Origin of the sequence: Micromonospora sp. NPDC023644, from assembly GCF_040640115.1 — a bacterium.
Taxonomy (GTDB): Bacteria; Actinomycetota; Actinomycetes; order Mycobacteriales; family Micromonosporaceae; genus Micromonospora.
Window position 1 is genome coordinate 57280 of sequence record NZ_JBFABA010000001.1, and the last position, 112651, is coordinate 169930.

104 protein-coding genes, 2 tRNA genes and 1 pseudogene (2 of these 107 running past the window's edge) are annotated in these 112651 nt (G+C 73.9%); 61 read left to right on the plus strand and 46 right to left on the minus strand.

The features are described from left to right. On the minus strand, positions 1–217 hold the beginning of the coding sequence (locus AB0G08_RS00250) for an ABC transporter substrate-binding protein (protein WP_358080940.1). The gene continues 1388 nt to the left of window position 1, outside the view; 217 of the gene's 1605 nt are visible here — the first part of the coding sequence; its start codon is at positions 215–217; the stop codon falls past the left edge of the window. A 430-nt stretch (positions 218–647) separates the two neighbouring features. Here AB0G08_RS00250 and AB0G08_RS00255 point away from each other — a divergent pair, with 430 nt between their 5' ends. Both AB0G08_RS00255 and AB0G08_RS00260 read left to right on the plus strand, forming a co-directional pair. Next, positions 648–1508, plus strand: coding sequence for a bifunctional methylenetetrahydrofolate dehydrogenase/methenyltetrahydrofolate cyclohydrolase (locus tag AB0G08_RS00255; protein WP_358080943.1), 861 nt, complete (start codon positions 648–650; stop codon positions 1506–1508). 140 nt (positions 1509–1648) lie between these two features. Beyond that, positions 1649–2599 carry a malate dehydrogenase gene (locus AB0G08_RS00260; RefSeq protein ID WP_358080946.1) on the plus strand — a complete coding sequence of 317 codons (951 nt, stop codon included), beginning with the start codon at positions 1649–1651 and terminating at the stop codon, positions 2597–2599. A gap of 60 nt (positions 2600–2659) precedes the next feature. Here AB0G08_RS00260 and AB0G08_RS00265 read toward each other — a convergent pair whose 3' ends face one another. Next, positions 2660–3466, minus strand: coding sequence for an MBL fold metallo-hydrolase (locus tag AB0G08_RS00265; RefSeq protein ID WP_358080949.1), 807 nt, complete (start codon positions 3464–3466; stop codon positions 2660–2662). A 137-nt stretch (positions 3467–3603) separates the two neighbouring features. On the opposite strand from AB0G08_RS00265, the gene AB0G08_RS00270 reads away from it, so the two are divergent. Further along, complete coding sequence (locus AB0G08_RS00270) at positions 3604–4821, plus strand: NADP-dependent isocitrate dehydrogenase (protein WP_358080952.1); 1218 nt, start codon at positions 3604–3606, stop codon at positions 4819–4821. Positions 4822–5518: 697 nt separating this feature from the next. On the opposite strand, the gene galT is transcribed toward AB0G08_RS00270, so the two are convergent. From galT to AB0G08_RS00290, 4 genes are all read right to left on the minus strand, one after another. Then, positions 5519–6595, minus strand: coding sequence for a galactose-1-phosphate uridylyltransferase (galT, locus tag AB0G08_RS00275; RefSeq protein ID WP_358080955.1), 1077 nt, complete (start codon positions 6593–6595; stop codon positions 5519–5521). Next, a complete protein-coding gene (locus tag AB0G08_RS00280) occupies positions 6592–7413 on the minus strand; it encodes a DeoR/GlpR family DNA-binding transcription regulator (protein ID WP_358080958.1) in 822 nt (273 codons plus the stop codon). Before AB0G08_RS00280 ends, galT begins: the two co-directional genes overlap by 4 nt. Before the next feature lie 106 nt (positions 7414–7519). Continuing rightward, positions 7520–9049: an adenylyl-sulfate kinase gene (gene cysC, locus AB0G08_RS00285; RefSeq protein ID WP_358080961.1), complete on the minus strand. Its 1530-nt coding sequence runs from the start codon at positions 9047–9049 to the stop codon at positions 7520–7522. A gap of 144 nt (positions 9050–9193) precedes the next feature. Then, complete coding sequence (locus AB0G08_RS00290) at positions 9194–9748, minus strand: DM13 domain-containing protein (protein WP_358080964.1); 555 nt, start codon at positions 9746–9748, stop codon at positions 9194–9196. Positions 9749–10024: 276 nt separating this feature from the next. Here AB0G08_RS00290 and AB0G08_RS00295 point away from each other — a divergent pair, with 276 nt between their 5' ends. From AB0G08_RS00295 to AB0G08_RS00315, 5 genes are all read left to right on the plus strand, one after another. Then, positions 10025–10939 carry an ABC transporter ATP-binding protein gene (locus AB0G08_RS00295; RefSeq protein ID WP_358080967.1) on the plus strand — a complete coding sequence of 305 codons (915 nt, stop codon included), beginning with the start codon at positions 10025–10027 and terminating at the stop codon, positions 10937–10939. Beyond that, positions 10932–11813, plus strand: a complete 882-nt coding sequence (locus tag AB0G08_RS00300) for an ABC transporter permease subunit (RefSeq protein WP_358080970.1) — start codon at positions 10932–10934, stop codon at positions 11811–11813. Before AB0G08_RS00295 ends, AB0G08_RS00300 begins: the two co-directional genes overlap by 8 nt. Further along, positions 11810–12769, plus strand: a complete 960-nt coding sequence (locus tag AB0G08_RS00305) for an ABC transporter ATP-binding protein (protein WP_358080972.1) — start codon at positions 11810–11812, stop codon at positions 12767–12769. Before AB0G08_RS00300 ends, AB0G08_RS00305 begins: the two co-directional genes overlap by 4 nt. A gap of 3 nt (positions 12770–12772) precedes the next feature. Continuing rightward, entirely contained in the window at positions 12773–13483 is a 711-nt protein-coding gene (locus AB0G08_RS00310) for an ABC transporter permease subunit (RefSeq protein WP_358080975.1), read from the plus strand. 91 nt (positions 13484–13574) lie between these two features. Beyond that, the gene (locus tag AB0G08_RS00315) at positions 13575–14225 is read left to right on the plus strand and encodes a hypothetical protein (RefSeq protein ID WP_358080977.1); all 651 of its coding nucleotides are present in this window, start codon (positions 13575–13577) and stop codon (positions 14223–14225) included. Between the two features lie 67 nt (positions 14226–14292). Here AB0G08_RS00315 and valS read toward each other — a convergent pair whose 3' ends face one another. The 3 genes from valS to AB0G08_RS00330 all read right to left on the minus strand — a co-directional run bounded on the left by valS (position 14293) and on the right by AB0G08_RS00330 (position 19083). Next, positions 14293–16908, minus strand: a complete 2616-nt coding sequence (gene valS, locus AB0G08_RS00320) for a valine--tRNA ligase (protein ID WP_358080980.1) — start codon at positions 16906–16908, stop codon at positions 14293–14295. Positions 16909–17026: 118 nt separating this feature from the next. Then, positions 17027–17527 carry a methylated-DNA--[protein]-cysteine S-methyltransferase gene (locus AB0G08_RS00325; protein ID WP_358080982.1) on the minus strand — a complete coding sequence of 167 codons (501 nt, stop codon included), beginning with the start codon at positions 17525–17527 and terminating at the stop codon, positions 17027–17029. Then, positions 17524–19083 carry an AlkA N-terminal domain-containing protein gene (locus tag AB0G08_RS00330; protein WP_358080985.1) on the minus strand — a complete coding sequence of 520 codons (1560 nt, stop codon included), beginning with the start codon at positions 19081–19083 and terminating at the stop codon, positions 17524–17526. Before AB0G08_RS00330 ends, AB0G08_RS00325 begins: the two co-directional genes overlap by 4 nt. 141 nt (positions 19084–19224) lie before the next feature. Here AB0G08_RS00330 and AB0G08_RS00335 point away from each other — a divergent pair, with 141 nt between their 5' ends. Continuing rightward, positions 19225–19707, plus strand: coding sequence for a hypothetical protein (locus AB0G08_RS00335; protein ID WP_358080988.1), 483 nt, complete (start codon positions 19225–19227; stop codon positions 19705–19707). A gap of 95 nt (positions 19708–19802) precedes the next feature. On the opposite strand, the pseudogene AB0G08_RS00340 reads toward AB0G08_RS00335, so the two are convergent. Then, positions 19803–20618: pseudogene (locus tag AB0G08_RS00340) on the minus strand (EamA family transporter); the annotation flags it as partial. A gap of 92 nt (positions 20619–20710) precedes the next feature. Between AB0G08_RS00340 and AB0G08_RS00345 the strand changes: the two are divergent. Further along, positions 20711–21214: a MarR family transcriptional regulator gene (locus AB0G08_RS00345; RefSeq protein ID WP_358080991.1), complete on the plus strand. Its 504-nt coding sequence runs from the start codon at positions 20711–20713 to the stop codon at positions 21212–21214. A 205-nt stretch (positions 21215–21419) separates the two neighbouring features. Continuing rightward, the gene (locus tag AB0G08_RS00350) at positions 21420–22187 is read left to right on the plus strand and encodes a peptidase E (RefSeq protein WP_358080994.1); all 768 of its coding nucleotides are present in this window, start codon (positions 21420–21422) and stop codon (positions 22185–22187) included. Position 22188: 1 nt separating this feature from the next. Here AB0G08_RS00350 and AB0G08_RS00355 read toward each other — a convergent pair whose 3' ends face one another. Then, positions 22189–22749, minus strand: a complete 561-nt coding sequence (locus AB0G08_RS00355; RefSeq protein WP_358080996.1) for an exonuclease — start codon at positions 22747–22749, stop codon at positions 22189–22191. A 143-nt stretch (positions 22750–22892) separates the two neighbouring features. On the opposite strand from AB0G08_RS00355, the gene ychF reads away from it, so the two are divergent. After that, complete coding sequence (gene ychF / locus AB0G08_RS00360) at positions 22893–23978, plus strand: redox-regulated ATPase YchF (protein WP_358080999.1); 1086 nt, start codon at positions 22893–22895, stop codon at positions 23976–23978. A gap of 981 nt (positions 23979–24959) precedes the next feature. Then, positions 24960–25364, plus strand: coding sequence for a hypothetical protein (locus tag AB0G08_RS00365; RefSeq protein ID WP_358081001.1), 405 nt, complete (start codon positions 24960–24962; stop codon positions 25362–25364). A 135-nt stretch (positions 25365–25499) separates the two neighbouring features. On the opposite strand, the gene AB0G08_RS00370 is transcribed toward AB0G08_RS00365, so the two are convergent. Then, on the minus strand, positions 25500–25994 hold the full coding sequence (locus tag AB0G08_RS00370) for a GNAT family N-acetyltransferase (protein WP_358081004.1): 495 nt from the start codon (positions 25992–25994) through the stop codon (positions 25500–25502). 159 nt (positions 25995–26153) lie between these two features. On the opposite strand from AB0G08_RS00370, the gene AB0G08_RS00375 reads away from it, so the two are divergent. Further along, on the plus strand, positions 26154–26789 hold the full coding sequence (locus AB0G08_RS00375; RefSeq protein ID WP_358081007.1) for a hypothetical protein: 636 nt from the start codon (positions 26154–26156) through the stop codon (positions 26787–26789). Between the two features lie 45 nt (positions 26790–26834). On the opposite strand, the gene AB0G08_RS00380 is transcribed toward AB0G08_RS00375, so the two are convergent. The 3 genes from AB0G08_RS00380 to AB0G08_RS00390 are packed head-to-tail and all read right to left on the minus strand — an operon-like array spanning position 26835 to position 28023. Further along, a complete protein-coding gene (locus AB0G08_RS00380) occupies positions 26835–27230 on the minus strand; it encodes a hypothetical protein (RefSeq protein ID WP_358081010.1) in 396 nt (131 codons plus the stop codon). Between the two features lie 41 nt (positions 27231–27271). After that, positions 27272–27607, minus strand: coding sequence for a YnfA family protein (locus AB0G08_RS00385; protein WP_358081013.1), 336 nt, complete (start codon positions 27605–27607; stop codon positions 27272–27274). 59 nt (positions 27608–27666) lie between these two features. Next, a complete protein-coding gene (locus AB0G08_RS00390) occupies positions 27667–28023 on the minus strand; it encodes a hypothetical protein (RefSeq protein WP_358081016.1) in 357 nt (118 codons plus the stop codon). A 147-nt stretch (positions 28024–28170) separates the two neighbouring features. Between AB0G08_RS00390 and AB0G08_RS00395 the strand changes: the two genes are divergently transcribed. From AB0G08_RS00395 to AB0G08_RS00415, 5 genes are all read left to right on the plus strand, one after another. Next, entirely contained in the window at positions 28171–28632 is a 462-nt protein-coding gene (locus AB0G08_RS00395; protein WP_358081019.1) for a hypothetical protein, read from the plus strand. Further along, positions 28619–29143 carry a DUF3995 domain-containing protein gene (locus AB0G08_RS00400; protein WP_358081022.1) on the plus strand — a complete coding sequence of 175 codons (525 nt, stop codon included), beginning with the start codon at positions 28619–28621 and terminating at the stop codon, positions 29141–29143. The genes AB0G08_RS00395 and AB0G08_RS00400 overlap by 14 nt, the downstream gene beginning before the upstream one ends. A 39-nt stretch (positions 29144–29182) precedes the next feature. Beyond that, the gene (locus tag AB0G08_RS00405) at positions 29183–29371 is read left to right on the plus strand and encodes a hypothetical protein (protein WP_358081024.1); all 189 of its coding nucleotides are present in this window, start codon (positions 29183–29185) and stop codon (positions 29369–29371) included. A gap of 186 nt (positions 29372–29557) precedes the next feature. Then, positions 29558–29881 carry a YciI family protein gene (locus AB0G08_RS00410; protein WP_357876333.1) on the plus strand — a complete coding sequence of 108 codons (324 nt, stop codon included), beginning with the start codon at positions 29558–29560 and terminating at the stop codon, positions 29879–29881. Next, a complete protein-coding gene (locus AB0G08_RS00415) occupies positions 29874–31109 on the plus strand; it encodes a DUF6596 domain-containing protein (RefSeq protein WP_358081027.1) in 1236 nt (411 codons plus the stop codon). Before AB0G08_RS00410 ends, AB0G08_RS00415 begins: the two co-directional genes overlap by 8 nt. Here AB0G08_RS00415 and AB0G08_RS00420 read toward each other — a convergent pair. From AB0G08_RS00420 to AB0G08_RS00430, 3 genes are read right to left on the minus strand one after another with little or no spacing between them, the layout of a single operon-like run. Continuing rightward, positions 31102–31464: a PH domain-containing protein gene (locus AB0G08_RS00420; RefSeq protein WP_357563583.1), complete on the minus strand. Its 363-nt coding sequence runs from the start codon at positions 31462–31464 to the stop codon at positions 31102–31104. The genes AB0G08_RS00415 and AB0G08_RS00420 overlap by 8 nt on opposite strands. A gap of 34 nt (positions 31465–31498) precedes the next feature. After that, positions 31499–32236, minus strand: coding sequence for a class I SAM-dependent methyltransferase (locus tag AB0G08_RS00425; RefSeq protein WP_358081030.1), 738 nt, complete (start codon positions 32234–32236; stop codon positions 31499–31501). Between the two features lie 33 nt (positions 32237–32269). After that, entirely contained in the window at positions 32270–33154 is an 885-nt protein-coding gene (locus tag AB0G08_RS00430; protein ID WP_358081033.1) for a LysR family transcriptional regulator, read from the minus strand. An 85-nt stretch (positions 33155–33239) separates the two neighbouring features. Here AB0G08_RS00430 and AB0G08_RS00435 point away from each other — a divergent pair, with 85 nt between their 5' ends. After that, positions 33240–33722, plus strand: coding sequence for a VOC family protein (locus AB0G08_RS00435; protein WP_358081036.1), 483 nt, complete (start codon positions 33240–33242; stop codon positions 33720–33722). A 199-nt stretch (positions 33723–33921) separates the two neighbouring features. Here the strand turns inward: AB0G08_RS00435 and AB0G08_RS00440 are convergent, their stop codons facing one another. Both AB0G08_RS00440 and AB0G08_RS00445 read right to left on the minus strand, forming a co-directional pair. Then, positions 33922–34257 (minus strand): hypothetical protein, encoded by a 336-nt coding sequence (locus AB0G08_RS00440; protein ID WP_358081039.1) that lies wholly within the window; start codon positions 34255–34257, stop codon positions 33922–33924. Positions 34258–34435: 178 nt separating this feature from the next. After that, positions 34436–34741: a 4a-hydroxytetrahydrobiopterin dehydratase gene (locus tag AB0G08_RS00445; protein ID WP_357874254.1), complete on the minus strand. Its 306-nt coding sequence runs from the start codon at positions 34739–34741 to the stop codon at positions 34436–34438. A gap of 183 nt (positions 34742–34924) precedes the next feature. Between AB0G08_RS00445 and AB0G08_RS00450 the strand changes: the two genes are divergently transcribed. Then, a complete protein-coding gene (locus AB0G08_RS00450; RefSeq protein ID WP_357874257.1) occupies positions 34925–35362 on the plus strand; it encodes a (deoxy)nucleoside triphosphate pyrophosphohydrolase in 438 nt (145 codons plus the stop codon). A gap of 76 nt (positions 35363–35438) precedes the next feature. On the opposite strand, the gene AB0G08_RS00455 is transcribed toward AB0G08_RS00450, so the two are convergent. The 6 genes from AB0G08_RS00455 to AB0G08_RS00480 form a co-directional block, all read right to left on the minus strand. After that, complete coding sequence (locus tag AB0G08_RS00455; RefSeq protein WP_358081041.1) at positions 35439–36536, minus strand: succinate dehydrogenase/fumarate reductase iron-sulfur subunit; 1098 nt, start codon at positions 36534–36536, stop codon at positions 35439–35441. A 4-nt stretch (positions 36537–36540) separates the two neighbouring features. Further along, entirely contained in the window at positions 36541–38469 is a 1929-nt protein-coding gene (locus tag AB0G08_RS00460) for a fumarate reductase/succinate dehydrogenase flavoprotein subunit (protein ID WP_358081044.1), read from the minus strand. A gap of 12 nt (positions 38470–38481) precedes the next feature. Continuing rightward, positions 38482–39288: a hypothetical protein gene (locus AB0G08_RS00465; RefSeq protein ID WP_357874263.1), complete on the minus strand. Its 807-nt coding sequence runs from the start codon at positions 39286–39288 to the stop codon at positions 38482–38484. A 305-nt stretch (positions 39289–39593) separates the two neighbouring features. Continuing rightward, positions 39594–41033 carry a metallopeptidase TldD-related protein gene (locus tag AB0G08_RS00470; protein ID WP_358081047.1) on the minus strand — a complete coding sequence of 480 codons (1440 nt, stop codon included), beginning with the start codon at positions 41031–41033 and terminating at the stop codon, positions 39594–39596. 82 nt (positions 41034–41115) lie between these two features. Further along, positions 41116–42552 (minus strand): TldD/PmbA family protein, encoded by a 1437-nt coding sequence (locus AB0G08_RS00475; protein ID WP_358081050.1) that lies wholly within the window; start codon positions 42550–42552, stop codon positions 41116–41118. Between the two features lie 83 nt (positions 42553–42635). After that, positions 42636–43184, minus strand: a complete 549-nt coding sequence (locus tag AB0G08_RS00480) for a Uma2 family endonuclease (protein ID WP_358081053.1) — start codon at positions 43182–43184, stop codon at positions 42636–42638. Positions 43185–43412: 228 nt separating this feature from the next. Between AB0G08_RS00480 and AB0G08_RS00485 the strand changes: the two genes are divergently transcribed. From AB0G08_RS00485 to AB0G08_RS00505, 5 genes are all read left to right on the plus strand, one after another. Then, entirely contained in the window at positions 43413–44516 is a 1104-nt protein-coding gene (locus AB0G08_RS00485) for an ABC transporter ATP-binding protein (protein WP_357874273.1), read from the plus strand. Further along, positions 44513–45622, plus strand: a complete 1110-nt coding sequence (locus tag AB0G08_RS00490; protein WP_358081056.1) for a dipeptide ABC transporter ATP-binding protein — start codon at positions 44513–44515, stop codon at positions 45620–45622. The genes AB0G08_RS00485 and AB0G08_RS00490 overlap by 4 nt, the downstream gene beginning before the upstream one ends. Beyond that, positions 45619–46626 (plus strand): ABC transporter permease, encoded by a 1008-nt coding sequence (locus AB0G08_RS00495; RefSeq protein WP_358081059.1) that lies wholly within the window; start codon positions 45619–45621, stop codon positions 46624–46626. The genes AB0G08_RS00490 and AB0G08_RS00495 overlap by 4 nt, the downstream gene beginning before the upstream one ends. 10 nt (positions 46627–46636) lie before the next feature. Further along, a complete protein-coding gene (locus AB0G08_RS00500; protein ID WP_358081062.1) occupies positions 46637–47623 on the plus strand; it encodes an ABC transporter permease in 987 nt (328 codons plus the stop codon). A gap of 154 nt (positions 47624–47777) precedes the next feature. Then, positions 47778–49520: an ABC transporter substrate-binding protein gene (locus tag AB0G08_RS00505; RefSeq protein WP_358081065.1), complete on the plus strand. Its 1743-nt coding sequence runs from the start codon at positions 47778–47780 to the stop codon at positions 49518–49520. A gap of 89 nt (positions 49521–49609) precedes the next feature. Here AB0G08_RS00505 and AB0G08_RS00510 read toward each other — a convergent pair whose 3' ends face one another. Beyond that, positions 49610–51754 carry a prolyl oligopeptidase family serine peptidase gene (locus AB0G08_RS00510; RefSeq protein ID WP_358081068.1) on the minus strand — a complete coding sequence of 715 codons (2145 nt, stop codon included), beginning with the start codon at positions 51752–51754 and terminating at the stop codon, positions 49610–49612. Positions 51755–51841: 87 nt separating this feature from the next. Here AB0G08_RS00510 and mshB point away from each other — a divergent pair, with 87 nt between their 5' ends. The 3 genes from mshB (at position 51842) to AB0G08_RS00525 (ending at position 53769) form a co-directional block, all read left to right on the plus strand. Then, complete coding sequence (gene mshB, locus AB0G08_RS00515; RefSeq protein WP_358081071.1) at positions 51842–52768, plus strand: N-acetyl-1-D-myo-inositol-2-amino-2-deoxy-alpha-D-glucopyranoside deacetylase; 927 nt, start codon at positions 51842–51844, stop codon at positions 52766–52768. 17 nt (positions 52769–52785) lie between these two features. Further along, the gene (locus AB0G08_RS00520; protein ID WP_358081557.1) at positions 52786–53223 is read left to right on the plus strand and encodes a hypothetical protein; all 438 of its coding nucleotides are present in this window, start codon (positions 52786–52788) and stop codon (positions 53221–53223) included. Positions 53224–53301: 78 nt separating this feature from the next. Beyond that, the gene (locus tag AB0G08_RS00525) at positions 53302–53769 is read left to right on the plus strand and encodes a hypothetical protein (protein ID WP_358081074.1); all 468 of its coding nucleotides are present in this window, start codon (positions 53302–53304) and stop codon (positions 53767–53769) included. Positions 53770–53791: 22 nt separating this feature from the next. Here AB0G08_RS00525 and AB0G08_RS00530 read toward each other — a convergent pair whose 3' ends face one another. Next, positions 53792–54751 (minus strand): GNAT family N-acetyltransferase, encoded by a 960-nt coding sequence (locus AB0G08_RS00530; RefSeq protein ID WP_358081076.1) that lies wholly within the window; start codon positions 54749–54751, stop codon positions 53792–53794. A gap of 79 nt (positions 54752–54830) precedes the next feature. Between AB0G08_RS00530 and fdxA the strand changes: the two genes are divergently transcribed. From fdxA to AB0G08_RS00565, 7 genes are all read left to right on the plus strand, one after another. After that, complete coding sequence (fdxA, locus tag AB0G08_RS00535; protein ID WP_091422126.1) at positions 54831–55157, plus strand: ferredoxin; 327 nt, start codon at positions 54831–54833, stop codon at positions 55155–55157. Next, complete coding sequence (gene dapC, locus AB0G08_RS00540; protein ID WP_358081560.1) at positions 55154–56260, plus strand: succinyldiaminopimelate transaminase; 1107 nt, start codon at positions 55154–55156, stop codon at positions 56258–56260. The genes fdxA and dapC overlap by 4 nt, the downstream gene beginning before the upstream one ends. Positions 56261–56429: 169 nt before the next feature. Continuing rightward, a complete protein-coding gene (locus tag AB0G08_RS00545) occupies positions 56430–57410 on the plus strand; it encodes a prephenate dehydratase domain-containing protein (protein ID WP_358081079.1) in 981 nt (326 codons plus the stop codon). 1 nt (position 57411) lies between these two features. Beyond that, complete coding sequence (locus tag AB0G08_RS00550) at positions 57412–58023, plus strand: hypothetical protein (RefSeq protein ID WP_358081082.1); 612 nt, start codon at positions 57412–57414, stop codon at positions 58021–58023. Continuing rightward, positions 58023–59048 (plus strand): prephenate dehydrogenase/arogenate dehydrogenase family protein, encoded by a 1026-nt coding sequence (locus AB0G08_RS00555; RefSeq protein ID WP_358081084.1) that lies wholly within the window; start codon positions 58023–58025, stop codon positions 59046–59048. The genes AB0G08_RS00550 and AB0G08_RS00555 overlap by 1 nt, the downstream gene beginning before the upstream one ends. Positions 59049–59147: 99 nt before the next feature. Continuing rightward, positions 59148–59792: an SIMPL domain-containing protein gene (locus AB0G08_RS00560; protein WP_357874296.1), complete on the plus strand. Its 645-nt coding sequence runs from the start codon at positions 59148–59150 to the stop codon at positions 59790–59792. Further along, complete coding sequence (locus AB0G08_RS00565) at positions 59792–60466, plus strand: nucleoside/nucleotide kinase family protein (protein ID WP_358081087.1); 675 nt, start codon at positions 59792–59794, stop codon at positions 60464–60466. The genes AB0G08_RS00560 and AB0G08_RS00565 overlap by 1 nt, the downstream gene beginning before the upstream one ends. A 106-nt stretch (positions 60467–60572) precedes the next feature. Here the strand turns inward: AB0G08_RS00565 and AB0G08_RS00570 are convergent, their stop codons facing one another. Together AB0G08_RS00570 and AB0G08_RS00575 are read right to left on the minus strand one after the other, a co-directional pair. Continuing rightward, positions 60573–63206, minus strand: coding sequence for a hypothetical protein (locus AB0G08_RS00570; protein ID WP_358081090.1), 2634 nt, complete (start codon positions 63204–63206; stop codon positions 60573–60575). A 102-nt stretch (positions 63207–63308) separates the two neighbouring features. Further along, positions 63309–63866, minus strand: coding sequence for a sugar O-acetyltransferase (locus AB0G08_RS00575; protein ID WP_358081092.1), 558 nt, complete (start codon positions 63864–63866; stop codon positions 63309–63311). A 98-nt stretch (positions 63867–63964) separates the two neighbouring features. Between AB0G08_RS00575 and AB0G08_RS00580 the strand changes: the two genes are divergently transcribed. Further along, complete coding sequence (locus tag AB0G08_RS00580) at positions 63965–67336, plus strand: S8 family serine peptidase (RefSeq protein WP_358081095.1); 3372 nt, start codon at positions 63965–63967, stop codon at positions 67334–67336. 51 nt (positions 67337–67387) lie between these two features. Here the strand turns inward: AB0G08_RS00580 and dapD are convergent, their stop codons facing one another. Further along, positions 67388–68344: a 2,3,4,5-tetrahydropyridine-2,6-dicarboxylate N-succinyltransferase gene (gene dapD / locus AB0G08_RS00585; RefSeq protein WP_358081098.1), complete on the minus strand. Its 957-nt coding sequence runs from the start codon at positions 68342–68344 to the stop codon at positions 67388–67390. Positions 68345–68455: 111 nt separating this feature from the next. On the opposite strand from dapD, the gene dapE reads away from it, so the two are divergent. Continuing rightward, entirely contained in the window at positions 68456–69529 is a 1074-nt protein-coding gene (gene dapE / locus AB0G08_RS00590) for a succinyl-diaminopimelate desuccinylase (RefSeq protein ID WP_358081101.1), read from the plus strand. 85 nt (positions 69530–69614) lie between these two features. On the opposite strand, the gene AB0G08_RS00595 is transcribed toward dapE, so the two are convergent. Then, complete coding sequence (locus tag AB0G08_RS00595; protein ID WP_358081104.1) at positions 69615–69776, minus strand: hypothetical protein; 162 nt, start codon at positions 69774–69776, stop codon at positions 69615–69617. A 181-nt stretch (positions 69777–69957) separates the two neighbouring features. On the opposite strand from AB0G08_RS00595, the gene AB0G08_RS00600 reads away from it, so the two are divergent. The 7 genes from AB0G08_RS00600 to AB0G08_RS00630 all read left to right on the plus strand — a co-directional run bounded on the left by AB0G08_RS00600 (position 69958) and on the right by AB0G08_RS00630 (position 80868). Continuing rightward, entirely contained in the window at positions 69958–70818 is an 861-nt protein-coding gene (locus tag AB0G08_RS00600; RefSeq protein WP_358081107.1) for a TIGR00730 family Rossman fold protein, read from the plus strand. A gap of 1 nt (position 70819) precedes the next feature. Beyond that, positions 70820–71365, plus strand: coding sequence for a TIGR00730 family Rossman fold protein (locus tag AB0G08_RS00605; RefSeq protein ID WP_358081110.1), 546 nt, complete (start codon positions 70820–70822; stop codon positions 71363–71365). A gap of 176 nt (positions 71366–71541) precedes the next feature. Next, positions 71542–75102, plus strand: coding sequence for an ATP-dependent DNA helicase (locus AB0G08_RS00610; protein WP_358081112.1), 3561 nt, complete (start codon positions 71542–71544; stop codon positions 75100–75102). Between the two features lie 50 nt (positions 75103–75152). Then, complete coding sequence (locus AB0G08_RS00615) at positions 75153–78539, plus strand: ATP-dependent DNA helicase (RefSeq protein ID WP_358081115.1); 3387 nt, start codon at positions 75153–75155, stop codon at positions 78537–78539. Positions 78540–78744: 205 nt separating this feature from the next. Continuing rightward, positions 78745–78948, plus strand: coding sequence for a cold-shock protein (locus tag AB0G08_RS00620; protein WP_007464836.1), 204 nt, complete (start codon positions 78745–78747; stop codon positions 78946–78948). A gap of 222 nt (positions 78949–79170) precedes the next feature. Beyond that, positions 79171–80502, plus strand: a complete 1332-nt coding sequence (locus AB0G08_RS00625) for a DEAD/DEAH box helicase (RefSeq protein WP_358081117.1) — start codon at positions 79171–79173, stop codon at positions 80500–80502. A gap of 177 nt (positions 80503–80679) precedes the next feature. Further along, a complete protein-coding gene (locus AB0G08_RS00630) occupies positions 80680–80868 on the plus strand; it encodes a hypothetical protein (protein ID WP_358081120.1) in 189 nt (62 codons plus the stop codon). A gap of 34 nt (positions 80869–80902) precedes the next feature. On the opposite strand, the gene AB0G08_RS00635 is transcribed toward AB0G08_RS00630, so the two are convergent. From AB0G08_RS00635 to AB0G08_RS00650, 4 genes are read right to left on the minus strand one after another with little or no spacing between them, the layout of a single operon-like run. Continuing rightward, positions 80903–81352, minus strand: a complete 450-nt coding sequence (locus tag AB0G08_RS00635; protein WP_358081123.1) for an Rrf2 family transcriptional regulator — start codon at positions 81350–81352, stop codon at positions 80903–80905. Position 81353: 1 nt separating this feature from the next. Further along, positions 81354–82238: an ABC transporter permease gene (locus AB0G08_RS00640; protein ID WP_358081126.1), complete on the minus strand. Its 885-nt coding sequence runs from the start codon at positions 82236–82238 to the stop codon at positions 81354–81356. Continuing rightward, positions 82228–83007: an ABC transporter ATP-binding protein gene (locus AB0G08_RS00645; RefSeq protein WP_358081129.1), complete on the minus strand. Its 780-nt coding sequence runs from the start codon at positions 83005–83007 to the stop codon at positions 82228–82230. The genes AB0G08_RS00640 and AB0G08_RS00645 overlap by 11 nt, the downstream gene beginning before the upstream one ends. After that, positions 83004–84068 carry an ABC transporter substrate-binding protein gene (locus tag AB0G08_RS00650; protein WP_358081132.1) on the minus strand — a complete coding sequence of 355 codons (1065 nt, stop codon included), beginning with the start codon at positions 84066–84068 and terminating at the stop codon, positions 83004–83006. The genes AB0G08_RS00645 and AB0G08_RS00650 overlap by 4 nt, the downstream gene beginning before the upstream one ends. A gap of 263 nt (positions 84069–84331) precedes the next feature. Here AB0G08_RS00650 and AB0G08_RS00655 point away from each other — a divergent pair, with 263 nt between their 5' ends. The 3 genes from AB0G08_RS00655 (at position 84332) to nudC (ending at position 88096) form a co-directional block, all read left to right on the plus strand. After that, entirely contained in the window at positions 84332–85642 is a 1311-nt protein-coding gene (locus AB0G08_RS00655) for a pitrilysin family protein (protein WP_358081134.1), read from the plus strand. Between the two features lie 175 nt (positions 85643–85817). Next, entirely contained in the window at positions 85818–87161 is a 1344-nt protein-coding gene (locus AB0G08_RS00660; protein WP_358081136.1) for a pitrilysin family protein, read from the plus strand. Further along, a complete protein-coding gene (gene nudC / locus AB0G08_RS00665; RefSeq protein ID WP_358081139.1) occupies positions 87158–88096 on the plus strand; it encodes an NAD(+) diphosphatase in 939 nt (312 codons plus the stop codon). Before AB0G08_RS00660 ends, nudC begins: the two co-directional genes overlap by 4 nt. A gap of 254 nt (positions 88097–88350) precedes the next feature. Here the strand turns inward: nudC and AB0G08_RS00670 are convergent, their stop codons facing one another. From AB0G08_RS00670 to AB0G08_RS00680, 3 genes are all read right to left on the minus strand, one after another. Further along, positions 88351–88626 carry a hypothetical protein gene (locus AB0G08_RS00670; RefSeq protein ID WP_357870649.1) on the minus strand — a complete coding sequence of 92 codons (276 nt, stop codon included), beginning with the start codon at positions 88624–88626 and terminating at the stop codon, positions 88351–88353. A gap of 215 nt (positions 88627–88841) precedes the next feature. Then, positions 88842–89078, minus strand: coding sequence for a DUF397 domain-containing protein (locus AB0G08_RS00675; protein WP_358081141.1), 237 nt, complete (start codon positions 89076–89078; stop codon positions 88842–88844). A 73-nt stretch (positions 89079–89151) separates the two neighbouring features. Next, positions 89152–90132, minus strand: a complete 981-nt coding sequence (locus AB0G08_RS00680) for a helix-turn-helix transcriptional regulator (protein WP_358081144.1) — start codon at positions 90130–90132, stop codon at positions 89152–89154. A gap of 71 nt (positions 90133–90203) precedes the next feature. Between AB0G08_RS00680 and AB0G08_RS00685 the strand changes: the two genes are divergently transcribed. Then, positions 90204–91712, plus strand: coding sequence for an MFS transporter (locus tag AB0G08_RS00685; RefSeq protein WP_358081147.1), 1509 nt, complete (start codon positions 90204–90206; stop codon positions 91710–91712). A 91-nt stretch (positions 91713–91803) separates the two neighbouring features. On the opposite strand, the gene AB0G08_RS00690 is transcribed toward AB0G08_RS00685, so the two are convergent. Next, a complete protein-coding gene (locus AB0G08_RS00690; RefSeq protein WP_357870616.1) occupies positions 91804–92046 on the minus strand; it encodes a mycoredoxin in 243 nt (80 codons plus the stop codon). Positions 92047–92137: 91 nt separating this feature from the next. Between AB0G08_RS00690 and AB0G08_RS00695 the strand changes: the two genes are divergently transcribed. From AB0G08_RS00695 to AB0G08_RS00705, 3 genes are all read left to right on the plus strand, one after another. Continuing rightward, positions 92138–94300, plus strand: coding sequence for an ATP-dependent DNA helicase UvrD2 (locus tag AB0G08_RS00695; protein ID WP_358081150.1), 2163 nt, complete (start codon positions 92138–92140; stop codon positions 94298–94300). 127 nt (positions 94301–94427) lie between these two features. Then, positions 94428–94685: a hypothetical protein gene (locus tag AB0G08_RS00700; RefSeq protein ID WP_358081153.1), complete on the plus strand. Its 258-nt coding sequence runs from the start codon at positions 94428–94430 to the stop codon at positions 94683–94685. 130 nt (positions 94686–94815) lie between these two features. Further along, on the plus strand, positions 94816–95181 hold the full coding sequence (locus AB0G08_RS00705; RefSeq protein WP_088998544.1) for a WhiB family transcriptional regulator: 366 nt from the start codon (positions 94816–94818) through the stop codon (positions 95179–95181). 325 nt (positions 95182–95506) lie between these two features. Here the strand turns inward: AB0G08_RS00705 and AB0G08_RS00710 are convergent, their stop codons facing one another. The 3 genes from AB0G08_RS00710 to AB0G08_RS00720 form a co-directional block, all read right to left on the minus strand. Further along, on the minus strand, positions 95507–96874 hold the full coding sequence (locus AB0G08_RS00710; RefSeq protein WP_358081156.1) for an AarF/ABC1/UbiB kinase family protein: 1368 nt from the start codon (positions 96872–96874) through the stop codon (positions 95507–95509). Between the two features lie 79 nt (positions 96875–96953). Then, on the minus strand, positions 96954–98006 hold the full coding sequence (locus tag AB0G08_RS00715) for a TOMM precursor leader peptide-binding protein (protein WP_358081158.1): 1053 nt from the start codon (positions 98004–98006) through the stop codon (positions 96954–96956). A 210-nt stretch (positions 98007–98216) separates the two neighbouring features. Beyond that, complete coding sequence (locus tag AB0G08_RS00720; protein WP_012014940.1) at positions 98217–98384, minus strand: DUF5679 domain-containing protein; 168 nt, start codon at positions 98382–98384, stop codon at positions 98217–98219. Between the two features lie 515 nt (positions 98385–98899). Here AB0G08_RS00720 and AB0G08_RS00725 point away from each other — a divergent pair. Together AB0G08_RS00725 and AB0G08_RS00730 are read left to right on the plus strand one after the other, a co-directional pair. After that, entirely contained in the window at positions 98900–99430 is a 531-nt protein-coding gene (locus AB0G08_RS00725; protein ID WP_358081161.1) for a M48 family metallopeptidase, read from the plus strand. 274 nt (positions 99431–99704) lie between these two features. Continuing rightward, positions 99705–100319, plus strand: coding sequence for a hypothetical protein (locus tag AB0G08_RS00730; protein ID WP_358081164.1), 615 nt, complete (start codon positions 99705–99707; stop codon positions 100317–100319). Between the two features lie 130 nt (positions 100320–100449). On the opposite strand, the gene AB0G08_RS00735 is transcribed toward AB0G08_RS00730, so the two are convergent. Next, positions 100450–101682 carry a zinc-dependent metalloprotease gene (locus tag AB0G08_RS00735; RefSeq protein ID WP_358081166.1) on the minus strand — a complete coding sequence of 411 codons (1233 nt, stop codon included), beginning with the start codon at positions 101680–101682 and terminating at the stop codon, positions 100450–100452. Positions 101683–101864: 182 nt separating this feature from the next. Here AB0G08_RS00735 and AB0G08_RS00740 point away from each other — a divergent pair, with 182 nt between their 5' ends. The 5 genes from AB0G08_RS00740 to AB0G08_RS00760 all read left to right on the plus strand — a co-directional run bounded on the left by AB0G08_RS00740 (position 101865) and on the right by AB0G08_RS00760 (position 107795). After that, positions 101865–102878 carry a PDZ domain-containing protein gene (locus tag AB0G08_RS00740; protein WP_357870593.1) on the plus strand — a complete coding sequence of 338 codons (1014 nt, stop codon included), beginning with the start codon at positions 101865–101867 and terminating at the stop codon, positions 102876–102878. Between the two features lie 258 nt (positions 102879–103136). Then, on the plus strand, positions 103137–106166 hold the full coding sequence (locus AB0G08_RS00745; RefSeq protein ID WP_358081169.1) for a UPF0182 family protein: 3030 nt from the start codon (positions 103137–103139) through the stop codon (positions 106164–106166). Positions 106167–106580: 414 nt separating this feature from the next. Continuing rightward, positions 106581–106657 (plus strand) — tRNA-Met (locus tag AB0G08_RS00750). 538 nt (positions 106658–107195) lie between these two features. After that, positions 107196–107272, plus strand: a tRNA-Met gene (locus tag AB0G08_RS00755). A 271-nt stretch (positions 107273–107543) separates the two neighbouring features. Further along, positions 107544–107795 carry a hypothetical protein gene (locus AB0G08_RS00760; RefSeq protein ID WP_358081172.1) on the plus strand — a complete coding sequence of 84 codons (252 nt, stop codon included), beginning with the start codon at positions 107544–107546 and terminating at the stop codon, positions 107793–107795. Positions 107796–107958: 163 nt separating this feature from the next. Here AB0G08_RS00760 and AB0G08_RS00765 read toward each other — a convergent pair whose 3' ends face one another. Beyond that, positions 107959–109290 (minus strand): extracellular solute-binding protein, encoded by a 1332-nt coding sequence (locus AB0G08_RS00765; RefSeq protein ID WP_358081175.1) that lies wholly within the window; start codon positions 109288–109290, stop codon positions 107959–107961. 165 nt (positions 109291–109455) lie between these two features. Here AB0G08_RS00765 and AB0G08_RS00770 point away from each other — a divergent pair, with 165 nt between their 5' ends. After that, positions 109456–110289, plus strand: coding sequence for a phosphoribosylaminoimidazolesuccinocarboxamide synthase (locus tag AB0G08_RS00770; protein WP_358081178.1), 834 nt, complete (start codon positions 109456–109458; stop codon positions 110287–110289). Positions 110290–110359: 70 nt separating this feature from the next. On the opposite strand, the gene glpK is transcribed toward AB0G08_RS00770, so the two are convergent. Next, positions 110360–111844 carry a glycerol kinase GlpK gene (gene glpK, locus AB0G08_RS00775; RefSeq protein WP_358081181.1) on the minus strand — a complete coding sequence of 495 codons (1485 nt, stop codon included), beginning with the start codon at positions 111842–111844 and terminating at the stop codon, positions 110360–110362. 93 nt (positions 111845–111937) lie between these two features. On the opposite strand from glpK, the gene AB0G08_RS00780 reads away from it, so the two are divergent. After that, positions 111938–112651: the 5' portion of a ribose-phosphate pyrophosphokinase gene (locus AB0G08_RS00780; protein WP_358081184.1), read on the plus strand. It continues 225 nt past the right edge of the window; the window shows 714 of its 939 coding nt (coding positions 1–714); the start codon lies at positions 111938–111940; its stop codon lies beyond the right edge, outside the window.

Genomic DNA, 112651 nt, shown 5'->3' on the forward strand with positions numbered 1-112651 from the left:
CGACCAGCGGGCTGAACAGGGCGGCGAGCACCTGCGAGCCGCTCGTCTCGTTGGTGTTGGTCGGCACCAAGTGCTGCGGCTCGGCGATCTCGATCCGCACGGCCGCGTCGGGGTTGCTCTCGCCGGATCCACCGTCGCCGCCCGAGCCGCAGGCCACCAGGCCCAGGGTCACCGCGAGCGGGAGGGCGGTCCAGGCAGCGAGCCTACGAACACGCATGTAGCCTCCTCATCTCCTCACGCTGCGCAGTCAGGCCCGGCGCTGGGTTTACGCTGCGCAACGTTGGGCAACGGTAGGTCGCCGGCCGGCGATCGGCAATGAGCGGGTTGCGAACCGGTAACGGAGTCGCCGTGGGGGTCTTGCCTGCAGGGGCTCGGTCTGCTATCGCCGTCGAGCCGCAAATCGGCCCTCAGGCTGCGTGGACTCCCGGCCTTGGCGCGTCGGTCGCGACCACGCCGCCCCTTCGGGTCGTCTCGGTGTGCGCGTGTCGCGCCGTCCCGGGAGTCGCCCCCGAGTCCGGATCCGAGAGGCCTGTCGGGCGCCGACAAGTAACTCAGAGTGATTAAGTGCACGTTACCCCTCGTGATCGAATGGCGGGCTGCCGCAGGTCCTCGGATCACCGGCCCGTCCACCGTGAGACGATCTGGGCGTGACGGCGACGCTTCTGGACGGCAAGGCGACCGCGGCCGAGATCAAGGACGAGCTGCGGACACGGGTCAAGGCACTGGCGGAACGCGGCATCACCCCCGGGCTCGGCACCGTCCTGGTCGGTGCGGACCCCGGCTCCCAGGCCTACGTCAACGGCAAGCACCGCGACTGCGCCGAGGTGGGCATCGCCTCGATCCGCCGCGAGCTGCCGGCCGACGCGACCCAGGAGCAGGTCGACGCCGTGCTCGCCGAGCTGAACGCCGACCCGGCGTGCCACGGTTACATCGTCCAGCTGCCGCTGCCGGGCCACCTCGACACCCAGCGGGTGCTGGAGCTGATCGACCCCGACAAGGACGCCGACGGCCTGCACCCGGTCAACCTCGGCCGGCTCGTCCTGGGCTACGACGGCCCGCTGCCCTGCACCCCGCGCGGCATCGTCGAGCTGCTCCGCCGGCACGACGTGCCGCTGCGCGGCGCCAAGGTCGCCGTGGTGGGGCGCGGCAACACCGTCGGCCGCCCGCTCGGCCTGCTGCTCACCCGGCGCAGCGAGAACGCCACCGTGACCCTCTGCCACACCGGCACCCTCGACCTGGCCGCGCACACCCGGGCCGCCGACATCGTGATCGTGGCCGCCGGCGTGCCGGGCCTGCTCACCGCCGACATGCTCACGCCGGGCGCGGTGGTGGTCGACGTCGGCATCACCCGGGTCATCGGCCCGGACGGCAAGGGCCGCTACACCGGCGACGTCGCCGGTGACGCGGCGGAGGTGGCGGGCAAGCTGGTGCCCATGCCGGGCGGCGTCGGCCCGATGACCCGCGCGATGCTGCTGACCAACGTCGTGGAGCGGGCCGAGCGCGACTGAGCGCCCGCCGTGCCCCGCCCGGAGCCGGACGGCGGTGACGTTCGCCCCATCCCGGCGATGGCCGCCGCCCCTGACCTGTTCGGTGCCAGGATGACTGATACGGTCCGGAAAACCGACTGGTAGCAGGGAGTGGGACGACCATGGGTAAGAAGGTCACTGTCGTCGGGGCCGGCTTCTACGGCTCCACCACCGCACAGCGCCTGGCCGAGTACGACGTCTTCGACACCGTCGTGATCACCGACATCGTGGAGGGCAAGCCCGCTGGTCTCGCCCTGGACCTCAACCAGTCGCGGGCCATCGAGGGCTTCGAGACCAAGGTGGTCGGCGTGACCACCGGCCAGAACGGCGAGGGCTACGAGGCGATCGAGGGCTCGGACGTCGTGGTGATCACCGCCGGCCTGCCGCGCAAGCCGGGCATGAGCCGGATGGACCTGCTGGAGACGAACGCCAAGATCGTCCGCCAGGTCTCCGAGAACGTCGCCAAGTACGCCCCGAACGCCGTCGTCATCGTCGTGTCCAACCCGCTGGACGAGATGACCGCGCTGGCCCAGCTCGCCACCCAGTTCCCGAAGAACCGGGTGCTCGGCCAGGCCGGCATGCTGGACACCGCCCGGTTCACCAACTTCGTGGCCGAGGCGCTGGGCGTACCGGTGAAGTCGGTCAAGACGCTGACCCTCGGCTCGCACGGCGACACGATGGTGCCGGTGCCGTCGCAGAGCAGCGTCGACGGCAAGCCGCTGCGTGAGGCCATGCCGGCCGAGCAGATCGAGGAGCTGGTCGTCAAGACCCGCAACGGCGGCGCCGAGGTGGTCGCGCTGCTCAAGACCGGTTCGGCGTACTACGCGCCGTCGGCCGCCGCCGCCCGGATGGCCAAGGCCGTCGCGGAGGACTCCGGCGAGGTCATGCCGGTCTGCGCCTGGGTCGACGGCGAGTACGGCATCTCCGGCGTCTACCTGGGTGTCGAGGCCGCGATCGGCGCCGAGGGCGTCAAGCGCGTCGTCGAGACCGACCTGGACGCCGACGAGCTGGCCAGCCTGAAGGAGGCCGCCGAGGCCGTCCGCGCCAAGCAGGGCGACGTCGCCTCCATGTGAGCCACCACCCGTCGAGGGGGCACGCCGGTCCGCCGGCGTGCCCCCTCGTCGTTCCGCCCGCTACAGCGACACGAACGCCTCGCCCAGGTGCGGGGTGGCGAGCACCGCGGGGCCGCGCGCGGCCAGGTCGCGCAGCAGCGTCACCCGCGAGGCGCGCGCCGCGGCGGCGTCCTCCTCGTGGGCGTACGCCAGCTCGGGGTCGACCAGTTGCACGGCGTGCACCAGCAGGTCGCCGGTGAGCAGCAGCCGCTCGTCGCCGACCTCCAGCAGCACCGACTGGTGCCCGGGCGTGTGCCCCGGCGTCGGCAGCAGCCGTACGGTCGGATCGAGCCTCTCCGCGCCGTCGACCACCCGGAGCTGGCCGGCGGCGCGCAACGGCGCGACCAGGCCGGCCGACAGCCCCGGGTTGAGGCGCCCCACGGCGGCCAGCTCGGCCCGCTGGAGCAGGTAGTCGGCGTTGGGGAAGTACGGCGTGCCCGGCGAGCCGGTGACCGCCCAGCCGACGTGGTCGCTGTGCAGGTGGGTGAGCACCACCGTGCGCACGTCGGCCGGCGCGATGCCGGCGGCGGCCAGTTCGGCCGGCAGCCGGCCGGGCACCGGCACCCAGCCCGAGGCGGGGGAGCCGGCCGGGCCGATCCCCGCGTCGACCAGGGTCACCGGGCCGTCGCCGGCGCGGATCGCGAAGCTGCGGAACGGCAGCCACCACCGTCCGTCGGCGGTCACCGTGCCCGGGTCCCGCCGGTCGGCCGCGCGCCAGTGCTCCGGCGTGGCGTCCGGGAATGCCTCCGCACGGGGCTGGAAGAACGGCCCCTCGCCGTCGGTGAGCGCGGTGACCGTGATAGACCCGAGGTTGCGGCTCAGCGGCATCCGGCGATCATTCCAGCGGTCCCTGCGCCGTGCACCTCCGTATGTTCCGGCCGACCGAGGCCGGCTGGGGACTGCCGACCAGTTTCCAGTACGCTCGTACTGCTTGAGCACGTGTCCCCCGAGAGGAGCGCCGGCCGATGGCGAAGATCAAGGTAAACAACCCGGTCGTTGAGCTCGACGGCGACGAGATGACCCGGATCATCTGGAAGCAGATCCGGGAGCAGCTGATCCTGCCCTACCTCGACGTCGACCTGCACTACTACGACCTGTCGATCCAGCACCGCGACGAGACCGACGACCAGGTCACCGTCGATGCCGCCAACGCCATCAAGGAGCACGGCGTCGGCGTCAAGTGCGCGACCATCACCCCGGACGAGGCCCGGGTGGAGGAGTTCGGCCTGAAGAAGATGTGGCGGTCGCCGAACGGCACGATCCGCAACATCCTCGGCGGCGTCGTCTTCCGTGAGCCGATCATCATGTCCAACGTGCCGCGGCTGGTCCCCGGCTGGACCAAGCCGATCATCATCGGCCGGCACGCCCACGGTGACCAGTACAAGGCCACCGACTTCGTCGTCCCCGGCCCGGGCAAGGTGACCGTCACCTACACCCCGGCCGACGGCGGCGCCCCGATGGAGATGGAGGTCGCCAACTTCTCCGGCGGCGGCATCGCCATGGGCATGTACAACTTCGACGAGTCGATCCGGGACTTCGCCCGCGCGTCGTTCCGGTACGGACTGGACCGCAACTACCCGGTCTACCTGTCCACCAAGAACACCATCCTCAAGGCGTACGACGGCCGGTTCAAGGACATCTTCGCCGAGGTGTTCGAGAACGAGTTCAAGGCCGAGTTCGACGCCGCCGGCATCACCTACGAGCACCGGCTGATCGACGACATGGTCGCCGCCGCGCTCAAGTGGGAGGGCGGCTACGTCTGGGCCTGCAAGAACTACGACGGTGACGTGCAGTCCGACACCGTCGCGCAGGGCTTCGGCTCGCTGGGCCTGATGACCTCGGTGCTGCTCTCCCCGGACGGTCGTACCGTCGAGGCCGAGGCCGCGCACGGCACGGTCACCCGGCACTACCGGCAGTGGCAGAAGGGCGAGAAGACCTCGACCAACCCGATCGCGTCGATCTATGCCTGGACCCGGGGCCTGGCCCACCGGGGCAAGCTGGACGGCACCCCGGCGGTCACCGAGTTCGCCAACACGCTGGAGCAGGTCATCGTCGACACCGTCGAGGGCGGCCAGATGACCAAGGACCTCTCGCTGCTCATCTCGCGGGACGCCCCGTGGCTGACCACCGACGAGTTCATGAACGCGCTCGACGAGAACCTGGCGCGCAAGCTCTCCGCCTGATCCTCCGCGCGCCCTCGGGCGGCACCCCCGTGGTGCTGCCGCCAGCTCACCCAGGAGCCCGCCGGCCCTCGCCGGCGGGCTCCGCCGTTCCCACCACCGGCCCGCTCCCTCCCACCCCCGGCCCGCTCCCTCCCCACCGCCACCGCCGCCCCCGGCGGCTGTCGAGCGTCCTGGATCTTGGTGCGGAACCGCCCCTCCAGGGGCTGTTTGCTACCAAGGTCCATTCGGCCGTCCCCGCGGCAGCGGGGGTGGGGGTCAGGGCGTGGGTGGGGTGGAAGGTGGCCGAGCGCGGCCGTGACGCGCAGAGGTGGCTGGGTCGTCCGACGCCAGGGGGCGGCGTGTCGGGGGGTGACACGCCGATCGCGTCACCAACTCCGGCGCGCCTCGTTGACCTGGGTGGACGAGATGCCAGTCGCGTCCAGGAAGGTTGACCGCGGTCGCCTCGCGGCAAGCGTGCCGATCAGCCAGCCTTCCCGGCTGTCGCGCACAGCCAGCCGTCCCTTCCCTGCGGGGGGCCCTGTCCCGGGCCCCCCGCGCCCTGTCTCCACCCTCCCGGGCGGCCACTTCAGCCGCGCCCGTGCCTCACGCGCTCAGGCGCCCACGCTTCACGTTCTCAGGCGCCGATGCTCCACGCGCTCAGGCGCCGATGCTCCACGCGCTCAGGCGCCCAGGCTCCACGCGCTCAGGCGCCCACGTTTCACGCGGCGCGGAGGAGCTCGGCGGCGCGCTCGGGGGCGATGTCGTTGATGAAGACGCCCATCGCGGACTCCGAACCCGCCAGGTACTTCAGCTTGTCCTTCGCGCGCCGGATGCTGAACAGCTGCAGGTGCAGGTGGCCCAGCTCGCGGTCGACGCGTACCGGCGCCTGGTGCCAGGCGGCGATGTAGGGCATCGGCAGGTCGAACAGCCCGTCGAAGCGGCGCAGCAGGTCCAGGTAGAGCGGCCCGAAGGCGTCCCGCTCGGCGTCGTTCAGCGCGGGGATGTCCGGCACCGGCCGGTGCGGGGCCACGTGCACCTCGAACGGCCAGCGGGCCGCCGCCGGGACGTACGCCGTCCAGTGTTCGTTGGCGGCGACCACCCGGTCACCGGTGGCCCGCTCGGCGGCGAGCACGTCGGCATAGAGGTTGCGCCCGCCGGTGCGGTCCGCGTGCCGGCGGGCGGCGGCCAGCAGCGCCCGGGTCCGCGGGGTCACGAAGGGGTACGCGTAGACCTGGCCGTGCGGGTGGTGCAGGGTCACGCCGATCTCCACGCCCCGGTTCTCGAAGCAGAACACCTGCTCCACCCCGGGCAGCTCCGCGAGCGCCGCCGTGCGGTCGGCGAGCGCGTCGAGGACCGTGCGCACTCGACGCGGCGGGAGGGAGGCGAAGGACGCCTGGTGGTCGTCGGTGAAGCAGACCACCTCGCAGCGGCCCACACCGGGCCGGACCGGGGTGAACGGGGTGATCTCGTCGGGCTCGTCGGCCACCCGGCCGCTCAGCGAGGGGAACCGGTTCTCGAAGACGGCGACGTCGTAGTCGGGCGCCGGGATCTCGCTCTGCCGGCCGTCGGTGCTGGGGCAGAGCGGGCACTGGTCGGCTGGCGGCAGGAAGGTGCGGGTCTGCCGGTGCACGGCGACGGCCACCCACTCGTCGGTCAGCGGGTCCAGCCGCAGCTGCGACGCGGGCGGCGGCGGGGGCAGCTCGCGCCGGTCCGGCTGGTCCCGGACGGCGTCGTCCCGCTCGTCGAAGTAGATCAGCTCCCGGCCGTCGGCCAGCGCGATCGCGGTGCGCTTCACCTCGCCATCCCCTCATCTGTCGTCGTGGCCGTCCGTCCCGCGCCCGTCGCGGGCACGACCACCAGCTCGCCCACCCGGTCGTCGAGCACCCGCCGCGCGTCGGGAGGCAGCCGGTCGTCGGTGACCAGCAGGTGTGCGGCGGAAAGCTCAACGATCGAGGAGATGCCGACGGTGCCCCACTTGGTGTGGTCGGCGAGCACCACCAACCGGTCGGCGGCGGCCACCAGGGCGCGGTCGGTCTCCGCCTCCATCAGGTTCGGGGTGGTGAACCCCGCCCGTTCGGTGATCCCGTGCACGCCGAGGAAGAGCAGGTCCAGGTGCAGCGACCGGATCGCCGCGACGGCCAGCGGCCCGACCAGCGCGTCCGAGGGCGTACGCACCCCGCCGGTGAGCACCACGGTCTGGTCCGACCGGCCGCCGGCGTGCAGGATCTCGGCCACCGGCAGCGAGTTGGTGACCACGGTCAGGCCCGGCACGTCCACCAGCCGGCGGGCCAGCTCGGCGGTGGTGGTGCCGGCGGAGAGGGCGACCGCCGCCCCGGGGCGGACCAGTTCGGCGGCGCGGCCGGCGATTGCCGCCTTCTCCGCCAGTTGCCGCACCGACTTGGCCCGGAAGCCCGGCTCGTCGGTCGAGCCGGGGCCGGCCGTCGTGGCGCCGCCGTGCACCTTGGCCAGCAGGCCGCGCTCGTGCAGCGCCTCCAGGTCGCGGCGGATGGTCATGTCCGAGACGCCGAACTCGGCGGCCAGCTCGGTGACCCGCACGCCGCCGGTGGCGCGGACCCGTTCCAGGATGGCCGCCTGCCGCTGCTGAGCGAGCATCCGCCGTACCTCCGTGCCAGCTACGCGCTCTCACGCGGTCGAACGTGTTCGAACAAAGATGAACACTAGCGCGAAGGAGGGGACCACCGGTAGGCGGAGGGCCCGATCAGATGGACGGGAGCCGGGGCTCGACCCAGCCCGTCTCGTTCAGGTGGTGCAGGACGGCCTCGACCGCCTCGTCGATCGTCAGGTCGCTGGTGTCGACCACCAGGTCCGCGTCGGTCGGCACCTCGTAGGGGTCGTCGATGCCGGTCATCCCGGTGAGCAGGCCGGCCCGCGCCCGGGCGTAGAGGCCCTTGCGGTCGCGCTGCTCGCAGACCTCCAGCGGGGTCGCCACGTGCACCAGCAGGAAGCCCGCACCGGCGGCCAGGGCCATCTCCCGGGCGGTCGCGCGGGCCTGGGCGTACGGGGCGATCGGGCAGCAGATGCCGACGCCGTGGTGCCGGGCGATCTCCGCAGCCACCCAGCCGATCCGTCGGACGTTGAGGTCCCGGTCGGCCTTGCTGAAGCCCAGCCCGGCGGAGAGTTCGCGGCGCACCACGTCGCCGTCGAGCAGCGTGATGCTCCGGTCGCCCTGCTCGCGCAGCACGTCGGCCAGGCCCCGGGCGATCGTCGACTTGCCGGAACCCGAGAGCCCGGTCAGGAAGATCACCAGGCCCCGGTGCCGCCGCGGCGGCCGGGCCCGGGCCAGCTCCTTCGCCACCGCCGGCGGGGTGTGCCACTCGGGCAGCGGGAAGCCCCGGTCCAGCAGGTCGTCGATCTCCGGCTGGGTCAGCGCCAGGCGCCGGTTGCGCGGCGGGATGTCCTCGCGCCAGCGCCACTGCCCGTCGCGGTTGTCGTAGGCCAGCTCGCGGGGCACCAGCACCCGCAGGCCGGCGCCGGAGAGCATCTCGCCGGTGGAGAGCAGGTGCGTGACGCCGTACGCCGCCGACACCCGGGCCCGCAGCAGCGCGTCGCTGATCTCGTCGCGCCGGCGCGACAGCGGCACGGCCACCAGCGTGGCCGGCGGCATCCGGTCCCGGGCGGCGAAGACGCTGCGCACCAGCGCCTCCGGGGGCAACCCGCCGACGCCGTCCTCGCCGACCGGGATCATCACGAGCAGGTGGGCGCCGAGCGTGCGGACCGCGTGGGCGATCTGGGCGAGCTGCGGCCGGTGCAGCGGACGGTCGGCGACCACCCCGAGCACCCGACCGGACGGCAGCAGCGGGCGTACCTCCTCCGGGGTGCGGCGCAGCCGCCGGAACGGGCCGTGACCGCCGTCGCCGAGCCGGCGGACCGTGCCCCCGACGCCGGCCACCCCGTCGCGGACCTGCCACACGTCGGCGACCTCCAGCGCCGCGACCGGCGCGCCCTCCCCGTCGGTGAGCACCAGGGTGCGGCGCGCCTCGTCGCGCGGGTCGAGGCCCTGGGCGAGCGCCGTCGGCACCTGGAGGGTCACCGGCACCGGCCAGGGCGAGTCGTCGGCGAGCCGACCCCGGCGGCTCACCGAGACCAGGTCGGCGCGGGTCATGAAGCCGGCCAGCGGGGCGTACGCCCCGATCAGCAGCAGCTCCAGGTCAGCCAGCTCACCGGGGCGCGGCGTGTACGCCGGCGCGTCCCGGAGCACCTCGTCGGGCAGCACCCAGCTGTTGCTCATCCATCCCCCAAACCAGACCCGGCCGGCACACAGTTTCTCAGCCGGTCGGCGATCGGTCGAGAGCGCCACTCCACCGGTGGGCACGGCGGCCCAGCGCGGCCACCGTCGCCCCGGCCAGCCCCGCCCGGGGCGGCGACCGGCGGGTCAGCCGGGTGGGGTCAGCGGCGCGGCCCCGAAGGAGACGGCGAACCGCTTGCACCAGATGGAGACGCTGGTCAGGCCGGTCAGGTCGACGTCGGCGGGGATGTCGTAGCCCTGGTCGCCCCGGTTGCCCTTCAGCCGGCCCAGCTCGACCCACCGGCCGTCGTCGAAGACCCGCCAGCCGGCGGTGCCGCTGCGCACCGGCTGGTCGGTGAGCCAGACCCGCAGGTCCGGGCCGTTGGAGGTGGCCAGCCCGACCAGTTCGAGCCGGTGCCGCCCGTCGGGGCGGCGGACGATCCGCGCGCTGCCCGTCGTGTCGTGCTCGTGGGTAACGAAGTCGCCCCGGCCGACCAGGACCGGCCCGGCGGGGGCGGCCGTCGCGCGGGTGGCGGAACCGACCGGAGCCGGTGTCGGCGCCACGCTCGAGAGCGCCTCGTCGACCTCGGCGTCGGTGACCAGCTTCCACGGCTGGAACCAGTAGAGGCCGAACGCCGAGCCGGCGGCGAGGACGACGACCACCACCCACGTCAGCGGCGCGCGGAACAGTCGGGTGCGCATGGGGACAGTGTGTCGGTTCGGACCCCGTCCTGTCCGCCCCGCCGCGGCGTGGCGGCCGTCGGGCCGTCCCGGCGGCGCCGCGCATCCGCCACCGCCCGACGGTCGAGCCGTCCCGGCGACGCCGCGGCGTCCGTCACCGTCCGACGGCGCGGAAACATCCGCGGGGCCGCCCGCCGCCCGCCGGGGGACCCTAGGGGACGCGGACCGCCAGGATCAGGGGAGCGCCGGGGGCCGAGCCGCTGCCCACGGCGGCTGTCGCCTCCTACGCTGTACCACGTGACACTGATCGCGACCGAGTCGCTGACCAAGACGTACGGGGGTGGGGTCACCGCGCTGGCCGACCTCACCGTCGCGGTCGAGCCGGGGATCATCGGGCTGGTCGGCGCGAACGGCGCCGGCAAGTCGACCCTGATCAAGATCCTGCTCGGCCTCCTCGCCCCGACCAGCGGTCGGGTCCGGGTGCTCGGCCTCGACCCGACCACCGACTCCGCCCAGGTGCGTGCCCGGGTCGGCTACATGCCCGAGCACGACGCCCTGCCGCCGGACCTCTCCGCCGCCGAGCTGGTCACCCACCTCGGCCGGGTCAGCGGCCTGCCGCGTACGGTCGCCCGGGAGCGGGCCTCCGAGGCGCTGCGGCACGTCGGGCTCTACGAGGAGCGCTACCGCCCGGTCGGCGGCTACTCCACCGGCATGAAGCAGCGCGTCAAGCTCGCCCAGGCCCTGGTGCACGACCCCGACCTGCTGCTGCTCGACGAGCCGACCAACGGCCTCGACCCGGCCGGCCGCGACGCCATGCTGGCGCTGGTGCACCGCATCGGCACCGAGTTCGGCATCTCCGTGCTGGTCTGCTCGCACCTGCTGGGCGAGGTCGAGCGGATCTGCGACACCCTGGTCGCCATCGACGGCGGGCGGCTGCTGCGCGCCGACCACATCTCCGCCATGACCTCGGCCACCGACGTGCTCGCCGTCGAGGTCAGCGAGGGCACGGAGGAGCTGGCCGCCCGGCTGGCCGCGCTCGACCTGCCCGTCCGCCGGGACGGGCGGCTGCTGCTCGTCGAGCTCGCCGACGACGCCACCTACGACCTGATCCTCGGCGCGGTCGCCGAGCTGGACCTGCCGCTGCACCGGCTGGACCAGCGCCGGCACCGGGTGGCCGAACTCTTCGCCACGAGGGAGCCCAGCCATGCCTGAGCCGACCGGCGTCATCCACGACATCGGCTACCAGCGCTACACCGGCCCCCGGCTGGGCCGCCGGGCCGTCTTCGGCGCGCTCTACCTGCACGGCCTGCGGACGGCGTTCGGGCTGGGCCGCAGCGCGAAGGCCAAGATCTTTCCCTGGCTGGTGGTCGCGATCGTCACCGTGGTGGCCGCCGGGCTCGCCGCGGTGCGCAGCCAGGTCGGCGAGGCGGTGATGACGTACGCCCAGTTCGCCGACAACATGAGCTGGCTGGTCATCTTCTTCGTCGCGGTGGTCGCTCCCGAGCTGGTCTCGCGGGACCTGCGCAGCGGGGTGCTGCCGCTCTACTTCTCCCGGCCGCTGCCGAGGTCGGACTACCCGCTGGCCAAGCTGCTGGCGCTGGCCACCGCGCTCTGGCTGCTGCTCGGCGGGCCGCAGCTGGTGATGTTCCTGGGCGCCGCGTTCACCACCGGCGACGGCATGGGCGGGGTCTGGAACGAGCTGCTCGACCTGCTACCCAGCCTGCTCTACGCCGGGCTCTGGGCGGCGGTCTTCGCCTCGGTCGGGCTGCTGGTCGCCTCGCTCACCGGCAAGCGGGCGTTCGCGGCCGGCGGGATCGTGGCCGTGTTCCTGATGACCACCCCGATCGTCGGCACCCTGTCGATCATGCCCTCCCAGACGGTCAACGAACTGGCCTTCCTCGCCTCGCCCTCGACGCTGGTGGGCGGAGTGGGCACCTGGGCGCTCGGCGACCTGCTGCTGTTCGAAGGGGAGGGCGGAGTGCCGATCGGCGACTTCGGCCCGGTCTACGCGATCGCCGCCATGCTGCTCGTGGCCGGCTGCGTCGCCCTGCTGATGCTGCGATACCGGAAGGTGGCCGCCCGATGACCACGATCAGCGTCGACCAGGTGGCCGGTACGCCGACCGCCGCCACCAGCACCCTCGACCTCGCGGGCGTCTCCCGCTGGTACGGCAACGTGGTGGCGGTCAACGACGTCAGCATGAGCCTCGGCCCCGGGGTCACCGGCCTGCTCGGCCCGAACGGCGCGGGCAAGACCACCCTGCTGCACATGATGGCGGGCTTCCTGGCCCCGTCGCGCGGGGCGGTGAGCCTGGACGGCCGGCCCACCTGGCGCAATCCCGAGGTCTACCGCCGGCTCGGCCTGGTCAGCGAGCGGGAGGCGGTGCACACCTTCCTCACCGCGTACGAGTTCGTGCTGGCCAGCGCGAAGCTGCACCGGCTGCCGGACCCGGCGGAGGCGGCGCGCCGGGCGATCGCCCTGGTGGAGCTGGAGGGCGCGCAGGACCGCCGGATCGGCACGTACTCCAAGGGCATGCGGCAGCGCGCCCGGGTGGCCGCGGCCCTGGTGCACGAGCCGCAGGTGCTGCTGCTCGACGAGCCGTTCAACGGGATGGACCCGCGCCAGCGGCTGCACATGATGGAGCTGCTGCACCGCCTCGGCGACGCCGGCCGGACCATCCTGTTCAGCTCGCACATCCTGGAGGAGGTCGAGCAGGTCTCCGGCACCGTCCAGGTGATGGTCGCCGGCCGGCTGGCCGCCTCCGGCGACTTCCGCACCATCCGCCGGCTGATGACCAACCGGCCGCACGTCTTCGCCGTGCGCTCCACCGACGACCGGGCGCTCGCCGTGGCGCTGATGGCCGAGGCGTCGGTGACGGGGGTCGAGCTGGGCCGCGCCGGGTTGACCGTGCGGGCCGGCGACTACGGCGCGTTCACCCGCGTCCTGCCGAAGATCGCCCTGGCGGAGGGCATCCGGGTGCGGCAGTTGGTGCCCGAGGACGAGTCCCTGGAGAGCGTCTTCTCCTACCTGGTGGAGGCCTGAACCATGTCTACCGTTTCCTGGATCACCGTGCGGGGGCTGTTCGGGCGTCGCCGGTTCCTCCTGCTGCTGCCGCTGCCCGTGGTGCTGGTGCTGCTCGCCGTGCTCTCCCGCGCGCTCGGGGTGGACCCGGGCGAGTGGGGTCCGCCGGTGCTGGTCGGCCTCGGCCTGGCCGTGGTGCTCCCGGTGGTCGCCCTGATCGTGGGCACCGGCGTGCTGGGTGCCGAGATCGACGACGGCACGGTCGTGCACATCCTGACCAAGCCGCTGCCGCGCTGGCAGATCGTGCTGCCCAAGCTGGCGGTGGCCACCGGCGTCACCGCGGTCACCGTCGCCGTGCCGCTCTACGTCGCGGGCGTGCTGGCCGATTCCGTACGCCTCGGACTGTCGCTCGCCGCCGCGTCGGCGGTGGGTGCGCTGGCGTACTCGGCGCTGTTCGTGGCGCTCAGCCTCCTCACCCGGCGGCCGGTGCTGCTCGGCCTGGTCTACGTGCTGATCTGGGAGGGGCTGCTCGGCAACGTCGTCAGCGGCACCAAGGTGCTCTCCATCCAGCAGTACGTGATCGCCCTCGCCGACCGGCTGGCCCCCACCGGGCTGCTGGAGGCCGGCGTCTCGGTGCCGGTGGCGGCGGTGATGGCCGCGTTGATCAGCGTGGGCTTCACGATGCTGGCCATCGACCGGCTTCGATCATTCAGCGTGGCCGGCGAGACGAGCTGATTTCCGACGTGACGGCCGTCCGGCCGGCCCGACCTGCGATGGTAGGGCTGGCCGGATGGACCGGGCCGGGCGGCTGGGCGAGGCTGACGGCGTGAGCGCGGAGACGGGGCTGGTGATGTCGCGGGAGTCCTATCCGGGTGCCGGTCGGCACTGGATGCTCAGCCTGGCGGTGGCCGGGCTGGCGGCGGCGGCGACCACCACGGCCGCGCAGGCGACCGGGCACTTCCACTGGTGGGCGGGGTTCGTGCTGATCCCCGGCGCGCTGATCGCCGCCACCGGCGGGCCGCTGCTGGCCAGGGGCGGCGGGCGGGCCTTCGTCGGCTACGTGGTCGCCTGCCTCGGCGCGCTGGTCTTCGCGGTCGGGGCGCTGCTCATGTTCGGCGTGTTCGGGCGGGGCTGGCCCCTGATGGTCGTCCTGCCGTGTCTGGCGGTCGCCGGCACCTACCGCTGGCGGCTGGTCCATCCGCTGGCCCGGGGGCTGCACCGGGCGGTCTCCCTGCTCGCGCTGGCCGGCGCCCTGCTGCTCGGCGGGACGCTCCAACTGATCCGCGTGGGCCTGGTCGACGTGGCGGCCGCCCCGATGTGGGGCGCGTTCCTGATGCTGGCCGGGGTGATCGTGCTGGGCAACGCGGTGGAGCTGACCCGGCACCGGATGCCGTACCGCCTCCAGGCGATCACCCTGTTGGTCGGCCCCGCCGTCGTCGCCTTCCTCCTCGGCCTGCGCCTGCTGCGCGGCTGGTGAGCCCCGCCGCGCCGGAGCCGCGACGACCTGGCGGCGGGGTGCGCGGCGCGACGGGGCCGCCGGTCGGTCAGAACGCGCAGGCGATCACGAGTTCCGGGGTGCGGTCGGGGAGCAGGTCCAGCTTGGCGATGCGGCCGGCGGCCCGGAGGTCGTCGGCGATCACGGTGAGCTGCTCCAGCAGGGCCGCCGGGCCGAGCGCCTCGGCGAGCGGCACCTCCGCCTTCATCGACAGCTTCCGCTCCGACTTGGCGCGGCGCACCTGGCTGAGCGCGTCCGCGGCCAGCCGCAGCAGCTCCGGTTCGCCGGCGCCCTGGATCGCCCGGTCCACCTCGTACGTGGTGGGCCAGGTGGCGCGGTGCACCGAGCCGTACCGCCACCACGACCACACCTCCTCGGTCGCGAACGGCAGCACCGGGGCGAACAGCCGCAGCTGCACCGAGAGCGCGGTGGCCAGCGCCGCCCGGGCGGAGTCGGCCCCCGGCCCGGAGCCGTAGGCGCGTTCCTTCACCAGCTCGATGTAGTCGTCGCAGAACCGCCAGAAGAAGCCCTCGGCGACCTGCAACGCCGCCGTGTGGTCGTACGCCTCCAGGGCGGACGTCGCGGCGGCGACCACGCCGGAGAGTTCGGCGAGCATGGCGCGGTCCAGCGGCTCGGTGGCCGGCGCCCGCAGCGCGTCGGCGGCGCCCAGCCCGAGGGCGAACCTCGACGCGTTCAGCAGCTTGGTGGCCAGCCGCCGGCCGACCTTGATCTGGGCCGGGTCGAAGGCGAGATCCATGCCCGGCCTGCCGCTCGCCGCCCAGTACCGCACCGCGTCGGAGCCGTGCTGCTCCAGCAACGCCATCGGGGTGACCACGTTCCCCTTGGACTTGGACATCTTCTTCCGGTCGGGGTCGAGGATCCAGCCGGAGAGCACCGTGTCCCGCCAGGGCAGCATCCCGTGCTCCAGGTGTGCGCGGACCACCGTGGAGAACAGCCAGGTGCGGATGATCTCCTGCCCCTGCGGACGCAGGTCCATCGGGAAGACCTGGGCGAACAGCTCCGGGTCGGTCTCCCAACCGCCGGCGATCTGCGGGGTCAGCGACGAGGTGGCCCAGGTGTCGAGCACGTCCGGGTCGCCGACGAAGCCACCCGGGCGGCCCCGCTGCGACTCCTCGAACCCGGGCGGGGCGTCGGTGGACGGATCGACCGGCAGCGCGGACTCCGCCGGCGTGAGAGGCTGGGACCAGTCCGGCTCGCCAGCGTCGTCGAGCCGGTACCACACCGGCACCGGCACGCCGAAGAAGCGTTGCCGGCTGACCAGCCAGTCACCGGTCAGGCCGCCCACCCAGTGCGCGTAGCGGTGCCGCATGTGCTCCGGCACCCAGCGCAGCTCCCCGCCCCGGGCCAGCAGCTCGTCGCGCAGGCCCGCGTCGCGTCCGCCGTTGCGCAGGTACCACTGCCGGGTCGAGACGATCTCCAGCGGCCGGTCGCCGCGCTCGTAGAACTTCACCGGGTGGGTGATCGGGCGCGGCTCGCCGACCAGGTCGCCGGCGTCGGTCAGCAGCTCCACCAGCGTCCGCCGGGCGCCGTTGACGGTCTGCCCGGCCAGCGCCGCGTACGGCTGCGTCGGCACGCCCGCCGGCGGCTCGGGCAGCAGCCGTCCGTCGCGGCCGATCACCACGCGGGTGTCCAGCTGGAGTTCCCGCCACCAGGTCACGTCGGTCAGGTCGCCAAAGGTGCAGACCATCGCGATGCCCGTGCCCTTGGCCGGGTCCGCCAGCGGGTGCGCCCGCACCGGCACCTCCACCCCGAAGACCGGCGTACGCGCGGTGCCGCCGACCAGGTCGGCGTACCGCTCGTCGGCGGGGTGGCAGACCAGCGCCACGCAGGCCGGCAGCAGCTCCGGGCGGGTGGTGTCGATGAGCACCTCGCGCCCGCCCGGCCCGGCGAACCGCAGCCGGTGGTACGCCCCGGGCCGCTCCCGGTCCTCCAGTTCCGCCTGGGCGACGGCGGTGGCGAACCCCACGTCCCAGAGCGTCGGCGCCTCCGCCTGGTACGCCTCGCCCCGGGCCAGGTTCCGCAGGAACGCCCGCTGCGAGGCCGTCCGGGCCGCCGAGCCGATCGTGGTGTACGTCAACGACCAGTCCACGGAGAGCCCGAGCCGCCGCCAGAGCGCCTCGAAGACCTGCTCGTCGGCGGCGGTCAGCCGCTCGCACAGCTCGATGAAGTTCCGCCGGGAGACCGGGGTCGGGTCCTTGCGGGCCGCCTCGCTCACGGGCGCCTCGGGGGCCCGCCAGTCCGGGTCGTAGGGCAACGACGGATCGCAGCGCACGCCGTACACGTTCTGCACCCGACGTTCGGTGGGCAGGCCGTTGTCGTCCCAGCCCATCGGGTAGAAGACCGTCCGCCCGCGCATCCGCTGGAACCGGGCCACCACGTCCGTGTGGGTGTACGAGAAGACGTGCCCCATGTGCAGCTCGCCGGACACCGTCGGTGGCGGGGTGTCGATCGCGTACACGTCGGACCGGCGGCCGTTCCGGCTCGGCGCGTCCGACGCCGCGCCGCGACCCGGGACGGTCGGCCTGGCCCGGTCGAAGGCGTACGTGCCGTCCTCCTGCCAGCGGCGTGCCCAGGTCTCCTCGATGCCGTCCAGGCTCGGACGTTCGGGGACTGCGGCGCGGGCCGTCCTGTCCGTGTCGGTCATCCGTCGATGGTAGGCAGTGGCCGGGGGCCGGACCACGTAGTTCGGCCCGGTGTCGGTCGGGCCTGCCGCCGGCGCGGGGCAGGGAGTCGCCCCGCCGCCGGCGCCGGTCGGCTGCCCGTCAGCGCCGCTCGTGCCCGAGGAGCCACCGCTTCACGTCCAGCCCCCACCGGTAGCCGCCGAGCGTCCCGTCGGTGCGCAGCACCCGGTGGCAGGGGACGAACAGGGCGGCGGCGTTGCGGGCGCAGGCCGCGGCGGCGGCGCGTACGGCGGCGGGGCGGCCGGCCAGCCCGGCGAAACCGGTGTAGGTCACCGGGTCTCCCGGTTTCACCTCGCGCAGCACCTGCCAGGCGTGCGCCATGAACGCGCCCCGCGTGTGCTGCTCCACCGGCACGGCGTCGATCGCGGCCAGCTCGCCGTCCAGGTAGGACGCCACGGCGGCGGTGACCGGGCCGAGGTCGGCCCCGTGCCGCAGCGGCGCCCGCAGGGCCGGGTGCATCAGGGGGAGCAGGCTCTCCGGGTCGCCGGTGAACCCCGCCGCCCGGACCGCGCCGTCCGGGCCGGCCACGATGCTGAGCGGTCCGGCGGGGGTGTCGATGACGGTGCTGTCGTTCATGCTCATGCTGCTCTCCAGAGTCGGATCACCGCGTACGAGCGCCAGGGGCGCCAGCGGTCGGCGTACGCGTCGAGGGTCCTTGGGTCGTTGGGTAGGCCGAGGGCGGCGGCGCCGCGGCGTACGGCGAGGTCGGTGGGGAGCAGGACGTCCGGGTCGCCGAGGGCGCGCATCGCGACGTAGCCGGCGGTCCACGGCCCGATCCCCGGTAGCGCCAGCAGTCGCCGGACGGTCTCCTCGCGGTCCCCGCCCGGCGCCAGGTCAAGCGACCCGTCGGCGACGGCCCGCGCCAGCGCACGGATGGTCTCCCGCCGCCCGGCCGGCATCCCGAACACCTCGTCCGGGACCCCGAGCACCTCCTCGGCGGCGGGGAACCCGGACAGCCAGCCCGCCCGCTCGCCCCCCGCCACGGCCTCGCCCCCGGTCACGGCCTCGCCCCCGGTCACGGCCTCGGCCCCCTCGGCCGGCTGGTCGAGGGGCCTGCCTTCCCCGGAGCCCCGCCCCTGTCCGACGCCCTCGGGGGCGGGCCGGGAGAGGTGGGTCAGGAGGCGGGCGAGGGTGGTGCGGGCGGAGCGGACGGAGACCTGTTGGCCGACGATCGCCCGCACGGCCATCTCGAAGCCGTCGACCGAGCGGGGGAGCCGGATGCCCGGCTCGGCGGCGACCGCCCGGGCCAGCGCCGGGTCGGCGGCGAGGGTGCCGTCGACGGCGGTCGGATCGGCGTCGAGGTCGAGCAGGCGGCGGCAGCGGGCCACCGCGGGGGCGAGGTCGCGCATGTCGGTCAGCCGCAGCGTCGCCGTCACGTGCCCGTCCGCCGGGGTCAGGGCCGCCTCGCCCGGGCCGTGCGGCAGCCGCAGGCCCCGCCGGTACGTCCCGTCGCGCACCTCCTCGACGCCGGGCAGCGCGCGCAGCGCGAGGAAGTCCAGCAGCGCCCGCGCGTGCAGCGGCGGGCGGTACGCGAGCCGCAACGTGATCGTGCCCGCCCCGCCCGGCGCGGGACACCGACGGCGGGCGGTGCGCAGCTCGGACGGGGCCGCCCCGAACACCTCCCGGACGGTGTCGTTGAACTGCCGGACGCTGCCGAACCCGGCGGCGAACGCGACCTCCGCCATGCTCAGCCCGGTGGTCTCGATCAGGGTGCGGGCGGTCTGCGCGCGCTGCGCCCGGGCCAGGGCCAGGGGACCGGCGCCCATCTCGGCCCGCAGCATCCGGTGCAGGTGCCGCTCGGTGTAGCCGAGCCGGGCGGCCAGCCCCGGGATGCCGTCCCGGTCGACCACCCCGTCGGCGATCAGCCGCATGGCCCGGCCGACCACGTCGCCCCGCACGTCCCACTGGGGCGACCCCGGGGCGGCGTCCGGCCGGCAGCGCCGGCAGGCGCGCAGCCCCGCCGTCTGCGCGGCGGCGGCCGAGGGGAAGAACCGGACGTTCTGCCGCTTCGGCGTCATCGCCGGGCAGGACGGCCGGCAGTAGATCCCGGTCGACGTGACGCCCGTGTAGAACCAGCCGTCGAACCGCTGGTCGCGGCTGTCGACCGCCCGGTAGCACCGCTCGAAGTCCAACTCCACGTCACCGATGATGCCCCTGCTCGGCGCGCGTGGCTCGCGGGAATCGGACGTGGCCGTGCGGGCGGGAACGGGACGTCCGGAGCCGAAAGTGTCGGTTGTGGTCGGTACCGTCCGACCACCAACTCAAGAAGGGGTGCGGCGATGGTGAGCGTGGCGGGTCGGGAGGCGGCGTCGACACGGGACGGGCACCCTCCGCTGGACGGCGTGGTGGTGCAGCGCTTCTACGACCGGATGCGCGCGGTCGCCCCGGCCGCCGTCGGCGCGCTCGAACGGGACCGGGCCGGTGACCCGGGGCGGGCGTTCGGCGACACCGCCTGCGGCCGGCTCGTGCGCTCGCTCGACGCCGACGGCCTCCGCGCGCTGGGCATGTGGGTGCACCACTGGTGCATGCGGTTCTACGACGACGACACCCGGGTGGCGCTGCGGCTGGTCCGCGAGATCGCCGGCCGGGCCGGGCTGGGCTGGACCGCCGACGAGGTGCGCTGGATGCTCCGCGAGTCGTACGCGGCCGGTCCCGCCGCCGAGGCCCGCTTCACCCTGCCGCTGGCCGCCGCCGGGGAGCTGGCCCCGGGCACCCTGCCGATCGAGGCCGTGGTCCCCCGCCAGGCGGGGCCCCGCGACTGACCCACCGGGCCGGGCAACCGACCCACCGGGCCGGGTGATCGATCCACCGGGCCGGGCCGGCGCGCCGGCAGCTGCCCGGCGACGGTGGCGCCGACCGCCACGGCGAAGCCGGCGAGCTGCCAGCCGGTCATCGCCTGCCCGAGCACGGCCCAGCCGAGCGCGGCGGCCGTCAGCGGGCTGAGCGCGCCGAGCAGCGAGACCTGGGTGACCGGCAGCCGGGCCGCGCCCCGGAACCACAGCGCGTACGCCAGCGCCGTCCCGGCCAGCGTCAGCCACGCGTACCCCAGCAGCGCCGGCGGGTCGGGCACGGGCGGCGCCCCCTCGACCAGCAGGGCCGCCGGCACCACCATCAGCCCGCCAGCGGTGAGCTGCCAGCCGGTGGCGGTGAGCGTGCCGACGCCGGGCGGGCGACCCCAGCGCCGGGTCAGCACCAGGCCCGCGCCCATCGCGGCGGTGGCGGTCAGCCCGGCGGCGACGCCGGTCGGGTCGAGGCCCGCGTCGGGGCGCAGCACGACCAGGGTGACCCCGGCCAGCGCCGCGAGCGCGGCGGCCAGCGCCCGGGGGTGGGGCCGCTCGTGGAGCGCGAGCACCGTCAGCCCCGCAACCAGCAGCGGCTGGGTGGCGCCGAGCACCGCGGCGGTGCCGCCGGGCAGGTGGTACGCGGCGAAGAAGAGCAGCGGGAAGAACGCCCCGATGTTCAGCGCCCCGAGCACGGCCGCGCGCCACCACCAGACGCCGCGCGGGCGGTGCCGGGTCAGCGCGAGCAGCAGCAGGCCGGCGGGGAGGGCCCGGATCACGCCGGACCAGAGGGGCCGGTCGGGCGGCAGCAGCTCGCTGGTGACCAGATACGTCGTGCCCCACGCGGTCGGCGCGGCGGCGGTGAGCAGGACGTCGCGCCAGCGTCGGTCCACGATCCCTCCTAATCCTTGTCGCTAAGTATCTTGCCACTAAGCTACTTTGTGGCGAGATAAATCGGGAGTGCGAGGTGCGGCACAATCCGGGGGTGACCGAGCGGGACGACGTCGACGGCATCGTCGAGCAGTGGCAGCGGGAGCGGCCCGGGATGCGTCCCGAGCCGATGGCGGTCTTCGGTCGGATCTACCGGCTGGCCCGGCTCGTCGGCGACGAGCAGGAGCGCACCTACGCCCGCTGGTCGATCAGCCGGGGCGAGTTCGACGTGCTCGCCGCCCTGCGCCGCGCCGGCGCCCCATACGCGTTGGCGCCGAAGGCGCTCACCGCCTCGCTGATGCTCACCTCCGGGGGGATGACCGGCCGGCTCGACCGGCTGGAACGCGCCGGGCTGGTCCGCCGCTCGCCCGACCCGGCGGACCGGCGCGGGCTCCAGGTCTCCCTCACCCCGGCCGGCCTGGAGCTGGTGGAGGAGGCCGCCGAGGCGGGGCTGGCCGTCCAGCGCCGGCTGCTCGACGCGCTGCCCGCCGAGGACCAGCGACGCCTCGCCGACCTGCTGCGTACGCTGCTGGGCGCGGCCACCGACGGCGGGCGGTGAACCGGGGGCGCGGTCGCCGGTGGCGGGCGGTGAGCGGGGCGCGGACCCCGACGGCGGGCGGTTAACGGCGGCGCGGACCTTGGCGACCGACGGCCGTCGTGCTCGGGCCGGCGAGGTGGCCGGGCGGACGGCCGGCCTGGCGACGGGCCTGGATGGCGGGCCTCGGAGGCGGGCGGCCGGCGGCAAAGGGCGGGCCTCGGGCAGGATGGGCATCGCCGACCCCGACGGAAGGACGACCGTGCCCGCCAGCGAACCGACCATCCTCGCCACCAGCATGGGCATCTACGCGCCGCGCCCCGAGGGCGGGCCCCGGCGGGTCAACCCCGTCTTCGACCTCGCCGCCGAGCTGGCCGAGGCCGGGCCGGAGCCGAGGATCTGCTTCCTCAACCAGGCCGAGGGGGACCAGCCGACCACGCTCGCCCGGGTCTACGAGGCGTTCGCCGGCAGCCGGTTCCGGATGACGCACCTGGCGCTGTTCCCGATGCCGAACGTCGACGACGTCCGCGCCCACCTGCTCGCCCAGGACGTCGTCTGGGTGGGCGGCGGCAGCGTCGCCAACCTCTGCGCGGTCTGGCGCGTGCACGGCCTCGGCGAGATCCTGCGCGAGTGCTGGGAGGCCGGCGTGGTGCTCGGCGGCGTCTCCGCCGGCTCGATCTGCTGGCACGCCGGCGGGGCCACCGACAGCTTCGGCACCACCCTGCGCGGCTTCACCGACGGGCTGGGCTGGCTGCCCTACGGCAACGGCGTGCACTACGACAGCGAGGAGCAGCGCCGGCCGCTGATGCACCGGCTGGTCGGCGACGGGACGCTGCCGACGGCCCACTGCACCGACGACGGCACCGGCCTGCTCTACCGGGGCACCCGGCTGGTCGAGGCGGTCGCGGACCGTGAGGGGGTTTCGGCGTACGAGGTCCGCCGCGCCGAGGACGGCACGGTGCGGGAGACCCCGATCGCGCCGCGCCTGCTCGGCTGAGTCACCGCGCTGGGGGACGTCGCCGGCGTACCGCGTCGAAGACCTGGGCCAGCTCGGCCGCGTCCTCGCCGGCGTGGTGCGTGTGCGGCACGTCGGCCAGGTCGAGCTCGTGCTTGATCGCGCCCTTGCGGGTCTGCGCCCACTCGCAGCCGGTCAGCCCCATCCAGTAACTGCGCAGGTCGACGCCGGAGCCGGTGGCGCCGAACGGGCTGTGGCCGGTGAACCGGGTGAAGTACCAGTGCACGAACATGCCGTCCCAGACGGCGGGGGCGGCGAGGAACACCGGGCGGCCGACCACGCGCAGCCCGTCGACCCACTTCGCGGCGGCACCCATCGCCTCCTCGGCGGTGGGTGCCTCCCGCAGCAGCCGGTCCCGGTCCAGCCCGGAGACCGCGAGCGCGGCCGGCACGAACTCGTCGGAGATCGGCTTCAGCTCGGTGTAGAAGGTCAGCTCCGGGTGCCCGGCGACCGCCATGCCGAGCGAGATCATGCTGTACGGCCCGGGGATCGGCCCGTCCGCCTCCACGTCGACCGCGACGTACAGCTCGGGCAGCCGGCTCATCTCGCCTCCTCGGGTCGCTGGCGTCGGTCCGGGCAGGGTAGCAACGGTCCGTCCGTCCCCGGCGACCGTTTTCACCGGCTTCGGCGACCGCGCACCGGCCTGCCTGACCGGGAGCGTGGGGCACCGGCGTAAGCTGGCTCGTCGTGAGTCTCACCATCGGCATCGTCGGCCTGCCCAACGTCGGCAAGAGCACCCTGTTCAACGCGCTGACCAAGAACGACGTGCTCGCGGCGAACTACCCGTTCGCCACCATCGAGCCCAACGTCGGCGTCGTCGGGCTGCCGGACGAGCGGCTGCACACGCTCGCCGAGATCTTCAGTTCGCAGAAGGTGCTGCCCGCCCCGGTGTCGTTCGTCGACATCGCCGGCCTGGTGCGCGGCGCCTCCAAGGGGCAGGGCCGGGGCAACGCGTTCCTGGCGAACATCCGTGACGCCTCGGCGATCTGCCAGGTCGTCCGGGCCTTCTCCGACCCGAACGTGGTGCACGTCGACGGCAAGGTCTCCCCGGCCGACGACATCGAGACGATCAACACCGAGCTGATCCTCGCCGACCTCCAGACCCTGGAGAAGGCGCTGCCCCGGCTGGAGAAGGAGGCCAAGCTCCGCAAGGACCGGGCCGCCGCCGTCACCGCCGCCAAGCAGGCCGTCGAGCTGCTCGACACCGGCGTCACCCTCTACGCGGGCGCCAAGGACGCGGGCATCGAGCTGGAGCACCTGCGCGAGCTGCACCTGCTCACCACCAAGCCCTTCCTGTACGTCTTCAACGTCGACGAGGCCGAGCTGGGCAACGTCGAGTTCCTCGACGAGCTGCGCGCCCTGGTCGCCCCCGCCGAGGCCGTCTTCATGGACGCCAAGATCGAGTCCGAGCTGGTGGACCTGCCCGAGGAGGAGGCCCGCGAGCTGCTGGAGTCGATCGGCCAGCCCGAGCCGGGCCTGGACCAGCTCGTCCGGGTCGGGTTCCGCACGCTCGGGCTCCAGACGTACCTCACCGCCGGCCCCAAGGAGGCGCGCGCCTGGACCATCCCGGTCGGCGCGACCGCGCCCGAGGCCGCGGGGGTCATCCACTCCGACTTCCAGCGCGGCTTCATCAAGGCCGAGGTGGTCTCCTTCAACGACCTGGTCGCGGCCAAGTCGATGGCGGCGGCCAAGGCCGCCGGCAAGGTCCGGATCGAGGGCAAGGAGTACGTCATGCAGGACGGTGACGTCGTGGAGTTCCGCTTCAACGTCTGAATCCGGCCCGTCTCCGCAGGTCAAGAGGGTGTGCCCTCGCTCTGGGGCACATCGGGGGCACAACCCAACGCCTCATGGCAGCTGGTCGGGCGCAGCCATGCGGAAGGCCCCGCCTGGCTGGGTAGGTTGCCATCCGTCGGCCAATGCCTTCCGGACGATCGCAGCGACCGCCGACGGGAGAACGGGCACTGCCGACCCGCCAATCCAGTTGCTTGGATGGTCCTGGGGCATGCTGACCAGCAACACCCTGTCCTTGCAGTCGACCTGTTCTACAGCGACAGCGAGCGGTTGTTCACACAGCGCTTGGGCATAGGTTGGTCTGGCCCGCACTCGCCACCTGTAGGTGACCCCGTCAACCGTGATGAGCCGGGAGCCTCTCTTAACCAACGCCATGACGACCCTTCTCGACGTCAGATGACCGTGCCCGAAGCAGCGGTCACGGTGGGGCAGCGAGGGACGCCGAGTGGCGAGACAGACACGCTGCGTGCCGCCTGACCTCAGAATGTCGCTACGCCGCGTGTAGACCAATGCGATTCCCAAGCTGAGGATTGGCCCCATCAGTCCTTGGGCTTCCACCAGGCCGCGAGCAGCCCAACAGCGGCGATGAGGAGGACACAGGCAGACCCCGCGCAGAGCAGCAGGCCGAAGCCAGCGAAGGTCCCGAATTCCACCAGCCGACTGTAGGCGGACCAGCCTCGACCACTGTCGCCCAGGAGACGGCCTGGAGACCTCTTTCCCGGTGGAATGCTGCTCGGGCCCCGTGCTGTGTGAACCGCTCACCGACGCCCGCGCTGTCGGAGACGCGCTCGTCCCACAGCCACCACCGCAGCTGCTCCTCGGGCTCCAGACGTACCTCCCCGCCGGTCCAAGGAGGCGCGCGGCGGGCGAGTCGTTGACGCACCTGGCCGACCGCAGCGTCAGAAGCGCGAGAACCCGTGGCAGGGTGTCGCTCGCCGGCTGGATTTGAATCCGAGGAGAACCATGTCGAAGGACGCCACCGTCGATCTCATCCGATCGTTGATCGGAGCCGTGAACGGGCCGTCGTTGGCCAGGGAGATGCGCGGGCCCGTGGAGGGCTGGGAGTCGCTGGCGATGATCCTGGTGTTCGGCGAAGGCTATCGCAGCGCACACGGGTACGCGTACTCGCCCGACGGCGTCATCACGGCCGTGGCCTGCGACTGGTCGAGCATCGAGCCGGCGGTGCAGGCGTACCTGGGGAGCCACTACGAGCCCGGCGATCTGCTACCGGCGAAGATCCTCGTGCAGTTCGACCGGACGACCGGCAGGTACCAGGTGACGTTCGAGGACACGGACGAGGAACGCTGGGCGGTGAAGCCGGCGAACTACAGGGAGATGCGCGAAGCGCTGCGCCCGAAGTTCGACTGACACGGTGGTGACCCGGGCGCAGGCTTCGAGAAGCCGTCGTGACCGCGTGTGATCACGTCTCCAAGCCGATGGCTCGGATCGACGTCCGGAGCCGAGTCCCGATGGTCCTCCGTGCCCTCGACCGACGGTCGACCGTCAGCCCACGAGACTCTTGGTCATGATGTGCTCCCGGCGCACGCCGTCGGGCATGAGATCACCGAGCTCACCCGTGTCACGGAAGCCGTTGCGCCGGTAGAGCGCCCAGGCGTTGTCGTTGCCCCGGACCACGGCCAGCCGCAGCGTCCCCGCGCCCACCTGTCGGGCCCACTGCTCGATCGCCCGCAGGAGGTGGTCGCCCACGCCCCGGCCACGTCCCGCAGGCGCCACGTACATCGAGATCAGCTCGACGACGCCGTCGTGTCCGGTCGGCACCCCGCTGGCCATCCCGACGGGCTGCCCGTCGAGCATCGCCAGGATGTTGTGAGAGCCGGCGATGGCCAGCCGACCGCGCCAGCGCTCCTCGCGGTCGCCGTCGCCCTGCCAGTCCGCCAGTCGGGAGCCGAAGGCGTACGCCGCCTCCGCCAGCGCAGCGAGCCGCAGGTCCCGCCACAACCTCCAGTCGTCCTCGCTGAGCACACGCGTCTCGATCATGCGATGAAGGCTGCCGCAGGCACGGGGTGCGGGCAACCCGGTATCGCGTGCGTCTCGAAGTGCGGGTCCGGACCCATCCACCGCAGCTTACGAATCCCGGGGGTCGTCGCTCGGCGTACGGGCTCCACGAGCTTCCGTCCCGGGTGGATCATGGGAGGCATGAACGCCTCCCGACCGGTCGCGCCCGACGCACTCGCCGACGCCGTCCGAGGCGAGCTGGTCGCCGCCGGCCTGCCCGTGCTGCCTCGCGAGGCTCATGAGGGCGTGCCCGGCGGCGGCGCGTCCGTCGGCCACGGCCCTGAGGACGATCCCGGCGTGTGGGTCGGCTGGGTGGTTGGCGATGTCCTGCGCGACAGGGCCCTCCGCGCGCTGGAGGTGGGCGCGTACCGGCACGACGGCTCGGAGTTCCACCCCACCATGCGGCACCGGTGGGCGGTCGGGGAGGCGATGGCCGCCGCGATGGCGGAGGTTCTCCGGTCGGCCGGGTACCGGGTGGAGCGCAACGCCGACGATCTGCGGCCGGGTGCGTTGCTGGTCCGGGACCGGCTGCCCGGCCCCACCTGGCGTGAACCCGCCGCGCCGCCGCTCGCCGGCTCGGGCGGCTACCTGCCGGGCGTGCGGGTGCGGCTGGTCGAGGGCGATCACGCCGGGCGCGTGACCACCGTGGTGAGGGCGGGCTGGCACGCCCTGCCGCCGGGCGGGCCGCCGGACGTCTACCGCGTCGGGCATCCGGACGGTGCCGGTGAGCTCGACGTCCCCGCCACCGCAGTCACGCTGGCCGACGAGGACGGTTGACGGCCGGGCGGCTCCCGCCGTCGTCGCGCGGCAGGATCGGCAGCCCTACCAGTCGCGCCATTCGTCGGTGAGTTCGGCCCGCCCGATGCCGCGCCGGGACGTCAGCGCCTCGACGTCGAGGCCGCTGGCCGTCAGGACGACGTCGACGTGCTCACACAGGTCTTCGCGTTCACCCGTCTCGATCCTGCCGTGTTCCTCGTTGACGGCGTTGAGCGCCGAGACCACCCGCTCCACCGCCGCGAAGACCTCGGCGTCGGACGGCGAGGAGAGCGAGCGTACGTCTGCTTCGTAGGCGTCGAGAGCGGCGTCGACGGCGGTGATGAAGGGCTCGGGCCAGAGGCGGGGGGCGTACGCGGCGTCCTCGGCGAGGGTGCCTGCCGCGATCGCGGCCCTCTGCTCCCGCACGCTGCGGCCCCACTTCTCGGTGGGTCTCGTGATCATGGCGCGCAGCGTAACGTCGGCGTCCGACACCGCCGTGTGGTTCAGCCGCTGCGGGGGGCGTACATGATGACGGCGACCCCGACCAGGCAGATGGCCGCGCCGACGAGGTCGTAGCGGTCGGGGCGGAACTTGTCGACGACCATGCCCCACGCGAGGGAGCCGGCGACGAAGACGCCGCCGTACGCGGCCAGGATGCGGCCGAAGTTCGGGTCGGGCTGGAAGGTGGCGACGAAGCCGTAGCACCCGAGGGCGATGATCCCGGCCGCCACCCACAGCAGCCCGCGGTTCTCGCGCCAGCCCTGCCACACGAGCCAGGCCCCGCCGATCTCGGCGAGCGCGGCGAGCAGGAACAGCAGGATCGAGCGGGCCACCGTCATGCGTCGGACGGTAGCGGCAGCAGCACCTCATCACGCCGGTCGGGTCGACCGGCGGCCGGTCACCGCCCGGCCGCCGCTGCCGTGGCCCGCTCGGCGAGGCCGTCGAGCACGTCGACGTGGGCCGCGGGCACCCGGACGTCCAGCGTCAGCGCCTCCGGGCCGGACCGGGAGAGGTCGAACGTGAAGAACGAGCAGCACGTGGACTCGCGTGCCGTCAGGTCCCGTGCCGCCCGCTCCGCCTGCGCCGTGCCGGCGAGCCGCAGCCGCAGGTGCCGCGCGGAGGGCCGGGTGACGTCGCGTACCGCCTCGCGGAAGAACCGATCGAACTCCGCGAGTCGCGGCGGCTGCGCGGCCGTCGGCAGCGTGCACGCGTCCGGTACCCACGAGGCGCCCGCCATGGAGTGGCCGTTGTCCATGCCTCTGACGGTACAACCCGGGCTACCGCCGAGCCCCGGTTCGCCGACGGCGGCGGCCTCCCGACGCACGCCCTCCCTCCCTCGGGGGAGGCGGTCCCCTCCCGCTCGGGAGTCGGCGCGCGGGCCGCCGGGCCTAGCGTCGTGAGCATGGATGCTTCTCCTGGTGCGCGGCGATGGCCGGCCTACGCGGTGGCGGTGCTCTTCCTCGCGTACGCCTTGGGCAAGGCCGCCTTCGCCCTCGACTCCCGGCTCGGTTTCCCGGGCGGCCCGGTCGTCCCGGCTGCCGAGCACGACCGTTACGCCCGCGACGTGATGGGCGTGGCGACGGCGCAGTGGTCGGCGGCCGCGTCGGGGGTGGCGGGCGCCTGCCTCGCCCTCGCCACGGTCACGGCGCCGGGGCGCCGGGTGCCGAGGCCCCTGATGCTGCTGGCGCTGGCCGGCATGCTGCTGGCCGTCGGGGCCGGCGCGACGATCATGGTGCTGGACGGGTTCGTGGGCCTCGGCGTGGGCTGGCAGTGGTACCACGGGGTCCTCGGGCTCGTCGTGATCGGGCTGCTCGTGACGATGATCCGCTCCTACGTAGTGGCGACGAGACGTGTCGCGGGCTGACCGCGCGCGGCTGGGCGCGTACGGCGCGGCGGCGTGCGCCTCGGCCTACGGGGCGATGAAGCTCGCGCAGGCGCTGGGGGCCAACGCGCTGGCCGACAAGGACCCGCTCCCACCGGAGCTGCGCGAACGGCTGCTCGCCCGTGACCCGCTCTTCGTGGCGAGCCACTGGGTGCTGGCCGCCGCCGCGGTGGTCGGTGTCGTGGTCGCGCTGGCCACCCTGCGCCCCTGGCGGGCGGCGCTGCCGCGCCGGCTGCTGCTGGCGGTCACCTGGACGCTCGGCGTCCTCATGGTCGCCCGGTCGGTCGGGGCGCTGGGACACGGCCTGGTCGGCGACGCGCTGCTGCTGACCGGCATCCGGCCGCCTCCGGTCGGGCACGCCGCCCTGGCCCGCGACCTGGCGTGGTGGGATCTGTTGCTGTGGTCGCCGTTCTTCCTGCTCTGGGGAACGTGCTGGGCGGCGGCGGGCTGGCGGCTGGGCAGGCGGCACCGAGACGGTTCGCTGACGCCGTAGGGCCTGGGCGGACGGCGGGCGACCGCCTACGATCGCGCCATGATCACCCCGCCCCTCCCGCCCGACGCGCTCGCCCGCTACCCCGGGGCTGGAGAAGCTACCGGCCTTGCCGTGCTCGCCACCGCCGGCCCGGACAAACCGCTCGCCCCGGCCGGGCCGGGCCCGCTCGCCCCGCCAGGCATCGTGGCTGACGAGTGGAACGCCATGGGTGTCACAGACGGGCGTTGACACCCATGGTGTTCCACTCGTGGGCGTAGCGGAGACGCGTCGACCGTCGACTGCGGGCGGCGGACGGCCACTGCACCCGTCGCCCGGTGGGATTCTGAAGTTGCCGGGCCCGACGTGTCCGGAACCGGGCTGTCCGTTCGTCACCCCGGTGACAACCCGACACCGAGGAGCGGCATGAAGTACCTCATGTTCGTCTGCACCGACAGCGAGCCGGACGCCGACCGGGCCGACTGGCCGGACATCGAGGCGTGGGTCGCGGAGAACGACGCCCGGGGCCGGCGGTTGACGGGCGACGCGCTCGCGGAGACCACGGCGGCCACCACGGTCCGGGTCCGCAACGGGGAGCTGCTGCTCTCCGACGGTCCGTTCGCCGAGACCAAGGAGGTGATCGTGGGCTTCGACCTGCTGGAGTGCGCCGACCTGGACGAGGCGATCGAGGTGGCGCGCGCCCACCCGATGGCCCGCGCGGGGCGGCTCGAACTGCGTCCGATCGTCGCCCTGGATGGCTGACGGCCCCGTTGACCGGCTCGCGGTGGCGGCGGCCGACGCCGTCGCCGCCGCGAGCACGGGGTCGTACGCCCGGATCGTCGCGACGCTGATCCGGGTGACCGGCGACTGGACGCTGGCCGAGGACTGCGCCCAGGAGGCGTCGGCGCTCGCGCTGACCCGGTGGCCGACGGAGGGCGTGCCCGCCAACCCGGGCGGCTGGCTGATGACGGTGGCCCGCAACCGCGCGGTCGACGTGCTCCGGCGGGCCTCGGTCGAGCGGCGCAAGCTGCGCGAGCTGGCCCTGCTCACGCCGACCGAACCGGAGCCGGGAGCGGCGGGGGAGGGGGAGATCGTGGACGACCGGCTGCGGCTCGTCTTCACCTGCTGCCATCCGGCCCTGTCGTTGGAGGCGCGGGTCGCGCTGACGCTGCGTACGGTCTGCGGGGTCCCGACCGCCGACATCGCGCGGGCCTTCCTGGTCACCGAGTCGACCATGACCCGGCGGCTCACCCGGGCGAAGGCGAAGATCGCCGCCGCCGGCATCCCGTACCGGGTGCCGACCGGTCCGATGCTCGCCGAGCGGCTACCCGGCGTCCTCGCCGTGCTCTACCTGCTCTTCACCCGGGGCTACGACGCCGACGGCGAGCCCGCCTTCGCCGACGAGGCGATCCGCCTGGCCCGGCTGCTCGACCGGCTGATGCCGGGCCAGTCCGAGGTGGCCGCCCTGCTGGCCCTCTTCCTCCTCCAGCACTCCCGGCGCGACGCCCGGCGGGACCGCGACGGCAACCTCGTCACCCTCGACCGGCAGGACCGCGCCCGCTGGGACCACGCCGCGATCGCCGAGGGCGTCGGCGTCCTCGCGCGGGTCGCGGCGGAGGGCCCGTACGCCCTCCAGGCCCGGATCGCCGCGTGCCACGCGACGGCCGCGTCCGCCGAGGCCACCGGCTGGGTCGCGATCGCCGAGGCGTACGACCGGCTCGTCCGGTGGCAGCCGTCACCGGTGGTCGAGCTGAACCGCGCCGTCGCCCACGGCTACGCGCACGGGCCGGCGGCGGGGCTGGCGCTGCTGGCCGCCGCCCGGGCCGGCGGGGCGCTGGACGGCTACCCGCTCGCCGTCGCCGCCGAGGCCGAGCTGACCGCCCGGCGGGGCGACCGCGAGCGGGCCGCCGCGCTGTTCCGGCGGGCCGCCGACGCGCACGGTGGGGCGGAGCGCCGCGCCCTGCTGGAGCGCGCCGACCAGCTCAGCTGATGTGGTGCAGGATCACGTTGTGCACGTGGTGGCTTTTCTCGGCGCCCCGGAACTCGACCTCGTAGGTGTGCGTGCCGACGTGGATCGCGATGGCCCCGGTGGAGAAGAACGAGCCGCCCCACGACTTGTTGCTGACCACGCTGACGCTGGTGATCTTCGAGTACGGGATGCTGGTGATGGCGTACCGCTTGCCGACGAAGGAGCGGTCCTGGATGATGACGCGCCGGTCGGTCAGACCGATGAAGCCGGTGCCGGTGCCGACGGCGTCGTAGACGGCGATGATCTGTTCTCCGTGGAGCAGGCCGCTCTGGATCTGCTGGAACTGCTCCTTGCGGTCGTACGTCGCGTTCGCCATGCCCCCACGGTAGGCCGGGCGCGCCAGCCCAAGATCACTCCCGGCGGGCGAGGACGAGGAACTCCCCGTCGCCCCGGCCCACCGGCTCCCCGCCCCAGCCGCCGTGGATCCGTTCCACGGCGAACCCGGCCGACCGCAGCGAGCCGCGCAGCTCCTCCTCGGTGCGGAAGCGCAGGGTGGCCGAGCTGAGCAGCTCCTCGCCGGCACCGAACAGGTAGTGGTGGGTGAAGTCGACCCGGCCGTCGGCCACCGTGTGCACCCGCGTCCACGCCCGGACCACCTCGCCGTCGGGCAGCGTGATCCGTCGCCGCGAGTCGACCGGGTTCCAGCGTTCCCACCGCCGGTCCGCCGGGTCGCGCGAGTCGAACGCCAGCCGGCCGCCGGGCACCAGCGCCCGGGCCAGGTCGGCGAGCGTACGCGCCCACTCGTCGTCGTCCACGAGGAACTGGGCGACATGGCTGGTCAGCACCGCCACGTCGAACGACCCGTCCGCCAGTACGGCCGAGGTCCCCTCGACCCACGTCACCCGCTCGGCGCCCGGCTTGGCCCGGGCGGCGGCCAGCGACGCGCCGGCCGGGTCGACGCCGGTGACGGCGTGGCCGGCCGCGGCCAGGGCGAGGGCGAGCCGTCCCGTGCCGCAACCCAGGTCGAGGACCCGCGCGGCGGGCGTCTCGCCGACGAGGGCGAGGAACCAGTCGTCGTCGCGCGACCAGGGGCACTCGGCGTCGTAGACCGGCACCAGCCGGGGGTGGCGGAACTCTGCGTGCCTCATCGGCGTCGATCATGCCAGCCCGGGCGGCCCGCTTCAGGCCGCGTTCGCGTCGGTCGCGGCCCGGACGAACTCGTGGACCCGGGCCGTGCCGTTGCTCTCCCGCCAGACCAGGCCCCGCCGGATCGGCGGCGCGTCGCGGATCGGCACGTACGCCACGTCGGGGCGCGGGTAGTAGTGGCGGGTGTGCTCGCCCACCGGCAGCACCCCCCGCCCCATCGCGACCAGCGTCAGCATCTCCGAGAACGTGTTGCCCGCCGGCCCCTTCGGCACCGGCCGGCCCGACGGGGTGTGCTCGGGGGTCCGGTCGCGCTTGAACTCCGCCGAGGTCACGGCCGGGTACTGCACCACCGGGTGGTCCCCGAGCGTCTCCAGGGAGACGGACCCCTCCCGGGTCAGCGGGTGCCCGGCCGCCACCGCGAGCAACCGCCGCTCCTGAAGCAGCGCCGGCCCGCAGGCCATCCCGTCGAAGGGGTACGCGGCCATCAGGACGTCGACGGAGCCGTCGAGCAGGCTCTGCCGGGAGTTGAAGAGCTGCACCTCCCGCACCTCGACCTGGCAGTCGGGGTGGCGCTGCGCGAAGAGGGCGACGGCCTTGAGCAGCGTCGGGGCGGTCCACTCGCCGAGGAAGGCGACCCGCAGCCGCCCGGTGACACCCCGCCCCGCCTCGACGGCCCGGCGTACCGCGTCGTCGATGCCGGCGACCAGCGGCGCCAGGTCGTCGGCGAGCTGCCGCCCGATCGGGGTGAGCTGCACGATCCGGCTGGTACGGGCGAAGAGCGGGGCGCCGACGCGGCGCTCCAACTTCTTGACCACCTGGCTGATCCGCCCGGTGGTGACCCGCAGGCGCTCCGCCGTCCGGCCGAAGTGCAGCTCCTCGGCGAGGGTCAGGAAGGTCTCCAGCTCGTGTCGTTCCAGCACGTTCCGCCCATCGTTGAATCCGGCTCAACGATGGTAGTGCGATCGCGTCTTGGTCGGCGTCGCCGCCCGGCGGATCGTGAGGAGCATGAAAACGACGACGACAGTCACCGACTACCTGGCCGCTCTCGACGCCCCGCTGCGGGAGATCGGCGAAGGCCCACGCCCTGGAGGCGAGGTGAGCGCGGTGCGGGTCACGGGCTTCGACCACCTGGTGCTCAACGTGACCGACGTCGAGCGCGCGCTGGACTTCTACTGCGGCCTGCTCGGCCTGGCCCCGGTGCGGGTCGACCAGTGGCGGGCCGGCGCAGTCCCGTTCCCCTCGGTACGGGTCGACGCGGGGACCATCATCGACCTCGTCCGCCGGGACCGGGGCGGCTCCAACGTCGACCACTTCTGTCTGGTGGTGGAGCCGCTGGACTGGGCGGAGGTCGTCGGGTCGGGCGCCTTCACGGTGACCGAGGGGCCGGTGGGCCGGTTCGGCGCGCGCGGCAGCGCCACCTCGATCTACGTGCGGGACCCGGACGGCAACTCCGTCGAGCTGCGCTGGTACCCCCGGGACGCCTCCTGACCGGCCGCGGGGCCGCGTCCGGGCCGACGTCCCGGCCCGGCGCCACCGGCGGGCGCGCTCCGCCGGACCGCGACCGTCGGGTGGCGGCAGCGACGGGTCGCCCTGCGGTCCGTCGCCGCCGTTGGTGGCCGCGCCCCGCACGCGCGAAGCCCGCCGACGCATCGAGGGGATGCGGGCGGGGCTCCGGGCGCGGTGGCGACTACCGGTTGGTGCGCGGGTCGTTGTCGCGGCTGCGGCTGCCGGACTTGGCCAGGCCGCGGCTGACCAGGTAACCGATGGTCAGCAGGGTGATGTACCACCATGCCTTGTCGGCCGCGAAGTAGTCGCCGCCGTTGTTGGCGGCGCCGTCGCCGACGGCGTTCGAGGCGACCAGTACGCCGATCACCGAGAGCAGGTAGACGGCCAGCTCCGTGGTCTTCCAGGAGGGCTTGGTCTCGTCGCCGGGCCGGTGCGCGTGCCGGACGTCGTGGTCCACGTGGTGGCCGTCGTGGTCGGTCAGCCGGTCGGTCGCGCGGTTCACGGCGGGGGTGGTCATGTCAGCTCCCATAAAGTGCGTTATCAGATAATCAGTCCGGTACGGGGCCAGTTGTCTGCTCCCGCGCCGGATTGATACCCGCGCACCTTTCAGGAAAACATCAGCCTTCCCAGGCCTTCTCAGCCGATTCGCCGCGTCGACTGCCGGAACCGGGCGTCGACGCCGGGTCGGGGTGGGGTCAGGGCTGCGTGACAGCGCGGTACGCGTCCTCGATGCGGGCGGCCAGCAGGACCTCGCCCTCGCTCAGCGGCGCGTTGCCGTGCCCGACCCGGATCTGGGTCTGGTCGGCCCGGCGGCTGATCTCCGGACGCAGGTGCAGCGCGTCGGCGACCACCTTCACCCGCTCCGTGAGGGCGGCGTGCTGCGTGTCGTCGATGGTGAGGGTGCGTCGGATCTGCTCACCCTCCCGGATCCAGCCGGTGAGGAGGGTGAGGGCGTCGCTGAGGTAGTCGTGCTTGGATCGACCGCTGAACAGCGCGCGCATCACCGCACCTCCCAGGCGCCGTTGCCGGCTTGTGGCCAAATCGTCGCCGTCCCGTGTCTTGTCGGTGCCTTCCAGTCTGTCCTCGCATGCGGGGTGTGTCCACGCCCACACTTCCGGGTTCTCCTGCCCTGACGGTCGGCCACGGTACCCAAACCGCCGATTGATCTGGCACGCTGGACGCCCGTGCGGACCGAACGGGCGAATGGCGGCGGGCAGGCCGAGCGACGGGACCTCAGGGTGATCGTCGGAGCGGCGATCATCAGGGACGGCCGGGTGCTCGCCTGCGCCCGTTCCGCCCCGCCCGAGGTGGCGGGCATGTGGGAGTTCCCCGGCGGCAAGGTGGAGCCGGGCGAGAGCGAGACCGCGGCGCTCGCCCGCGAGTGCGCCGAGGAGCTGGCCGTCCGCGTGGAGATCGGCGACCGGGTGGGCCGCAACGTCCGGATGGCCCACGGCCGCTCGGTGCTCAAGGTGTACGCGGCCCGCCTGCTGCACGACGACCAGCCGCAGGCCCTGGAGCACTCGGCGCTGCGCTGGCTCTCCGCCGACGAACTGGACAGCGTCACCTGGCTGCCCGCCGACGCACCCATCGTCGCCGCCCTCCGGCCTCTCCTGTCGGCCTGAGCGGAAGCGGACACCCGGGCCGAAAGGGGACGGGGGCCGGCGGCATCAGCCGCGGCCCCCGTCATCGTCAGCGCACTCAGTGCTTGTCCTGCTCCGGGTGGGCGAAGTTCAGGTGCTCCGGCGGCAGCGGGAAGGTCACGTCGTCGCCGAACGGCGACGGCGCGGCCGCCCGGTCGAACGTGAGCTCCGTCAGCGGCAGCTTCCCGTGGTCGTCGACGGCCGGCGCGGTGGGCCTCGGCACCTCGCGGTCCCAGTTGACGCCGCGCTGCGCCTGCACCTCGGCCCGCGGGTCGTGGGAGCCGCCCGCGTGCGAGTGCACGCCCCCGTGCGCCGCGCTGCCGCGCACCGCACCGCTGACGTGTCCGCTGGTCACGCTGGTCTGAGGCACCTGACCCCTCCGGAAGATCTTGCTACCAAGCCACACGAGGGGATCGTACCTGCGGTCGACGACCCGCTCCTTCATGGGGATGATCCCATTGTCCGTGATCTTGATGTGCTCCGGGCAGACCTCGGTGCAGCACTTGGTGATGTTGCAGAACCCGAGGCCCTGCTCGGCCTGCGCGTACTCCTTGCGGTCGCTCTTCGCGTCCAGCGGGTGCATGTCCAGCTCGGCCGCCCGGATGAAGTACCGCGGCCCGGAGAACGCCTGCTTGTTCTCCTCGTGGTCGCGGATGACGTGGCAGACGTTCTGGCACAGGAAGCACTCGATGCACTTGCGGAACTCCTGCGAGCGTTCCACGTCGACCTGCTGCATCCGGTACTCGCCGGGCGCCAGGTCGGCCGGCGGCGCGAACGCCGGCGTCTCCCGGGCCTTCTCGTAGTTGAACGAGACGTCGGTGACCAGGTCCCGGATCACGGGGAAGGTGCGCAGCGGGGTGACCGTGACCGTCTCGTCCTCCGTGAAGGTGGACATCCGGGTCATGCAGCTCAGCCGCGGCTTGCCGTTGATCTCCATCGAGCAGGAGCCGCACTTGCCGGCCTTGCAGTTCCAGCGGCAGGCCAGGTCGGGGGCGTCGGTCGCCTGGAGCCGGTGGATGACGTCGAGGACGACCTCGCCCTCGTTCACCTCGACCATGTAGTCCTGGAGGTCGCCGCCGTTCTCGTCGCCGCGCCAGATGCGGAACTGGCGCTTGGCGCCCGGCTTGCCGGGCCCCGGGGAGTCCTGGTTACCCATTGCGTCAGCGCTCCTTCTCGGTCTCGGCGTCGGCGACGAGGGCGTCGAACTCGGCGAGCTCCTCGTCCGTGAGGTACTTGGCCAGCTCCGCGCGGTCGAAGAGGCCGATCAGCTCCGCGCGCATCTTCGGCAGCGGCTTGCGATCCAGCCGCACCGTGTCGCCGTCCAGCGAGCAGACCAGGTTGACCCGGCGCCACGCCGGGTCCATCGCCGGGTGGTCCTCCCGGGTGTGGCCGCCGCGCGACTCCCGCCGCTCCAGCGCCGCCTTCGCGGTGCACTCCGAGACGACCAGCATGTTGCGCAGGTCGAGCGCCAGGTGCCAGCCCGGGTTGTAGCGCCGGCCGCCGCTCGCGCTGACCTTCGCCACCCGCTCCCGCAGCTCCGCCAGCCGCACCAGCGCGTCCTCCAGCTCGCTCTCCCGGCGGATGATGCCGACGAGATCCCCCATCACCGCCTGGAGGTCCTGCTGGAGGGTGTACGGGCTCTCGCCGGTGTCCCGCTGCAACGGCGCCAGGGCCGTCTCCACCGCGGCCTCCACGGCGGCGACGCCCACCTTCGGGCGCGCGGGGAGGCCGTCGGCGTACGTGGCGGCGTGGCCGCCCGCGCGCTTGCCGAACACCAGCAGGTCGGACAGGGAGTTGCCGCCGAGCCGGTTGGAGCCGTGCATGCCGCCGGACACCTCGCCCGCGGCGAAGAGCCCCCGCACGTGGCCGAACGCGGCCCCGCTGTCGGGGTCGACCTCGACGCCGCCCATCACGTAGTGACAGGTGGGCCCGACCTCCATCGGCTCCTTGGTGATGTCGACGTCGGCCAGCTCCTTGAACTGGTGGTACATCGACGGCAGGCGGCGACGGATCTCCTCCGCCGGCTTCCGGGAGGCGATGTCCAGGTAGACGCCGCCCGCCGGCGTGCCCCGCCCGGCCTTGACCTCGCTGTTGATCGCCCGGGCCACCTCGTCGCGCGGCAGCAGCTCCGGCGGGCGCCGGTTGTTGTCCGGGTCGGTGTACCAGCGGTCCGCCTCCTCCTCGGTCTCCGCGTACTGCTTGCGGAAGACGTCGGGGACGTAGTCGAACATGAACCGCTTGCCGTCGGAGTTCTTCAGCACGCCGCCGTCGCCGCGCACCGACTCGGTGACCAGGATGCCCTTCACCGACGGCGGCCAGACCATGCCGGTCGGGTGGAACTGGAGGAACTCCATGTTGATCAGCGTCGCGCCGGCCCGCAGCGCCAGCGCGTGCCCGTCACCCGTGTACTCCCACGAGTTCGAGGTGACCTTGTAGGAGCGGCCGACGCCGCCGGTCGCCAGCACCACCGCCGGCGCCTCGAACAGCACGAACTCGCCGGACTCGCGGTAGTAGCCGAACGCCCCGGCGATCCGGTCGCCGTCGAGCAGCAGCTCGGTGATCGTGGTCTCGGAGAAGACCTTGATCCGGGCGTCGTACGAGCCGTGGTCCCGCTTGTCCTCCTGCTGGAGCGACACGATCTTCTGCTGGAGGGTGCGGATCAGCTCCAGGCCGGTCCGGTCGCCGACGTGCGCCAGGCGGGGGTACTCGTGGCCGCCGAAGTTGCGCTGCGAGATCTTCCCGTCCTTGGTGCGGTCGAAGAGCGCACCGTACGTCTCCAGCTCCCAGATCCGCTGCGGCGACTCCTTCGCGTGCAGCTCGGCCATCCGGAAGTTGTTGAGGAACTTGCCGCCGCGCATCGTGTCGCGGAAGTGCACCTGCCAGTTGTCCCGGCTGTTCACGTTCCCCATCGCGGCGGCGGCGCCGCCCTCGGCCATCACCGTGTGCGCCTTGCCGAAGAGCGACTTGGAGATGATCGCGGTCTTCTTGCCGGCGAGGCGGGCCTCGATCGCCGCGCGCAGGCCGGCGCCGCCGGCCCCGATCACGACGACGTCGTAGTGGTGTCGTTCGATTCGCGTGGTGTTGGTCATGTCAGGGGCCCTCTAGTTGATGAACCGCAGGTCGTTGAACCAGCCGGCCGCGACCGCCATGACGTAGAAGTCCGTCAGGGCCAGCGTGCCGAGGGTGATCCAGGCGAGCTGCATGTGCCGGACGTTCAGGGCGGAGACGAAGGTCCAGGCCCGGTAGCGCACCGGGTGCTTGGAGAAGTGCTTCAGCCGCCCGCCGATGATGTGCCGGCACGAGTGGCAGGAGATCGTGTACGCCCACAGCATCACCACGTTGCCGAGCAGGATGATGTTGCCCAGCCCGAACCCGAAGCCCTTGGGGGAGTGGAAGGCCAGGATCGCGTCCCAGGTGTTGATCAGCGAGATGATCGCGGCGGCGTAGAAGAAGTAGCGGTGCAGGTTCTGGCCGAGCAGCGGGAACCGGGTCTCGCCGCTGTAGGCCTGGTGCCCGTCGGGGACCGCGCAGGCGGGCGGCGACAGCCAGAACGACCGGTAGTAGGCCTTGCGGTAGTAGTAGCAGGTGAGCCGGAACAGCAGCAGGAACGGCAGCGTGAGCGCCGCGTCCGGGATGATCCACCAGCCGGGCAGGAACCGTCCGAAGTGCGCGGCGCCCTCGACGCACCGGTCGGTCACGCAGGGGGAGTAGAACGGGGTGAGGTAGTGGAAGTCCTCGACCCAGTACCACTTGTGCATGAAGACCCGGACCGTCGCGTACGCCACCCAGGCGCCGAGCCCGATCACGGTGATCAGCGGGGCGAGCCACCAGCGGTCGGTACGCAACGTCTTCGCCGCGATGGCGGCGCGCGCCCGCGCTCCCCGCGGCCTCGTTGCCGTTGATGTCATTAGAGTCGTCTCCCTGACAGGACCCTCACGGGCGGATCAAGTTCCGGTCGGCACGCGGACCGGCGAACCCGCACCCGCTTGCCACGTCATGCGCACACCAACGACCGCGCCGGCGATACGGCGCAGCTAAGTGACACACGTTACGCCGATCTTCGCGAGCCGTCCGCGCAAGGCAGTGTCCCGTGTGTCCCGGCCGGTGGAAAGCCCTGAACAATGATCGATGTCCGGATGTTAAGAACCTCACCGGACGCCTGTCCCGCGTACGGCAGCGAACCACCCGGTAGCGTCGCCCGCCCGGGGGCGGCTCAGCCGGAGGCGCCGCCGGTGAAGTTCCACGAGGCGAGCCGCAGCGGCGGCGCCTCCCACCACACCCCATCCGTCCGGTCCGGCTGGCGAACGGCCTGCCGGCCGATTCCGAGCACCGCACCCGGGCCGAGCGCGCGGGGGTAGGACTCGGTGAAGCGCAGGTCGCGGACCGCCCGGGTCACCACGCCGTCCTCGACCAGCCAGACGCCGTTGCGGGTCAGGCCGGTGAGGACCAGGCTCTTCGGATCGAGCACCCGGGTGTACCAGAGGTCGCTGACCAGCAACCCCCGCCCTACGCGCCCGACGAGCGCGGCGGTGTCGGCGTCGACCACCTCCGCCGCGGCGCCGCCCACCGTCGTGCCCGGCGCGCCGTCGGACGCCGCGCCGCTCGGCGTCGCGGTGGCCGGTCCGTCGCCGGCGCCGGCCGTAGCGGCGGGGCACAGGCGCAGGTTGCGGGCCATCGGCCCCCAGGTGGCGGCGGTCGGCGACGCGTGCCCGGTCGAGGTCGCGCCGTCCTCGGCGGCGCTACGCCGGTCGTGCGCCACCGCCCGCGTGGTGCCCGCCTCGACCAGGGTCAGCGCCCGCCGGGGCGTGCCCTCCACGTCGAACGGCAGCCCGGAGCCGGCGAGCGGGTCGTCGACCAGCGTGACCGCCGCGTCGAACTGTTGCGCCCCCGGCTCGGCGAAGGACTGCCGCTCGGCGTACCGCTTGCCGTTGAAGCCGTACCAGGAGAGGTTCTGGAGCAGGTCGGCGACCGCGGCCGGCTCCAGCACGACCTCGTAGCGGCCGGGCGGCAGCTCCACCGGGTCGGCCGCCGCGCGCGCCCTGGCCGCGGCCCGGGCGCCGAGCGCGGCACCGTCGAGATCGGTCAGCCGGTCGGCGCAGAGCCGGGCGACACCGTCGGAGCCGCCCGTGCGGGCGATGCCGTCCATCGCCGCCTCGACGGCGCGGCCCGACGCCGTGTGCCCGGCCGAGTTGGCGAACGCCGAGGACCGGTGCGCCGTGCGGCAGTAGCCGGCCGTCTCCAGCCCGCCGGCCGCCGCCACGAAGGCGCGCACCCGCTCGGCCCGCTCGTCGGGCTCGGCGTGCGCGGTGGCCTCGTCGACGGCCGGGGCGGCCGGCGTCGGCGTCGGCGGGGTGAGCCCGGGCCAGGCCGGGTCGGGCGGGCAGAGCCGCGCGGCGGCGAGGGTGCGCTCCACCAGCGCGCGCAGCCCCTCGGCGGTGACCACGCTGCCGTTGCCCGCGGCGGTCCGTCCGTCGACATGCAGCCGTAGCCGGACGCCGACGCCGGACTCGGCCACGTTCTGGTGGATGTAGGAGTTGGCGAACCGGGTCAGCGCCAGGTCGGCCCGGGTGACCACGGCCTCGGCCTGCGCGTCGGGCCCACCGAGCCGGCGGACCAGCTCCACCACCTGACCGGCGATCTCCAGCTCGCTCATGCCGCATCCCCTCGCTCGCTCGGCGCGCCATCCTCGTGCGTCGCCGCGGGACCCGCCCCCTGCGCTCGCTCGTTCCTCGCGCTCACGCGCGGACCCCCACCCGGACGTTGCGGAAGCGGGCCGGCGCGGCCGGGTGGCCGGTGTGGCCGGTCTGCCCCGGCTGGCCCTTGCCGCAGTTCGGGGTGCCCCAGGCGACGGTCTCGGAGGAGAGCATGTCCATGGAGCGCCAGAAGAGCGGCCCGATGCCGGTGTAGGTGGGGTTGCGCAGCATCCGCCCCCGCCGGCCCCTCTTCACCTCCCAGCCGATCTCGCAGCCGAACTGGAAGTTGAGCCGCTTGTCGTCGATGGACCAGGACCGGTTGACGTCCATCAGCACCCCGTCGTCGGTGGCGGCGACGATCTCCTCCAGGGTGTGCGGGCCGGGCTCGAGGCCCACGTTGGTCATCCGCACCATCGGCAGCCGGGCCCAGCCGTCGGCGCGTACGCTCCCGCCGTGGTCCAGGCCGGCGACGGCGGCCGAGTCGCGGCCGGCGAGCACGCCCACCCAGCGCCCCTCGCGCACCGCGTCCCGGCGGACGGCGGGGGAGCCCTCGTCGTCGAAGCCGAAGCTGCCCAGCGCGCCGGGGATGGTCGGGTCGATGGTGACGTTCATCAGCTCGGAGCCGTAGCGCAGCGAGCCGAGCCGGGACAGGTCCAACCAGGAGGTGCCGGCGAAGGCGGCCTCCCAGCCCAGGATCCGGTCCAGCTCGATCGCGTGCCCGACCGACTCGTGGATCTGGAGGGCCAGCTGCTCGCCGCCGAGGATCAGGTCGGTCTCGCCGGCGGGGCAGGACGGCGCGGTGAGCAGCGCCCGGGACTCCTCGGCGATCCGGGCCGCGTGCGCGGCCAGGTCGAGCGACTCGACCAGCTCCCAGCCGGTGGTGCCGTACTGGCCGCGGTAGCTGGGGTAGGAGCGGCGCTGGGTCTCGCCGTCGCCGACGGAGGTGGCGGAGATGCCGCCGCCGCACTCCCGGATCCGCTGGTCGATCCGGTGCCCCTCGCTGGAGACGAACCACTTGGCCGTGTCCCAGACCTGGTAGAGGCCCTCGGCCACGTCGGCGCCGTGCTCGGCCATGGCGCGGGTCGCCCCGACCAGCAGGTCGCCCTTGGTGGAGAGCGGCACGCCGAGCGGATCGACCGCGCAGGGGGACACCCAGCTCGCGGTGACCGCCTCGACCGGCACCAGGTCGATCGGCGGCCCCGGCACCCGCGCGCTCGCGGCGGCGATCCGCGCGGCGCGCCGGCCGGCCTCGCGGGCGGCGGCGTCCGACAGGTCCGGTACGGCGTGGAAGCCCCAGCCCGACCCGACCAGTGCCCGGACGCCCAGCCCGATGCTCTCGTCCTGGGTCAGCTCCTCGATGTCGCCGTTGCGGGCGGCCATCGACTCGTAGCGGCGGTGCATCACCCGCGCGTCGGCGTAACGGGCCCCCGCGTCGAGCGCGGCCTGCACCGCGGCGGTCGCCGCGTCGAACTCGGTCACGACGGCACCGCCGGACCGCGTCGATGATTCGCTCGCTGGTGCTCGCTCATGCGCCCGACCCTAGGCGAGCACACCGACATCCGTCAGGCGAGCAGATCCGCCGGCCGGATCGTGGCCCGCACCGGCTCGGTCAGCTCGAGGACCTCACCGGCCTTGGTCACCGATCGCTCGACGTAGTGCCCGCCCCGCCGCTGGTGGACGTGCACGGTCAGCGTCTCCTGTTCCACCAGGAGATACCACTCGATGCCGGCCGCCGCGTAGTAGTGCATCTTGAGCACCTTGTCGGTGGCCGCGTTGCCCGGCGAGATGATCTCGCAGACCAGCTTCACGTCGGCCGCCTCGATCCAGGGGTCGTCGAGGTCGATCGGGGCCGTGACGACGAGGTCGGGAACGGGGATGCGACCCGGCCGGAGCCGGACGTTCACCGCTTCCAGCAGCTCCAGCCCGAGGGCTTCGGCGGCGGGTTCGAGAAGGTTGCCCAGCCTGCGTGAGATGCGCTGGTGCCGGGGTGTGGGGGCTGGGGTCACGTGGAGGCTCCCGTCGAAGAGTTCGACGCGCTGCTGCGTCTCGCCGAGGGCGAGGTACTCCTCTTCGCTCCACGGGCCGTCGTGGCCGAACACCGCCGCGGTCATCGTCACCTCCACCTCGTGCCGGGGGACATCCTTCCGGGACTGCCGCGCCCATCGTCGCACCCGCTGTCCGGGTGCGGCAGGTCAACGCCGGTGAATGCCGAGGTGAGGGGTGTTCAGGCCCGTTGCAGAGTCGTTACGCTGTGGCCCGCTGACAGTCCCCGGCTATGTAGCTTATTTTCACCCTCAGTGCTTTCCTGTAAGTTCTCTTCGTCACTGAGGGAGGCGGTCGTGGACAGGCCGGAGTCGGCGCCGTCCGGGAAACCGGACCGCCCCAGCGTGCCGGAGCAGCGCTCCGGCCAGGACCCCTACCTGCGGGTGAGCGACCTGCGGGTCCGTTTCGACACCGAGGACGGCGTGGTGCGCGCCGTCGACGGGGTGTCGTTCGAGGTGGCGCGCGGGCGCACCCTCGGCATCGTCGGCGAGTCCGGTTCCGGCAAGAGCGTCACCTCGCTGGCCATCCTCGGCCTGCACAACGCCAAGCGGACCAGCATCACCGGGGAGATCTCCCTCGGCGGCCGCCAGCTGGTCGGCCTGCCGGACGAGGAGGTACGCCGGCTGCGCGGCCGGGACATGGCGATGATCTTCCAGGACCCGCTGTCCGCGCTGCACCCGTACTACACGGTGGGCAAGCAGATCGCCGAGGCGTACCGGGTGCACCACCCGAAGGCCGGCAAGCGCGAGGTGCGGCAGCGCGCGGTGGACATGCTGGGCCGGGTCGGCATTCCGCAGCCGGCCCGCCGCTTCGACCAGTACCCGCACGAGTTCTCCGGGGGCATGCGGCAGCGGGCGATGATCGCGATGGCGCTGGTCAACGATCCGGACCTGGTGATCGCCGACGAGCCGACCACCGCGCTGGACGTGACGGTGCAGGCGCAGATCCTCGACCTGCTGGCCGACCTCCAGGCCGAGTTCCACTCCGCGATCATCCTGATCACCCACGACCTGGGTGTGGTCAGCCAGGTCGCCGACGAGGTGCTGGTCATGTACGGCGGGCGGGCCGTCGAGCACGGCAGCGTCGAGCAGGTGCTCCGCCGGCCGCAGCACCCGTACACCTGGGGTCTGCTCTCCAGCGTGCCCTCGCTGCACGGCGACGCGGACGCGGACCTGGTGCCGATCAAGGGCAACCCGCCCAGCCTGATCAACCTGCCGTCCGGTTGCGCCTTCCACCCGCGCTGCCGGTACGCAGGCCGCAACGGCGACCGGTCCCGCACGGAGGTCCCCGAGCTGCGCCCGGCGGGCGCGCCCGGCCACCTGGTGGCCTGCCACCTCTCCGCCGACGACCGGACGCTGCTGTACGCGGAGGACATCGCCCAGGTGGGAGTGGCCCGATGAGTAGTGCCCAGGCGGACACGGCGCCGGTGCGACCGGTCGAGACCGGGGAGCCGCTGCTGCGGGTGCGCGGGCTGGCCAAGCACTTCCCGGTGCGCAACGGCCTGCGGCGCACCGGACTGGTCCGGGCCGTGGACGGGCTGGACTTCGACGTGCGGCCGGGCGAGACGCTCGGCCTGGTGGGCGAGTCCGGCTGCGGCAAGACGACCACCGGGCGGATGCTGGTCCGGCTGCTGGAGCCCAGCGCGGGGAGCATCGAGTTCGCCGGGCGGGACATCACCCACGCCGGGCGCCGGGAGTTGCGTCCGCTGCGGCAGGACCTCCAGATCATCTTCCAGGACCCGTACGCCTCGCTGAACCCCCGACACACGGTCGGCCGGATCATCGCGATGCCGTTGCAGGTCAACGGGATCGACCCGCCGGGCGGGGTGAAGAAGCGGGTGCAGGAGCTGCTGGAGCTGGTCGGGCTCAATCCGGAGCACTACAACCGGTACCCGCACGAGTTCTCCGGCGGCCAGCGGCAGCGCATCGGCATCGCCCGGGCGCTGGCCCTGCGGCCGAAGCTGATCGTCGCCGACGAACCGGTCTCCGCCCTGGACGTGTCGATCCAGGCGCAGGTGGTCAACCTGCTCCGCGACCTGCAACGCGACCTGGGCCTGGCGTTCGTCTTCATCGCCCACGACCTGGCCGTGGTGCGGCACTTCTGTCAGCGGGTCGCCGTCATGTACCTCGGCAAGATCGTCGAGATTGGCGACCGGGACGACATCTACGAGCGCCCGCAGCACCCGTACACCAGGGCGCTGCTCTCGGCGATCCCGGACGTGACCAAGCTCGGCCCGGCCGGCCGGATCCGGCTGGCCGGCGACGTGCCCACCCCGCTCAACCCGCCGTCGGGCTGCCGGTTCCGCACCCGCTGCTGGAAGGCGCAGGACATCTGCGCGACGGAGGAGCCGGCGTTGGTGCCCCGCGAAGGCGGCGGCCAGGCCGCGGCCTGCCACTTCCCGGAGCAGGGGCCGGTCGAGGCGGGTCCGGCCGTCGGAGCGGTGGGCGCGGACCCGCCCGTCGGGCCGGGAACGGCCGGCGCGGGCGTCGAGGAGGTGTCGAGATGAGCATGTCCCCGGTGGAGGGCGTGGCGCTGGTCGAGATCGAGTCGGGCGGCGACGCCGACGCGCCGAAGGTGAAGGGCTTCGTCGGCCGCTCGCCCGGCCAGCTCGCCCTGATCCGGCTCCGCCGCGACCGGACGGCGGTGGTCAGCGGGGCGATGCTGGTCGTCTTCGTGCTGGTGGCGCTCTCCGCGCCGCTGATCGAGGCGCTCTACGGGATCAGCCCGCGCGACCAGTTCCAGAACAAGCTGGACGGCTTCGGCATGCCGCTGGGCTACGCCGGCGGCGTGTCGGGCGACCACTTCTTCGGGCTGGAGCCCAACCTCGGCCGGGACATCTTCATCCGGCTGATCTACGGCCTGCGCACCTCCCTGCTGATCGCCTTCGCGGCGGCGGTGATCACGGCGGTGCTCGGCATCGCGCTCGGCGCGCTCGCCGGCTACCTCGGCGGCTGGTTCGACACCGTGATCAACTGGATCACCGACCTGACCCTGGCCATGCCGTTCCTGGTCATCGCGCTGGCCCTGACCCCGACCCTGACGCTGCGCTTCTACGGCGAGCGGGACGCGGTCGACCCGGCCTTCGGGGTCGGGGTGCTGATCGCGGTCTTCGCGATCTTCGGTTGGACCAGCACCGCCCGGCTGGTCCGGGGACAGGTGATCGCGCTGCGCGAGCGGGAGTTCGTGGAGGCCGCCAAGGCCAGCGGCGCCGGCCTCGGGCACATGGTCTTCCGGCAGCTGCTGCCGAACATCTGGGCGCCGATCCTGGTGTCGTTCTCGCTCGCGGTGCCGCAGTTCATCACCAGCGAGGCGGCGCTGTCGTTCATCGGCGTCGGGCTGACGGAGGAGACGCCGAGCTTCGGTCGGATGATCTACCAGAGCCTGGACTACCTCCAGACCGACCCGGCGTTCGTCTTCTTCCCCGGCATCACGATCTTCGCGCTCGTGTTCGCGTTCAACCTCTTCGGCGACGCGCTGCGCGACGCGCTCGACCCGAAGTCGTCCCGGTAGGGGTGGTCCGATGGCGCGCTTCCTGATCAAGCGGATCTTCTCCGCGGTGCTCACCCTCTTCGCGGTGAGCGTGCTGACCTTTCTGATGTTCTTCGCGCTGCCGCGCGACCCGGTCACCGGCATGTGCCCGAAGAACTGCAACCCCGAGCGGCTCGAGCGGGTCCGCGAGGAGCTGGGCCTGCGCGACCCGCTCATCACCCAGTACGCCGGCTACATGAAGGGCATCTTCACGGGCCGCGACCTGGGCAGCGCCCAGGGCGGCAGGTGCGACGCGCCCTGCCTGGGCTGGTCGTACGTCAACAACGAGGCGGTGCTGGACACCATCACCCGGGTGCTGCCGGTGACGCTGAGCATCGTGCTCCCGGCGGCCATCCTCTGGCTGCTGCTCGGGGTCGGCCTCGGCATGGTCTCGGCGCTGCGCCGGGGCACCTGGCTGGACCGCGCGGCGATCGGCTTCTCGCTGACCGGCGCCTCCCTGCAGCTCTACTTCGTCGGGGCGGTGCTGCTGCTGGTCTTCGTCTACAACCTGCGTTTGCTGCCGGTGCCGAGCTACACGTCGATGCTGGACAGTCCGGTGAAGTGGGCCAGCGGGCTGGTGCTCTCCTGGGTCGCCCTGGCCTTCCTCTTCGCCGCGATCTACGCCCGGCTGTCGAGGGCGCAGATGCTGGAGACGCTCTCGGAGGACTTCGTCCGCACCGCGCGGGCGAAGGGCCTGGCCAAACCCAAGGTGTACGGGCGGCACGCGCTGCGCGCCGCGATCACGCCCGTGGTCACCATCGCCGGTCTGGACGTCGGGGCGGCGCTGGGCGGCACGGTGATCACCGAGACCACGTTCGGCCTCCAGGGGCTGGGGCGCACCGCCGTCGAGGCGGTACGGGCCGGCGACCTGCCCACGATCATGGCCACCGTGCTCATCTCGGCGGTCTTCGTGGTCCTCGCCAACGTGCTGGTCGACCTGCTCTACGCCGCCATCGACCCCCGCGTACGGCTGGGCTGACCTGCCGTGCCGGCCGCCGGGCCGGAGCGGGACGTCCGTCGGCCGGACGGCGGTGAAATTTATCGACAACTGTTACACAACTTGTAGGTTTTCTTCTTTACGATCCTCGGGACGTCGGCGTTCACGCCGGTCACCTGGGTGGAGGAGGTAGGAGATGCGACCACGCGTAGCGGCCGCCGCAGGCGGCGCGATCGCACTGGTTGTGGCACTGGGTGCTTGCTCGGAGAACACGGGCGAGGGCACCACGGTGGACACCGAGCGGAAGCAGACCGGGGTCATCGCGACCGACCCGAAGGATTCCATGGGGCCGGCGGCGGAGGTGCCCGGCGCCCAGAAGGGTGGCACCTTCACCATCATCCGGGAGACCCCGATCTCCCACCTGGACCCGCAGCGGACGTACTCGTTCGCCGGCCTGATGACGTCGCCCCTGTTCTCCCGCTACCTGACCACGTGGAAGGACGACGGCAAGGGCGGCCTGGTCCTCGTCGGCGACCTGGCCGAGACGCCGGGCACCAACGTCAACAACGACTGCAAGGTCTGGGAATTCAAGGTCAAGGACGGCGTCAAGTTCGAGGACGGCCGGCCGATCACCTCGAAGGAGATCGCATACGGCATCGCCCGCTCCTTCGACCCGGACCTCTCCGGCGGTCCGACCTACATCCAGGAGTGGCTGGCCGACAGCCCGCAGTTCGACACCAAGTGGGACTTCAAGAAGAACAAGACCTCGCTGCCGCCGGGCCTGACCACCCCGGACGCGAAGACCCTGCGCTTCGAGTTCGCCAAGCCCCGCTGTGACCTGCCGTTCGCGGTCTCGCTGCCGACCACCGCGCCGCTGCCGGCCGACAAGGACACCGGCGTCAACCTGGACCACGCGCCGTTCTCGTCCGGTCCCTACAAGATCGCGAAGAACCAGGTCGGCGTGCAGATCACGCTGGACCGCAACCCGCACTGGGACGCGAACACGGACCCGGTGCGGCACCAGTACCCGGACCAGTTCGTCTGGAGCTTCGGCCCGACCGCCGACGCCGCGAACAACCGGGTGATCGCGGACAACGGCGCCGACCAGAGCGCCATCGCCTTCAACTACGTGCCCGGCTCGCTGGTCGCCAAGGTCGCCAACGACCCGGCGCTGAAGCAGCGCAGCATCCTCTCCCCGACGCCGAGCTCCAACCAGCTCGTCATCAACAACCAGCGGGTGAAGGACCTGAAGGTCCGCCAGGCGCTGAACTACGCCATCGACCGGGAGGGCCTGATCAAGTCCGTCGGCGGGCAGACCGTCGCCTCCCCGCTGACCACGCTCATGCCGCCGTCCACGATCGGCTACAAGGCGTTCGACGCCTACCCGGCCGGCGCCAACGGCAACGTCGACAAGGCCAAGGAGCTGCTCGGCGGCCAGACGCCGGAGCTGGTCCTCGGCGTCGCCGACAACACGTCCGAGCAGCAGATGGCCACCCAGCTCAAGGGCAACCTGGAGCGGGCCGGCTTCAAGATCACCGTCCGGAACATCCCGGACGACTCGAAGCTCGACGAGGTCAAGAAGAAGGACAACCCCTGGGACCTGTACATCGGTAACTGGGCGGCGGACTGGCCGAGCGGCGCCTCGATCCTGCCGGTGCTCTACGACGGCCGCACCATCAAGGCCGAGGGCAACAGCAACAGCGCGTTCTTCAACGACCCGGCGATCAACGCCGAGTTCGACCGGATCCTGGCCCTGCCGCCGACCGAGCAGGGCCCGGAGTGGGCCAAGCTCGACGAGCGGATCATGAAGGAGCACGCGCCGGTGGTGCCGCTCTACGTCGACGTGGCCTACCTCGTGCACGGCTCCAAGGCCGGTGGGGTCTTCATCTCCAGCGTCTTCGGCTACCCGTCGTTCGTGAACGCGTTCGTCAAGCAGTAACCGCACCGCACCTGGGGGCCCCGGTCGACGACGTCGTCGACCGGGGCCTCGTGCGTCCGCCGCCGCGCCTGGTTATCCGACGCGCGTTGCTATCCGAGGTGGCGGCGGACGAAGTCGAGTTCGAGCCTGAGCAGGCGCTCGGCGGTGCCCCCGGCGGCCATGTGGGTCGCCCCGGTCAGCGGGAGCACGGAGTGCGGCCGGCCGGTCGCCAGCAGCGCCGCGGAGAGCCGCAGCGTGTGCGCGGCCACCACGTTGTCGTCGACCAGACCGTGCACCAGCAGCAGCGGCCGGGCCTCGTCCGGCCGCTGCACCGGCTCGCCGGCCAGCTCCACCAGCGAGTGGTGCGCGTAGATGTCCGTGCCGTCGTCCGGCAGGCCCAGGTAGCGCTCCGTGTAGGCCGTGTCGTACAGCGCCCAGTCGGTGACCGGCGCCCCGACGATGCCGCACCGGAACAGCTCCGGGTGCCGCAGCACCGCCAGCCCGGCCAACCAGCCGCCGAACGACCAGCCGCGCACCGCCACCCGGTCCAGGTCCAGGTCGGGGTGCTTGCCGGCCAACGCGGTGAGCGCGTCCACCTGGTCGAGCAGGACGACGTCGGCCACCCGCCGGTGGATCGCCTTCTCGAAGGAGGGGGCCACACCCGGCGTGCCGCGGTTGTCGATGGTGACGACCGCGAAGCCGGCGTCGGCCCACCACTGCCGCTCCAGCCACGCCGCGCGGGCCGCGAGCACCTCCTGGTGCCCCGGCCCGCCGTAGACGTCCAGCAGCACCGGCAGCCGCCGGCCGGTGACGTGGTTGTCCGGGTAGAGCACGGCCGTCGGCAGCCGCCGGTCGGTGACCCGCTCCAGCAGCGGCAGCGGCGCGTACGGCGGGGTGGCGGCGAGCGAGCGCAGCACGGCGACCTCGTGCTCGCCCCGCCACACCGTCCACCGGGTGCCCGCGTGGTCGAGCGTGGCGCTCCCCACCACCAGCACGTCCCCGCCCACGGCGGCGGTGTGCCAGCCCGGGTCGGTGGTGATCCGGCGGGCGTCGACGCCACCGCCGATGGTGGTGCGCACCCGGAACAGGTGCCGCTCGCTCGGCTCCCCGTCGCTCGCCTCCACCAGCAGGTCGGCCGGGCCGCTGCCGCCGGGCAGCCGCCCCACCACCCGCCGCACGTAGAGCGACGGCGGGGTGAGCAGGGTGCCGTCGGCGAAGAGGCAGCGGGCGTCGTACCCGTCGTGGGCGAGCTCGCCGCCGACGAGCACCCGGCCGTCCGGCAGGTGCGCCGGGGTGCCGGGGATCGGCTCCACCCAGCGCGGATCGGCCAGCTCGGCGTGCACCTGGGTCTCGCCGGTGCGCGGGTCGACGGCGAGCACCAGGCCGTGCTGCTGGGAACGGCGCAGCACGGTGATCAGCGGCCCCCCGTCGGCCCAGTGCACGGCGGTCAGGTACGGGTAGGTCTCCCGGTCCCAGTGCACGTCGACCCAGCCGTCGTCGAGGTCCAGCAGGTGCAGGCTGACCTCGGCGTTCGCGCTGCCCGCCCGGGGGTACGCGACCGTGGTCGGCGGGCTCGCCGGGTCGGCCGGGTCGTGCAGGTGCCAGCGCTGGACCCGGGACTCGTCCACCCGGGCGGCCAGCACCGAACGGCCGTCCGGCGCCCACCAGTAGCCGCGGAACCGGTGGAACTCCTCGGCCGCGATGTGCTCGGCCAGCCCCCAGGTGACCCCGGAGTCCTCGCCGGCCAGCAGGGTGTCCGTGCCGTCGTGCTCGACCACCCGCAGCTGCCCCCGGCGCACCCCCTCGGCGGCGTCGGTGACGTAGGCCAGGCGCTGCCCGGTGGGGTCGGGCCGGGGGTCGAGCACCGGGCCGACGGTGGCCACCTCGACCACGTCGCCGTGCACCAGGTCGGCCCGGAACAGCCGCCCGGCCAGCGCGAAGACCGCCACCCGCCCGGCGCCGTCCAGCGCGTACGAGCCGATGCCGGAGGCGCTCAGCCGCAGCCGCTCGCGCAGCGCGCGCTCGCCCGGGCTCAGCGCGTCGGCGTCGGCGTCGGCCCCGAGCAGCGCCGCCGGGTCGGCGACCAGCCGCTCCTCGCCGGTCTCCACGTCGAGCAGCCAGAGCGCGTCGGCCGGGTCCTCCGGGCCGGCCGAGCGCAGGAAGACCACCCGGGAGCCGTCGTCGGCCACGGTGACCGCCCGCGGCGCCCCGCGGCTGAACCGGCGGGTGCGGGCGGCCAGCTCCGGAAAGTCCACAGCCCCGATCGTAGAGCGGCGACCGGGGGTGATGTGGCCGACCTGCGCGGACGCGTCAGGGCCGGCGGAGGGGAACCGCCGGATAGAGTGACCGGCGTGACGACGCTGCCTGACCGCCGCCTCCTGCTGGTCCACGCGCACCCCGACGACGAGTCCATCGGCACCGGCTCGACGATGGCGCACTACGCCGCCGCCGGCGCCCACGTCACCCTGGTGACCTGCACCCTCGGCGAGGAGGGCGAGATCCACGTGCCGGCGCTGGCCCAGCTCGCCGCGGCCGAGGCCGACCAGCTCGGCGGCTGGCGGATCGCCGAGCTGAACGCCGCCTGCGACGCGCTCGGCGTCACCGACCACCGCTTCCTCGGCGGCGCCGGCCGCTACCGCGACTCCGGCATGATGGGCCTCGCCACGAACGAGCACCCCCGCGCCTTCTGGCAGGCCGACCTCGACGAGGCCGCCGGGCACCTGTTGGAGATCATGCGGGAGGTACGCCCGCAGGTCATGGTCACGTACGACGACAACGGCTTCTACGGCCACCCGGACCACATCCAGGCGCACCGGGTGGCGATGCGCGCGCACGAGCTGGCCGGCGCGGAGGGCTTCGCCCCGGCGAAGGTCTACTGGACCGCGATGCCGCTCAGCGTGCTGGAGGCCGGCCTGACCCACTTCGCCGAGTCGACGGACAACCCCTTCGCCGGCATCCAGGACATCTCGGAACTGCCCTTCGGCACGCCGGACGCGCAGATCGCCGCCCGGATCGACGCCACCGACCAGCACGCCGCCAAGGAGGCGGCGATGCGCGCGCACGCCACCCAGATCCCCGACGCCTCCTGGCTCTACACGATCGCCGGCAACTTCGGCAGCGAGTTCATGGGCGTGGAGTACTACACCCTCGCGGTGGGGGAGCGGGGACCGGGCAGCGGCCCGTACGGCTGGGAGGACGACCTCTTCGCCGGGCTCGACGTCGCCGACGGCCCGGGCCGGTCCCCGGTCGCGGCGGCCGGCCTCCGGTGACCCTGCCCGTCGCGTCGATGTCGGCCGCCCCGGAGCAGATCGCCCCGCCACCGTCCGGACGGTCCCGGCGGCTGCTCGACCTCGCCCTGCGGGTGGCCGGCGGGCTGGTCGCCGTCCTCGCCGGGACGCTCACCGCGATCCTGGAGCTGCTGCTGGCCACGCTCCGGGTCGGCGGGCAGCTGATCGGCGTCTCGGTGCTCGTCGCCATCGGCGCGAACATCGCGCTGAGCTGGTTCGCGCACGAGGCCGTCGGCCGCCGGTGGGCGGTGGCGCTGCCCGCGACGCCGTGGTTCGTCCTGATGGCGGTCGCGGCGGTCCGCACCGCCGAGGGGGACCTGCTCGTCACCGGCGACAACTGGGTCGGCCTGGCGATGATCGTGGCCGGCGCGATGACCTTCGCGGTGATGGGTTTCCGGCAGATCCTGGCGCCGCCACCCGTCCGGTCGGAGGACTGACGACACACCGGTCGCGGTGGTAGACATTCCTGCCAGGAAGCCCGCCACCGGAGCGGGCGGTACGGCGGGAGGCGTGCGATGAGTGAGCGGTGGCGCGCGATCGGGGTTCTCGCGGTCGCGCTGTTCGCGGTCAACGTGGTCGCCCGGCTGGTCACCCGGTTCGGCTTCGATGGCGACGAGACAGCCGCCGCCGACCGGGTGTCGCTGGGGATGTTCGTGGTGATCGGGCTGGTCCTGGCCGCGGTCGCCTTCGTCTGGGGGAAGCGTCGGCCCGTCGCCGCCTGGGGGGCGGACCTGGCCGCCGCGATCGGGATCGCGCTGCTGCTGACGGTGCTGGTCGGGCCGCTGCTGGTCGGCGACAACCCGTTCGGCGGGGGCGCGGGCACCTTCTTCGCCCAGATCTGGCTCTACCTCGCGGCGGCCGGCGTCGGGGTGCTGCTCGGCTACCTGCTCCTCACGGCGCTCGGCCTGGACCACCGCTCGCAGTCGCTCAAGCGGTACGCCGAGCTGAGGGCCACCAAGCCCCGCCGCGTCGTCCGCCGCTGACCCGACCCCGCCGGACCGGGTTTCAGGCCGGCGCCGTGCGGGTGAGGTACGTGTGGTGGGTGGTGAAGCCGAGGCTGCGGTAGAGGGCCACGGCCGGCGTGTTGCGCTGCTCGACCTGGAGGAAGGCGTGCGAGGCGCCGGTCGCCGCGCCCCAGTCGGCGAGCGCCCGGATGATCCGGCCCGCCAGGCCCTGCCGCCTCGCCTCGGGCAGCACCTCGACCAGGCTGAGCCCGAGCCAGCGCCCCTGCCCGGTGACCGTGCCCCGGCCGATGGCGAGCAGGGTGCCGCCGGCGTACACGTGGGCGAAGCGGACCTGGTCCACGGCGGTGAGCACGTGCCGGGCGGCGTCCGGCAGGCCGCCCTTGCGGCCGGCGGCGACGGCGAGCCAGTCGTCCGACGGGCCGGCGGCCAGCTCGACCGGCGGTGCTCCGGCGGGCTCCGGCGCGGCCGGCGGCAGCCCCGCCAGCGGCACGGTCTGCACCAGCACGGGCGGCCGGCCGCCCCAGCCACGGGCGTCCAGCTCCGCGCCGACCGGGGCGGCGAGCGGCAGCGGGGTGTTGACCATCGGCGGCTGGCCGAGGTCGGCGTACCAGCGCTCCACCGCGTCGAGGGCGGCGGGCAGGGGCCGGTCCGGGTCGCCCACGGGCAGCGCCGAGTTGGCCCGGCCGGTCCAGCCGTCGGCGGCGCGCAGCCGCCAGTCGCCGAGCCGCCCCTGGACGGCGGCGGGCCAGGCCTCGTCGGCGGCCAGTTCCAGCTCGACCACCGCCGCGGCGGTGGGCCGGCGCGTCGGCGGCACCCGCTTGGCCCGGTGCACCTCGGCCATCGGGACCCGGAGCCGGCCCTGCGCGGTGGCGAGTGTGAGATGGGTATCGCTCAGCTCGACCAGTTCGCCGAGGGCGTCCGAGAAGAGCGGCCGACCTTCGCGAATCCCCACGATTCGGCGGACCACGATCCGGTGTCCCACATCCTGCTGTCGGAGCACGATCGACCCCCTCCCCGGCGAGATACTAGGCTCTTACCGTCGCGGGTGATCGCGGCGTGTCTTGCGGAGGAGAAGACCGGTGACCTACATCATCGCCGAACCGTGCGTGGATGTGCTCGACAAGGCTTGCATCGAGGAATGCCCGGTCGACTGCATTTACGAGGGCAACCGGATGCTCTACATCCACCCCGACGAGTGCGTCGACTGCGGTGCGTGTGAGCCGGTCTGCCCCGTCGAGGCGATCTTCTACGAGGACGACGTCCCGGAGCAGTGGAAGGACTACACCGGCGCCAACTACGAGTTCTTCGAGGAGCTGGGTTCGCCCGGTGGCGCCTCGAAGATCGGCAAGGTGGAGAAGGACGCGACCTTCGTCGCCGCGCAGCCGCCGCGCGGCGAGGGCCACTGAACCGGCCCGCGCCGGTCTCGTCACGGCTGCCGGAGTTCACCTGGGACACCCTGGGCGCCGCGGCCGCACTGGCCGCGGCGCATCCCGAGGGCATGATCAACCTCTCCATGGGTACGCCGGTCGACCCGGTGCCCGAGGTGATCCGGCAGGCGCTGGCCGACGCGTCGAACGCGCCGGGCTACCCGCTGACCGCCGGCACCCCGGTGCTGCGCGAGGCGATCACGGCCTGGGTGGCACGGGCCTGCGGCACCGGCGTCGACGGCTTCGGCGTGCTGCCGACGATCGGCTCCAAGGAGCTGGTCGGCTGGCTGCCGACGCTGCTCGGGATCGGGCCCGGCGACGTCGTCGTGGTGCCGTCGATCGCCTACCCGACCTACGAGGACGGGGCCCGGCTCGCCGGCGCCACGGTGGTGCGCGCCGACTCGCTGACCGCCGTCGGCCCCACCTCCCGCGTGCGCCTGGTCTGGGTCAACTCGCCGGGCAACCCGACGGGCCGGGTGCTGCCGGCGGCACACCTGCGCAAGGTGGTCGACTGGGCCCGGGAGCGCGGCGCGGTGGTCGCCAGCGACGAGTGCTACCTGCCGCTGGGCTGGTCCGCCGAACCCGTCTCGGTGCTCTCGCCCGAGGTCTGCGGCGGCTCGTACGACGGCGTGCTGGCCGTGCACTCGCTCTCCAAGCGGTCCAACCTGGCCGGCTACCGGGCGGGATTTGTGGCGGGCGACCCGGCGCTGGTGGCGGAGCTGCTCAAGGTCCGCAAGCACGCCGGGATGATCGTGCCGGCGCCGGTGCAGGCGGCGATGGTGGCCGCGCTGCGCGACGAGCGGCACGCCGACGAGCAACGGGAGCGCTACCGCGCCCGGCGGGACGCCCTGCACGCCGCGTTCACCGGCGCCGGCTTCACCGTCGAGCACTCGGAGGCCGGGCTCTACCTCTGGCTGACCCGGGGCGAGGACTGCTGGGAGACGGTCGACTGGCTGGCCCGGCGGGGCATCCTGGCCGCGGCGGGCGTCTTCTACGGCCCGGGTGGCCGGCAGCACGTCCGGGTGGCGCTGACCGAGTCCGACGAGCACGTGGCGGCGGTCGCCGGCCGGCTGAGCGCCTGAGCGACCGCCGAGCGGGCGACTGTCGTGCCGGCCGGCGTACCGATGCGCTCCGATTGATCGGGGGCCGCCGATCCGGCCCTCGGGCGATAGTCTGCACCCGCGGGCGTGCGCAGGGCCGGTCCCGTGCGCGACCGTGCCGGCCGGCGGGTCGAGGCATGGGGAGTGGGCGGTGGACGATGGCGCTGAGCGGAGCCCCGGTGGGCGGCCGGTGATCGGGTTCCTCGGGCCCGAGGGCACCTTCACCCACCAGGGGGCGCGACTCCTGCACGGAACGACCGCCGACCTGCGGGCCGACGAAAGCATTCCGGCCGTGGTCGCCGGGGTGGCCGAGGGCCGCTACGACTTCGGCGTCGTCCCCATCGAGAACACGGTCGAGGGCATCGTGACGGCGAGCCTGGACGGGATCGTCTTCCGCGCCGACCCGGTGCTGATCATGCGTGAGGCGTCCGTCCGCATCACCTTCGACGCGTACGTCTCGGCCGCGGCCGACTCCCCGCCCACGGCGATCGGCAGTCACCCGCACGGGCTCGCCCAGTGCGCGCGCTACGTCAGGCGGTCCGGCCTGCCGGTCGAGCACTTCCCGAGCACCGCCGCCGCGGTCCGGGTCGCCGCTGAGCGACCGGGGCTGGTCGCCATCGGCGCCCCCGGCCTCGACGAGGCGTACCCGGTGCGGGTCCTCGACCGCGCGGTCGAGGACCACCCCGGGGCGTACACCCGCTTCGTCTGCCTCGGTCTGGCCGGCGGGCCGGAGCCGCCGGTCGCGCAGGCCGCCGGGCTGACCTGGAAGACGACCGTCGCGCTGACCCCGGGCTGGTCCCGCCCGGGAGTGCTCGCCGAGCTCTGCACGCAGTTCGCCGACCGGGGAATCGACATCGTCTCGTTGGCTTCCCGGCCGCTGCCCGGCTTCGCCGGACGGTACGTCTTCGTCGTCACGGTCGACCACGACCGCCGCTCGGCCGGCCTCGCCCGGGCGATCCGGAGCCTCATGCACCAGGGCATCCGGGTGAAGCACCTGGGCAGCTACCTCTCCGACCACGCCACCGCCGGCGTGGACGCCCGCCGGGCGCTGGTGCCGCCGCCGGGCAGCCTCGGGCTGGCCCACCTCGACCAGATCACGCAGGTCTTCCCCGGCAGCGTGCGGGCGGTCTGACGTGCGCTACCTCCACCCCCTGCTGCGGGACCGCAACATCGACGGGGTACGGCAGGCGTCCCTGGCCACAGCCGCCGTGATCTTCGGCGTGCTCAACGTGGTCGTCCTGCAGAACGCCGACCTGCGGGACGTGCGGACCAAGGCGGCCACCGTGCTGCTCTCGGCGCTCAGCCTCGCCCTCCTCGCCGGCCTGATGCAGAGGCTGTTCCTGCTGATCTGGGCACATCCGGTGCTCGGCGAGTGGATCTACGAGTCGTCCTCGGGCAACTGGGGCCTGGCCCGCATCGACCTGCGCGGTGGCGAGTTGTCCTATTCAGTGCAGCTCTACCGGACGGAGCAGGACGCGCAGGCGGCGGTTCGGGGCGAGCCGGGCTTCGTCACCCGCTGCTTCGCCACGGTCTCCTCCGTCGGGGTGACGTACGAGAAGGGCCAGGTCGAGTTGATCTACAAGATCAGCGACGCACACGAGGACTACGCGACGCGCAGCGGCATGCTGACGCTCCGGCCGCTCCGCGCGGACGCGATGAAGGGGTACTGGAAAAGCGATATCCTCGGCGCCGAATCGAGTCGGGGTGTCCTCGACATGTACCGACCGAACCGCCGAGGTGCGTGATGGTGGACAGTCCCCGTGGGCGACCCCGGGTCGCCGTGGTGGGCACCGGCCTCATCGGCGGTTCGATCCTGCTCCGGCTGCACGAGGCGGGGCTGGACGTCGTCGGTTGGGACCCGGACCGGACCACCCGGGCGGCCGGGCGCGAACGCGGGGTGACCTTCCCCGAGGACCTGGGCGAGGCGGCCCGTGACCGCGACGTCGTGTTCCTCTGCGGCCCGCTGCCGAGCCTGCCGGAGACCCTGCTCACCGTCGCGAAACACGCCGGGGACGGCTGCGTCCTGACCGACGTGGGCAGCACGAAGGGTGCGGTGGCCGCCTTCGCCGTCGCCAACGGGTTGACCGACCGGTTCGTTCCGGGCCATCCGATGGCAGGCACAGAACGGTCCGGGCTCGCCGCCGCCGAGCCGGCGCTCTTTGAGGGGGCCGCGTGGGTGCTCTGCCCGGCGGCCGAGGGCATCCGGCCGTTCCGGATGCTGTCCGGCCTCATCGTGGACGTCTTTGCCGCCCGGGTGGTGCCGATGTCGCCGGCGGTGCACGACTCGGTGGTGGCGCTCTCGTCGCACATCCCCCACCTGCTCGCCGGCAGCCTCGCCGGCGCGGTGGCGGGGTCGGACGTCCGAGATGCCGTGCTGGGCCTCGCCGCAGGCAGCTTCCGCGACGGCACCCGGGTCGCCGGCACCCCGGCCAGGCGTACCGCCGACATGCTGTTCGACAACCGCGAGCAGGTGGTGCGACAGCTCGGCCAGGTCGGCGCGTTCCTCGACGGGCTGGCTTCCGCGTTGCGCGACCAGGACATCGACGCCCTGGTCGGTCTCTTCCAGCGGGCGCGGGACCTGCGCACCGCCCTTCTCGACCGTGACCTGCTCGCCCACCGGCGGGAGTTCCCCGCCGGCGGCGACCACCGCGCCGAGGTGGAATACCTGATGGAGCTGGGGGCCGCCGGCGGCTACCTCACCGGGTGCCGGGCCGATGGCGACCGGGTGGGCTACACCGGCCACCTCCCGGCGACGGCCGACGCGGCCTGAGCCCGGACAGGCCCGATGGGCACCGGGCCGCCGACCACACCGGTCGGCGGTGGTCCGGGACGGCGGGCGGACCGGTGGGAGCGCGGTTAGGGTGAGGGCATGGTGGACGGACCGGTGGTGGTGGTGCGCGGCGAGGCGTACCGGGAGGTCGCTCCGGAGATCGCCCGGTTCGCGGTGACCGCCAGGGCGCGCGACCGGGACCGGGAGGCCACGCTGACCCGGTTGGCCGAGCGGGCCGCCGCCGTCCGGGTGCTGCTCGACGGCGAGGGCCCCGGCATCGACCGGCGGGAGACCGGCGAGCTCCAGGTCAGGCCGGAGACCCGGCGCTCGGGTGAGCGGGTGGTGGCGTACAGCGGCAGCGTGACCACCACCGTGACGGTCAGCGACTTCACCGCCCTCGGCGAGCTGATGCTGCGCCTGGCCGACCAGGACCAGGTCGAGGTGGCCGGGCCGTGGTGGTCGCTGCGGCCGGGCAGCCCGGCCCATCGGGAGGCCCGGCACGCCGCGCTCGCCGACGCGCTGCTGCGCGCCCGCGAGTACGCGGAGGCGCTCGGCGCCCGGGTGACCGCCCTGATCGAGCTGGCCGACGCGGGCGCGGCGGAGCAGCCGATGATGAGCCGGATGGCGTACGCGATGGACGGCGCCGAGAGCAGCCCGCCGGAGCTGGAGCTCGACCCGCAGCCGCAGACCGTGCACGCCGCGGTGCAGGCGCGGTTCGCGATCAGCGAGCCGGTCCTCGGCTGATGGCCGGCGCCCGGGTCGTCGGGACCGACGAGCTGGTGGCACGGGCGCGGGCCCTCGCCGAGGCCGGCCCGCGGCAACTGCTCGGCATCGCCGGGCCGCCCGGCGCCGGGAAGTCGACGCTGGCGGAGCGGATCGTCGAGGCGGTCGGCCCGACGGCCCGGCTGGTGCCGATGGACGGCTTCCACCTCGCCCAGGCCGAGCTGCGCCGCCTGGGCCGGGCGGAGCGCAAGGGCGCCGTGGACACCTTCGACGCCAACGGCTACGTCTCGCTGCTGCGCCGTCTGCGCCGGCTGGAGCCGACGGCGGTCTACGCGCCGGCGTTCCGCCGGGACCTGGAGGAGCCGGTCGCGGGCTCGATCGAGGTGCCGCCGTCGGTGCGGCTGGTGGTCACCGAGGGCAACTACCTGCTGGTGGCCGCGACGCCGTGGGACGAGGTGCGGCAGCTGCTGCACGAGGCGTGGTTCCTCGACCTCGACGCCGAGCTGCGGCTGCGCCGGCTGACCGCCCGGCACGAGGCGTACGGGCGGTCGGCGGAACAGGCCCGGGCGTGGGCGACGGGCAGCGACGAGACCAACGCCACCCTGGTGGCCGGCACCGCGCACCGCGCCGACCTGGTCGTCCGACTAGCCGAGCCGCCCCCCGTCGAGCCCCACCGGCCGCCCGTCGAAGGCTGAGGCGGGCGGGGCGGCCGGCGAAGGCTGAGGCCGGCCGGCCGGCCGGACGTCGGCGGCGGAGGCGCACTGGTCGGGGCGTGGCGGCCGGCGGCCGGCGGGAGCCGGGTCAGTCGGGGCCGCGCCGGGGTGCCGGGACGCCCCGGTGCAGCAGCGACGCCACCCGCGAGCGTTCCCGGTGGAACTCGGGCGCCTCCGGGTAGCCGCTGTGGTTGCGGATCGGCGGGTCGGCCACCTCCCCGTCGCTGGGGTGCAGCGCCTCCGGGTCGCGTACGGGCACGTCCCGTTCGCCCGCCGTGACCGGCCAGCCGAGCGGGTCGGTGTCCCGCCAGAAGTTGGTCCAGCGGACCCGGCCACCGGGCGGGGTCAGCGCCTCGGCCAGCACCGGCAGCCGGTCCGGGCCGAAGTACCCGGGGAAGACCCGCCCGTAGAGCCGGGTCAGCTGGCAGCCGTACGACAGGAACCAGATCCGCCGCCGCGAGCGGGCGGGCAGCTGGAGGATCACCGCCGCGCAGATCACCGTGCCCTGGCTGTGTCCGGAGAGGATGATCCCGTCCACGCCCCGGGGGTCGTCTTCGGCGAGCGCCAGCAGCCCGGCGGTGCGGGTCTGCAACTCGGGTACGGCCCGCTCGGCGTAGCTGGGCGGGGCCAGCGGGTGCGCGGTCCGGGGCCAGAAGGTGCCCACGTCCCAGACCACGCCGACCGTGCGGCGGACGAGTTCGTTGCGGTAGACCAGCAGACCCACTGCGGCGATCAGCACCGGCAGCCAGCCGAGCAGCCGCCCGCCGACCTCGGAGACCCACTCGACCACCGCGGCGCCGCCGGTCGCGCGCGTGGGGTGCGGCGGGCTGTGGGAGAGCAGGGCGGCGCAGCCGAGCGTCGCCAGCACGGCCGACACGGCGGCGTAGCAGCCGACCAGCCGCACGGCGTGCTCGCCGACCAGCCGGTGCAGCGCCTGCCACGCGCTGACGTCGCGGCAGCGCCGCAGGTCGTGCGCGGAGAGCGGGCCGTCGGTCCCTGCCGTCGCCTCCGCGTACTCGTGCCGGCGGAGCCGGAGGTAGAGCAGACCGGTCCGGGCGACCGTGGCGGCGAGCGCGAGCAGGGCGACGGCGAAGACGAGGCCGGCCCACGGCACCGGAACCGGGGGCACCACGGGGGCGAGCCCGCCCGGTGCCGGGCCGCCGTCGAGCCGGTTGTTGACCCAGTAGAGCAGTCCGGCGCTGTAGGAGACGCAGAGCATCCAGCCGAAGCCGGCGATGACCGCCGGAGCCCGGCCGCCCCAGGCCAGGCCGGTGTGGGGCGCCGGGGGCTGTCGTTCGGTCGGCGACGGGACGCGCGGCAGCAGCAGGCCGGTGGCGGCCAGGGCGACGACCGGGACGACGACCATCCAGAACTCCAGCGTCGCGGGCGCGGGCGGCAGCCCGGGCAGCCAGCCGGTGAACCAGGCGAACCCGAGGGCGAGCAGCAGGGCGGCCGCCGCCGGCGCGGCCAGCGCCCACCGGCCGGACCGGGCCGCGGACCCGATCGCGATCAGCAGCAGCAACTGTCCCGTGCCCAGCCAGGCGATGATCCAGTCGAGGCCGGGCAGCGACCGGTCGGCCGCACAGGCCGGCGCGACGGGATGCCGGGCGCAGCCGGGCGCCGGGCGCAGGTCGGCCAGGGGGGTGCCGGCGGGGCCGTCGGGCAGCAGCAGGATCAGCACCGTCCCGACCAGCCCGGCACCGGTGAGCACGGCGACCGTGACGCTCCATCCGCCGAGCGGGGTGGCGCCCGCGCGGCGGGTCAGCCCGGGCCGCGCGAGCGCCACGACCGCGACCAGCACGACGGCGGCGAGCGCCGTCACGGTGGGCCAGGCGACGGCCGCGCGGCCGCCCTGGGGCGGGTCCACCGCGAGGACGGCACCCAGCGGTACGGCGGCGGCGACGACCACGCCGGTGCACAGGTGCAGCACGGCGCCCCTGTGTAACTGGCCCTCGCCGATCCAAAAGGTGCGGTCCTGCAACGGGTTGTCGGGCGGGCCGGGGGGCGGTTCGGGCGCGGCCGGGCCCGCCTCGGATCCTTCCCGCCCGCCCGCCGGGGCCCCCACCGGCTGCGGGGCGCTCGGCGGGGGAACGGGTTCGGCGGGCATCTGTGCCTCGTACTGGTAGGTCCGCCAGCTCACGAGCCCGAGCAGGGCCAGCACGCCGAGCGGCACGAGCAGGCCGACGGCCAACGACCTCGCGCCCTCGCTCCACCAGCCCCGCCCCAGGAACTCCCAGGGGCCGGGGATCCGGCGCAGGCAGTCGTCGTCGACGCACTGCCAGCCCACGAGGTCGACCCCGACGGCGGTGAGGGTGAGGGCGCAGGTGCCGGTGAGGCTCAGGCAGAACAGCCGGATCAGCCAGGCCGTGATCCCCGAGGCGCTGTTCCAGCGTTCGGTGCCGGGATCGGCCGGGACGGACGGCCGGGCGTGCAGCGCGACGTTGGCCAACGTGAACGGGAGCAGCAGCGTCCACAGTGCGCGCTCCACGTCCCGCGCGGTCCGCGCGCCGGAGGTCAGCCGCCCCCAGCTGTACGCCTCCACGACGACCGGCTCGGCCGGCTCGGCGACGGGGGAGCGGTAGAAGCCGGTGACCGGCCCACCCGCGACGAGCCACGGTGGGGGCGACGCGTCGGCCCCCGGTGCCGGGCGCAGGCCGAGGATCTGACCGGGGGGCGTGTTGGAGACCCCGTGCACGCGCAGCTCGAGCACCCGACCGAACATCTCTGCCTCCCGGTGACGACGTCACCACCCACAGTGTCGTGCGCCGGGGCCGACGCGCCAGTGTCGGGAGGGTGTTTATGCAGGTAGCGGGCTTGATGGGGGTCAGTCGAGCTGGCGTACGACCCGGGCCGGATTACCCACGGCGACGACGTTCGCCGACAGGTCCTTCGTCACCACGGCGCCCGCGCCGACGACGGTGTTCTCCCCGATGGTGACGCCGGCGAGCACGATGGCCCCGCCGCCGAGCCAGACGTTGTCGCCGATGGTGATCGGCTTGGCCGCCTCCCACTTGTCGCGGCGGGGCCCGGGCTCGACGGGGTGGGTGGGGGTCAGCAGCTGCACGTTCGGTCCGATCTGGACGTCGGCGCCGATGGTGATCGGGGCGACATCGAGGAGGACCGCGTTGAAGTTGACGAAGCTGCGCGGCCCGATCCGGACCTGCCAGCCGTAGTCGATGTAGAGCGGCGGTCGGACCCAGGCTCCCTCGCCCACCTCGCCGAGCAGGTCGCGCAGGGCCGCGAGCCGGGCCTCGGGCTCGTCGGCGGGGCTGGTGTTGAAGCGCTCCATCAGTCGCGTCGCCCGGTCGAGGTCGGCGGCGATCTCGGGATCGTCGGCGATGTAGGGCTCGCCGGCCAGCATGCGTTCCTTCATGGAGGTCATGGACCGATCATCTCCGAGGGACGGTGCGGTTCGTTGGCTGGTCCGTCATCTTCGCGACTTCATTTTGCATACCCGGTATGCAACCCTGATAACTGTCAATGCGTCTCTCCCTACAGGTAGTAACGCCCGACGAGGAGGATCCGTTGCAGCGAAGAAGAAAACTGTTCGGTCTCGGCCTGGTGCTCGGCGTGGTGCTAGGCACCCCCGGCATGGCCGTCGCCCAGGAGCCCGCCGCCCCGACCGTCCGTCCTGACGCGACCCCGCCGTCCCCGGCGGCAGGCGCCGGCAGCCGCCCGGCCACCGTCACCCTGCTCACCGGCGACCGGGTCACCCTCAGCGGCTCCCGGGCCAGCGTGCGACCCGCGCCCGGGCGCGAGGACGTCCGCTTCCTGACCCGACGGGAGCGGGGCCACCTCTCGGTCGTCCCCGAGGACGCCCTGGCACCGATCCGGGACGGGCGGATCGACCGGCGGCTGTTCGACGTCACCGAACTGGTCGCCGCCGGCTACGACGACGCCCGGCGCGACGACCTGCCCCTGCTGATCACCGGCGGCACTGGCGCGGCCCGGCGCTCCGCCGTGCCCGGCGGGGTGACGGTCACCCGCGAGCTGCCCGCCGTCGGTGGGCTCGCCGCCACGGCGAGCAAGCGGCGGGCCGCCGAGGTCTGGGCGGCGGTCACCGCCGCCGGCGCGAGGGTCGGCGCGGCAGGGGGTGCCGACCGGATCTGGCTCGACGGCCGGCGGCAGCTCACGCTGGACCGCAGCGTGCCGCAGATCGGCGCGCCGGAGGCGCACCGGGCCGGCTACACCGGCCGGGGCGTACGGGTCGCCGTGCTGGACACCGGGATCGACGCCACGCACCCGGACCTGGCCGGCCGGGTGGCGCAGGTGCGGAACTTCACCGAGGAGTCCGCGCCGGGCGACGTCGTCGGGCACGGCACCCACGTCGCCTCGACGATCGCCGGCAGCGGCGCCGCCTCGGGCGGCCGGATGCGGGGCGTCGCCCCGGACGCGACACTTCTCGACGGCAAGGTCTGCGAGACGTACGGCTGCCCCGAGTCGGCGATCCTCGCCGGCATGCAGTGGGCCGCGGTCGAGCAGCGGGCCCACGTGGTCAACCTCAGCCTCGGCGGCTTCGACACCCCGGAGGTCGACCCGCTGGAGGAGGCCGTCAACACGCTCACCGCGCAGACCGGCGCCCTCTTCGTCATCAGCGCCGGCAACTCCGGCCGGTTCGCGCCGGTCAGCTCCCCCAGCACCGCCGACGCCGCCCTCTCGGTGGGCGCCGTCGACCGGGACGACAGCCTCGCCGACTTCTCCAGCCGTGGTCCCCGCACCGGTGACGACGCGCTCAAGCCCGACGTCACCGCCCCCGGGGTGGGGATCGTGGCGGCGCGCAGCCGGGACGGGGTGATCGGCGAGCCGGCCGGGGACGGGTACGTGGCGATGTCGGGCACCTCGATGGCGGCCCCGCACGTCAGCGGCGCGGCGGCGCTGCTCGCCCAGAAGCACTCCGACTGGAAGGCCGACCGGCTCAAGGCCCTCCTGATGTCCTCGGCGAAGCCGCAGCCCGGGCTGACCGCGTACGAGCAGGGGGCCGGGCGGGTCGACCTGGCCGACGCGATCTGGCAGATGGTGACCAGCGACCCACCGAGCGTGTCGCTCGGGCGGGCACTCTGGCCGCACGGCGACGACACCCCGATCACCCGCACGGTGACCTGGCGCAACGACGGCGCGACCACGACCGACCTGGACCTGACCGTCGAGGCGACCGGTCCGGACGGCAAGCCGGCCCCGGCCGGCATGTTCACCCTCGGCGCGAGCCGGATCGCCGTGCCGGGCGGTGGCACGGCGAGTGCCACCGTCACCGCCGACACCCGGGTCGACGGCCCGGACGGCCACTACACCGGCCGGATCGTCGCCCGCTCCGACGGCGCGGTGGTGGCCACCACCCCGCTGGCGGTGCACCGGGAGGTGGAGAGCTACACGGTGACCGCCCGGCACCTGAACCGCGCCGGCGCGCTCGCCGGCGAGCACGGCACCACGCTGGTCTCCCTGGACGAGCTGAACCCGTACGACCTGTACGACGCGGACGGCACCGCCGAGCTGCGGGTCCCCAAGGGCCGGTACGGGCTGGTCAGCTACGTGTTCGACGTGGACGGCGGGGAGTTCATCGCGGCCACCCAGCTCGTCCAGCCGGAGCTGGTGGTCAGCGGGGACACGCGGATCACCCTCGACGCCCGACGGGGCAAGCCGATCAGGATGAGCGTCCCGCAGCGCTCGGCCACCCCGGCGCTCGTCGTCACCGAGGCGAGCTTCCTCGCCGAGGCGGGCAGCTACACCTTCGGCCTGCTGGACTCCGACTTCGACGGCCTCTTCACCGGCGGGCTCGGGCAACCGGTGCCCGGGCAACGGTTCGTCGCCGCGATCAGCAGCCAGTGGGCCGACCTGGAAGCGGCGAGCAGCCCCTACCTCTACGCCCTCAGCGAGGCCGTGCCGGGCCGGATGCCGACCGGCTTCGTCCGGCACTACCGCGCGAAGGACCTGGCCACCGTCACCCATCGGTTCAACGGCGGCAGCCCGGGGCTGGTCACCGATCGCCTGGTCTTCGCGCACCGGGATCCCGACCTCGGCGGCTGGGCGGTCGGCCTGCCCACCGCCACGCCGGGACAGCGCGTCGAGCGCTACAACACCCGGGGCGTGCGCTGGTCCTCCGAGCTGGACTTCGGGGTGCCGACCCCGGACGGCTGGAACGACACCAAGGCGATCCTGTTCTCCGAGGAGCGGAGCCTGCGGGCCGGCCGGCACTACCGGGAGAGCTGGAACAGCGCGCCGTACGGACCGTCGTTCCCGGCGGCCGGGATCACCCGCCAAGGCGACCGCATCGAGGTGAACCTGCCGCTGCACAGTGACGCCGAGGGGCACCCCGGCGGCTCGCTCGCCGACACCGCCCGCACCGCCCTCTACCGTGACGGGGTGCTGGTCGGGGAGAGCGAGGCGCCGGCGTACGGCGGGTTCGACGTGCCGCCGGGCGCGGCCGACTACCGGGTGGAGGTGCTGTCGAAGCGGAGCTTCACCGACCTCGCCACCGAGGTGGCGGCCACGTGGACGTTCCGGTCCCGGCACGTCGCCGGGGACGACCCGGCCGCCCTACCGGCGTCGGCGATCCGGTTCACGCCCCGGCTCGACCGGGACAACGCCGCCCCGGCGGGCCGGAGCTTCGTGATCCCGGTCCAGGTGCAGCGGCAGCCGGGCGCGCCCTCGGCCCGGGTCGCCGCGCTGACCGTCGACGTCTCCTATGACGGCGGCAAGACCTGGCAGCCGGCCCGGGTCCGCCCCGGCGGGGACGGCTGGACGGCCACCGTGCGGCACCCCGCCGGCACCGGGCACGTCTCGCTGCGGGCTACCGCCCGGGACACCGCCGGCAACACGGTCACCCAGCGCGTCATCCAGGCGTACCGCCTGCGCTGAGGCGTACCCCCGTCGGGTCCGCGGCCGACCGCGGACCCGGCGGGGCGACCGTCAGTCGTTGGCGTGCAGCGCGGCGTTCAGCTCGATGCCCCGGCCGGTGCGCGGCTTCGCCTCCAGCGCGCCGGTGACCGAGTTGCGCCAGAACAGCAGGCCGTCCACGCCGGACAGCTCGCGGGCCTTGACCACCCGGCCGTCCGGCAGGGTGACCTTCGAGCCGGCGGTGACGTAGCAGCCCGCCTCCACCACGCAGTCGTCGCCGAGCGAGATGCCGATGCCGGCGTTCGCGCCGAGCAGGCTGCGCTCGCCGATGCGCACCTTCTCGGTGCCGCCGCCGGAGAGGGTGCCCATGATCGAGGCGCCGGCGCCGACGTCGGAGCCGTCGCCGACCACCACGCCCTGCACGATCCGTCCCTCGACCATCGAGGCGCCGAGCGTGCCGGCGTTGAAGTTGCAGAAGCCCTCGTGCATGACCGTGGTGCCGGCCGCCAGGTGCGCGCCGAGGCGCACCCGGTCCGCGTCGGCGATCCGCACGCCCGACGGCACCACGTAGTCGGTCATCCGGGGGAACTTGTCCACCCCGTACACGGCCAGGTGGCGGCCGGCGGCCCGCTCGATGACCCGCAGCTCGTCCACCCGCTCCGGGGGGCACGGCCCGGCGGAGGTCCAGGCCACGTTCGCCAGCTTGCCGAAGATGCCGTCGAGGTTGAGCTCGTTGGGCCGCACCAGGCGGTGGGAGAGCAGGTGCAGCCGCAGGTACGCGTCGGCGGCGTCCTTGATCGGTTCGTCCAGCGAGCCGATCACGGTAACCACCTGGACGGTACGCAGCCCGGGCAGCGCCCGGTCGCCGACCGCTCCCGGCGGCAGGTCCAGCACGTCCGCCTCGTCCTCGCCGGCGACCAGCGGCAGCTCGCCGAGGCCCAGCTTGCCGGTCGGGTACCAGGTGTCGAGCACCTGGTCGTCAGCGGTCACGGTGGCCAGGCCGATGCCCCAGGCGGATTCGGACGTCACTGATTCACCTCTCGTTCGTGCTGCGGGCCGGCGAGCCCTCCGCGCCCCACGCGGGCCGCACGGGAACGCTCGCTCCGCGCGCTCGCCAGAACTGACGGTACCGTGCGAACCATGGAGAACCCGCTGACCCCCGAGGTCCTGGCCGATCCGGTGGCGCTGACCCGTGCACTGGTCGACATGGAGTCCGTGTCCCTCAACGAGAAGGCGATCGCCGACTGCGTGGAGGAGGTGCTGCGGGGCGTACCGCACCTGACCACGTACCGGTATGGCAACACGGTGATGGCGCGGACCGACCTGGGCCGTGACCAGCGGGTGGTGCTCGCCGGTCACCTGGACACGGTGCCGCTGAACAACAACTTCCCGTCGACCATGCGCGGCGACCTGATGTACGGCTGCGGCACCTCGGACATGAAGTCCGGGGTGGCGTACGCGCTGCACCTCGCGGTGAGCCTGCCCGACCCGCGCTACGACGTGACGTACTTCTTCTACGAGGCGGAGGAGATCGAGTCGAAGTACAACGGCCTCTTCCTGGTCGCCGAGGCGCACCCGGAGTGGCTGGAGGCGGACTTCGCGGTGCTGCTGGAGCCGACGTACGGCATCGTCGAGGCCGGGTGCCAGGGCACCATGCGTTCGGTCGTCACCACCACCGGCGTACGCGCCCACTCGGCCCGCTCCTGGCACGGCGTGAACGCGATCCACGCGGCCGGCGAGGTGCTCGACCGGCTGGCCAACTACGAGGCGCGCCGGGTCACCATCGACGGCTGCGACTACCGGGAGGGCATGAACGCGGTCCGCATCCACGGCGGCGTGGCCGGCAACGTGGTGCCCGACCGGTGTGAGGTGGAGGTCAACTACCGGTTCGCGCCGGACCGGACCCCGGCCGAGGCCGAGGCGCACCTGCGCGAGGTCTTCGCCGGCTTCGACGTGCGGATCACGGATTCGGCCGCCGGCGCCCCGCCCGGGCTGGAGGCGGCGCCCGCCCAGGAGTTCCTCGCGGCGGTCGGTGCCGCGCCGATCGGCAAGCTGGGCTGGACGGACGTGGCCCGGTTCGCCGCGATGGGCATCCCGGCGCTGAACTTCGGCCCCGGCGACCCCAACCTGGCCCACCACCCCGACGAGCACGTCGAGATCGCCAAGATCCGCGACGGCGCCGCCACCCTGCACCGCTGGCTCGCCTCCGCCTGACGCCCCGGGGGCGGGCGTCCCCGCATGGACGGAAGGTCCGCGTCGGATGACGCGGACCTTCCGTTCGCGGTGCTGTCGGTGCGGCTCAGACGGTGGTGGACGCGTCGGCGGTGGGCCGGGCGTCGGTCTGGCCGCCCTGGTCGGTGGACGGTTCCATCAGGCGGGCGCGGCGGCGCTCGGCCACCACGTCGCGGATGCGGCGCTGCATCTGCCGCCGGATCCGGATCATCTCGGTGTTGCTGATCACGCTGACTCCTCCCCCGAAGGCGCGCGCCGGGGCATACCCGGTATGTGAATAGTAAGACGTCCGTGCGACCGAATTAGTTGCCCAAGATCCGGAATTATTTTTCGCCCGTCGCCCGGCTCGTCGCCGGGCCGGGTCGCGGTGCCGCGCACCTGGCAGGTGCCACTCCACTACGGTTGCTCCCATGGGTCAGAGCAACGGGCGGGAGGCCGGCCGCGAGCCGGGACGGGAGCGGCACCGGGGGGCCGTGACACTGCGTCGGCAGGCGATCACGAGCAGCACCGCCGACCAGCGCCTGCTCGATTCGCGGGGGCGTGAGGACTGGAAGACCAAGGACGCCTGGCGGGCGCTGCGCATCCTCTCCGAGTTTGTCGAGGGCTTCGACACCCTCGCCGACCTGCCCTCGGCGGTCAGCGTGTTCGGTTCCGCCCGCAGCCGGCCGGAGAGCCCGGAGTGCCAGATGGCCGAGGCGCTGGGCGCGGCCCTGGCCCGGGCCGGCTACGCGGTGATCACCGGCGGTGGGCCGGGCGTGATGGAGGCGGCCAACCGTGGGGCCAGCGAGGCCGGCGGGCTGTCGGTGGGCCTCGGCATCGAGCTCCCCTTCGAGCAGGGGCTCAACGAGTGGGTCGACCTGGCCATCGACTTCCGTTACTTCTTCGCCCGCAAGACCATGTTCGTCAAGTACGCCCAGGCGTTCGTCGTGCTGCCCGGCGGGTTCGGCACCATGGACGAGCTCTTCGAGGCGCTGACCCTGGTGCAGACCGGCAAGGTCACCCGGTTCCCCGTGGTGCTGATGGGCGCGGCCTACTGGAGCGGCCTGCTGGACTGGCTGCGGGACACGATGGCAGCCGACGGCAAGATCGGCCCGGTCGACCTGGAGCTGATCTGCGTGACCGACGAGGTCGACGCGGCGGTCCGGCACATCGTGGAGGCCGAGGCCGCCCTCAACGTCGAGCAGGAGGCGGTCCGCGAGGAGGCCGTCGCCGTCACCGCCGCCGACCAGCAGGCCGCCGCCGAGGCGGGCGACGGGAACCGGGACCGCTGACGTGGCGGCGATCTGCGTGTTCTGCGCCTCCTCCCGTACGCTCGACCAGCGCTGGCTGGACCTCGCGGCCGAGACGGGCGCGGAGATCGCCCGGCGCGGGCACACCCTCGTCAGCGGCGGCGGGTGCGTCGGCATGATGGGTGCGCTGGCGGACGGGGCGCGGGCCGCCGGTGGCCGGACGGTCGGCGTGATCCCGCAGTCGCTGGTCGACCTGGAGGTCGCCGACCTGGCGTCGGACGAGTTGCTCGTCACCGACTCGATGGCCAGCCGCAAGACCCTCATGATCGACAAGTCGGACGCGTTCCTCACCCTGCCGGGCGGGCTCGGCACCCTCGACGAGCTGTTCGAGGTCTGGACGACCGCCACCCTGGCCCTGCACACGAAGCCCATGGTGCTGGTGGACACCGACGGCTTCTACCGCCCGGTGCTCGACTGGCTGGGCGCCCTGGCCGACCAGACCTTCCTCAAGCCCGCCGGCCTGGGCCTGCTCACCGTGACCGACACGGTCCCCGCCGCCCTGGACACCCTCGAACTCCACCTGACCTGACCCCCCACCCCCACCCCCCACCCTCCGCGTCGATCATGAGGTTGGCGGGGACGAAAGGGGCGAACCGCGCGGCCAACCTCATGATCGACGCCGGCTCCATCCGGGAGGGTGCGCCCGGGGGTGCGCGGGCGGGGTGGCGGGCTGGAGGTGTCGTACCGGCGTGGTGGGATGGACGGATGCAGGCGTACCGGCTGGTGCGCCGGCCTGCCGAGGCGGTCCGGGGGGACCACCGGCCCGGCGGGCCGGCCCGGGGGGACGGTCGGTCCGAGGGGCCGGTCGAGGGTGAACGGCGGTCCGAGGGGCCGGCCGGCGGGGCCGCGCGGCGTGGGGCGGCGCGGCTGACCGATCCGCGCCAGGCAGAAATCGTGGCGCACACCGACGGGCCGATGCTGGTGCTCGGCGGCCCCGGCACGGGCAAGACCGGCACGCTGGTCGAGGCCGTCGCCGCGCGGGTGGCCGAGGGCGTCGACCCGGAGCGGATCCTGGTGCTCACCTTCGGCCGCCGGGGCGCCACCGCGCTGCGCCAGCGGATCGAGGCCCGCGTCGCCGAGGACGGGCACCGCGTGTTGCGCGAGCCGCTGGTGCGCACCCTTCCGGCGTACGCCTTCGGGCTGCTGCGCCGGGCCGCGGCCGAGCGCGGCGAGCCGTCTCCCCGGCTGCTCACCGGTCCGGAGCAGGATCTGATCATCCGTGAGCTGCTCGACGTGGTCGGCGAGGAACCCGACGACGACCCGGTCGGCTGGCCGGAGGACCTGCGCCCGGCGCTGCGCACCCGGGCCTTCGCCGCGCAGCTGCGCGACCTGCTGATGCGCGCCGCCGAGCGGGGCGTCGGCCCGGTCGAGCTGGCCCGGCTGGGCGAGAAGCTCGGCCGCGCCGACTGGCCCGCCGCCGCGCGCTTCCTGCGGGAGTACGTGGCCGTGCTCGCCCTGCGCGACGTCAGCAACCGCGGCTCCGTCGCGTACGACCCGGCCGAGCTGGTCCGGGCCGCCACCGGGATGCTGCTCGACGACCCCGAGCTGCTCGCGGCCGAGCGCCGGCGGCTGGCGTACGTCTACGTCGACGAGCTGGCCGACACCGACCCGGCCCAGCAGGACCTGCTCGCCACGGTGGCCGGGGGCGGCAAGCCCCTGGTGGCGTTCGCCGACCCGGATTCCTCCACGTACGCGTTCCGTGGCGCGGACCCGGCGGGGGTGGCGACGTTCCCGCACCGCTTCCGCACCGCCTCGGGGGCGCCCGCGGCACAGGTGGTGCTCACCACCTCCTACCGGGCAGGTGCCCGGCTGCTGGCCGCGTCCGGCCGGCTGGCGCGGCGACTGCGTGGCCCGGCGGCGCACCGCCGGCTGCACCCGCTGCCCGACGCGCCGCCCGGCTCGGTCGAGGTGCACACCTTCCGCTCGGCCACCAGCGAGGCGGCCTGGCTGGCGCACGCGCTGCGCGAGGCGCACCTGCTCGGCGGCGTGCCCTGGTCGGAGATGGCCGTGCTGGTGCGCTCCACCGGGCGACAGCTGCCGTCGCTGCAACGCGCCCTGCACGCCGCCGGGGTGCCCACCGTCGTGCACGGCGAGGACCTGCCGCTGCACCTGCAACCGGCGGTCGCGCCGCTGCTGCTCCTGCTGCGCTGCGCCCTGGAGCCCGAGCGGCTCGACGAGGAGGCCGCCGTAGCCCTGCTGCACTCGCCGCTCGGCGGCGCCGATCCGCTGGCGGAGCGGCGGCTGCGGCAGGGGCTGCGCGCCCTGGCGCTGGCCGGCGGCGACCGCCGGCCCTCCGGCGAGCTGATCGTGGAGGCGCTGCGCGACCCGGCGGAGCTGGCCGGGATCGAGCGGCACTGGGCGGAGCCGGCGCAGACGGTTGCCGGCCTGCTGGCCGTCGCCCGGGAGGCCGCCGCGCGGCCCGGCGCCACGGCGGAGGACGTGCTCTGGGCGGTCTGGCGGGCCAGCGGGCTCGCCGAGCTGTGGTCGGCGGCGACCGGCCGTGGTCAGACGGTGGCCGGCGAGGGCGACGTCGCGCGCCGCCGCCGCGCCGAGGCCGCCGACCGCGACCTCGACGCCGTCATGGTGCTCTTCGACGCGGCGGCCCGGTTCACCGACCGGCTGCCCGGCGCACGCACGGAGGTCTTCCTCGACCACGTGCTCGGCCAGGACCTGCCGGCCGACACCCTCGCCCCGACCGCCGACCGGGGGGAGGCGGTGCGCCTGCTCACCGCCCACGCCGCGAAGGGGCTGGAGTGGGATCTGGTGGCGGTCGCCGGGGTCCAGGAGGGCGTCTGGCCCGACCTGCGGCTGCGGGGCAGCCTGCTCGGCTCGGAGCGCCTGGTCGACGTGCTCGCCGGCCGGACGGCCGGCACGGGCGCGGTGGCCGCCCTGGTCGGGCAGACCTCGGCGCTGCTCGACGAGGAGCGCCGGCTGTTCCACGTCGCGGTCACCCGGGCCCGGCGGCGGTTGCTGGTCAGCGCGGTCGCCTCCGCCGCCGTGGGCGGCGACGACCACGAGGAGCAGCCGAGCCGCTTCCTCTACGAGCTGGGCCCGACCGACCCGCCCACCCCGGGCGACGGCCCACCGCCCTCGGGCGGCGGCCCTGCGTCCTCGGGCGGCGGCCCTGCGTCCTCGGGCGGCGGCCCTGCGTCCTCGGGCGGCGGCCCTCCGCCCCCGGACGGCGGCCCTGCGATCTCAGGCGACGGCGGTCCCGCCGGAGCCGAGGAGGAACCGGACCGGCCGGGCGCGTTGCCGATGAGCCGGCCGCCCCGGGCGCTGACCCTGCCGGCGTTGGTGGCGGAGCTGCGTACCGCCGTCAGTGACCCGGCCGCGCCCTACGCCCGGCGGCAGGCAGCGGCTGCCGAGCTGGCCCGGCTCGCCGCCGCCGGGGTGGCCGGCGCGCACCCGGACGACTGGTGGGGGCTGCGGCAGCTCTCCGACGACCGCCCGCTGGTCGACGAGGGGGAGCCGGTCCGGGTCACCCCGTCGGCGATGGAGAGCGCGTTGCGGTGCAGCCTGCGCTGGCTGCTGGAGCGGCACGGCGGCAGCCCGCCGGCCAGCGCCGCCCAGGGGGTCGGCAACCTGGTGCACGCCGCCGCGATGCTCGCCGAGGACGCCAGCGCCGACCGGGGCGCCCTGCTGGACTACGTCGCCGCCCGGTTCGACGCGATCGAGCTGGCCGCCCGCTGGATGGTCGGGCCGGAGCACAGCCGCGCCGAGGCGATGGTGGACAAGCTGCTCCGCTGGTTGGCCGCGAACCCGCGTCGGCTGCTCGCCATCGAGCACGAGTTCGCGGTGCGCCTCGACGACCCGCACCGGCCGGTCGAGCTGGTCGGCCGGGTGGACCGGCTGGAGGTCGACGAGGACGGCCGGCTGGTCGTGATCGACCTGAAGACCGGCAAGTCCACCGCCGTCACGGCCCACGACCTCGCCGAGCACCCGCAGCTCGGCGCCTACCAGGCGGCGGTGGAGGCGGGAGCCTTCGCCGACTTCGGCGAGGAGTCCGGCGGGGCGGCCCTGGTGCAGCTCGGCACCGGCGCGAAGGACGCGCGGGAGCAGAGCCAGCCGCCGGCCGGGGAGGGCCCGGAGGCCGGCTGGGCGACCGCGCTGGTGCGGCGCACCGCCGATACGATGGCCGCCGCCACCTTCGCCGCGGTCGCCAACTCGAAGTGCCGGGTCTGCCCGGTGCGGACGAGCTGCCCGGTGTCCGGGCAGGGCCGGCAGGTGGTCGAGCCGCCGACCGCCCGCCGCCCGGAGCATCCGTGAGCGAGAGGAGTGAGCTTGCGAGCCCCGCAGTCGCGAACTGAGCTGGCACAGTGACGCAGCCCGCCCTGTTCAGCACCGCGACCCCCGCGCCCCGGGTCGCCGACGCCGGTCCCCGGTACACCCCGGTGGAGCTGGCGAAGCTGCTGCGGCTGCCCGCGCCGACCCGGGAACAGGCGGCGATCATCGCCGCCCCCGTGGAGCCGCTGCTGGTGGTGGCGGGCGCCGGGTCGGGCAAGACCGAGACGATGGCCGCCCGGGTGGTCTGGCTCGTCGCCAACTCGTACGTGCGGCCGGAGCAGGTGCTCGGGCTCACCTTCACCCGCAAGGCCGCCGGGGAGCTGGCGCACCGGGTGCGTACCCGGCTGGACCAGTTGGTGCGCCGGCTCGGGCGGCGGGGGCGCGACCCGCTCGACGACCCGCTGGCCGGGGAGCCGACCGTCTCCACCTACCACTCGTACGCCGGTCGGATCGTCACCGAGCACGGGCTGCGGGCCGGCTACGAGCCGTCCACCCGCCTGCTCACCGAGGCGTCCCGCTGGCAGCTGGTCGACCTGCTGGTGCGCAACTACGACGGCGACATGTCCGAGGTGGACCGGATGCCGAGCACGGTCACCGACGCGGTGCTGGCGCTCGCCGGGGAGCTGGACGAGCACCTGGTCGACCCGGACGCGCTGGCCGCCTGGACGGGCCGGTTCTTCGCCGAGGTGCAGGCGCGTCCCGGCCGGGTCTACGCCGACGTGCGGAAGGCGCTGCAACTCCAGCAGATCCGGCTGAAGCTGCTTCCGCTGGTGCGCGCGTACGCCCGGCGCAAGGAGGACTTCGAGGCGATGGACTTCGCCGACCAGCTCGCCCGGGCGGCCCGGGTGGCCCGGGACCACCCGGGGGTCGGCGCGATCGAGCGCGACCGCTTCCGGGTGGTGCTGCTGGACGAGTACCAGGACACCAGCCACGCCCAGGTGGTGCTGCTCAACGCGCTCTTCGGCGGCGGGCACCCGGTGACCGCGGTCGGCGACCCGTGCCAGTCGATCTACGGCTGGCGCGGGGCGAGCGCCGGCACCCTGGACCGCTTCCCCACGGAGTTCGCCCGCGCCGACGGCGCGCCGGCCGAGGTGCTCGGTCTCACCACGAGCTGGCGCAACCGGCCCGAGATCCTCGGCGTCGCCAACGCCCTGGCCACCCCGCTGCGGGCCGCCGGGGCGCGGGTGCCGGAGCTGCGCGCGGCGATGAGCGTCAAGGAGCCGGTCCCGCACCGCAGCGCCCGCGGCGCCGCCGGCGGCACCGTCCACTGCGCCCTGCTGCGGACGTACGCCGACGAGGCCGACTGGATCGCCGACAGCGTGCTGCACGCCTGGCGCGGCGCGGCGGGGATGCCCGGCGTGCTGCCCGAGCACATCCCGGTGCCGCTGCGGCCCACCACCGCCGTGCTCGTGCGGCTGCGCAGCCAGATCCCGGCGATCGAGTCGGCGCTGCGCGAGCGCGGCCTGCCGGTCGAGGTGGTCGGCCTGGGCGGCCTGCTGGACACCCCCGAGGTGCGCGACGTGGTGTGCACGCTGCGGGTGCTGGCCGATCCGACGGACGGGGCCGCGCTGCTGCGGCTGCTGACCGGCGCGCGGTGGCGGATCGGGCCCCGCGACCTGGTGGCCCTGCACCGCCGGGCGAAGGCCATCGCGGCGGCCCGGCGCAGGCTCGCCGACGACGGCACCCCGGAGATCAGCCCGGACCTGCTCGACGAGGCGACGCTGGTCGAGGCGCTGGCCGACCTGGGGCCGGCGCAGGCGTACTCGGCGGAGGGCTACGCGCGGCTGCGGGCGTACGCCCGGGAGCTGGGCCTGCTGCGCTACCGGCTGGACCAGTCCCTGCCGGAGCTGATCGCGGACATCGAGCGGACGATCGGCCTGGACGTGGAGGTGGCGGTGCGGGCCGGCCGGGACGGGGCCGGGGACGCCGGCCTGGCCCGGGGCCACCTGGACGCGCTCGGCGACGTCGCCGCCCGGTTCAGCGGCGAGACGCCGGGCGCCACCCTGTCGGGGTTCCTGGCCTACCTGGCCGCCGCCGAGGACGAGGAGCGCGGCCTCACCCCGGGCGAGGTGGAGGTGGTCGAGGGCGCGGTGCAGATCCTCACCGCGCACGCCGCGAAGGGCCTGGAGTGGGACGTGGTGGCGGTGGCCGGGCTGAGCCGGGGCGTCTGGCCGGGGCCGGTGCGCAACTCCGACCACTGGCTCGGCGGGCTCGGCGTGCTGCCGTTCCCGCTGCGCGGCGACGCCGACGGGCTGCCCGAGCTGGGCCTCGCCGAGGCCGAGGACCAGCGGGGGGTGGCCCGGGCGCTGGAGGACTTCACCGACGCCTGGCGGGCGCACGACGAGCGGGAGGAGCGCCGGCTGGCGTACGTGGCGGTGACCCGGCCCCGGCGGCTGCTGCTCTGCTCCGGCTACTGGTGGGGGGAGGGCACCAAACGGCCGCGCGGCCCGTCGGTGCTGCTGCGGGAGGTGCACGACGCCTGCCTGGACGCCGGCGCGGGGCACCTGGTCGACGAGTGGGCGCCGGAGCCGCCCGGCGACGCGGTCAACCCGACGACCGAGGTGGTGCTGCGCGCCGAGTGGCCGGCCGACCCGCTGGGCGCCCGCCGGCCGGCGCTGGCGGAGGCGGCCGCCCTGGTCCGCCGCTTCCTCGCCGACGACGACGGGGCCTCCGGCGAAAGCCCGGATCAGCCGGTCGACGATCCGGACGTGGCGCGGTGGCGGCGGGAGGCCGACCTGCTGCTCGCCGAGCGGGCCGAGCTGACCCGGCAGTCCGGTGCGGTCGAGGTGGCGCTGCCGGGCCAGCTGTCGGTGACCCAGCTGGTGGCGCTGCGCCGGGACCCGGCGGCGCTGGCCCGCGCGCTGCGCCGTCCGGTGCCCACCGAGCCCAATCCGTACGCCCGCCGGGGCACCGCCTTCCACACCTGGCTGGAGCAGCGGTTCGGCGCCGACCGGCTGCTCGACCTGGACGAGCTGCCGGGCGCGGCCGACGCGGACGCGGCGCCGGACGAGGCGCTGGCCGAGCTCCAGGAGCGCTTCCTGGCCAGCGAGTGGGCCGACCGGGTGCCGGTCGAGGTGGAGGTGCCCTTCGCCACAGTGATCGCTCAGGTCGTGGTGCGGGGGCGGATGGACGCCGTCTTCGCCCGGCCTGGCGGGCGGTTCGACGTAATCGACTGGAAGACCGGCCGGCAGCCCGCGGGCGCCGCCGCCGACGTGGCCGCCGTGCAGCTCGCGGTCTACCGACTGGCCTGGGCGGAGTTGGCCGGCGTGCCGGTGGAGCGGGTCGGCGCGGCGTTCCACTACGTGCGGGACGGGGTCACGGTCCGCCCGGCGGACCTGCTCGACGCGGACGGGCTGACCGCGCTGATCGCTTCCGTACCGGAAATTCCGGCAGACGGTGGTGCTGGGCCGAATCCGTGATAGGTTGGTCGCGTTGCAGTTATGGTTCCCAGAGACTCTGTGTGCGCCTGGAGGATTGTGGCCCAGGCGCTCTTTGTTGTGTCCGGAGTTCTCCGGGCGGGGCGACCAGAAGCGACAAGCGAGCCAGGCAGTTCCGCGTGGCGCGCTCCTCTTCGAGCCCGCAACAAGTGCGGGTTCGACGTTCCGTCAAGGAGACGAAACAAAAATGGCTATTGGCACCGTCAAGTGGTTCAACGCTGACAAGGGCTTCGGCTTCATCACCCCGGACGGCGGCGGCGCCGACGTCTTCGCCCACTTCTCGGCCATCCAGTCCTCCGGCTACCGGAGCCTGGACGAGAACCAGCGGGTCGAGTTCGAGGTGACCCAGGGCCAGAAGGGCCCGCAGGCGGAGAACATCCGCCCGCTCTGATCTTCGGATCTCCACGTAACACCCACCGCGCCCTCCGGGCGCGGTGACGGGACCGGTCCGCCCCGTCGTCGACCTGCGTGAGCAGGCGGCGAGGCGGCGGCGGGCCGGGCCCCGTACCCCTTTCGGTTCGTGCTTGTGAGTCACCCGCGGCCTGGTCCGCCGGTGACAGCGCCGCCTTCGGCGCCCTCCCTCGACACGTGCCGCGTCGAGGAAGGCTTCCGCATGACCACTGTCGTACCCTCTTTCGCCCTTACCGGGCTGGCCCCGGCGCTGCTCGCCGAGCTGACCGCCCAGGGCATCACCGAGCCGTTCCCGATCCAGTCGGCGACCCTGCCGGACTCGCTCGCGGGCCGCGACGTGCTCGGCCGGGGCCGCACCGGCTCCGGCAAGACGCTCGCCTTCGGGCTGCCCCTGCTGTCCCGCACCGCCGGCCGCCGGGCCCGCCCGGGCCGGCCGCTGGCCCTGGTGCTGGTGCCGACCCGCGAGCTGGCCCAGCAGGTCACCACCGCGCTCGACCCGTACGCCCGGGCCCTCGGGCTGCGCTGCGCCACCGTCGTCGGCGGGCTCTCGCTGCAACGCCAGGCGGATGCCCTGCGCGCGGGCGCCGAGCTGGTCGTGGCGACCCCCGGCCGGCTGCACGACCTGATCAACCGCGGTGACGCCCGGCTGGACCAGGTCGGCATCACCGTGCTCGACGAGGCCGACCAGATGGCCGACATGGGCTTCCTGCCGCAGGTCACCAAGCTGCTGGAGCAGGTCGCCCCGAACGGGCAGCGGATGCTCTTCTCGGCCACCCTCGACGGCGGCGTGGACAAGCTGGTGCGCCGCTTCCTCAGCAACCCGGTCTCGCACTCGGTGGACCCGGGCACCGCCACGGTGACCGCGATGACCCACCACGTGCTGCACGTCGACGCGGTGGACAAGCCCACCGCGCTGACCTGGATCGCCGCCCGCGAGGGCCGCACCATCCTGTTCATGGGCACCAAGCACCGCGCCGACCGGCTCGCCCGGCAGCTGCTGTCCAAGGGGGTACGCGCGGCCGCGCTGCACGGCGGGAAGTCGCAGCCGCAGCGCACCCGGATCCTGGAGCAGTTCCGCACCGGGCAGGTGACGGCGCTGGTCGCCACCGACGTGGCGGCCCGGGGCATCCACGTCGATGGGCTGGACATGGTGGTCAACGTGGATCCGCCCACCGAGGCGAAGGACTACCTGCACCGTGGTGGGCGTACCGCCCGGGCGGGGGAGTCCGGCGCGGTGGTCACCCTGGTCCTGCCGGAGCAGCGCCGGGACGTGTCCCGGCTGATGTCGACCGCCGGCATCCGTCCCGAGTCCGTCCAGGTGCGTCCCGGCGACGAGGCCCTGGCCCGGGTGACCGGTGCCCGGGAGCCGTCCGGCGTGCCGGTGACGATCGCGCCGCCTCCGCCGCAGGCCGCCTCCTCCGGATCGGCCGGCGGCCGGTCGGCCGGTCGCGCCGGTGACGGCGGCCGGGCTCCGCACCGCGCCTCGGGGCGGCCCCGCCGCTCCCGCCGTCCCCGCGCTCCGCACGCCTCCTGACCGACTCCCCAACCGCTCCTCCCACCGGCTCCGGGCACCCGTGCCCGGAGCCGGTCGCTGAGTCCGGAATCAGCGGACGTTACGTCCGATCGGCGACTGTTTCCGCCGCCGTGGGTGGTGGAAGCTGAGGGCGGGGGAAAGATCCGGGCGGGACCGCCCGGCGCGGGAGGGGTGACCATGGTGGGCGACGCCGGCTCGGGCGCGGCGCGGGAACTGTTGCTGGTGCTCGCGGTGGCGCTGGCCGGGCTGTTGCTCGCCGTGGTCGTGGTGTTCGCGCCGTGGCACGTCACCCCGGACGGGGCCGCGCCGGCCGCTCCGGTCGAGCTTCGCAGCCCGACGGAGCGGCCGGCGTCCACCGTCGGCTGAGCACCGCCGCCGCCGCGCGCCGGCGGCCGGGCGGTCAGCGGGCGCGGGTCTCCCCGGCGCCGGACGACCGGTGTTGCACCCCCAGCAGATCGGCGAGGGTGGTCCGGTCGACCACCAGGGCGATCGCACCGTGCACGGCCAGCCAGACGTCGCGCAGGCCGGTCGCCACGCCCGCGTAGCCGGCCCGCTCGGCCGGCAGCCCGCGGACGGTCGTCAGCGACCCGCCGATCGCGCGGAGCACGTCGCCGACGCTGATCTCGACCGCGGGGCGGGCCAGGGCGTACCCGCCCTCGGTGCCCCGGTGGCTCACGAGCAGACCGGCCCGGCGCAGGTCGACCAGGATGCCCTGGAGGAAGCTCAGCGGGATCCCCTGGCTGTCGGCCAGCGCCCCCGCCTTGACCAGCTCGCTGCCACCGCCGGGGGCCGCGGCGGCGACGACGAGCATGGCCCGGAGCGCGTAGTCACTGCGCGCGGAGACGTACACGTCACTGGCCCGCCTGGTCCAGCACGCCCCAGCGACGCCGGATCGCCTTGTCCGCCGCCCCGAACGCGGCGTCGACCGCCAGGCCCAGCACCAGGATCACGATCATGGTGGAGATCAGCCAGGGCGAGTCGGAGAGCTCCCGCGAGTAGGTCAGCTGCGCGCCCAGCGAGGTCTGCGAGATGCCGACCACGATCAGCTCGCCGGCCATCAGGCTGCGCCAGGAGAACGCCCAGCCCTGCTTGAGGCCGGCCACGATGGCCGGCAGCGCGGCGGGCGCGATGACGTACCGGTACAGGTTGAGCCCCCGGGCGCCGAGGTTGCGGCCGGCGCGCAGCAGCAGCGGCGGCACGTAGTCCACGCCGGCGATCACGCCGTTGGCGATGGACGGCGCGGCGCCGAGCACCACCACGAAGAAGATGGCCTTCTCGCTCAGCTCGAACAGCAGGATCGCCAGCGGGAACCAGGCGATCGACGGCATGGTCTGCAGCGCGGTGATCATCGAGCCGATCGCGGCCCGCAGGATCCGCGACCGGGCGACCGCGAGGCCGAGCAGCAGGCCCACGGCGACCGAGAAGAGGTAGCCGAGGGCCGCCCGGCGCAGGGTGGTGGCCAGCCCGTCCCAGAGCTGGACGCCGCTGACCTGCCGGAGCAGCTCCTGACCCACGGCCACCGGGCCGGGCAGCGAGTACTCCGGCTTCCAGCCGGTCCAGACCACGACCTGCCAGGCGCCGACGGCGAGGGCGAGGGCGGCCAGCTTCGGCCAGGTCGCCGCCCAGAGCCGGCTGGCCCGGGTGCGGCTCTCCTCCCGGCCGGCCAGCTCCAGGGCGTCCAGCCCGGAGATCTCCGCGTCGGTACGGCCGACGGTGGCGAGGGTGTCACCGGCCATGGCGGCCCACCTCCGTACGCAGGCGGTCGGTGACCTCGGCGGCGATCGCGGCGACCTCGGGGGAGTCGATACGGCGCGGCCGGGGCACGTCGACCGGGGTGGACCAGATGATCCGGCCGGGACGGCTGGAGAGCAGGATGATCCGGTCGGCGAGCCGGGCCGCCTCGCGGACGTTGTGCGTCACGAAGAGCACGCTGAGCCGCCGCTCGGTCCAGATCCGTTCCAGCTCGTCGTGCAGGATGTCCCGGGTCATCGCGTCGAGCGCGCCGAACGGCTCGTCCATCAGCAGCACCGGCGTGTCCAGGGCGAGGGTGCGGGCCAGCGCCACCCGCTGGCGCATGCCGCCGGAGAGCTCGTGCGGGCGCTTGCGGCCGAAGTCGGCCAGGTGCACCGTACCCAGCAGTTCGGTGACCCGGTCCCGCCGTGCCGCCCGGGACAGCCCGCGCAGCTTCAGCGGCACCTCGACGTTGCCCTCGACGGTCAGCCACGGGAAGAGGGCCGGCTCCTGGAACATCAGTCCCGGGTCGACGCCCTCGTCGAGGGTGATCCGCCCGCCGCTGGGCCGGTCGAGGCCGGCGACCAGGTTGAGCAGGGTGCTCTTGCCGCAGCCGGAGGCCCCGACCAGGCAGACGAACTCGCCGGGCGCGACGTCGAGGGAGACCCCGTCCAGGGCGACGACGGCGTTCGCCCCGCGCCCGTACACCTTGGTGACGCCGTGCAGCGCGACCGAGCCGGTCGCGCTGCGTGGCGCCGTCGTGGTCGACGTCATGGCTGGCCGACCTCGGGTTTGCCCTGGCCCTTGAGCACCTCGTTGAGGTGGGTCAGGTCGTAGAGACCGTCGAGGCTGACCGGCTGGGTCAGCCCGACCGCGACGGCGTGGTCGAGGCCGGTCTTCAGCGACGAGGCGATCGGGTCGTTGGTGAACTCCAGGGTCGGCCACGCCTGCTTGATCAGCTTGAGGTCCAGCGGCTTCCCGCTGATCTTCCCGATGTGGTCGGAGATGGCCTGGTGCGCCTCGTCGGGCCTGCCGTTGACGAACTCGTTCGCGGCGACCTGACCCTCGACCAGCTTCTTCACCACGTCGGGGTGGGCCTTGAGGAACTTGGTGCTGACGATCAGGTTGGTGATCACGAACTTCCGGTCCGGCCAGAGGTCGCGCTCGTCGACGAGCACCTTGCCCCCGGCGTTGACCAGCCGGGACACGAACGGCTCGGGCACCCAGGCGCCGTCGATGGCCCCGCTGTCGAACGTCTCCACCGTCTGGGCGTTCTCCTGCGGAATGATCTTGACGTCGCCGCCACCCTCCTTGGTGGTCATGAGGCCCTTCTCCTTGAGCCAGTGGCGGATGGCCACGTCCTGGGTGTTGCCCAGCTGCGGGGTGGCGATCTTCCGGCCCCGGAGCTGCTCGACCGAGGTGATCTCGGGCTTGACGACGAGCGCGACGCCGCCGGAGGCCGCGCCGGAGATGACCCGGACGGCCTCGCCCTTGGACTTCGAGAAGGCGTTCACGGTCGGGTTCGGGCCGATGTACGTGGCGTCGAGCGCGCCGGAGAAGATCGCCTCGATGGCGGCCGGGCCGGCGTTGAAGGTCTTCGTCTCCAGCTTGACGTCGCCGCCGAGCTTCTCGGCGAAGATGCCCTTCTCCACGCCGACCACGGCGGGTGCGTGGGTGATGTTGGGGAAGTAGCCGAGCCGCAGCGTGGTCGGGCCGGAGCCGCCGCCCGCGCTCTCGCTGTCGTCGCCGCAGGCGGCGGCGGTGCCCAGGGTCGCCGCGCCGATGACGGCGAGGGTGGCCAGGGAGACCCACCGACGCAGGGGGAGCCGTCTCATCGTCCATCCAATCCGCAGTATTCCTACTTAGTTGGTAGGAAGAGTGGGTCAGGCGGTGAACTGGCGTCAAGGGCCAACCACATGCCGGGATCCGCGTCCCACGGAAAGCGGCAATCTCTACTGGTTGGATGGGCTTTGCGGCGGGTGGTCCGTCCGCCGCCCCCGGTCGGCCCGGAAGGTGGGCGCGACGCCCCGGGCGCCGGTCGGGGCGGCTGGCGAGAGGTCGCCGGTGGCGGGGGTGCCGACGCGCTAGGGTCGACCCCGTGGCGGCGCGGAGATCGAGAATTCCAGCGACGAAGTACCCGGTCGAGCGGTTCACCCTCGACAACGGCCTGCGGGTGGTCCTGACGCCCGACCGCAGCGCCCCGGTGATCGGGGTGGCGGTCGTCTACGACGTCGGCATCCGCTCCGAGCCCGAGGGGCGCACCGGCTTCGCCCACCTCTTCGAGCACCTCATGTTCCAGGGCTCGGAGAACCTGGAGAAGCTGGCGCACTTCCGGCACGTGCAGGGGGCGGGCGGCACCTTCAACGGCTCCACCCACCTGGACTACACCGACTACTTCGAGACCCTGCCGAGCAACGCCCTGGAGCGGGCGCTGTTCCTGGAGGCCGACCGGATGCGCGGCCCCCGGCTGACCGAGGAGAACCTGCGCAACCAGGTCGACGTGGTCAAGGAGGAGATCCGGGTCAACGTGCTCAACCGCCCGTACGGCGGCTTCCCCTGGCTGACCCTGCCGCCGGTGATGTTCGACACCTTCCCCAACGCGCACGACGGCTACGGCTCCTTCGTCGACCTGGAGTCGGCCACCGTCGACGACGCCGCCGACTTCTTCCGCCGCTACTACGCGAGCGGCAACGCGGTGCTGGCGGTCAGCGGCGACATCGACGTCGCCGAGGCGACCACGCTGATCGAGCGGCACTTCGGCGACGTGCCGGCGCGGCCCGCCCCGGCGCGGCCCGACTTCACCGAGCCCGACCTGACCGAGGAACGGCGCACCTCGTACACCGACAAGCTGGCCCCGCTGCCGGCGGTGGCCGGCGCCTGGCGGGTGCCCGACCCGATCACCGACTTCGCCGCCTACCTGCCGTACGTCGTGCTGGCCGAGGTGCTCACCGACGGTGACGCGTCCCGGCTGGTCGAGCGGCTGGTCCAGCGGGACCGGGCGGTGACCAGCCTCGGCGGCTACGTCGGCTTCATGGGCGACCCGTTCGACGTGCGGGACCCGACGGCGCTGCTGCTCCAGGCGCACCTGCCGCCCGGCGGGGACGTCGACAAGGTGCTGCGCACCATCGACGAGGAGCTGGACCGGCTGGCCACCGACGGCGTGGCCGAGGGGGAACTGGCCCGCACCCAGGCCCGGATGGCGACCCACCTGCTGCGCGACACCGACGCGGTGCTGGGCCGGGCGTTGCAGATGGCCGTGCTGGAGCAGCAGCGTGGCGAGCCGGGGCTGCTCAACGACCTGCCCCGGCTCGTCGGCGAGGTCACCGACGAACAGGTCCGCGCCGCCGCGGCCACCCTGCGGCCCGAGCGCCGCGCGTCCATCGAGGTCATCGCCGGAGGTGGCAGGTGAGCGCGAGGAGTGAGCCGGGTTTGCGAGCCCCGCAGTCGCGAACGGAGGCGGGTCGGGTGAGCGCGAGGAGTGAGCCGGGTCTGCGAGCCCCGCAGTCGCGAACGGAGGCGAGTCGGGTGAGCGCGAGGAGTGAGCCGGGTCTGCGAGCCCCGCAGTCGCGAACGGAGGAGAGCCAGTGACGGCAACCGCACAGGCCGCGCCCCGGGCGCTGCCGCCGCTCGGCCCGAACCGCAGGCTCAAGCTGCCGAAGCAGGCCGAGCGCACGCTGGGCAACGGGCTGACCGTGATCGCCGTACGCCGGCCGGCGGTGCCGCTGGTGGAGGTGCGGCTGTGGATGCCGTTCGGCCGCACACACCTGGCCCGGGGCGCCATGCTGGCGCAGACCCTGCTCTCCGGCACGCAGACCATGTCCAGCGTGCAGATCGCGGCCGAGTTGCAGAAGGTCGGCGGCGGGCTCTCCGCCGGGATCGACCCGGACCGGCTGATGCTCTCCGGCGCCGGGCTGGTCACCGGGCTGGACCGGATGCTGGAGATCCTCGCCGAGGTGCTGACCGACGCGAGCTACCCGAACGACGACGTCGCCACCGAGCGGGACCGGCTGGTCGACCGGATCCACGTGGCGCGCAGCCAGCCCGCGCACCTGGCCCGTACCGCCCTCCTGCGCCGGGTCTACGGCACGCACCCGTACGCGGTGCAGACCCCCGATCCGGAGGCGGTCCGGGCGGTCCGGCCGGGGGTGCTGCGGACCCTGCACGCCCAGCGGGTGCACCCCGCCGACGCCGTGCTGGTGCTGGTCGGTGACGTGCAGCCGGAGCGGGCGCTGGACGCCGCCGAGAAGGCGCTGTCGGGGTGGAACGGCGCCGGGCACACCGCCGACCTGCCGCCCGCCCCGCCGCTGGAGCCCGGGCCGCTGCTGCTGGTCGACCGCCCGGGGGCGGTGCAGTCCTCGCTGCGGATGGCGCTGCCGGCGGTGCCCCGCACCCACCCCGACCACGCCGCGCTGCAACTGGCCAACCTGATCTTCGGCGGCTACTTCTCCTCCCGCTGGGTGGAGAACATCCGCGAGGACAAGGGCTACACGTACGGGGGGCACTCCGTCGTCGAGCACTCGGTGGCCGGGTCGGTGCTGGTCGCCGCCGTCGACGTGGCCACCGAGGTCACCGGGCCGGCGCTGCTGGAGACGACGTACGAACTCGGCCGGCTGGCCAGCCTTCCGCCCCGCGAGGACGAGCTGGAGCAGGCCCGCCAGTACGCCCTCGGCACCCTCCAGCTCGGGATGTCCACCCAGGCCGGGCTCGCCTCGCTGACCAGCGCGTACGCCGGCAGCGGGCTGCGCCTGGAGTTCCTGGCCGAGCACGCCGCCCGGCTGGCGAAGGCGACCGTGGGTGACGTGGCCGAGGCGGCGGCCCGCTACCTCGCTCCGGCGCGGGCGGTCACCGTGGTGCTGGGCGACGCCGAACGGATCGGGCCGCAGGTGGCCGCGCTGGCCCCGGTCGCTACCGAGCCGGCGCGGCCGTGAGCGGGGAGGTCGCGCCGCCGCTGGCCCGTTCCACCCTGGACCGGGCGGCCCACCGGCGCACCGACCCGGCCTGGCTGGCACAGGCGTGGAGCCAGGCCCGGGTGCTGGTGCTCGACTCCGCCGACGGCGGCCGGGCGCTGGTGCGTACCGACACGTCGCCGCCGACGCTCGTGCTGCTCGACCCGGCCGGGCTGCCCGAGCCGACGGCGCCGATGTTCCTCGGCGTCGAGCCGGACGGGGTGCCGGTCTTCGCCGTGGACGCCCCGCTGCCGGCGGTGCCCGGCGCCCGGGCGGCGCACCTGCGCGAGGTGGGACACCTGCTCGGCGACCGCGACGCCGGGCTGTTCACCACCGCGCTGGCGCTTCTCAACTGGCACCTGCGGCACCGCTACTCGTCGACCACCGGGCATCCGACCGAGGTGGACGAGGCCGGCTGGTCCCGGGTGGACCCGGCCGGGGAGCGGGTCTGGCCGCGTACCGATCCCGCGATGATCGTGCTGGTGCACGACGGCGTCGCGGGCCCGGACGGGCGGTGCCTGCTCGGCAACAACGCCACCTGGCCGCACACCGCCGGCGAGCGCCGGTTCTCCTGCCTCGCCGGTTACGTCGAGCCGGGGGAGTCGGCCGAGGCCGCGGTGCTGCGCGAGGTCCGCGAGGAGGTCGGCGTCCCGGTCGAGGACATCGCGTACGTGGGCAGCCAGGCCTGGCCGTTCCCCGGCTCGCTGATGCTCGGCTTCCTCGCCACCGCCGACCCGGAGCATCCGGTGCACGTGGACCCGACCGAGATCGCGTACGCCCGGTGGTTCTCCCGCAGGGAGATCGGCGCGGTCCTGGCGGGACGGCCGGTGGAGGTCGGCGGCGCCCGGCTGGTGCTGCCGCCGCCGTCGTCGATCGCGCTCTTCCTGATCCACCGCTGGCTCGACGGGCACTGCTGAGCCGGTTCCGCCCCCGGGTCATGCCCGGCGGCGGTCGTGGCGGGTGCGGCGTCGAGCAGCCGGGCGGGTCGCCGGCGGCGGGCCCGGTGTGGCCCGCGCGCAACCGCGCCGCCGGCCGGGAGGTCGTGCGGTCCCGGCCCGTGGCCGCCGTTGCCGCGGCGGTCACGGACCGGGAACACGGGCCGTCGTGGTCGGCTGGGGCAAGGAGCGCGGCGGGGGAGCCGGTCCGACCACGACGGACGTCTGGGTGCGGGTCAGCTGCCGCGGTCGTCGGGTGCGGCCCGTCGTCCGCGGCCCGGTTGGTCGAGCGGGAGCACCTTGACCCGTTGCTTCCCGGAGCGGACCGCGCCGACGGTGGCGAGGGCCCGGGCCAGCAGCAGCGCGGCGTCGCGCTCCTCGGCGTGCACGATCTGGCGGCGGGGCTCGGGCGCGGTGGTCTCGTCCCGCAGGAGGCCACCGCACGCCCAGGCGGCGGCGATGTCCACGTCGGCGGCGGCGCGGATGTCGGTGCGAACGATCAGGAACCGCATGCGGGTCTCCGGATGAATCGCGACGGTGGGGAACGGGTGGAAGTTCCACGTCACTCTGCCGTCATGTTACGCCGCGCGGTCGTCTCATCAAGTGAAACGCGACGATTGGTCCGGAGCCTCGTCCGATCAGCGGATGCCTGGTCGGCGGGGTGTCACGGCGCAGACGCGACGGGGCCGCCGGCAAGCCTGCCGGCGGCCCCGCGATCGTGGTCGGATCAGTTCAGATCGAACTGTCCGTCCTTGGCGCCGGCGATGAAGCCCAGCCAGCCCGCCCGGTTGAACAGCAGCACCGGACCGCCCTGGTCCTTGCTGTCCCGCAGGGCCACCGCGGCCGGCCCTGTCCTCAGTGGGGCGACCTCGACGCAGTTCGAGGTCTGGCTGCGCGTGCTCTTGCGCCAAGGGGCGTCCGCGAGCTGGGCGGGTACGGACGGCGTGTTGCGGATCTCGTTCATCGTGCCACTCCTGAGGTGAACTGCTCCGATGGAACGAGTGGCGCCGCACGACCCGACGGTGGGGCCCCCGTGATCACCGCTCCGTCAGGCGCCCGGAATGCCGGCGGCGTTGGGTCGGCGCCGTTGCCGGCCCGTACGCCACCGTGGACGCGGTCGCCGCGCCGGGCAGCCGCCCCGTCGCCTCGATGAGCCAGGAGAGGGTGTCCGATTCGGAGAGCGCCGACGTGCATAGCCACTCGAACACCACTTTATAGCGATTTAGGGTGTTTGCCTCGGTCGACATGACGTCGGTGAACCCCCCTTCGATGGCCAGCGTCTCCGGATCGAGCGGATCCGCGAACCGGTAGACCGAGAACGCGGTCGGCGGGAGGTACCAGTCGCCGATCTGGGTGTCGCGCGGCAGCACGTGCAGCGTGACGTTCGGCAGCATCGCCAGGTCGCAGAGCTGCACGAGCTGCTCGCGCAGCACCTCCGGCGGCCCGGCCCGGCCGCCGAGCGCCGCCTCCTCCAGCACCGCCGTGTAGCGGGGGGCGTCGACCGCGCGGGTGAGCAGCGACTGACGGGCCAGCCGGGCCCGCACCTCGGTGTCGATGTCCTCCCCGGTCTCCGGGTCGCCGGCCTCCTCGCCGACCTGGCGGGCCGAGGCGATCCGTACCGACGCGTACCCCGGCGTCTGGAGCAGGCCCGGCACCAGGACCGGGTTGTATTCCGAGATCTCCGCACAGCCCGCCTCCAACTCGGCGAAGCTGCGCTGCTGCTGGGTCATCACCGGGAAGTTGCGCAGCCAGCCGCGGATGTCGCCGGCCTCCCGGGTGATGCCGAGGAGTTCCCGGCGCAGCGCCTCGTCGACGCCGTAGAGATCCAGCAGCCCGCGGACGTCGTCCGGGTCCGGGCGGCTGCGGCCGTTCTCCAGCCGGGACAACTTGGACGCGGACGCCCAGCCGACCCGCTCGATGACCTGGTCCCCCGTGAGACCCGCGGCCTCGCGCAGCCGGCGCAGTTCGGTGCCCAACCTGCGGCGGCGCAGGATCGGGCTGGGTGAGGCAGGAGGCACGACGTCCTCTTTTCCCGTGGACCGCCGCAGACGCGACGGTAACTGTATGAAATTCGCCCCCCACGGTCAGTATGGACGGCGCGCCTCCCGCCGGAGGTCCCGGTGGGGGCGTGTCTCGCAGAAAAGAGGACCGTGGGAGGCAGCGGCGTGCGGTACGACGCCGTCCGCCCGCCCGCGCCACCCCGACCGCGCCACGCCGCGCACACCCCCGCCGGAGGGACCCCATGCGCACCGTCCTGCGCCGCCCGGATTTCCGCCTGCTCTTCGGCGGCCTGCTCGCCAGCATGGCCGCCGAGTCGATCCTGCTGCTGGCCCTCGCCATCTGGGTGAAGGACCTCACCGGGTCGGACGGGCTGGCCGGCGCCACCATCTTCGCGGTCATCGCCCCGATGACCCTGGCCCCGCTGGTCGGGTGGATCGTCGACCGCTACCCCCGGCGCCCGTTCTTCGTGGTGGCGAACCTGGTGACGGCCGTGCTGCTCACCCCGCTGCTCGTGGTGCGGGACCGGGCCGACGTGTGGCTCATCTACGTGGTGGCGGCCCTGTACGGGCTGTCGTACATCACGCTCAGCGCGGTGCTCAGCGGCCTGATCCGCCAGCTCGTGCCGGTGGAACTGCTGGCCGAGGCGAACGGGGTGCTCCAGACCGTGCGCCAGGGGCTGCGGCTGATCGGCCCGCTGGCCGGCGCCGGGCTCTACGCCGCCGTCGGCGGCTGGATGCTGGCCGTGATCGGGATGGTCGGCTTCCTCTCGGCGGCCGTCGTGGTGGGCCTGATCCGGACGACGGAGACGCCGCCCACCGGGCCCGCGCTGCGCTGGCCGGCCGAGGTGGGCGCCGGCCTGCGGCACCTGGCCGGGGAGCCGGCGCTGCGCCGGGCGCTGTTCGGCTACGGGCTGGGGTCGCTGGCGATGGGCTTCAGCGAGTCGCTGATCTTCGCGTACGTCGACCAGGGGCTCCGCCGGGACGCCGCGTTCGTCGGCGTGCTGGTCACCGTGCAGGGCGTCGGCGGGCTGGTCGGCGGGCTGCTCTCCCCGGCCGTGGTGCGCCGCGCCGGCGAGGTGGGCACGCTCGCCGCCGGGGTGGCGTTCTTCGGGCCGGCCTCGCTGGCGCTGGTGTACCCGAACCTCTGGCTCGGCTTCGTCGCGGTGCTGCTGGCCGGGGTGTCGCTGCCGCTGACGATGGTCGGGCTGCACACGCTGATCCAGCGGCGCACCCCGCCGGGGCTGCTCGGCCGGGTGGCCGCGGCCTCGGAGGCCATGGTCAGCGGGCCGCAGGCGCTCTCGATCGGGGCGGGGGCGCTGCTCGTCGGGGTGCTGGACTACCGCGTCCTGTTCGCCCTGATCGGGGTGGCCACCCTGTTCGCCGGCGGCTACCTCTGGCACGGCCGCACGCTCAGCCCGCCGCCGTCCGCCCGGATCCCCGCCCCCCGCCGGCCCGCCGACGGCCCCGCCCTCGCCGACCGGGCCGAGGCGGGGCCCGTCCCCACCGAGCGGGCCGAGGCGGGGTCCGCCCTCGCCGACCGGGCCGGGGCGGCGGGCCACGAGGTGGTCGGGACGATCCCACCGAGCCCGGGGCGATGAGCCGCCGGACCCCGTCGTCGCCGGGACCGCCCCGGGATACGCGACGAGCGGCCGGCCCGGGTGGGCGGCCGCTCGTCGGCGGTGTGCCGGGTCAGGCGTCGATCGTGGCCAGGTGCTGCTTGACCTGGGTGATCGAGGGGTTGGTCAGGGCGCTGCCGTCGGCGAAACGCAGCGTCGGGACGGTCTGGTTGCCGCCGTTGACGCGCATCACGAACTCCGCGGCCTTCGGGTCCTGCTCGATGTCGACCACCTCGTAGCCGATGCCCTCCCGGTCGAGCTGCGACTTCAGCCGGTGGCAGTAGCCGCACCAGGTGGTGGAATACATCGTCAGCATGGTCAGATCCTCCAACGGTCCGCGTGGCGGCTTGCCGATCAAGCCAGGCTAACCGCTGTAACGTCCGGCGGAGCTGAGACAATCCCTCGCTGTGGTGGTTCACTCAGCATCCGAACGCGTGCTCGCCGGGCTCGACCCGGAGCAGCGGTCGGCGGTGACCGCCCCCGCCGGCCCGGTCTGCATCCTGGCCGGCGCCGGCACCGGCAAGACCCGCGCGGTCACCTCCCGGATCGCCCACCGGGCGCTCTCCGGAGAGATCTCCGCCCGGCACGTGCTCGCGGTGACCTTCACGGCCCGCGCCGCCGCCGAGATGCGGGCCCGGCTCACCGCGCTCGGGGTGGGCGGCGTCCAGGCCCGCACCTTCCACGCGGCGGCGCTGCGCCAGGTGCGCTACTTCGCGCCCCGGCTGCTGGCGGGGCGGGCCATGCCCGAGCTGCTGGACAGCAAGGTCCGGCTGGTCACCCTCGCCGCGGCCAAGGCCGGCCTGCGCACCGACCGGGCGGCGGCCCGGGACCTCGCCGGCGAGATCGAGTGGGCCAAGTCGTCGCTGGTGGAGCCGGGGGAGTACGTCGTCGCGGCCGCCAAGGCGATGCGGGACACCCCGCACGAGCCGGCCCGGGTCGCCGAGGTCTTCGCGGCGTACGAGCGGATCAAGCGGTCCAACGGGGTGATCGACTTCGAGGACATGCTGCGCGCCGCGGTCTGGGGCATCGAGGAGCACCGGGACGTCGCCGAGCAGGTCCGCGCCCAGTACCGGCACTTCGTCGTCGACGAGTACCAGGACGTCAACCCCCTCCAGCAGCGGCTGCTCCAGGCGTGGCTGGGCGGGCGGGACGACCTGACCGTGGTCGGGGACGCCAGCCAGACGATCTACTCGTTCACCGGGGCCACCTCGTCCTACCTGGTCGACTTCCCGCGCCGGTACCGGGGGGCGACGGTGGTGCGGCTGGTCCGCGACTACCGCTCCACCCCGCAGGTCGTCGGGCTGGCCAACGCGGTGATCTCCCAGGCGCGGGGCACCGAGGCGCGGCTGCGCCTGGAGCTGGTCGGCCAGCGCCCGCCCGGCCCCGAACCGGAGCTGCGGATCTTCACCGACGAGCCGGCCGAAGCCAACGCGGTGGCGGCCCGCTGCCGCGCCCTGGTCGACGCCGGCACCCCGGCGAAGGAGATCGCCGTGCTGTTCCGGACCAACGCGCAGTCCGAGGCGTACGAGAAGGCGCTGACCGAGGCGCAGGTGCCGTACGTGGTGCAGGGGGCGGAGCGGTTCTTCGAGCGGGTCGAGGTCCGCCAGGCGATGGTCGCCCTGCGGGCCGCCACCCGGTCGATCCCCGGGGAGACCCCGCTGCCCGACGCCGTGGTGGAGGCGCTCACCGCGGTCGGCTGGGCCCCTGGGGCCGCCCCCGCCGGCGGCGCCGCCCGCGAGCGGTGGGAGGCGCTCGCCGCGCTGGTGCAACTCGCTGAGGAGTACGCGGCCACCCCGCAGGTGCTGCCGATCGGACCCGCCGCCTCGGTCGAGCGCCCGGTCACGCTCGCCGACTTCAACGACGAGCTGGCCCGCCGGGCCGCCGCGCAGCACGTGCCGACGGTCGACGGGGTGACCCTGGCCTCGCTGCACTCCGCCAAGGGCCTGGAGTGGGACGCGGTCTTCCTGGTCGGCCTCTCCGAGGGCACGCTGCCCACCACGTACGCCAAGACCGTCGAGCAGGTCGAGGAGGAGCGCCGGCTGCTCTACGTCGGCGTCACCCGGGCGAGGGAGTGGCTCTGGCTGTCGTACGCCTCGGCCCGTTCCCCGGGCGGGCGGGCCCGGCGGCCCTCGCGGTTCCTGCCGCAGCTGGACCGCTCGGGCGGGGCGGAGCGGGCCGGCGCCGGTCCGGCGGCGCGCAGGCCGGAGCGTCGCCGCACCCAGATCGTCTCCTGCCGGATCTGCGGCGCCACCCTGCTCGCCGGGCCCGACCGCAAGCTCGGCCGCTGCCCCACCTGCCCGTCGGACATCGACGAGGAGCTGCACGAACGGCTGCACGAGTGGCGCCAGCGGGTGGCCGGCGGGCAGCGGGTACCGGCCTATGTGGTATTCACCGACGCCACCCTGGTCGCGCTCGCGGAGCGGCGCCCCGGGCGGGCGGAGGAGTTGATCGCCATCGCCGGCATCGGGCCCCGCAAGCTCGGCCTCTACGGGGAGGCGGTGCTGGCGCTGGTGGCGGGCGCGGCGGTCGACGAAGTCTGCTCAGAGAAAACTTTCGAAATCTCGCCGTAAATTCGTTTGCCCTCGCCCCGTGGCGAGGAATAGCCTCATGACACACCTCGCGAGCGGCGCCATTCGGGCTGCTCACGAGGGGTAGAGACCGTTTCGGCACGAGTGAACGTCAGAGGAGGTGGCCCCAATGGAGAGCGTCTACATCTGCGAGCGTCCGGCGGCGCTGCCCGCTGCCGTCGCTCCGCTGTCGGCTGTCCGGGTGGCCCTCGCCGCTGCGCGACCGTCGGTTTCCCAGGTGCACCGGGTCGAGGCTCAGGCCGAGCTGATCCTCGCCACCGCGCCGAACGGAATCCAGGGCACCAGTGGCTTCACGGGCAAGGGCGTCGATGCTGCCAAGCGTCGCATGGACGTCCGCGGAGTTCCACCTCGAGGTAGACCGGTCTGATCCTCAGACCACCGGCTCACCTCGAGGCCGCGGAACCCGCTACCGGGATCCGCGGCCTCAGTTTTTTGCCCGCCAAAGTACGTCGGAAATGCGATCCACGAGATCGAAGTGAGAGAGAGGTGACCGGGCGATGAGTCTGGCGTTGGCCCCGCTCGACGTGAGCGTCGAGGTGGAGGCGAACCTGCCCTGCCGGAAGTTCGACCCCGACCTGTGGTTCTCCGACTCGCCCGCCGAGCTCGAGCTGGCCAAGTCGCTCTGCGGGGACTGCCCGCTGCGCGTCGAGTGCCTGGCCGGGGCGGTGGAGCGGGCCGAGCCCTGGGGCGTCTGGGGCGGCGAGATCTTCGAGCGTGGCGCGGTCGTCCCGCGTAAGCGGCCCCGTGGCCGTCCGCGCAAGGAGGACCTCGCCCGCGACGCGGCGCTCCGGGTCGAGGCCGAGGCACGACTGGCGGCCAGTGGGCTGTCCGAGTCGCGCACCACGGTCCGGCTGGCGGCCTGACATGCACCCGATCCAACCCACCCACGCCGGTGTCACGCCGGCGACGAGAGAGCTGACCACCATGCTGAACGTCCTTGACGGAGTCGCCGAGATGCAACTACTTCACGAAGCGTTGTCCCGGGCTCGAATGCGCCGGCCTCAGGCCGGTCGTACCACCACGAGCACTGAGGCAACCCTTTCCGCCCGTACCGTCGCCATGAACAGCCGCAACCGCGCGGCGCGCGACCTGGGCGCTCTCTAGAACCCACCCGATGCCGAGGGGCGGTGGCCGGAATCCGGCCACCGCCCCTCGGCGCGTTCCGCGCCCCGAGCCACCGCCCGCCGGTCAGCCGCCGGCCGAGGGCTGCTCAGCCGACGGGGCGAAGCCGGGCAGCCAGCGCTCCAGGATGCCCCGGTAGGGCGCCTTCGCCTCCAGCTGGCAGAGCACGCCGATCGAGCCGAGCGTCACCCGGTGGATGAGCAGGTACGACGGCGGCAGGTTGAGCTGCCGGCTCAACTGGTACGCGGGGGAGCGGGGACTGGCCAGCCGGGCCGCCTCCGTACGCAGCCAGGCCCGGGTGAACCGGAACTGCTCGGCGGCGATGGGCTCCAGCATCGGACGGAGGAAGTCGAGCACCGCCTGGGCGTCGATCTCCTCGGTGGCACCGATGAAGCCCTCCGCCCGCAGGCCCGCCACCACCTCGTCGGCGTCGCCCCGCAGCGCCAGCGCGGCGATGCGGCCGATCGGCTCGGGCGTGCCCTCCGGCATCCGGGCCACCGCGCCGAAGTCGATCACGCCGAGCCGGCCGTCGGCCAGCAGCCGGAAGTTGCCCGGGTGCGGGTCGGCGTGCAGCAGCCCGGCCCGCTGCGGCGCGGACAGGTGCAGGATCGCCATCAGCCGGCCGGCCTCGTCGCGCTGCTCCTCCGTGCCCTCGCGGATGATTTCCGCCAGCGGGGTGCCCTCGATCCACTCGGTGACCAGGACCCGGGGCGAGGCCGAGACCACCGCCGGGATGTGGATCTCCGGATCGTCCGCGTACGCGGCGGCGAAGGCGCGCTGCGACTCGGCCTCCAGCTCGTAGTCGAGCTCCTCGGTGATCCGTTCCCGCAGCTCCGCCAGGAGCGGCTTGACGTCCAGCCCGGGCTGGATCGCCCGGAACATCCCACCGAGCCGGGAGAGTTGCTTGAGGTCGGCGAGCAGGGCGTCGCCAGCGCCCGGATACTGGATCTTGACGGCCACGTCGCGGGTCTGCGGCGCGCCGGAGGGGCCGTAGCCCGGCTCCCGCCACACCGCCCGGTGCACCTGGCCGATGCTGGCCGCAGCGGCGGGGGTGTCGTCGAACTCCACGAACCGGTCCCGCCAGGCCGGGCCGAGCTGCTCGGCGAGCACCTTGTGCACGCTGGCCGCCGGCAGCGGCGGCGCGGCCTCCTGGAGCTTGGTCAGGGCCTGCCGGTAGGGGGCGGCGACCTCCTCCGGCAGGGCGGCCTCGAAGACCGACAGCGCCTGGCCGAACTTCATCGCACCGCCCTTGAGCTGCCCCAACACGCTGAAGAGCTGCTCGGCGGTGCGCTGCTGGATCTCCGCGGAGATCACGTCGGAGGCGAGCCCGGTGACGCGCTTACCCATGCCGAGGACGGTCCGACCGGCGAAGCCGAGCGGCAGAGCGGCGAGCTTGGCGGTCCGGGACACGGCCCGGCGCGGGATGTCGGTCACCCGGCCATTGTTACCGACTCCGGGGGCCCGCGGCTGCTCTGCCGCCGGGCTGGGTGCCCGGCCCCACCTTCCAGGGCCGTCACCGGCGTCGTCTGGAGCATCCGCAGGAGGGGTGCGGCGGCCACATCCGGCGGCGGAACCGCCCCGCCCCGGTGATCTCCACCGCGCAGCCCAGGGTCTCCGGGGTGCCCCCGTCGAGCTGGGCCAGCGCCTCGGCCGCCGCGTACGCACCGGCGGCCAGGAGGGTCGAGGCGGCACCCGCCTGCTCGTCGGCACCCGTCGCGAGCTGGGCGGCCAGCGCCGGCCAGTCCGGGTCGCGGTCCGCCCGGTGCAGGTCGAGGCAGTTCAGGCAGGGGCCGGCGGGCGGTCGGACGAGGGGGCCGACCACGGGCACGCCCTCCCGGAGGCCGAGCAGCAGGTGCGGCTGGCGGCGCTGGGCGTGACCGGCGGCGAGCAGGGCGGCCGGGCGGTCCGTACCGAGCTGGACGACCAGGTCGACCCGGCCCCGCCGGAGGGGACCCGTGCCCGTGCCGGGCGCGGCCCGCTCGACGGCGTCGCGTACCGCCTGGGCGAGCGGGCGGCCGAGCGCGGCGGCCGGGATGCCGGTGCCGACCAAATCCGCCGGCCGCACCGGGCCGGCCAGGTCCGGGTGCACGTGCCCGACCCCGGCCTGGGCCAGCGCGAGGGCGACCGGGGCGCCGAGGCGGCCGGTGCCGCTGACCACCACCCGGGCGGCCAACCGGCGGCGCAGCACCTGGGCGGGCGTGCCGGGCAGCCGCGCCGAGGCCAGGGCGAGCGCCCCGGCCTCGGCGGTGAGCCGGGCCCGGGACGGGCCGGCCAGGTCCTTCGGCAACAGGGTGTGCGCGGGTACGACCAGGCCTGCGGCCCGCAGGGCGTCGAGCAGGGTGCGGGCCTCGTCGGGGGCCACCTCGGCGGCGACGGCGTGCGCCAGGACCAGCCGTTCGCTGCGGGTGCCGTCGAGCAGGTCGAGCAGGCGGGCGGCCCGGGGGTCGGCGATCTCCAGCAGTACGGCGCGACCGGGCTCGACGCCGAGTTGCAGGGTGTGGCGGTCCCGCCAGAGTCTGGTGAGGCCCGGCAGCAGGGTGGGCCGGGGCAGCGTGGCACGGCGCATGACACGAATCGTGACCGTGCCCGTGCTCACCGTCGATCGTTGTCCACAGGTGGGCCGTGCCCTGTCCAGGGCTGTCCACAGGAAATCCTGGGATATCCACAACCCGCGGGTAACCGTGTCGGCGAGCCGACAGCGGGCGGAGGGCGGATCAGGGGCGGTCATGCCGGAGGGGGCGGCCGACGGCCGCCCCCTCCGACGCATCCGTACGGGTCAGACCTTCGCCTTGCCCAGGATGCGGTTCACTGTTGTGCCGCACACCGGACACTTGCCCTTGGCCATGTTCATCCCGGTCTTCGAGACCTCGACGCGGCCCTCGAAGTCCCGCTTCTCCTTGCACTTGACGCAGTAACCGTTGTAGGTCTGGGCCTGGTCGGCCACGGTGCCCTCCTCGTCTCGTCCGCCGGCCGATGCCGTCCCGGCGGGGGTTCCCGGCGGCGGGCCACTCGGGCACCGGCGCTGGGTCGTTCTGCCACGGCCACGCTCGTGACCGCTGGTCCGCGGACCCTACCCAGGTCTGGGCGGTTCCATGTCAGCTGTGCTTCGTCACTGTGAGCAAGTCGACGTCGAGAGTGTGCATGGCGAATTACGTCGGATAAGTCAGTTTGGCGGGGACACGCCGACCGAACCCGGGTAGATGCCCCGTGCGGGGCACCCCGAGCTGCGCTCGCCGAGAAGATCACCTACGGTGGGGGTGTGACCTCGTCGCACCCGCGGACGACCGCCACGAAGGGTGACGGCGACGAATCACCGCGCGCCGGCAAAGATTTTTTGGGACTCCTGCCGACCAATCACCATTTTCCGGGCGGGTGTCGGGGTGTTGACCCTTGCGGACCCCTGGTCAGTACGCATTAGCTTTCCTTCGTGACAGGAATCCGAGGCTGCGCGGCCCGCTGATGGCAGGGGCGCGGAAGCCGGTCGTCGAAGTGCGGCGCAGCCAGCGTCGGCGACGCACGGTGTCCGCGTACCGCGACGGTGAGCGGGTCGTCGTCCTCATCCCGGACCAGTTCTCCCGGGCCGAGGAGAGCGAGTGGGTCGACCGGATGCTCGCCCGGCTCGCCGCCCGGGAGGGGCGCCTCGCCCGGTCCGACTCCGAGCTGCTCGTCCGGGCCACCCGCCTGATCAAGCTCTACCTCGCCGAGCACGGCACGCAGGCCGTGCCGACGAGCGTCCGCTGGGTCACCAACCAGAACGGCCGCTGGGGGTCCTGCACCCCGGCCGACGGCACGATCCGCATCTCGCACCGCGTCCAGGACATGCCCGACTGGGTGATCGACTACGTGCTCCTGCACGAACTCGCGCACCTCATCGTGCCCAGCCACAACGCCCGGTTCTGGGCGCTCGTCGCGCGCTACCCGAAGTCCGAGCGGGCGCGGGGCTACCTGGAGGGCGTAGCGGCGGCCTCCGGCACCCCCCTGACGGACTGACCCCCGCCGGCGCCCGCCTGCGCCGTCCCGGCGCCCGCCGGAGCCCGCTCTGCTGGCACCCACCGTCCCCTTGGCGACGCTGACGGCCCCGACCGCATCGGGCGTGCGGAAGCCGCCGAGATCTTGGTACGAAACAGCCCTTCCAGGGGCCTGTTCCTACCAAGATCCCGGCTCCGACCCCCGCCCCGACCCCGACTTCGACGGCCGTTCGGCCCGGCTCGTGGTTCCGGGCCCGTCGCTCGTCGGCCGGGCGGAGCCCGGCTAGGGTCGGAGGGTGGCCCGACGTGTGGTGGTGGCGTTGCTCGGAACGGTGGCCTGGGCGCCGCCCGGCATCGACCCGGTGGACTGGCGGGCCGCGCTCGCCGAGGACGTGGTCGACCTGCTCGCGACGCTCAACGAGGTGGAGACGGCCGTCGCCGTCACCCCGGCGGACCGGCGGCTGGCCGACGCGGTGGTCTGGCCGGACACGGCCGTGTACGAGGTGCCCGAGGCGACCCCGAACGCCGTCTTCGCCGCTCTCGCCGACGCCGGCTACGACCAGGTGGCCGTGATCGCCGGCGACGCGCCCGACGTGCCGGGCCTGACCATCGGCAAGCTGCTGCGCCCGCTCACCACCCGGCCGGTGGCGGTCGCCCCGGTCGAGGGCGATGGACCGGGCCTGCTCGGCGTGGCCACGCGCCTGCCCGTACCGGCGTGGCTGCCGGCGCTGGACCTGGACACCGCGCGGCCCGCGGCCGTGCGCGCGGCGGCGCCGCGACCCGGCGACCTGGCGGTCACCCCGGCCTGGCGGCGCCTGCGCGGGCCGGCCGACCTGGCCTTCCTCAACCCGGCGGTGGAGGGCTGGGAGACCACCCGCGCCCTGCTCTCCGGAACCGCCCTGCCCCGCTGACCAGTCCGCCGACCGGGGGAGCGCCCTCGCTGCCCGGGCCACGGCCAAGCCGCTCGATCGTTGGCTGTGTACGACCGCAAGCGGGGGCCGCCCGACCCGGGTGGGTCGGGCGGCATCCGTCGTCGACGGGTCAGGGGCGGGCGTCGCCGTCCTCGGTGTCGTCGCCCGGGCGCTGCTCCGGCTCGCCCGGGGCCTTCTCCTCCGGGCCGCCCGGCGCGCTGAAGTCGAAGCTCTCCAACTCGCCGAGGTCCCACTCGGACATCGCGAAGGCCACCGGGTCGGCGAAGTCGTCGTCGGAGGGGAGCAGGTCGGGGTGGCCCCACAGGGCGTCCCGGCCGGCGATGCCCCGGTGCTCAGTCAGCGCCGCCCAGAGCGCCGCAGCCTCGCGCAGCCGGCGCGGACGCAGCTCCAGGCCGACCAGCGCCGCGAAGGTCTGCTCGGCCGGGCCGCCGGCGGCCCGGCGGCGGCGGAACGCCTCGCCGAGGCTCACGACGTTGGGCAGCCGGCCGCTCGCCGCGCTGTCGACCACGTGGCAGACCCAGCCCTCGACCAGGGCCAGGGCGGTCTCCAGCCGGGCCAGGGACGCCTTCTGCGCCGGGCTGTCCTCCGGCGTGAAGATGCCCTCCAGCGCGATCGCCTGCATCGACTCCGGGTCGGTCGGGTCGACCCGGCCCATCGCCTCCTCGATCGCCTCCCGGTTGACCCGGATGCCGGCGGCGTACATCTCCACGGCGTTGAGCACGTGCCCGCGCAGCCACGGCACGTGCTGGAAGAGCCGCTGGTGGGCGGCCTCGCGCAGGGCCACGTAGAGGCGCACCTCGTCCTCGGGCAGCTCCAGGCCCTCGCCGTACGCCCGGATGTTGGCCGGGATCAGCGCGGCCGTGCCGGCCGGGCCGAGCGGCAGCCCGATGTCGCCGGCGGAGAGCACCTCCGCGGCGAGCGAGCCGAGCGCCTGGCCGAGCTGGCCGCCGAAGAGCGCGCCACCGAGGGTGGCGACCATCGACTGCATCGGGCCGAGCTGGGCGCGCGCCTCCGGCGGCACCAGGTCGCCCATCGCGCCGACCATGCGGCTGGCGACCGGGTCGCAGAGCTTGCGCCAGACGTCGAGCGTCTTGTAGATCCACTCGTTGCGGTTCCAGGCCAGCGAGGTCTGGATGCCCGAGGGCAGGGCGGAGGCCGGCTCCAGCCACAGGTCGGCGAGCCGCAACGCCTCCTCCACCGCGTTGCGCTCGTAGGGCGACACCGCCGGGTCGCCCGCGGCGGCGAGCTGGCTGGCGGCCACCTGGCGGGCCAGGTCCCAGTTGACCGGCCCGCTGCCCGACGCGGAGAGCAGGTGCTGCAACTGCGACATGAACTGCTGCATCTGCGCGGGATCGTTGGGGTCTGGTGGTTGCCCACCCGGGAGCGCGAAACCGAACGGAATATCAGGCACGACGTCTACGGTACGCGCGCCGCGCCCCAGGTAGCCGTCGCTGGCGTTGCGCTGAGGGCGAAGTCGCGATTCACCCGCCGGAGGCCCCGATCCCGGTCGGTACGCTCTGCCGCATGAGACGTCGCGGCGTGACCGTCCTGCTCGGTGCTCTGCTCACCGCTCTGCTCAGCATCGGCGTGCTCGGCGCGCCCATCCCGTACGTGGTGCTCGGCCCGGGACCGACGGTCAACACGCTGGGCAAGGAGAACGGCAAGGAGGTCATCCAGGTCACCGGCCGGGAGACCTCCACCTCCGCGGGCCAGCTCCGGCTGACCACGGTCGGGGTGCAGCCCTCGGTCAAGCTGCGCTCGGCGATCCAGGGCTGGTTCTCCGACGACGAGGCCGTGGTGCCGCGTGAGCTGGTGTACCCGCCCGGGGAGACCCGCGAGGAGGTCGAGGAGCGCAACGCGGAGGACTTCAAGGTCTCGCAGACCAGCGCGGAGACCGCGGCGCTGCGCGAGCTGGGCTTCCCGGTGCAGGTGGTGGTCAAGACAGTCGCCGCCGACGGACCGGCGGCCGGCGTGCTCAAGCCCGGCGACGTGCTGACCTCGGTCGACGGGCAACCGGTGCCGCTGGCCGCCCGCCTCACCGAGCTGATCCGGGCGAAGCCGGCCGGGACGGCGCTGCAGATCGGCTACACCCGGGGCGGCGTCGCCGCGTCGGCGCCGGTCACCAGCCGGGAGCAGGACGGCCGGCCCCGCATCGGCGTCGAGATCGAGCAGCAGCAGCCGCACCCGTTCACCCTGAACATCGACCTGGAGGACATCGGCGGGCCGAGCGCCGGCCTGATGTTCGCCCTCGGCATCGTGGACAAGCTGACCCCGGAGGACCTGACCGGCGGGAAGGTCATCGCCGGCACCGGCACGATCGACGACGCCGGCCAGGTCGGTCCGATCGGCGGCATCGCCCAGAAGCTGGTGGGCGCGAAGGAGGCCGGCGCGGTGGCGTTCCTGGTGCCGGCGGCGAACTGCGCCGAGGCCGTGCGCAACCCGCAGCCCGGACTGCCGCTGCTGAGGGTCGGCTCGCTCGACGAGGCGCTGACCGCGCTGGAGGCGCTGCGCGCCGGGGGCCAGCCGGCCCGCTGCTGACCACGACGCGCGGGGCGGTGCCCGGCGGGCGGGGCGACGGCCGGCGTGTCCACTGACCACGACGCGCGGGCGGCGCCGGGTGGGCGGGGCGACGACGGGCGGCGTCCGCACGGGCTGCCCGTCCAGCGACGCTCCGGTGGCCCGGCGTGGCGCCGGGTGGTCGCCGTGTGACCTTGGACCGACACGTTCAGGAACACCCCGTACTCTGGGTGCCTGGTCGGAGCCGATCACATCGAGCGTGCGGAGCCAACAGTGGTCATGAAGAGCAGCAGCCCCCTGCCGAGGATGAGCCGACGCGGACGCGTCACGATCGGTGTCCTGGTCGGGGTGTTCGTGCTCTTCACCCTGCTCGGCTGGGGTGTCCAGGCGTGGACGGACTGGCTGTGGTTCGACGAGGTCCGCTACACCAAGGTCTTCACCGGGGTGCTGACGACCCGGCTGGTGCTCTTCCTCGCCGTCGGCCTCGGCATGGCGCTGTTCGTCGGCGGGAACCTCTGGCTGGCCCAGCGGCTGCGCCCCCGCCTGCGCCCGCACTCGCCGGAGCAGGCCACCCTGGAGCGTTACCGGATGCTGCTGAGCCCTCGGCTCGGCCTGTGGATCGCGCTGGTCGCCGCCGTGGTCGGCCTCTTCGCCGGGCTGTCGGCCCAGAGCCGGTGGAACCAGTGGCTGCTCTTCCGCAACGGCGGGAACTTCGGCGTGAAGGACCCGGAGTTCGGCATCGACGTCGGCTTCTACGTCTTCCAGTTGCCCTTCCTGCGCTACCTGCTCGGGGTGGGCTTCACCGCGGTGGTGCTCTCCGTGATCGGCGCGCTCGCCGTGCACTACATCTTCGGCGGCGTCCGGCTCCAGGGCGTCGGCGACCGGATGACCAACGCCGCCCGGGCCCACCTGAGCACGCTCGTCGCGGTCTTCGTCCTGCTGAAGGCGCTCGCGTACGTGCTGGACCGGCGCGCGATGCTGCTGGAGTACGGCGACGGCCCCGTCTACGGCGCCGGCTACGCCGACGTCAACGCGCTGCTGCCGGCCAAGGAGATCCTCGCCTACATCTCCATCGTGGTGGCGATCGCGATCATCGTCTTCTCCAACGCCTGGATGCGGAACCTGGTCTGGCCGGGCATCTCGCTCGCCCTGCTGGGCGTCTCCGCCGTCGCCATCGGCGGCATCTACCCCTGGGCGGTGCAGACCTTCGAGGTCAAGCCCAGCGCGAAGGAGAAGGAGGCGCCGTACATCGAGCGGAGCATCAAGGCCACCCGCTCGGCGTTCGGCCTGGAGGCGGCCACCACCACGCCGTACGCGGCGAGCAACCTGACGCCGCCGGCGACCCTCGCCACGGACACCTCCGTGGTGCCGAACATCCGGCTGCTCGACCCGCAGTTGGTCTCCGAGACGTACACCCAGCGCCAGCAGGTCCGGCAGTTCTACGACTTCGGCGAGAAGCTGGACGTCGACCGGTACGGGGTCAACGGCAGGGTGCAGGACTACGTGGTGGGCCTCCGCGAGGTCAACTACCGGCAGCTGACCCCCCAGCAGAACACCTGGATCAACCGGCACACCGTCTACACCCACGGCTACGGGCTCGTGGCGGCCCCCGGCAACCGGGTGGTCTGCGGCGGGCAGCCCTTCTTCGTCTCCGGCTTCCTCGGCGACCCGCAGGAGCAGCAGAAGGAGCAGGGCCAGCAGACGAGCGAGCAGTGCGCCTCGCAGACCGAGCAGATCGCGGCGAAGCAGCCCCGCGTCTACTACGGCGAGCGGATGGACGCCAGCGACTACGCGATCGTCGGCCAGACCGACCAGGAGCGGAAGGCGGAGTTCGACCGCCCCGTAGGCGAGGGCGGCGAGTCCTACACCTACACCGGCGAGGGCGGCGTCGAGATCGGCTCGTTCACCCGGCGGCTGCTCTACGCGATCAAGGAGCAGGAGTCGAACTTCCTGCTCTCCGACGCGGTCAACGACAACTCCAAGCTGCTCTACGTGCGCAACCCCCGCGACCGGGTGGAGAAGGTCGCTCCGTTCCTCACGCTCGACGGCGACCCGTACCCGGCGGTGGTGGACGGCCGGATCCAGTGGATCATCGACGGCTACACCACGGCGGCGACCTACCCGTACGCCGAGCGCGTCAACCTCCAGGAGCAGACGGCCGACGAGCTGACCGGGCGGGGCACCTTCCAGCTCGCGCGGGAGAACGTCAACTACATCCGCAACTCGGTCAAGGCCACCGTCGACGCGTACGACGGCACGGTCCGGCTCTACGAGTTCGACGAGACCGACCCGGTGCTCAAGGCGTGGAACAAGGCGTTCGGCGGTGACCTGGTGGTGCCGAAGTCGGAGATCCCGGCGGAGCTGGCCGAGCACTTCCGCTACCCGGCCGACCTGTTCAAGGTGCAGCGCAACCTGCTGACCCGGTTCCACGTGACCGACCCCGGCGCCTTCTACTCCGAGACGGACTTCTGGCAGGTGCCGAACGTGCCGGACGCCCCCGACACCGGGCAGAAGCAGCCGCCCTACTACCTCTTCACGCAGTTCCCCGGTCAGGATTCGGCGCGCTTCCAGCTCACCTCGGCGGTCACCCCGAACGGCCGGGAGAACCTCGCCGCGCTGATCTCCGGGTCGTACGTGGACGGGCAGCCGAGGCTGGAGGTGCTCGACCTGCCCGACCAGACCCGGGTCTCCGGCCCGGTGCAGGTGCACCAGTCGATGACCAACAACGCCAACATCCGGCAGCAGCTCAACCTGCTCCAGTCACAGCAGGCGCAGGTGCAGTACGGCAACCTGCTCTCGCTGCCGTTCGGCGACGGCATGCTCTACGTCGAGCCGGTCTACGTGAAGACCGCCGCGCAGAACGCGCCGCCGCTGTTGCAGCGGGTGCTGATGTCCTACGGCGACGGTGGCTCGTACGTGGTGCTGGCCAACAACGTGGCCGACGGCATCAAGCAGCTCGTCGAGCAGGGCAAGCAGGCCGGCGCCCCCGGGGCCCCGCCGCCCCCCGGTGGCACCCCGCCGCCGCCGGCCGGTGGCACGCCGCCGGGCGGGACCCCGCCCCCGATGACCGGCGAGCTGGCCGAGGCGGCCAACCGCGTCCAGGCCGCGATCGCGGAGGTCCGCGCCGCGCAGACCTCGGGCGACTTCGAGCGGTACGGGCGCGCCCTGAAGGCGCTGGACGAGGCGCTCACCGCCTTCCAGCGGGCCCAGCAGGCCGCCACCGCCCCGACCCCCGGGGCCAGCGCGCCGGCGTCCCCGACCCCCGGGGCGAGCGCTCCGGCGTCCCCGGCACCGACACCGGGCGGCTGACCCGTACCACCCTCGCGGCGCCCCCGGCCCACGGACCGAACCGGTCCCGGCGCCGGGGGCGCCGTCGCGTTCACGACGACCGGCCGGGCACCCGCAACCCGCCGCTCCACGGCCGGCGCTCCCCGCCGGCGCCGAGGGCGTACCCGTCGCCCTCAGCGAGCCGGTGGTCGGGGCGCTCTGCGGGGCCGGGGCGGCCGACGGTGCGGACGCGGCCGGCGACGCCGGGGCGGTCGCCGGCGACCGAACGGCGGCAGGCGGCGGAAGAGGGGTGCGCTCCTCGGCGAAGCTCGTCGCGTCTCTCCTGTCTCCGACCCACGCTCTCCCGGTCGTTCCGCCTGATCCAGGAGAGACGGCGCCGGTCTCCGGGGTCGTTTTGCGGGGACGGGGGTCGGTGGGATACGGTATACGAACCGACGCGGGGTGGAGCAGCTCGGTAGCTCGCTGGGCTCATAACCCAGAGGTCGCAGGTTCAAATCCTGTCCCCGCTACCACGTCGGAACGGCCCCGGACTTGAATCCGGGGCCGTTCCGCATTTCCGGCCCACCCGCCGCCCGACGATCACGCGGCTCCCGGCTCCCGGCTCCCGGCTCCCGGCTCCTTGCCGCCTGCCGCTCGGTCGTGTGTCCGCCGCCCGCCGCGTCCGTTCGCTGCCGGCCGGTCGTCGTCCGTCGCCGTGGTGGCCGGTCGTCGGTCGTCGCCGTGGTGGCCGGTCGCGTCCGGTGCGGCCGGTTGCCGTTCTCGTCACCGTGGTGCCGCCCCCGCCCGGTGCGGCCGGACGGCTCGCGTGACGCCGGTCACTCCGCCTCGTCGGTGACGCAGTCCGTGAGCGCCGGTCCAGGCAGCGGTCATCGGGACGTCATGAACCCGAAAAGGCCCGGATGACGTCCATGACGTCCCGACCGCCGGGCGGCTCAGGCGCGGCCGCGCCGGCCTCCGAAGTCGGTCCGCCCAGGTCAGGGCGGGTGTCTCGGCGGGATCGGGGGTCCACTGATCATCGTGGCGTCGGGTGCGCTAGAGTTAACGAGCCGACGCGGGGTGGAGCAGCTCGGTAGCTCGCTGGGCTCATAACCCAGAGGTCGCAGGTTCAAATCCTGTCCCCGCTACCACGTCGGAAAGGCCCCGGAGATCATCTCCGGGGCCTTTCCGCTTTCCAGCCCCGGTCGGCCGAGCGGCGGCGGGCGGAGCGGGGCTGGTCAGCCGCTCGCGTACGCCAGCGTCGACCTGCTCCCTTTACGCGCGCGCCGGGCGGGCCGACCGGCGGAACGGTGCCCCGGCGCTGGTGCTCTGACCGTGGGCTCGCGCGGTCCCGGGCGCCGGACACGCGCGTTCCCGGCCGACCGACGTGCCGAGTTTGCGGTTGTCGACGAAGATGTGGGCATGTCTTCATTCGGTAAGTGGTGGGGCCGGCTCAGCGCCGTCCTCGGTGCGGTCGTGCTGTCGGTGTTCGTGCCCGTCGCGGCCTGGGCGTCCACCGGCACGGGTGAGCTCGTGGTGGAGGCCGCGCGGCGGCGGCGCGGGGGTGGCGGCTTCGGCTTCATCGGCCTGCTCTGCTGCCTCGTCGTGGTCGCCGGCGTCGTATTCCTCGTGATCCGCATGATGCGCAACCGCCGGGGTGGCCCGCCGCGCTGAGCCGCGGCGCCACGGCGCCGGCATCCCGCCGCGCGGAGGCCCGCCGAGCACACGCCCGGCACCCCGCCGAGCTGAGCGGCGGATCCCGGCGCCGGCACCCCCTCGCGCGGAGCCCGGTCCCACGTCCGGCGCCTCGCCGGGCGCGGCTGCGCGGTGACTGGCCCTATCCGGCCAGCGCCGCGTTCGCCTGGGCCATGAAGCGGGCTGTCGCGGCCCGGGGGCCGGTCCCGCCGCCGCGGATGCTCTCGGCGGCCTCCAGCAGCAGCGCCCGCACGCGCGGGTGGCCCTGCGGCGGTGGGCTGGGGGCCGGCCCCAGCCGAGCGGCCAGCGCGGTGCCGAGAGCCGCCGCGCGCCGCTGTGTCGGATCGGTGATGCTGCCCTCGACGAAGGTGCGTACGGCGAGGCTGGGGTTGAGCCCCCGCTCGTGACCGAGCACGGCCCCCGCCTCGCCGTTGCCGGTCATGAAGTTGATCACGTCCGCCACCAGGTCGGGGTGCCGGGTGCCGCGGAAGGCCGCCCAGTACATCGACGCCCGGGGCCACTGCGCCTCCGGGGGCCCCGGCATGGCGGCCAGGCCGAGCTCGGCGTCGGTGAGCCGCTGGAGCTCCGGCAGCTGGTGCGACCAGGCGAACGAGGCGGCCGTGGCGCCGGTGACCACGAGCTGTCGGGCCGGTTCCCCGCCGTCGGCCTGCTCCACCAGCGCGGCGCTCGGGGTCGCCCGGCCGGACCGTGCCCGCCGCCACAGGTCGAACCACTCGGTCAGCGCGTCGGCGCCGAAGCCGAGCTGCCGATCGCGGTAGAACTCGCCGCCCTGGCCGCGCAGCCAGAGCCAGAACGCCCGATAGTCACCGGACGCGTCCATCGTGCCGGCCACCCGGCCCTCGCCGACCCGGGTGACCCGTTGCGCCCAGGCGACGTACTCCGCCCAGGACATCCCCGTGCGCGGCTCGGGCAGCCGCAGCCGGCGCAGCAGCGTGCGGTCGTAGACCACGGCGGCGGCGGTCTGTGCCGCGGCGACGCCGACCGTACGCCCGTCGACCTGCCCGTACCGGACCAGGCCCGGGGGCAGGGTGCGCAGGTCCAGGCGGTGATCGGCGACGTGTCCGCTGAGGTCCAGGAGGATCTCGCGGCGGGCGTACTCGGTGAGCATGCTGTCGTCGAGCTGGATCAGATCGGGCACGTTGCCGCCCGCGGCCTGGGTGGCCAGCCGGTCGTAGTAGCCGTCGGGGCCCTGCCAGGTGACCCGGAAGCCGACGCGGGGATTGCGGTCGGTGTAGAGCCGCAGCACCCGTTCGGTGAGTTCGGCCCGCTTCGCCCCGCCGTACCAGAAGACCGACAGCTCGACCGGCCCGGTCTCCACCGGGGCCGCCCGGTCCTCGCTGCACCCGGTGAGCCCGCCGGTGGCGAGCACCGGCGCGCCCAGCAACGCGGCGAGCACCCGGCGCCGCCCCGGGTCCGCTCCGGCGCGGGGGAGCGGGGATCGGGCAGCGGGCACGGAGACTCCTGGCGGACCGGTGGGGCGGGCGGCCGGATCATTCACGCAGGCGCCGCGGGAGGTGTCAACGTACGTCCGGCCACACCACCGCACCCCAGGCGTACGCATCGATGCGCGCGGCCACCGGCGGAGGCCGTACGCGGCCCACATGGTGTACTAGGGCGCGTGGAACTTCTGCACTCGGGCAAGGTCAGGGACGTCTACGCCGACGGCGGGGACCTGATCCTGGTCGCCTCCGACCGCATCTCGATCTACGACGTGGTGCTGCCGACGCCGATCCCCGACAAGGGCAAGCTGCTCACCGCGCTCTCGCTGTGGTGGTTCGAGCAACTGGCCGACCTGGTGCCGAACCACGTCATCTCCGCCACCGACGTGCCGGCGGAGTTCGCCGGCCGGGCGATCCGCTGTCGGCGCCTGGAGATGGTCCCCGTGGAGTGCGTCGCCCGCGGCTACCTGACCGGCGGCGGTCTGAAGGAGTACCAGCGCACCGGCGCGGTCTCCGGCGTCGAGCTGCCGCGTGGCCTCGTCGAGGCGTCCATCCTGCCCGAGCCGATCTTCACCCCGTCGACCAAGGCACCGGTGGGCGAGCACGACGAGCCGATCACCTTCGCCCAGGTGGTGGACAAGGTCGGCGCCGAGACCGCCGAGCGGCTGCGCCGGATCACGATCGACGTATACCGCCGGGGCGCCGAGCTGGCCGCCGACCGGGGCATCCTGGTCGCCGACACCAAGATCGAGCTGGGCTGGGCGCCGGACGGCACGCTGACCGTCGGCGACGAGCTGCTGACCTCCGACTCGTCCCGGTTCTGGCCGGCGGAGTCGTACCAGCCGGGCCGGGCGCAGTTCTCCTACGACAAGCAGTACGTCCGGGACTGGGCGGTGGAGAGCGGCTGGGACAAGCAGGCCCCGGCGCCCGAGGTGCCGGCCGAGGTGGTCGAGGCGACCCGGGCCCGCTACGTGGACGTCTACGAGAAGCTCACCGGCAACCGCTGGGACTGAGGCCCGGGGTCGCAACAACCGGGGATGCGACGACCTTCGCGGCCGGCGCGGCGGTCAGTGCGCGCGGCGGTCAGTCCACCCAGTCGAGGGTGCGCTGAACGGCCTTGCGCCAGTTGCGCAGCTCCCGCTCCCGGTGCGCCGGCTGCATCGTCGACTCCCACTGCGCGTCGGAGCGCCACTGGCCGCGCAGCGTCGCCAGGTCCGGCCAGAAGCCGACCGCCAGGCCGGCCGCGTACGCCGCGCCAAGGCAGGTGGTCTCGGTGATCCGGGACCGGACCACTGGCACGTCGAGCACGTCGGCGAGGAACTGCATCAGCAGCCCGTTGGCCGTCATCCCGCCGTCGACCCGGAGTCGGCGCAGCGCCACGTCGGAGTCGGCGTTCATCGCGTCGACCACCTCGCACGTCTGCCAGGCGGACGCCTCCAGCGCCGCCCGGGCCAGGTGCCCCTTGGTGATGTAGCCGGTCAGGCCGGCGATCACCCCGCGCGCGTCGCTGCGCCAGTGCGGGGCGAACAGCCCGGAGAAGGCCGGCACGACGTAGCAGCCGCCGTTGTCGTCGACGGTGCGGGCCAACTCCTCCACCTCGGGCGCGGTGGAGATCAGCCCGAGGTTGTCCCGCAGCCACTGCACCAGCGAGCCGGTGACCGCGATCGCCCCCTCCAGCGCGTACGCGGCGGGCTGGCCGTGGATGCGGTAGGCGACGGTGGTGAGCAGGCCGTGGGTGGAGGGGACCGGGCTGGCGCCGGTGTTGAGCAGCAGGAAGCTGCCGGTGCCGTAGGTGCACTTGGCCTCGCCCGGCTGGAAGCAGGTCTGCCCGAACAGGGCGGCCTGCTGGTCGCCGAGCGCGCTGGCCACCGGCACCCCGGCCAGGACGCCGGTGGCCTCCCCGTAGACCTCGGCGGAGCTGCGGATCTCCGGCAGCATCGCGGCCGGCACGCCCATGGCGTCGAGCAGCTCCGGATCCCAGTCGAGGGTGGTCAGGTCCATCAGCAGGGTGCGGCTGGCGTTGGTCACGTCGGTGACGTGCCGACCGGTCAGCTTCCAGATCAGCCAGCTGTCCATCGTGCCGAAGAGCACCTCGCCGGCCTCGGCGCGCCCGCGCAGCCCGTCGACGTGCTCCAGCAGCCAGCGCAGCTTCGGCCCGGCGAAGTAGGTGGCCAGCGGCAGCCCGGTGCGGGTGCGGAACCGCTCCTCGCCGTACGCCTGCTCCAGCTCGCGCAGCAGCGGGCCGGTGCGGGTGTCCTGCCAGACGATCGCGTTGGCCACCGGCCGGCCGGTGGCCCGGTCCCAGACGAGCGTGGTCTCCCGCTGGTTGGTGATGCCCACGGCGGCGAGCCCGGCGGCGTCGGTGCCCGCGGCGCGCAGCGCCTCCCGGACCACCCGCTGGACGTTCTCCCAGATCTCCTCGGCGTCGTGCTCCACCCAGCCCGGCCGGGGGAAGATCTGCCGGTGTTCCCGCTGGGCCACGGAGACGATCTCCCCGGCCCGGTCGAAGACGATGCACCGCGAGGAGGTGGTGCCCTGGTCGATGGCGGCGACGTACTGGGGGGTCACGGCAGCACCGTACCCGCACCGGGCGCGCTTCGCCGGCCGGGCGGCGGCCCCGGCGGGGAGCCGGTCCCGATCCCGCCCGTACGATGTGCGGACGTGCGTGACATCGCCGTCTTCAGCGGAACCGCCCATCCCGAACTCGCCGCCGAGATCTGTGCCCACCTCGACGTGCCGCTGCACCCGGTGCGGGTCTCCCGGTTCGCCAACGACTGCCTGGAAGTGCAGTTGCAGGCCAACTGCCGGGAGCGGGACGTCTTCCTGATCCAGCCGCTGGTGCCGCCCGTGCAGGAGAACCTGGTCGAGCTGCTGCTCATGATCGACGCGGCCCGGGGCGCCTCGGCCGGCCGGATCACCGTGGTGCTGCCGCACTACGCGTACGCCCGGTCGGACAAGAAGGACGCGCCGCGCATCTCGATCGGCGGGCGGCTCGTCGCGGACCTGCTCACCTCGGCGGGCGCGGACCGGGTGCTGGCGATGACCCTGCACTCGCCCCAGGTGCACGGCTTCTTCAGCGTGCCGGTCGACCACCTGCACGCGCTGCGCGAGCTGGCCGACCACTTCACCCGCTACGACCTCAGCAACACCGTGGTGGTCTCGCCGGACCTCGGCAACGCCAAGGAGGCGGCGGCGTTCGCCCGGCGGCTCGGTACCCCGGTGGCCGCCGGGGCGAAGCAGCGGTTCAGCGACGACCGGGTCAAGATCAGCGCGGTGATCGGCGACGTGGCCGACCGGGACGTGATCGTGCTGGACGACGAGATCGCCAAGGGCAGCACGGTGATCGAGTTGATGGAGCACCTGCGCGAGCTGAAG

Coding starts and splice junctions, on each gene's coding strand:
- AB0G08_RS00260 (WP_358080946.1), top strand. CDS start 1,649: ATGGGTAAGAAGGTCACTGTCGTCGGGGCCGGCTTCTACGGCTCCACC.
- AB0G08_RS00265 (WP_358080949.1), bottom strand. CDS start 3,466: ATGCCGCTGAGCCGCAACCTCGGGTCTATCACGGTCACCGCGCTCACC.
- AB0G08_RS00270 (WP_358080952.1), top strand. CDS start 3,604: ATGGCGAAGATCAAGGTAAACAACCCGGTCGTTGAGCTCGACGGCGAC.
- AB0G08_RS00280 (WP_358080958.1), bottom strand. CDS start 7,413: ATGCTCGCTCAGCAGCGGCAGGCGGCCATCCTGGAACGGGTCCGCGCC.
- cysC (WP_358080961.1), bottom strand. CDS start 9,049: ATGAGCAACAGCTGGGTGCTGCCCGACGAGGTGCTCCGGGACGCGCCG.
- AB0G08_RS00290 (WP_358080964.1), bottom strand. CDS start 9,748: ATGCGCACCCGACTGTTCCGCGCGCCGCTGACGTGGGTGGTGGTCGTC.
- AB0G08_RS00300 (WP_358080970.1), top strand. CDS start 10,932: ATGCCTGAGCCGACCGGCGTCATCCACGACATCGGCTACCAGCGCTAC.
- AB0G08_RS00305 (WP_358080972.1), top strand. CDS start 11,810: ATGACCACGATCAGCGTCGACCAGGTGGCCGGTACGCCGACCGCCGCC.
- AB0G08_RS00310 (WP_358080975.1), top strand. CDS start 12,773: ATGTCTACCGTTTCCTGGATCACCGTGCGGGGGCTGTTCGGGCGTCGC.
- valS (WP_358080980.1), bottom strand. CDS start 16,908: ATGACCGACACGGACAGGACGGCCCGCGCCGCAGTCCCCGAACGTCCG.
- AB0G08_RS00325 (WP_358080982.1), bottom strand. CDS start 17,527: ATGAGCATGAACGACAGCACCGTCATCGACACCCCCGCCGGACCGCTC.
- AB0G08_RS00335 (WP_358080988.1), top strand. CDS start 19,225: ATGGTGAGCGTGGCGGGTCGGGAGGCGGCGTCGACACGGGACGGGCAC.
- AB0G08_RS00350 (WP_358080994.1), top strand. CDS start 21,420: ATGGGCATCGCCGACCCCGACGGAAGGACGACCGTGCCCGCCAGCGAA.
- AB0G08_RS00355 (WP_358080996.1), bottom strand. CDS start 22,749: ATGAGCCGGCTGCCCGAGCTGTACGTCGCGGTCGACGTGGAGGCGGAC.
- AB0G08_RS00365 (WP_358081001.1), top strand. CDS start 24,960: ATGTCGAAGGACGCCACCGTCGATCTCATCCGATCGTTGATCGGAGCC.
- AB0G08_RS00370 (WP_358081004.1), bottom strand. CDS start 25,994: ATGATCGAGACGCGTGTGCTCAGCGAGGACGACTGGAGGTTGTGGCGG.
- AB0G08_RS00375 (WP_358081007.1), top strand. CDS start 26,154: ATGAACGCCTCCCGACCGGTCGCGCCCGACGCACTCGCCGACGCCGTC.
- AB0G08_RS00380 (WP_358081010.1), bottom strand. CDS start 27,230: ATGATCACGAGACCCACCGAGAAGTGGGGCCGCAGCGTGCGGGAGCAG.
- AB0G08_RS00385 (WP_358081013.1), bottom strand. CDS start 27,607: ATGACGGTGGCCCGCTCGATCCTGCTGTTCCTGCTCGCCGCGCTCGCC.
- AB0G08_RS00390 (WP_358081016.1), bottom strand. CDS start 28,023: ATGGACAACGGCCACTCCATGGCGGGCGCCTCGTGGGTACCGGACGCG.
- AB0G08_RS00395 (WP_358081019.1), top strand. CDS start 28,171: ATGGATGCTTCTCCTGGTGCGCGGCGATGGCCGGCCTACGCGGTGGCG.
- AB0G08_RS00405 (WP_358081024.1), top strand. CDS start 29,183: ATGATCACCCCGCCCCTCCCGCCCGACGCGCTCGCCCGCTACCCCGGG.
- AB0G08_RS00410 (WP_357876333.1), top strand. CDS start 29,558: ATGTTCGTCTGCACCGACAGCGAGCCGGACGCCGACCGGGCCGACTGG.
- AB0G08_RS00415 (WP_358081027.1), top strand. CDS start 29,874: ATGGCTGACGGCCCCGTTGACCGGCTCGCGGTGGCGGCGGCCGACGCC.
- AB0G08_RS00420 (WP_357563583.1), bottom strand. CDS start 31,464: ATGGCGAACGCGACGTACGACCGCAAGGAGCAGTTCCAGCAGATCCAG.
- AB0G08_RS00425 (WP_358081030.1), bottom strand. CDS start 32,236: ATGAGGCACGCAGAGTTCCGCCACCCCCGGCTGGTGCCGGTCTACGAC.
- AB0G08_RS00435 (WP_358081036.1), top strand. CDS start 33,240: ATGAAAACGACGACGACAGTCACCGACTACCTGGCCGCTCTCGACGCC.
- AB0G08_RS00440 (WP_358081039.1), bottom strand. CDS start 34,257: ATGACCACCCCCGCCGTGAACCGCGCGACCGACCGGCTGACCGACCAC.
- AB0G08_RS00445 (WP_357874254.1), bottom strand. CDS start 34,741: ATGCGCGCGCTGTTCAGCGGTCGATCCAAGCACGACTACCTCAGCGAC.
- AB0G08_RS00455 (WP_358081041.1), bottom strand. CDS start 36,536: ATGGGTAACCAGGACTCCCCGGGGCCCGGCAAGCCGGGCGCCAAGCGC.
- AB0G08_RS00460 (WP_358081044.1), bottom strand. CDS start 38,469: ATGACCAACACCACGCGAATCGAACGACACCACTACGACGTCGTCGTG.
- AB0G08_RS00465 (WP_357874263.1), bottom strand. CDS start 39,288: ATGACATCAACGGCAACGAGGCCGCGGGGAGCGCGGGCGCGCGCCGCC.
- AB0G08_RS00470 (WP_358081047.1), bottom strand. CDS start 41,033: ATGAGCGAGCTGGAGATCGCCGGTCAGGTGGTGGAGCTGGTCCGCCGG.
- AB0G08_RS00480 (WP_358081053.1), bottom strand. CDS start 43,184: ATGACCGCGGCGGTGTTCGGCCACGACGGCCCGTGGAGCGAAGAGGAG.
- AB0G08_RS00490 (WP_358081056.1), top strand. CDS start 44,513: ATGAGTAGTGCCCAGGCGGACACGGCGCCGGTGCGACCGGTCGAGACC.
- AB0G08_RS00495 (WP_358081059.1), top strand. CDS start 45,619: ATGAGCATGTCCCCGGTGGAGGGCGTGGCGCTGGTCGAGATCGAGTCG.
- AB0G08_RS00500 (WP_358081062.1), top strand. CDS start 46,637: ATGGCGCGCTTCCTGATCAAGCGGATCTTCTCCGCGGTGCTCACCCTC.
- AB0G08_RS00505 (WP_358081065.1), top strand. CDS start 47,778: ATGCGACCACGCGTAGCGGCCGCCGCAGGCGGCGCGATCGCACTGGTT.
- AB0G08_RS00520 (WP_358081557.1), top strand. CDS start 52,786: ATGTCGGCCGCCCCGGAGCAGATCGCCCCGCCACCGTCCGGACGGTCC.
- AB0G08_RS00525 (WP_358081074.1), top strand. CDS start 53,302: ATGAGTGAGCGGTGGCGCGCGATCGGGGTTCTCGCGGTCGCGCTGTTC.
- AB0G08_RS00555 (WP_358081084.1), top strand. CDS start 58,023: ATGGTGGACAGTCCCCGTGGGCGACCCCGGGTCGCCGTGGTGGGCACC.
- AB0G08_RS00560 (WP_357874296.1), top strand. CDS start 59,148: ATGGTGGACGGACCGGTGGTGGTGGTGCGCGGCGAGGCGTACCGGGAG.
- AB0G08_RS00565 (WP_358081087.1), top strand. CDS start 59,792: ATGGCCGGCGCCCGGGTCGTCGGGACCGACGAGCTGGTGGCACGGGCG.
- AB0G08_RS00570 (WP_358081090.1), bottom strand. CDS start 63,206: ATGTTCGGTCGGGTGCTCGAGCTGCGCGTGCACGGGGTCTCCAACACG.
- AB0G08_RS00575 (WP_358081092.1), bottom strand. CDS start 63,866: ATGACCTCCATGAAGGAACGCATGCTGGCCGGCGAGCCCTACATCGCC.
- AB0G08_RS00580 (WP_358081095.1), top strand. CDS start 63,965: ATGCGTCTCTCCCTACAGGTAGTAACGCCCGACGAGGAGGATCCGTTG.
- dapE (WP_358081101.1), top strand. CDS start 68,456: ATGGAGAACCCGCTGACCCCCGAGGTCCTGGCCGATCCGGTGGCGCTG.
- AB0G08_RS00600 (WP_358081107.1), top strand. CDS start 69,958: ATGGGTCAGAGCAACGGGCGGGAGGCCGGCCGCGAGCCGGGACGGGAG.
- AB0G08_RS00610 (WP_358081112.1), top strand. CDS start 71,542: ATGCAGGCGTACCGGCTGGTGCGCCGGCCTGCCGAGGCGGTCCGGGGG.
- AB0G08_RS00620 (WP_007464836.1), top strand. CDS start 78,745: ATGGCTATTGGCACCGTCAAGTGGTTCAACGCTGACAAGGGCTTCGGC.
- AB0G08_RS00625 (WP_358081117.1), top strand. CDS start 79,171: ATGACCACTGTCGTACCCTCTTTCGCCCTTACCGGGCTGGCCCCGGCG.
- AB0G08_RS00630 (WP_358081120.1), top strand. CDS start 80,680: ATGGTGGGCGACGCCGGCTCGGGCGCGGCGCGGGAACTGTTGCTGGTG.
- AB0G08_RS00640 (WP_358081126.1), bottom strand. CDS start 82,238: ATGGCCGGTGACACCCTCGCCACCGTCGGCCGTACCGACGCGGAGATC.
- AB0G08_RS00645 (WP_358081129.1), bottom strand. CDS start 83,007: ATGACGTCGACCACGACGGCGCCACGCAGCGCGACCGGCTCGGTCGCG.
- AB0G08_RS00650 (WP_358081132.1), bottom strand. CDS start 84,068: ATGAGACGGCTCCCCCTGCGTCGGTGGGTCTCCCTGGCCACCCTCGCC.
- AB0G08_RS00670 (WP_357870649.1), bottom strand. CDS start 88,626: ATGCGGTTCCTGATCGTTCGCACCGACATCCGCGCCGCCGCCGACGTG.
- AB0G08_RS00675 (WP_358081141.1), bottom strand. CDS start 89,078: ATGAACGAGATCCGCAACACGCCGTCCGTACCCGCCCAGCTCGCGGAC.
- AB0G08_RS00685 (WP_358081147.1), top strand. CDS start 90,204: ATGGACGGCGCGCCTCCCGCCGGAGGTCCCGGTGGGGGCGTGTCTCGC.
- AB0G08_RS00690 (WP_357870616.1), bottom strand. CDS start 92,046: ATGCTGACGATGTATTCCACCACCTGGTGCGGCTACTGCCACCGGCTG.
- AB0G08_RS00700 (WP_358081153.1), top strand. CDS start 94,428: ATGGAGAGCGTCTACATCTGCGAGCGTCCGGCGGCGCTGCCCGCTGCC.
- AB0G08_RS00705 (WP_088998544.1), top strand. CDS start 94,816: ATGAGTCTGGCGTTGGCCCCGCTCGACGTGAGCGTCGAGGTGGAGGCG.
- AB0G08_RS00715 (WP_358081158.1), bottom strand. CDS start 98,006: ATGCGCCGTGCCACGCTGCCCCGGCCCACCCTGCTGCCGGGCCTCACC.
- AB0G08_RS00725 (WP_358081161.1), top strand. CDS start 98,900: ATGGCAGGGGCGCGGAAGCCGGTCGTCGAAGTGCGGCGCAGCCAGCGT.
- AB0G08_RS00735 (WP_358081166.1), bottom strand. CDS start 101,682: ATGCAGCAGTTCATGTCGCAGTTGCAGCACCTGCTCTCCGCGTCGGGC.
- AB0G08_RS00740 (WP_357870593.1), top strand. CDS start 101,865: ATGAGACGTCGCGGCGTGACCGTCCTGCTCGGTGCTCTGCTCACCGCT.
- AB0G08_RS00745 (WP_358081169.1), top strand. CDS start 103,137: ATGAAGAGCAGCAGCCCCCTGCCGAGGATGAGCCGACGCGGACGCGTC.
- AB0G08_RS00760 (WP_358081172.1), top strand. CDS start 107,544: ATGTCTTCATTCGGTAAGTGGTGGGGCCGGCTCAGCGCCGTCCTCGGT.